This is a genomic window from Leptospira levettii (assembly GCF_002812085.1).
Classification (GTDB): domain Bacteria; phylum Spirochaetota; class Leptospiria; order Leptospirales; family Leptospiraceae; genus Leptospira_A; species Leptospira_A levettii.
On the sequence record NZ_NPDM01000001.1, the window covers coordinates 1,441,788 to 1,557,130 of the forward strand.

The following is a 115,343-nucleotide window of genomic DNA, read 5'->3' on the forward strand; positions in this document are numbered from 1 at the left end:
GCTGAGTATGATGATTTACGAAAAACAGGAAACTTGGAAATTGTTCGTCTTGCTTACGACGGAGTGGCACTTGTTGTGAATCTAAACAATCCTGTTTCCAAACTCCATTTGGTCCAAACATCTGATATTTTTTCAGGAAAAATCAAAAACTGGAAAGAAGTGGGAGGCCAAGATGCACCTATTTCCATCGTAATTCGAAATGACAAATCTGGTACACAAGACTACTTTCAAAATCATATTTTAAAAAGAAGGGATTTGGGTGATAAAGAATTTAATACCTATAAATCCAATGTGTTTTCACCCAATGCCAAAATTGTGAAGGACAATGCTGAAATGGCAAAGTACATCCAAGAAAATCCAAATAGCATTGGTTATATGGGAATGGGTTCTGCTCTAGTGGATCATAAAGATAAGTTAAAAGCACTTGAGTATGCAAAAACCTCTTCAAAGGATGAACCATTTGTGACTCCATCCATTCGTAATGTTTATGATCGTAAATACAAACTAGCACGTGAATTATTTATTATCTATAAAACTGACCAAGGAGATAAAATTGATGCCTTTGTAACATATCTCACAAGCGAACAAGGGCAGGTGGCTGTGTTACAATCCGGGTATCTCAGGTCTTCTTTGCCTGAAGTGGAAGTATCAGCAGAGCCAGTGAAGTAAGGGAATTATAAGTTGAGAGACTAAAAATTTCTCAACTTGAATTCCATTTGAAAATTAGAATATGGGTGAATGAATCAGTTCACCCCTCCCACCTTCTTTGAAAGAAGACGTTTTTTCTTTTAGATTCCGAAACTATTTTCTGCCAACTCTATCTTTGTCCTTCAGATGTAAAAGTCCAGCAAACACTTGCTAATGATTATTTCCCATTGCAAATTGAGTCCATAAAAAAGTCTAAACCGTTAAAAACGGTGCAAAGTCGTTTTGAGAACGTTTTTAGCGGTATTTTTGAAAAATTTTGATACGGTCACTGAATTATGCTGTAAGCATATATCTGTGATAGAAGATCTGAAAATCTGAATCACTCTTTAATTTAGGCTAAAAAAAATGCAAATCTACCGTCATTTCCTTTCTCTTATATTCTTACTTCTATTTACCAGTAACTGTTTTTTGTTTTTGCCTAATGGTGGAAAACAAACAGATTTTAGTGTCTTTGGATTTCTACTTGGACTTCTCGGAGGATCCACATCATCCTCTTCTCAAGATTTAAGCCCCGGAACACAAATTGATCTTTCTGGAGAAGGAAAGATCGATGGAACCTTGGTGGATTCAGATGGAGATGGAATCTCTGATGGAATCAATCTCACGGGAGGAAATACTCCAAATTTAATTTTGATCGATACAAATGGAGATAATTTGCCAGATGCTGTGGATTCCAATGGGGACGGAATTCCTGACTATTACATCAGTCCAAATCCTCCTGGATTTCTCACAACAGCTCCTGGTGGATCAGGAAATCCAGTTGTTCTTATTGTGGATGCCAATGGAAATCCTTTGGGATTTGATACGGATGGTGATGGAGCAGCTAACGATACAACAATTGTAACCATCTTAAGCGATACCACACCTCCAACTATCACCAGTTCGTTGTTAACGGGAACATTTTCATCTACACAAACGACGACACTTTCCTGTACAGACAATCGAGCTCCAGGTGCGATTGTGTATACTTTGGATGTTTCCAATCCGAGTTTTATACCAAAAAATGGAACCATCATTACAAAATCTTCAAAGGACATATCCTTGTCCACAGAAGGAACGCATACGTTACAAGCAATTTGTCGTGACTTAGCGGGAAATATTTCTGCTCCAATTACTTTAAATTATACGATTGATATAAAAGTCCCCGCTCTTTCGATTGTAAGTCAAACATCAGATTCCGTAAGTGCAAATGTGGGAGCCATCAATTCTTCTACGATCACTTGGATATCTGACCGTTCAGGATCTTTCACAATTCGTGAAGGCAGTTCTTGTGAATCTGGTGTGATCATCTCCAATGGCAATGTTACTGCAAACCTAGGCCAATCATTAGCACTGAGTCATACTCACTTTACGGGTGAAGGATATAAATCTTTTCGCATTTGTGTGACTGGTACGAATGGACTCACTGGATTTGTTTCCTTGGCACTTCGCCGAGATGATACGGCACCGGTTGTTTCTGCAAGTCCCGGAAGTGGAAGTTATTCAACATCGACCTCTGTTTCTTTATCCTGTACTGACACAGGTGGCTCCGGTTGTGAACAAATCGCCTATGCAGTGCAAGTTGGTTCTGCCCCTTCCAATCCTTCCTTGCAAGGAACAACGGGAGCGGTGATAAGTGGTGTTTTATATACATCCGCAATTTTGATGTCAGATGCATCTGTCACCTATACAAAGTTTGTGGCTCGTGATAAAGCGGGCAATGTTTCTGCCGTGAGTTCTCAAAATTATACAGTCGATACACAAGTAGCTACTATCACAGTAAATTCTAATACAGTTGCCATCAATGGAACATCGAATGTATCCATTAATTGGCAAAGTAATCAATCTGGTACTTACCAAATTCGTGTGGGAGGTTCCAATTGTTCTAATGGTACGGCATTAACCCAAACAGGTAATAATGCCAATGTCGTAGGCAATGTGACAGCATCTTCCGCGAAAACATCTACGATTTCAAACTCTCATTTCTCTGAAGGGAATAATACAATTCGAATTTGTGTTGCAAACCTTGTTGGTAATTTTGGGTCTACTTCCATTACCATTAGTAAAGACACAACGGCTCCTTTGGTAACGATGACGTCGCCCGCAGGTGCGGGGCCATTTGTTTCTGGAGTCCAACTGGTGCTTAGTTGTTCTGACACGAGTGGAAGTGGATGTGACAAAATCATTTATACAACAAACGGATCGGAACCAAGTTTTGATTCCAATGGAGCCGTAACGAATGGAATTGTGTATTCCTCGCCAGTGGCCCTTGCCAATGGAAGTAACCAAATCAAATACTTAGCTCGAGACTTGGCAGGAAACTTAAGTACAACAGGAAGTCAAATTTTCCAAGTAGGTCCACCGAATCCGCCAGCTTTCGTAGAAGCACAAGCAAGCGGAACCAGTGCTTTAGTGCAGTGGTGGCCTGTAACTGGTGCTGAAACTTACACTGTGTACTATAGCACAAGTCCTGGTGTGACAAGCGCTTCGACAAGTTTTGGTCCAGTCTCAGATCCTAACGCATCAATTACGGGTCTTTCTGGTGGAACTTTGTATTACTTTCGAGTGGCTGTAAACAATCAATTAGGAACAAGTGCTCTTTCTTTGTTGGAAGCAAGTGCATTAACAACTGCTACACCTCCCGGTACAAGTGATACTGGAATCCACGTGGATATCTCAGCAGGACAAAGTGGTAATTCTGCAGGAAGTGGATCGATTTCTGGTGCAATTCCATCTGCCAACTTGGATATCATTAACAATAAGCTTTTAGTTGTCACGGTAAATGATGCGAATAACGGAAAACCAAGTTTATTTCGATGTGAGTTAGACGGTACGAACTGCACACATTCTGATTTGTCTGCTGGAGAAGGAACCAATTCGGGTCGCAATCCGAATGCTAAAATCGATTTCAAAAATCAAAAATTACTAGTGGTCGCAAGGAATGGTGCAAACGAAAACAAACCAAGTTTATACCGATGTGATTTAAATGGTAGCAATTGTACTCATACCGATATTTCAGCGGGGCAAGGTGCAAATTCCGCTGGTGATTCTGCTTCCCACAAATATGGTCCGAAACTGATCATCGACGATTTAAATCAGAAGATATTGGTTGTCACGATCAATGATGCAAATAATGGAAAACTCAGTTTATTTCGATGTGATTTAGATGGTAACAATTGTAATCATACCGATATTTCAGCAGGACAAGGAGCGAATTCCGCATTTTATCCAAGTTTCAAAGTGGATACAAAGAATCAGAAAATGTTAGTTGTTACTTATAACAATACGAAATTAAGTTTATTTCGATGTAATTTAGATGGAACAAATTGTACACATACCGACATCTCAGTTGGACAATCTTCTCTGATTTTTCCAAGTCTCAACATTGATTTGAATCGTCAAAAAATGATGGTAGCAGTCCATAAAGGCAATATTGGAGTAGGAACCTCTGATGGTGGGAAACCTGGCATCGTGCAATGCGATTTAAATGGTGCAAATTGTAGTTATGTTGATGTTTCTTATAATTCATCTATCTTAACAAGTCACAGATATATGAGTTCATCTCTTGATTTGATTAATCAGAAAATATTGATTGTTTACCAAGATCAAAATATTCAACACAAACCAAGATTAACTAGATGTGATTTTGATGGATCAAATTGTAATCATAAAGATATATCTGTAGGACAAGGTAGTTATTCTGGTACGTTTCCAGAAACTTTAATCAATTCTGCAAATGGTAAATTGTTTGTTGTGACTCAAAATGGTGCGAATGGTCGGAGACCTTCTCTCTTTATCTGGTAATCCTTGAATGAAGGATCCTAATGACCTGTGTCTCACCTCACAAAGGTGAGACACAGGCATCAGAGTAACCGTATTGTGGTCCAGCGAATGAAGAAAGTATTTTAATTCGCATAACTTACACAATTTGTTTAGGATAGGAATACTCCATTCCTGTTTCATAAGGACCGGAATTCCAATTGGTGATTATCGAATTTACTATAAGTATTGGTTCCTTATCTTTTGTTAAAAAGTTGTTTCCATTTGGAATTTGCTTTTAATTGACTTCGACTTAATTGGAAAACAGGAACAGGTGTGCCTACACCCTTTAATGTTGCTTTTTGTTTGCGATAGTTATAACCATGTTGTTTGACTAACTCTTCTGGTCCTGTAGCATTCCAAACCGATTCGCTTAACCAGACTTCTCCTGATTTCGCAAGTCCTTGGACACGTGCTGCTATATTGACGGATTGTCCAAAATAATCGAGACGTTCATCATTGACAACTGCTAATGCAGATCCCTCGTTCAGTCCTACTTTTAACCCAATTTCGTAACCTTCTTTTTTCCACTCTAGGTTCATGGTATCGATCCGTTCCATCATTTCCAGTGCAGCGAGGAGTCCTTCTGTAGGAGTCGAGAATGTTGCCATAATGGCATCCCCCATGGTTTTGACAATGGCTCCTTTGAACTTTCGCACAATCTCTGTTAGGATCCGAAAATGTTCTTGGACAAGTTTATAAGCAAAGATGTCACCGGCTGTGTCATACATTTCGGTAGAACCTTTTAAGTCGGTGAACATGATGGTGAGTGATTTTACATTTAGGTTTAAGTCAGGGGAAAGTTTTTGGATCCGGAACAAATCGCGAAACGATTGGTTATTGAGTAACATTTTGGCTGTGAGAAAGGAATGGCGAATAGTTGGATATTCCTTCGCAATTCGGTCAATTTCTTTGGGATTGGGTATGAGGACATTCAGACCAATTTGGAATCGGGTACGGTTGTTGATTGTAAATTGGTGTTTGCCTCTAGGAATGGAGATCGAATTTGGTTTCATTCCACTTTCCATCAGATCTACTAAATACGATTGGTTCGCAGGTGGAAGGTTTGGATCCACTGCAAACAGACACATCGCATTTCGATCTATGCTTACAAATTGGATGAGATGGCCTTGTAGTCCTCCGTAACTTGCTTCAAAGGAAAAGGTGTAAGAATCGTCAGGTTTCAGTTTCGCATAATCTTTGATAGTTGATTGGATCCAGTTTCTTAGCTCTGCAGACTTATCAAAGTTTTCAGAAAAAAAATAACGAAAGTAGTTCTCTAAATCTACAAAAGGATCAATTTCATTTTTTTGGAGAGATGGATGGATTTGGAAAGCAACTTCGACTTGGTCGTCGAGGAGGGTAGGAACTACAATATTACAAGAAACACAATGGAATTCCTTTCCTTCGATTTCATCCAATTTGTGATGGCTGTGAACGATTCCTCCGCACATCGGGCAAATCAGATTGTAAGCAAAGTCAAAAAGCCCAACTTTGGCTGCGTGCACAAAAAAATCGACCGAATCATTTTCGCTTAATTTGTGTTCGTTTGCAAATTTTAGCGGGTTTACTCGAAGTAATTTCCAATCATCCGCATGTTGAACATAATCTTCTGCGAGCTTTAAAATTTCTGGTTTTAGTACTGGGAATGATTTGAGAGTGTCAAATTTTTGTTTGATGATAGAATTTTTCAATCCGTGCCCTCTAACTTAGCAACATACGGTAAATTGCGAAACTTACCTTTGTAATCGAGTCCATATCCAACAAGAAAATCATCTTCGATGATAAATCCGGGATAATCAACAATGATGTGTGGGTTTGCCTTTTGCTTTTTCCAAAAAAGAGCCGCAACCTTTAGTTCCTTAGGATTTTGTTTTTGGACTTCAGTCACTAGATATTCCAAAGTTTTTCCCGTATCCACTATGTCTTCGACAAGCAAAACCGATTTGTTATGCACAGATTTTTTTAATTCTTTTGTGATTTTGAAGTCACCAGAAGTTATCCCATCTCCATAAGAGGATGCTGCCATAAAGTCCACTTCGTGTGGGATAGCGATACTCCGGCAAAGATCAGCGGTAAAGATAAAGCCACCATTGAGAATCCCAATGACTACAAGTTCCTTACTTAAAAAATCTCGAGAGATTTCCCGCGCTAATTCTTCTACACGGTGATGGATTCGTTCTTCTGAATAGAGTGGTTTCATTCTTTTCCTATTTGCCCAGGAATCCAGAATACTACTAATTGGCAACTTCCCCAACTAAGATTTTTCCAAGAATCGTCAGAAAAACTCAGTCCGAGAAAGGATGCCGTTGGGAATTTTTGGAAAAGGGATTTGTCAATGTCACCCAATACGAGAGCAGATCCAAAAGCTTCCAAACCTGGATTGTGACCTACGAGACAAACGGAACGAGTGCTAGTTGAAAGACCATGCAAAACAAATAATAAATCTTCTTTGTCCGCATCGTAAATGGATTCTCGAATCTCGGGTTTCGGAAATCGTAAAATTTCCTTCCGAAGGGAGGAATAGGTTTTGAGAGTTCGTTCGGCAGGTGAGACCAAACATTGGTCAAATTCAAAGCGACTTTCTTTTAAATATTCACGTAACGCTTTGGACTGTTCTTTTCCTCTTCGAGAGAGGGACCTGTCCAAATCGGTTTCATACGGCAAATCCCATTCGGACTTCGCATGCCGTAAAAGATAGATATGTTTCATAGGTATACTTTAGTCGAAACATATGAATGGAAAATCACGAAATCGCTATTTTTGTATTTCTTTTTCGTATTTCGAAATGAGTTCGTTATTATTTTTACAAGAAAACTTTGTCCTCATCTGATTCAAATGATACTCTACAGTCTTACGAGACTTTTGGATGCGGTCAGCCACTTCATTTTGGGAAAGACCTTGGACAAGTAAGTTCAAAATTTCCATTTGGAATGCAGAAAACGGAAGTTGCACTTTACTCACACCATCCGACACAAACGACCCACCCTTCATCACAAGTTGGATGACTTCTGGAAGTTTGGAAATGGGGTCTGATTTGAGCATGTAACCATCGGCTTTCGACTTAAGTGCGTCTTCGACATACACTCGGCTACCATGAAGGGAAAAAATAATGACCTTTGTGGGTTGGTGTTTTTCTTTGATCTCTCTTAACACATCGATTCCATTTCGATCTGGTAAATCGATGTCGAGAACCAAAACATCGATTGGATTTGTTTCTAGAAATTGAAACAAATCGGCGGCAGTTCGAAATTCTCCGGCAAGAGAAAAGAAAGGATTGGATTTCAGAATAGATATGATTCCTTCAGTGACAACGGAATGGTCTTCTAAGATGGCGATTTTAACGGATTCCACAACCTTATGATTTTCAGAGTCTCCTTCTCATCTATCCAAAAATCTTTTTCTGCCTCAGTAAAATTTTGTCGTTATCCCTTAATTTTTGGATTGGTTCTCCTCTTCACCTCTTCCTGCCACTTAGAACTCTCCCCAACCTTACTCGCAAAAGATGGTGTTTTGGATGGCCGAAATCTTAAGTTTACAGAGGACACAGTGAACCTCATTGGGAAGTGGGAATTTTACTGGAATGAATTTTTAGATCCAAACGCTCCTTCACCCAACAATCGATCTTATATGCAAGTAGGTGTACCCTGGTTTTCCCAACAGAATGAAGATGGGGAAGAGTATCCAAGTTTTGGTTATGCAACCTATCGATTGACCATTCTTTTGCCAGAAGGTGAATCCACCCAAGAGCCTTATGCTCTCCTCGTACCCGTACTACATAGTGCTTACAAAATATATGCAAACGGGACATTGGTCGCTGAAAATGGAACCATTGGTAAAAACAGTGAAACCCATGTACCATCCTTTCATACCAAAATAGTACCAATCTTAAATGGTAAAGAAAAAGTAGATTTGGTGATCCATATATCCAACTACTCGCATAAATTCGCAGGGATTCATGGGATCATTCGATTTGGAAAATTACATAATATAATTCAGGTTTGGAACAATTACCATTCTGCGTCTTGTATCATTTTGATTTTTATGGGAATCCTTTCCATTTATCATGCGTTAGTTTATTTGATCAATCGATCAGAAAAAAATGCATTACGAATGTCCTTTGTGTATTTGGGAATTTTGATTCTAAGTGCTACACTAACAGAAACAAGAATTCTCTTTAACTTTTTTTCGGATGATTACTGTATCCCGTTGTTTCGATTTTCAAGAATTGGTTTTGTGATCGTTTTGTTTTATGGTGGGAGTGTATTATTAAATTTAGCGCAAATGCGTATCTTTAAAAAAATGTTAGTATTGCTAAAAGTATACTCACTTACATTTCTATTGGTATCAATTTTAACACCTGTAAAACATTTAGCTTTAATCAGTTATTATTTTGAATATCTTTCTGCGATTTTTGTTCTGATTGGTTTGTTTTCGGTTTCTCTCGCATTGTATTTCCAGAGAAAAGAAAGCAAATTGTATTTTTTTAGTTTGTTTCTTGCAGTACTCGGTGGTGTCATTGATATCATTTTAATCTCCCATCCAAATTTTGGGTTTAGGCCCATGGGATTATTTTCTTTGTATTTTTTTATCATTCCTCAAACACTGGGTGTGACATTTGGATTGGTTCGAGTTTATAAACGATCTGAGTCTATCTCGAAAGAACTTTATAAAAGAAAAGAAGCACTTGAGAAAAAAGTAAAAGCTCGTACTGCTGAATTGGAAAAGGCAAACCGATGGAAAGCTAATTTTGTTTCTTTAATTTCGCATGACTTACGTTCGCCGCTCAATAGTGTGAACCAAATTTTGGATGTAATTGATTTTAGTTTTAGTGAAACATCAGAAGAAGAGAAGAAGAAATTTTTAGAGATTTGTAAAACAGGTGTGACCCAATCTTTGAAAATGTTAGAACAACTTTTGGATGTAAGTCGTTTTGATGCATTTGGGACCAAACTCATGCAAACTCGATTTTCAGTGAATGAATTGTTAAACGAAATCATTGAATCAGTGGAACCGTTGGCAACATTGAAAGGAATTCGAATCCAAAAAGACACACCAATCCAAGCAGAAATCATCGCCGATCGAACTTTGATTGGAGAAGTGTTTAAAAATATCCTAACAAATTCCATCAAATATTCATACCTCAATTCTGAAGTTTGGTTGGGTGTTTCTTTCAAAGGGAAATGGCTTTCTGTTGAAATTCGTGATCGTGGTCTTGGTATGAGTGAGGAACAGATCCATAAATTAACTGGGGAAGAAAATATCAAAAGTACCCCAGGAACTGCTGGCGAACGTGGAACTGGGCTCGGTTTACGATTATGTATGAACATCTTAGAAGCACATTTTGGAAAACTGAGGATTAAATCAGTTCTTGGCGTTGGTTCCTCATTTGAGATTTCCTTATCCAAAAGCACCAAATCTGTACTACTTGTTGATGATTCTGGTAATTTTAGATCCGATTTAGCAGAAGTAATGCGAAGGAACCAGTGGATTGTAATCGAAGCGGGAAATGGGGAAGAAGCTCTTTCTCATTTGGCAAGGATCACACCATCACTTATCATAACCGACTTACACATGCCAGGAATGAATGGTATTTCTTTGATTCATGAATGGGAAGGAAAACGAAATCAAAACCAAAAAATTCCCATCATCCTGATTAGTTCTGATGCACCTCTTTCTGGCGGAAATTCCTTTCTTGAAGAAGAGGGCTTAGAAACAATCGTATCTGCTTATTTATCTAAAATGTACAAAGCAGATGATTTGTGCCAACAGATCGAAATGATTTTAGTTTAACAAACGTTCCATGTGATTTTTGATATGTAGAGTATGAGCCACGTCATATTCTTCCTTCGTAAGATCTCCATATGCAAAATGAGGTCGTAAAGAAGACTCTGGTGTTTTGGTAAAAAGGTCAATCGCTTGTAACAATCTTTTGGCGCCCACTTTGATTTCTGTTAAATTGTCAATGTCTTCAGCACCTGGAATTGGTTCTTCCAATCCATGGTTCATTTTGTTTTTGAAAGCAAAAACGGAAAATGCAATTTTTCCAACTGACCCTCGGAAGAGAGATGATTTCATTTCAGGGTATCCCTTCATTGAAAATTCAATACTTTGTGCGCAGTGGGCAAACATCTTACCAACTGACCAATTCCCTTGTAATTTTAGTTCGGTGGGTTTTGAAAGATACGCAGAAACCAATGTTTTGTAATCTTCCAAATCTTCTGCTTCTAACCAAGGAGATGTGATTTCATTTGTTATATTTTCTTTCTCTTTTCCATCGTTTGATTCTCCGAATAATGGAAGTTGTGCGATGCTCATTGTAAGTGCAGTTCGTCTGATAAATTCTTTCCGTTTCATATTCATTTTCCCCTTAATGTGATTGGTTTTTCCGACTTGGAACGTAATTTCATATTTAAAAATTCTACGATCACAGAAAAACTCATCGCAAAATAGATATATCCTTTCGGTATATGGAATCTTAGCCCCTCACCTAACAATGCTACACCAATTAAAATCAAAAAACTAAGGGCAAGTATTTTGATGGTGGGGTGTCTATCTACAAAGTCAGAGATACTCCCACTTGATAATAACATAAATCCAACTGATAATACCACAGCTGCAATCATTATCGTTAGTTGGTCTGTCATTCCAACAGCGGTGATCACTGAATCCAATGAAAAGACAACATCCAAAATCAAAATCTGAAGGATCACTTGAGTGAAAGAAATTTGTTTTTTGGAATCATCACCAATATTTGAGTCACCTTCTAATTTGTGATGGATTTCTGTTGTGGATTTTGCAATGAGAAACAGTCCACCTAAGATGAGTATGATGTCTCTTCCACTGATTGTTTGTTCAATGATCGTAAATAGTGGAGTGGTGAGTTTCATGATAAATGATAGGGAAAATAAAAGTAAAATCCGTGTTCCCATCGCAAGTATCAATCCAATTTGCCTTGCTTTTTTTTGTTTGGATTTGGGTAACCTGGAGGAAAGGATCGAAATAAAAATGATGTTATCAATACCCAATACGATTTCCAAGGAAGTTAAGGTGAGTAGGGCAAGCCAAAGGGATGGATCAGAAAGATAAACTATCATAACACGACCCAAACTGATCTAAGGAAAACTAGAATCAATCGAATTCTTGGGTTGAGAATTTGCTTAGAGTTCATTTCTTCGAAAAAAATACCAACCTTCACATTCTTTTGTGATGGTCACATCCTTCCAGTCTTTCAAATTTTCTTTGTTTTCCGTCACACCCCATGGAAATGAATCAAAGGATTGGTTTTTGAAATCTCCATCCCAAGAGGTATTGGCAATCCAAGGGTAGTAGACACCGTCTTTTGTGAAAGGAACGAGAGTCCACCGTTTGTTCGAAAACACATAACTGTATTTGATGGGCCAGTAGGTGGCGGCACCTGGAATTTTTGGATCAAACTCTGACAAACACTCCATTCGGTTTTTTCGTTTTTCCTCACCTTCTCTCACTTTGGCGACGAGTTCTGAATGTTTGCTTATGTAAAATAGAAAACAACCAATCACCAAAACGATCGGAATTCCAAAACGAAAAAGAGGGATCCGTTCCAAAATCCGAGAGCTAAAAAATATAATCCCAAATGGTAAAAAATACAGATAACGTATGTTAAGTTCTGTTTCGATGAGGAACAAAAAAATTACAGTGATGAAAGGGGATAAAAACAAAATCAATGTAAGAAAAAAATCCTTCTTATGATCCTTTACCAATGCAATGAAGAGGTAAATTATTCCGATGAGTAAATACCATTGGAACCATTCCGATAGAAGGGGATGTTTTGTAATGGAATGTACGAGACCTTGCCAAACATCACTTGGATTTAAGACAAAGGTATGGAAGGTGGAATTGAGTTTGGAGAGTAATTGTAAATTATCTGTTCCGATCATACCAATTCCGAAAAAACGAAGTCCCTTTCCTATCGATTTTGCAAGTAACATTCCCAAGAGACCAATGCTGATTGGACCAAGGCTTTTCCATCGTAAATGAACGACAGCATAACAAATCAAAAAGGGAGCGATATTGACAAAAAACCAATACTCGGATACCCAAACCATGGTCATGAGGAATAAAAATGGAAACCAAACCTTACCATTTGTTTGTTTCCATTGTTCTAATAAAACCAAAGTCCAGGTTGCAAAGAAAAAGATCATGGCATGGAAACCCGGCAAATAAAATTGCCCGAGTAAATTGGGATCAAAACCTGCCAAAACCAAAAACCCAAGTGCCACTAAATAGGAGTATCGTTTTGGCATTCCCAATTGTTTGGCAAAAGTAAAGGGCAAAACAAAGGAAATAAATCCAAAAACCAAATGGAACCCATACACAGAGGGAACCACGGGATATAACAAAATTGCGATGAGAATCTCTGGAAAAAGATAGGTACAAGGAGGAAGGTTCCAACCACGAATGCCCGTTAACCCCCCAGTCCAAACATCCCGTGCAAACAAATAAGGATAGAATACATCACTATCTGTTCCTTCTCCCAAATGGTTTTCATACACAACATCATAGAACAGATGAAAGCTGGTAAAGAGGATCAAAAGGAAAAGGAATTGTTTTAACAATCGGAATCGAATCACAATTTCAAACAATTTTGCACTCACCGATACCCTAGTAACTAGGGCATTTTCGTTCAAAGATCTTAAATCGTTCGGGAAACTCAAGCTCCACAACAATACGTTTGTCTGGTACAAAGGGATGAGGGAAATCTAATTTTTTGGCAAACAGAAGGAGTCCGTACTGTGTGTAATCTTTTGCTGACCTAGAGTACAAACTGTCCCCAACCACAGGGCATCCTATTTTTGCCATATGAACACGGATTTGGTGGGTTCGCCCCGTCTCAAGACCGAGTTTCATCAAACTAAACTTTCTACCTGTTTGGGTTTGGACAATTTTTTCTGTTCTGTAATGGGTGATGGCCATACGTCCATCTTCCCTGACACACATCTTCACACGTTCTACGGGGTGACGACCAATCGGCAGACTGATGGTGCCTTCGGCTTCCACTGGTGCTTGTAACACCCAAGCATAGTACGTTTTATCCACAAGTCGATCTTGGAAGAGTTTGGACAAAGCCGCATGGGCTCTGTCTGTTTTGGCAATGATGAGAACCCCTTCTGTTGGTTTGTCCAAACGATGGACAATCCCTGGACGGCGTTCACCACCAGTGCCAGATAAGTTCTTAAATTGGTGGAGGAGTCCATTCACAAGAGAAGGGGAATCATCCCCAGGTCCACTGTGGCAAGCGATCCCCGCTTTTTTATGGATCACCATAAACTCTTCTTCGTCGTACAAAACAGGAATGTCCATCGGGATGGGTTCCAATCGAGAAGGTGGCCTTGCGATGACATCCACCACATACTCTTCTCCTAAAGTCACCTTATAGCCGTTTTTATGGACAACTTGGTCCTTTGTTTTGTTGGTTACAAAGCCAGAATCGATCCATTTTTGAACGGTAGAACGGCTAAGATCGTCTCCTGCGTTGTCTTTTAGGAAAACGTCTAAGCGACTTTGGTCATAATCTTCGGAAACAGTTACAAATATTTGCATTTTCGGTTGTTATCTAATGAAAAGAACTAAACTATGGAAACATTAAGGTAGGTCAACTGATGAAAAAAGGATTTTTTTTAAGCCTCATCCTCCTCGTAGGTCTTTCTATTTCATTCACGAACTGTTCGTCTTCTGAAGAAAAAGAAACTCCAAAAGAAACGTCCACAACTACGGACAACACAACTGCAGTTTCTTCCAGAGATCTCAATGGAGCTCTTTTGGACGAAATCAACGTAGCACTCAAAGACTACCGTTACCCAGATGGCGTTCGTCGCAGAGGATTTAGCTACAAACAAGCAGACATCCAAGCAGAAGATTTCAAAACTTGGGCAAAAGACAATGTTGCTTACATCAAAGACGCTCTTGCAAAACTCCCTGACAGTTACGCAATCGAAATCACTGGTCACGCAGATGCATCTGGACCAGAAGAAGCAGAAGGTGCTAAAAAAGGAAACGGATATTACTCACAAATTCGTTCTGATGCTGTAAAAGATGCTCTTGTGAAACAAGGGATCCCTGCAGAAAGAATTGTCACGAAAGCCGCTGGTTCTTCTAAACCAATTTCTGGTTTTGATGAAAAAGACGCGATCAACCGTCGTGTGACTTTCCAAGTTGTTTCTAAATAAGAAATTCGATTTTCTTACCTAGAGACCTTTCTCTAATAAAAGCCCACCATTTGGTGGGTTTTTTTATGTCCGGAAAATGGGTTTGGATCAATTGAATGGGTTGTTAAAAATTTCGGGCGCCTCGCAATGGTTATGCGAATCAAAATTTTACGATCACCGACCGCGCTATCCGCTCCAATCTTTCCCTCAAGGGAAAGGATTTCCGCTTCTATCGCTGGCGCGTGGGGAAAATTGAAAAAATGTCAGACACAAGATTACATTGGATCAAAAAGGGCTATGAATTCGTTTCTATTCATGGATTTGAAAAATTAAAAATCGAGAAACTAGCAAGAATCGTAGAAAAACCTAAGTCATCATTTTATTATTTGTTTGTCGATTTGGAAAACTATACAAAACAATTATTAGACTTCCATTTTCAGCAATGTTGTATTGTCTCTCAAAAAGAATCGTTTTGTGAATCAATAGATCCTGGTTTAGTTGAAATTTTAACAGAACATAAAATAGATCTTTTGTTTAATAAACAATTAAGAATCAATCGTCACAATTCTAGATTTAATGAAATTATAAACAAGACAGATGAAGTTGTAATAATACCTTTTTTAAGTATTTGGAAAAAAGACTTAGGATTAGTAATGTCTGAGTCTCAATGGAATGGATTATTCTCGTTAGCCTTGGAAAATTTTTATCTTCAAATTCATGTTGAGATTTTAACAGAGATTTGGCTTAGAGAATATTTTTCTAATTTAAAATCTGTAATATTGAATATCGCTGGAAAATAATCACTGTACGAGACCGTACAGTGATTATCTCAATTATCATAAATATTCGATTGAGATTTTTCTAAAATTTTTCCTATTTAATTTATAAATTTAAATTGAAAGGATTTTTATGACTCTTGAATTTCAAAAATTTTATCTTAAGGTAACAGCTGTCGTCATCGCCTTGTTTGCTCCTGTATTCTTTTTGGGGACTATGCCGGAAACCTCTGAGCTTGCTAGACTAACATTGGATTTGTTGAGTTGGCCAATTGATGGAAAGACAACTTATTCATCGCCCGATACAAGGTTTTTATCTGCCTTAACCGGTGGATTTTTATTAGGCTGGGGAGTGAATGTATGGATGTTGACTCATTTCGTTTTTGATAAAGCTCCGAATGAAGTGAGAATTTCTGTTCTAATTGGTTTGATGTCATGGTTTTTTTTAGACAGTGCAGGATCAATTGCATCAGGTAATATCTCGAATGCAATATTCAATGTTTTAGTACTGTTAGTTGCAGTCGGCCCTTTATGGGTATCTGCTAAAAAGTAATTCGATTTGTCTTCTTTTCGAATATTAGCGAAGAGAAGGCTTAATCTCCGAATGTATTTTGGAAATTAAATAAACCAAATTTTCAAAAAATAATTTCATGATTTTCATTCTTAATCCATAGTTTCAATATGTTTCAGTCAATCGAAGAATACATTGAGTCTTTACCGGAAGGCAAAAAAGAATCCTTTCTCAAATTGCGAAGTGTCGTGAAAAAAAATCTACCAAAAGGATTTGAAGAGACCTTCCAATACAAGATGATTGGTTATGTAGTACCTAAAAAACTCTATCCTGCTGGTTACCATGTAAACCCAGAACTTGCCCTACCGTTTCTCCACATCGCTGTGCAGAAAAGTGGACTTGCTTTGTACCATATGGGAATCTATGCCGATCCAACTCTATTAAAATGGTTCCAAGCGGAATACCCGAAACATTGTAAAACCAAATTGGATATGGGGAAAAGTTGCATTCGGTTCAAAAAATCGGAAGACATCCCTTGGAAACTCATAGGTGAACTTGTTTCCAAAATGACTCCTAATGACTGGATAAGAGTTTACGAAAAAAATACTTTTTCAAGTTGATTTCAATTCTCAAAGCCCTAGTTTGAAACAAGTGATGTTTTATGACTAAATCTTTTTTTCTCTTTTTGACGGTTGTTTGTTTTGTATCTTGCAATCAAAAATCAGAAGAGAATCGTCCACGGATAGCAACCTTCCATACTTTAGAAGATGGAATGATCATTAAAAAATCAGAAGGTGAACTTCCCTCTACAATCTCCATTGCAAACGTTGTTTATCGAAATTTAGGATCAGGACTTTCGATCCCTGTTCGAGTAGCAGTGGTCTGTGTTTCCTCTAAAGAAACAAATTATTCCTATCATTTTGAGACCGAAGAACAGTCGTTAATCTATTCTGAATATTTAAAAAGTAAAGCAGCACTGTTTGGGGCAAAAAAGTCTTATTCACGATTGAAATACTTGGTGGAAAACCAAGCTGCTGCGGGCAAAGAATTGAATGATGCAAATGTTCAATTGCAACAAATGGTCGCATCCATGGATGAAAATTTAAACCGATTACGAATGCAAGGCATTCCAATCGAAAAGTTAAATCAATTAAAACCTGGCAATATTCTGATTGTTGGCGATATCCCCGAAACAAAATTAAATCGAGTCAAATTACAAACACGTGTATTCATAAAGTTTTCTGCATTTCCAGGAGATCGTTATGAAACAAAAATTGATTCCATATCTGATGTCATTGATCCAGTCAGTCGTACTGTTAAAGTTTTAATCATAACAAAAAATCCAGGAAATCAATTTAAACCTGGTATGTTTGGAAATGGACATATCGAATTGGACAATCTGGAAGCTTTGTCTGTTCCAAATGAATCGATCATTCTAATTGGTGATACAAGTTATTTATTCAAACAAATCGATGTGAATACATTCCAAAGAGTTCAAGTAGAAACAGGAATTGAAACAGATGAATACACACAAATTTTGTCTGGTTTGCAAACAAATGATCGTGTGGTTTCTCATGGTTCTACATTACTAAAAGGACTAAGTTTCGGTTACTGATGGGTTTCATTCCTTTTTCACTGAAAAACTCTCCGATTGTATTATTTTGCTTTTTAATGATTTCAGTTTTTGGAATCTATTCAGTCACACATCTCAAAATTGATGCCTATCCTGATGTCTCCGATACAGAAGTGATTGTGATCACAAAATTTGATGGTAGAGCCTCTTCTGAAGTGGAAAAACTCGTAACGATTCCCTTGGAACGCGCGTTAACTGGAATACCAGGTCTTACCACAACACGTTCGCAAAGTATTTTTGGATTGTCGGTCATTCGGTTAACTTTTAAAGATCATACTGATGAATATTTTGCGAGAAACCAAGTAAATGAAAGGCTAAAATCAATTCAATTGCCAGAAGGAACAGAAGTTCCTGAACTAGGTCCATTAACTTCTCCTGTGGGAGAGATCTTACGTTATGCAGTTGAAGGTGACGGCTTGCCTACGATGGAACTTAGGAGCATCCAAGATTGGGAATTGGCTCCACGTATCCAACAAATCCAAGGTGTTGCAGATGTGATAACATTTGGTGGTGATATCAAAGAATACCAAATTGAAATCAATCCCATCAACCAAGACAAATACAATGTTTTTTTACGAGACCTTGTTTTGGCAATTGAAGAAAACAATGCAAATACTGGTGGTAATATATTTAAACATGGTAACCAAGCAATACCAGTACGCGCATTAGGCGCAATTGAAAACGAAAAAGATATAGAAAACATTATCGTCACTGAAAAAAAAGATGTTCCCATTTACGTAAAAGACATTGGAAAAGTGAGAGTGATCCCTCATCCTCCAAAAGGGATTTTAGGTTATCGATTACAATCAGGAACTGAGACTAATTCCGGAGTCCAAGGCATCATCATGATGCGAAAAGGAGAAAACCCATCTGAAGTATTAAGATTGGTAAAAGAAAAACTCTCTAGTTTGGATGGCTTCTTAAAAAACAAAGGTGTCCGCATTCGTATTTTATATGATAGAGCAGAGTTAGTATCCAATACTTTAAAAACTGTTGTTCGTACGATGATGGAAGGGATTACAATCGTTATGATTGTATTGATCTTTTTACTTGGAAATTATCGAGTTGCACTAGCAGTTGCTGTTACCATTCCTTTTTCTCTATTATTTTCATTTTGTTTGATGAATTTAATTGAAATACCTGCAAACTTACTTTCGTTAGGTGCAATTGACTTCGGGATTATTGTTGATAGTTCGATTGTCATTATAGAAGGAATTATAACGACGATCGCAATTACATCTGTATCGAAAAAAAAATTACCATTGGATGAAATCATCCTTCGTTCTTCTGACCACACCGAAAAAGAAGTATTTTTTTCCATTGTGGTTATCCTTTGTGCCTACCTACCAATTTTTCTTTTTGAAAGGGTGGAAGGAAAATTATTCAAACCAATGGCCTTTGGATTGGCATTTACATTGATTGGAGCTTTGTTATTTTCACTCACAGTCCTACCTGTAATTTTTTCAAAGTTTTTCCAAGATGAGAATCGTCGCCAAACAAAAGAATTTTTTCTATTATCCCAAGCAAGATTTTACTTTGTTCAATTACTTCATTTTCTACTCGACCATTCCAAAAAATTGGTAATCCGCACTTATGTGGTTGTGATCGTACTTGTATTTTTAGTTTTTATGGGATTAGGTACGGAATTTTTACCCGAATTGGATGAAGGTGCCATCAATTTTAGATGTAAATTACCAACGGGAATCCATTTAGACAAAACTGCAAACGTTGCAAATTTATTACGAGATGCGGTGAGTGAATTTCCTGAAGTTAAAGTTGTGATCACTCAATCAGGAAGAAATGATGATGGAACAGATCCTTTTGGTCCAAATCGCATTGAAGGCCTCATTACATTGGAAGATTATTCCAAATGGAAAACAGTTCATTCAAAAGCAGAAATGTTAGAAGTTTTAAAGGAACGATTTGAAAAATTAGTTCCTGGTGCAAAATTCAGTTTTTCTCAACCAATTTTGGATAATGTTGCAGAAGCGGTAACAGGATCAGCTGCTGATTTGTCTGTTCAAATCTCAGGAAGGGATGTTGCCGTATTATGGCAAAAAGCAAATGAAATTGAATCCGCCTTAGAAAAGTTAGAAGGTGTTTCAGCCATAGGAATTGAACAAGAAGGTCCCAATACAGAACTAAGTATCGCCATTGATAGAGAAGCAGCGGCAAGAGCAGGAATTAATTTTTCAGACATCCAAGATATCACCGAAATGGCAATTGGAGGAAAAGAAATCAGCAAATTGTATTTGGATAATCATATTTATAACATAACAGTTCGGTATCCTGAAGAATATAGAACATCTGTTAACTCAATCGGAAATATCAATATCAAAAGTAAATACGAAAGTAAATATCCACTCTCTTCTGTTGCAAGATTGGAATTGAAGGAAATGCCAGCTAAAATTGCCAGAAAAAATGGAAATCGAATGGTTTCTGTTTGGATTAACATCGAAGGCAGGGACCAAGGTGGATTTGTAAATGAAGCAAAAAAGATTGTGACAAAACAAATCAAATTGCCAGCGGATGTCGAAATTGATTGGGGAGGACAATTTGAAAACCTAACTAGGGCAAGTAAGCGACTTATGGTTGCCGTTCCTCTAACATTTGTTATTATACTTTTTATCTTATATTTAATGTTTCATAATATCTCTGATAGTTTACTTGTAATGTCTAGTATCCCGGTTGCAGCACTCGGAGGGCTCTTTTTTCTTTTTTTAAGAGGGATGCACTTTAATGTTTCGTCTGGAGTTGGACTCATTTCGTTATTTGGTATTTCCATTATGGGTGGGGTATTATTTGTCTCAAATTTTAATCATGCTAAAGAAAATAGAGAGATTAAAAATGAATCTGATTTAAAGGAATTAATATCGCACGTTTCTGAAATTCAGTTTCGGCCCAGATTTTTAACATTAACAACAGCAATCATAGGTTTATTACCAGCTATGCTTACTAATGAAATTGGGTCTGATATCCAACGACCTATGGCAACAGTGATTGTGGGTGGATTATTGTTCACTTTGATCATTGGAAACTTCACAATCCCTCTACTTTGTTATTTAAGTGAACAGAGAAAATTACTTCATGCGAAAAATTAATTTTTATCAGATTAAAAGGCGATTATTACAATTGTTGATTGTATCTGTTATTTGTTATCCTCTTTATGCGAATGATAAATTAAAAAAAGAATTCAGTTTTGACCAAGCAATTCAATATGCGCTTGCAAATAACAAACAAGTTACCATTGCAAAGTTTGAAATTGAGTTTACAAAAGCAGATCGGATCACTGCTGGTTTACGGCCAAATCCTTTTTTGAATATTGTTGCCGATGTTTTACCATTTAATCCAACTTCAAAACAATTTGATCCAAATCGAAATCAATATGGTGTTAGTTTAGGTTTTGTGATTGAGACTGCTAACAAACGGGAAGAAAGGATCAACGTTGCCAACAAAAGATTAAAAATGGACGAGTTGGTATTTTTGGAAACTTTGCGAAAAATATCAATTGCCACTGGCAATTTATTTATAGCAACACTTGCAGCAAGGGAACGTTATCTCTTAGCGGAAGAAAATTATAAAAATTTAGTGAATATCGTTGAAATTAACAGAATCAGATTTAAAAAAGAAGACATTTCTAAATTAGAATTATTGAGATCTGAAGTTGCACAAGATCAATATGCAGTTGCTAGAGTATCTGCACAGGTTGAATATATTAAATTAAAAAACGAACTGATTGTATTTCTTGGTTTAAATCCAAGCGAAATTGATATTGTGTTATCTGGAAATTTGGATTCGTTAAAACTTTTACCACAAATTGATGCTAACCAATTATTAAAATTAGCAACTGAAGGAAGGCCTGATTATCTTGCATTAGTAAATGCGGAAGACATTGCATTGGCAAATATGAAACTGCAAAGAGCAAATGCAGTACCAAACTTTAGCATTCTATTTGATTCACTCGTGCAACAAAACCAATATATGTATGGAATGTCTGCTAATTTGGAATTACCTGTATTCTCCAGAAACCAAGGAGAAATTGCAAAAAGTGAATCAGCCAGAAAACAAGCTGCCATATTTCGAGAAGAGTTATATTTAAACTTAGCAAAAGAAATGGCCATTACAGAAGAAGAAATCAAGGTAAGATTTGAAGCACTCGAACAAATGAGACAAATTTCATTATTAAAATCTCAACAAGCAGTCAAAATTGTAGAGTTAGCATATAAAGGTGGAGGCTCCACCTTACTAGAGTTTTTGGATACTACTCGATCCTATAATGAAACAAAATTAAAATACATTGATGCCTTAGTGGAATATGAAAAAGCTCTGTTAAATCTAAAATATATTACTGGATTTGATTATGAACCAAATTGATTCTTTGGAAAAAATCCATCAATGATTGATGATGGATTTTTTTGTAATCATAATTCGGGCATTTATTGGATAAGATGGATTCATTTAGGATCTTTTTGATTTCATTTTGTTTGTTAAAAGGAAGAGAAAGGGTTTTACCTTTTGAATCGTGGTGGATGAATGAGTCTAAAGATTATGAAAATTGAATATTTTACTAAATGGGAAAAAGACTCCCATTTAATCATCACTCGATTGACTGGTTTTGTAACAGAGCTAGATGTAAAAGAATGGGAAATTGGATTAAAACAAGTGTTTCAAGATTTACCGAAGGGAACCAAGTTTAAAATGTTTGTCAATTTTCATGGTTTAAGCCCTAGTTCGGTAACAGCTCATAAATCGTATCGAGATGTAATTCCACTTCTACTCAGTCAGTATGGATGGAGGATTGGGTATTTGGATTTGTTTGAAGAGGCCAATGATTTGACCATTTCCAAAACCAATGAAAGTGAATGTTATTTAGCCGTACATTGCCACCAAGATGGATATAAAATCCAAGAGTATGAAAGAAGATTCGGAAAGGAAAATGAACATTTTTACGAAGATCCCATTTTCTCTGAAGCTTGGATTCGAAGTTATGAATACCCAACACTAGTCTCTTCTTAAAGGAACTAAAAATGAAACTGAATGTAAGAATGCCAAACAATTTTAAAATTGCCTATCAAAAAGAAATCCAAAACTATAAGGATAGTTTGTCACAAAACAATGATTTGGCTGCATGGAGATTTTTGGAAAGGGCACATATCATTGGACAATATTTTCCAGTTCCTCATACTGGAAGCCATTTCCGAATGTTTCTTTTTGGAATTCGGAAAGGAGATCTAAAAGAAGTTTATGGTCAATTCATACGTATGGTCTTTGGTTGGATTGGGAGTTTGTTCAACCGAATTCCTGTCGGAAATACAGGCAGTGCATCAGTTCCTATATTTGCCCCCATGCCAATCCCTGATGATTTACGTTCCCTTCTTCAGAATGCAGATACCGAAGCTAAAGGTCTCTCTGGATTCAAAGAATAATTAATTTCATTCACAAGTTTTTACTTTTCTGCGATTAGTAAAAATAAGGAAGCATCTTCGTTCATAAACACTTTTTTTTCTTCTAAGATGACTTTTGAGTTCACAGTTTGATATCCAATAGTTTTTAAGATGGATTCCAATTCTCCTAGTAGGAATCCACTATGAATTTTTGGATGTGATACCTTTTCATTTTTACAAAAATCAACAATGAATAATTTTCCATTCGGATTTAAATGGTCATATAAAATTTTTAATATCGATTGAGTATCTGGTATGTGTAGAAGTACCAAAGACATAAGGATGTTGTCCACAAAAAGAGTTTTGTCCAGAACCAAATCGGAAGGGAACATTGTATGTGCATTTTTGATACCTTGTGATTTGATTTTGAAATTTGACACTTCCAACATAGAAGGGGAGTCGTCACATAAAATGACTTGTTTGTAATGGGAACAAAGTGGGATTCCCAAAAGTCCAGTCCCACATCCAAAATCTAACAATGAACTTTCAATTGTATTGTGAAGGAAAGGTTCTAATTTACCTAAAATTTGTTTTGCCAATTGGATACGATCATTGGTATCGTATTGTTTGGCCATATGTTCAAAAACACTTTGTTCCATAATGATTCTGTTTAGACCGACATTTGTTTCTTGTTGAATTCTTGGAATACAACATTTCTCTAAAAATTCACCATCATTCCCAAATACATTCCACGCAGACGATCAAAGTTTTCTGATTTTTTTGGTACATTCATTTCCCAATCGCCAATGACGGAAGGGTTTTGTGAACCGATGTTCGCTGTGGTCCGGCTGAATTGAACTTCGTTGTAATCTAGATAAGAGAACTTCGACACGATCATATTATAACCCACAAAAAATTTCATATTAGAATGGAAGGAATAAGAGAGAGATCCATCCCATTCATAACCTCTAAAGATTCCTTCTGTGCCAGCTGTGGACAAGGAATATTGGAAACGGTCTTCCATCAAGTTTGGTTGTTTGAAAAATCGAGTACCTTGTGTGTAAAATACATCCATTGTTAGGTGGAGTGCCAAATCTTGGCTGAGTTGGTAGACTGATTGGACAGAGGCTTGCGGACCATACGTAAAAAAATATTCTTTAAAAGTACCTTGTCCAAGGTAGTTTCCATAGAGGTAGCGGTTGATATTCCGAACCCCACCTCCCAGATACAATTTCCAATCTTTTGCGGGTAAAAATGTTTGGTAAAGGTTCAGTTCAAATTCAGACCTTGCCATGGGTGATAGATAAAATCGTGATAAGTTTCCTCCTTGTGCGGACTGTTGGAAGAGTAGGGTGTTTGCGTTTACAATTTCTATTTCAAAATAAGAAAGATCCACTTTGAATCTTTTCTCAACGTTTTCATAACTGAATACAAAAGGAATGAGAACCTTCCCATTTTCTTTGAGTGTAGTACTCGAACGAGTGGGAACTATGGATTCATTTTTATCCGTGAGAGAGGTGTATTCGTAAGGAAGGTATTGGTAGGTCTGTCGTTTTAAAAGCAAACTCCATTCTGATTTTTTGTTTTTTCCTTCTTGTAAGGAAGGTTCCATTTCTCTTCCTTCTGCAAAAACCATTGAAGAGACAGAAACAAGGAATAGATAAATTAGGTTCTGTTTCATTTTCCATTGTTATAGACTGATTTTGGAAATTGGAAACGATTTTTTCCCTTCGGATTTTCCACTTTCGCCTTGATGTTTCTAACAGTGGTGGCAAAAATTCATTTACGAAACGAGGAATCCCGCGAAATTAGAAGTTATAAATAGAGGTTTCCATGCCAGATTTTTTTTACGCCGATCCTTTCCCTTTAAAAGAAGACACCACTGAATACAAATTATTAACAAAAGATTTTGTAAGCACTGTCCCCTTTGGTGATAAAGAAATTCTAAAAGTGGAACCAGAAGGCCTTACCTTCCTTGCGGAAAAAGCAATGGAAGATGTTTCTTTTTATCTAAGAACAGCCCACCTTGAAAAAGTTCGCAAAATTTTAGACGACCCAGAAGCAACACCAAATGATCGTTTTGTGGCAATGGCACTACTTAAAAATGCAGTGATTGCGGCAGACAAACAACTTCCCTCCTGCCAAGATACAGGAACAGGCATTGTCATGGCAAAAAAAGGGGAATATGTCATCACAGGTGGGGATGATGCAGAGGCACTTTCTCGTGGGATTTATAATACCTATGTAAACCGCAACCTTCGTTATTCGCAAGTTGTCCCGCTTACCATGTATGAAGAAGTGAATTCTGGTTCCAATTTACCAGCTCAAATTGATATTTACTCAACTCCGGGTGATAAGTATAGTTTTCTCTTTTTGGCAAAAGGCGGTGGTTCCGCTAACAAAACTTATCTTTTCCAAGAAACAAAAGCATTACTCAATCCAACATCCCTCGAAAAATTTATAGCTGATAAAGTATCAAACCTTGGTACAGCAGCTTGTCCTCCATATCATATAGCAGTCGTCATTGGCGGAACTTCTGCTGAAGCAAATTTAAAGACCGTAAAACTTGCATCAGCTGGATATTTGGATCATTTGCCGACAAAGGGAGACAAATTTGGATCTGCATTTCGAGACATTGAATTAGAAGAAAAAATGCTGGCTGCTGCTCAGAAATCTGGAATTGGAGCTCAGTTTGGTGGAAAGTATTTGGCTCATGATTTTAAAGTCATTCGTTTGCCACGACATGGTGCTTCTTGCCCAGTTGGACTCGGTGTGAGTTGTAGTGCAGATCGTAACATCAAAGCTAAAATTACAAAGGATGGAATCTATTTAGAAAAACTAGAATACGACCCAGCAAAATTTTTACCTACCATTGACGAGGTCGATTCTAGTACCGAATCAGTTCATATTGATTTAAACCAACCGATGCCTGAAATTTTGAAGGTTCTTTCAAAATATCCAGTTAAAACGCGTGTTATGTTGTCAGGTCGACTAGTTGTGGCACGTGATATTGCTCATGCGAAACTAAAGGAAAAGTTGGATAAGGGTGAACCTCTCCCTGAGTATTTTAAAAACCATCCGGTGTACTATGCAGGTCCTGCAAAAACTCCAGAGGGGATGCCATCAGGTTCCTTTGGTCCAACCACAGCAGGTCGTATGGATAGTTATGTTCCCGTGTTCCAAGAAAAAGGTTTTTCGATGATCACTCTTGCGAAAGGGAATCGTTCTAAAGTGGTGACCGATAGTTGCAAAAAAAATGGTGGGTTTTATCTCGGATCCATCGGTGGACCTGCGGCATTACTTGCAAAAGAAAACATCAAAAAAGTAGAAGTATTGGATTTTCCTGAACTGGGAATGGAAGCGGTTTGGTCCATTGACGTGGAAAATTTTCCTGCTTTCATCGTTGTTGATGATAAGGGAAATGATTTTTTCCAAATGTTAAATTAATTGTGAACGAATTCAATTGATACACTGGTCGGATTCAAACAAAATGAAAGTGGTTCAAACATTCAATTGGTTTCAATATGTTTTGATCTTACTTTTTTCCCTATCTCTTTTGTATGGATCCGATCTTTCATCAAAAATCGAATCAACCGAGTGTCCCAAAAATTATACATGTCTTACGACATTTATTTCACCTGGTTCTATTTTATATGCACGTGAATTAGATTTATCAGTGATTTGGAATGATCGTCCATCTGCTTTTGACCAAGTGACTGTTCTTGCTGATGGAAGTGGTAAAATATTTGAAGTAGAAGTGGCAGAAAAAGTTTTTTATTATCGTGTCCTTTGGAAAGGGAAAGAAATTTTGGTCAGTCGTTTTGATTTAGATTTGAGTAAAAGCCTTCGGACATTGGACATTCAAAAAATATCACTTTTAAAAGAACCCACACCGAATGGAAAGATCCTAGCCAACCTACCAAAAAATCTTGTTTTCGATGTGATCGAAAATACACATCCATTACCGAAAAAACTAGGGTATGTAAAAGTAAAATATGAGGATCAAGTTGGTTGGGTGAAACGAAGTTCACTCAGTGATGACGAGTTTGATATTCGTTTTTACCAAGTCAGTTTAGAAACTCTTGTAAAACCATATACATTTTTAGCAAGAGAAGACAATTTCAAAACAGAGTTAACGATTGTAGGTAAGGACTTTATTGTCACCTCTTGTAAGATAGGTGAGCTTGCATGTAATGTTACTTCCCGAATGGGAGAATCTAGTTTTGGAATGCCAGAAGAAGCTGTTTATTTTGATCTCAATCTGAGTGATGGAAAACAATATGTTTGTGAGATGCGAAGGGTCGACTTTGTGAGCGAATTACAAAGAGTCATCCTGGAGGAAATCACAGAAGAAGAATTGGATCCTTTTATCAATTGTGGTCCTAAGGAAGAAGAAACTGAACCAACAGAACCTGAAGAGTCAAACGAAACAGATTAATGTATTCACAACTTTTCCATCATACGAATATTATCCAACACTCTGAATTCTTAAATCTGTGATCGATTCTCAATGATCAGAATTCTAAGCATGATCATTTGGAATCAAATCAAAGAAAAACGATACAGATTTTACTCATCATTTTCTCCGGAATTTGGTATTTCCTCTTAAAAATAATTTGTATTTCGAATGTTTTATGATGATATTAATTGAAAGTTAATAAATTATTTCACGTATTACAGATGGAATACAGAATAAATGAGAAATCTAATCATCATTGTATTTTTACTTTCGAATTTAAATTTCTGTATGGTTCATCCACTTTGGAAGCCATATTTTTTCCCAGAACAAGATGAAAATTCTAAACTACTTAAGATTTTAACAGCAGCGTATCTTTTCAATTTACCTAAAATTTATACAATTTCAAAACTGAATGGAGTAGAAGGTGAAGTGTTAACTCTCCTCGGCTCTAATTTTTCAGAATATTCCACCGAAAATATGATCTATTTTTCAGGGAATGTACAAGCTGAGATTTTATCATCAACACAAAACACAATGGTGATAAAAGTACCATTTGGTGCGAAATCAGGACGGATACGAATTGCAAATGCGAATGGTATTAGCGATAGTTTTGATGAATTTATTGTATTTCGGTATTTTTTAACTTTTTCAGCAGGTTCGAACACAGAGACTTATGGTTTAAATTTGTTAACTGGAAACATTAGTGCCGTATCGGGATCTCCTTATGCATTGAATATTCCACTTGGAGCAAAATTTTCTATCGATGGAAAATTTGCTTTCTCTGGTGGATTTGGACAAACAACAATTCAAAGTTATTCTGTAAACCAACAAACAGGCGTTTTGTCCATGTTAAATTCATCTGCTGGAACGACAACAGTGGATCCAGTATTCTTTGTTTTTCATCCAAATGGGAGATTTCTTTATGTTTCGAGTTTCTCTGGAGCTAGTATAGCAGCATTTGAATTAAATACATTTACAGGAAATTTAAGTAAGATCGGAGATTTTAGCCAATCTTGTACTTGTTCACTTAATCACTTAGACATTACGCCAGATGGAAAATTTTTATATGTGAATGGAAATGGAGGATCAGAACCCATCATGGGATATTCAGTGAACCAAATCAATGGATCACTGGCAAATATTGCGGGTTCTCCTTTTAATACAGGGGTTCCAAATATGGAGGCACTTTTAATTGATTCAACTTCTACATACTTATATTCTGTTGTTCAGTCTTCTGTGATCATTGCTCGAAGGATAAATACTTTAGATGGTAGTTTAACATCTCTTTCAGGAAGTCCATTCACAGGAACAACAAATAACTTTCGAGCTGTTATGCATCCTTCTGGAAAGTTTTTGTATACTGTTAATATTTTAGGTGCGACATTAGGAAAACATAATATCAATACATCAGATGGAAGTTTAAGTTTACCATCAAATTTAGTATTTGGAGAAAATCTTCAGTTTGTTACCTTAGATCCCACTGGAAAATTTGGTTTTGTTAGCAATACTTCAAGTACAAATTTTTATATGTTTCAAGTAGACGAAACTACAGGTACGCCAACATTGCTGAATGGGGGAGTTGGGTATGCAACATCTGGTGCAAACAATACAGTTCCAGTTGCCTATAGAATTGAACAACGATAAACTTGTTTCTGATACTATTATTCTGTCTATAAAATCTTAATCATATGTGTAAAACAATCAAACATAAAGTAAAATTCAAAGCTTCTCCCGAAATTATCTACGAATACATTGCTGATTCAAAAAAGATGACTTCTCTAACAGGGGAAAAGGCAGTCATTGGCCAAAAAGTTGGTAGCCCTTTTTCAATTTTGAAAGGGAAGGTCAATGGGGTCATAGTGGATATATTACCATCCAGACGAATTGTGCAGGCGTGGCGTAGGTTAGATTTTCCCGAAGGAATTTTTTCTATGGCTTCTTTTACTCTTAGAGAAACTGCAGATGGAGGTACTGAACTCATTTTAACCCACCGAGGTGTTCCCAAGGAGCTAATTCCTGAAGTTGAACATGATTGGAAACGTAATTTTTGGGACAAAATTCACAAAGAGATTCAATCTAAAAAATCAATTCATAGATCCTAAAGAATGATTATTAGTTTAGGATAGATTCGTTACAATCAATTGATGTATCATTAGATTCATACCATCTCATCCGGTTTTACCCAAGTATCAAACTGTTCTGAAGTTAAAAATCCTAATCGAATCCCAGCTTCTTTTAAGGATCGGTTTTCGCGATATGCAAGTTTTGCAATTTTTGCTGCTTTGTCATAACCAAGGTATGGATTCAAAGCGGTGACTAACATCAGTGAGTTTTCTAAATTGGATTGTATTTTGGATTCATTTGCTTCAATTCCATCAACACAATGTTTGGCGAAAGATAGGCTTGCATCAGATAGAAGGCGAATCGAATTGAGGACATTGAAGATAATCAGTGGTTTGAATACATTGAGTTCAAAATTTCCAGAAGCACCTCCTATGTTAACAGCGACATCATTTCCAATGACTTGAGCACAAACCATTGTGAGCGCCTCTGACTGTGTAGGATTCACCTTCCCTGGCATGATGGAAGATCCTGGTTCATTTTCGGGAATTTTAATTTCACCAATCCCTGACCTTGGTCCTGAAGACAACCAACGTATGTCGTTTGCAATTTTCATTAGAGATGTTGCGATGGTTTTTAGAATTCCGCTCAATTCCACTAACGAGTCGTTGGCGGCAAGTGCTTCAAATTTATTAGGAGCTGATGCAAAAGGAATTCCTGTTTCTTTAGCCAAGGCATTTGCCATTTTGGAAGGGAAGTTTGGATGAGTATTCAGGCCGGTTCCCACAGCAGTCCCACCGAGAGCAATTCTATAAAGAGAAGGTAATACACGGTGGATACGTTCTAAACTATAAGTCAATTGTTGTGTATACCCAGAAAATTCCTGCCCTAACGTGAGTGGGGTTGCATCTTGTAAATGAGTCCTTCCTATTTTAATGATGTGTTGGAATTTTTCAGATTTTTCTTTGAGTTTCGATTCTAAGAATTTTAGATTTGGTACAAGGTGATGGATCATCATTTCTGCAGAAGCAATGTGCATGGCAGTTGGAAAAACATCATTGGAACTTTGCCCTTTGTTCACATCATCATTGGGATGGATGGGTGATTTGGAGCCAAGTGGACTTCCAAACATTTCATTCGCACGATTCGCAATCACTTCATTGGCATTCATATTGGTTTGTGTCCCAGAGCCAGTTTGCCACACAGAAAGGGGAAAATGATCATCTAACAATCCTTCAATGACTTCGGATGCAGCTTTTACAATTAAATTTGATTTTGATTCCTCCAAAAGTCCAAGTTCAGAATTAATGATCGCAGCGTGTTTTTTAACAAGTCCCAAAGCACGGATCATCTCTCTCGGAAATTTGTCTTGTCCAATTGGAAAGTATTGAAGGGAACGTTCTGTTTGGGCTCCCCAATACCGAGAATTCGTGACTGCGATTTCTCCCATAGAGTCGGTTTCCATACGAGTATTTGTTGGTTCCATACAGAGATTCCTTGATTCGAGTTTTTACAATTAGACATAGAGAAGATATTGATGAGATGAGGATGAAAAGTTTAAATCAAAAAGGAGAACCTTTCTCAGCAGAACTTCCACTGAGAAAAGTATGTTTGTTACTTAGCTCGGTTGGTAAAAAGCTAAATAAGCAGCAAAAAGTCCCATAATTGGGAATACAAACCAAAGGATTTTTGCATATTTCGCATTTTTATAGGCTAGGGTAAGTAGACCACCAAACGCAAGCCAGATGACTATCTTTAAGATGATCCAAACTGGGAGAGCTGAGTGAGAAATATCCCGAAATTTCATAAGTCCAAAACCTGCAACTAGTAATAAAAGTAAACCAACTCCGTGAGAGATAGCAACAATGGCTTTGAATTTGTTATCTGATTTTTTTCCACCATTGATGGAATAAAGGGTTACTCCACCTAATGACAAAAATAAAAGAAACATTCCGAAAATATGAATAAGTTTGTACGCCTCGTATGACACAAATGACTCCTTGTAACTCTCACAATTCTTTCATACTCTAGTTTTCCTTGCGAGATTTTTCTAAGTTCTCGTGAAAGAAAAAGAACTAGGAATTCCTAGTGGCAAACAGATAAATTGGAAGTTATGGAGCCAGATCCAAACTCTCATCCACAGATACCACCCACAGGAAAAACATTACTACTTTTACGTGGCATTCCTGGTTCTGGGAAAACCACTCTCGCTAAACAAATTGCTGAATCAAGTGGGGCACCGATCTTTTCTATTGATTCCTACTTTGAGAATGAAAAGGGCGAATACCATTTTGATTATACCAAAAACCATTTGGCTTACAAAGAATGTGAATCCAAAACAAAAGATGCTTTGGAAGAAGGAAATCCCTTTGTCATAGTCGATCACACATTCACGTTAGAGTGGGAAATGAAACCTTACGAAGATTTGGCGAAACGATATGGGTATAGATTGTCTGTTGTTACAGTCGAAAATCGGCATGGCGGAAAGAACAACCATCAAATTCCTGAGGAACAAATCGAGAAGATGAAAGCTAAGTATAAGGTAGTTTTATAGTATGATTTATTTTTTGAAAAACTTCACACCTGATAATCCTTGTGAAAACTTCTACTAATTCAGATGAAAAGAGGAATTCGATTCAGTGGTAAAAAAATGGTTAGGTTGGTATTGAATATTTGGTCACAAAAACCAAAAGGATAAAAAAACCGCCGTCCAACCTAAGTTAAACGACGGTTATTCACAAACTTGGATTATCTCCAGTTGTTAGTTTTAGGTTTTGCGATGTTTACTTTCATCTCACGGTTAAGGATGTTTTTTCCGTTAAGATCTTTGATCGCGTTATCAGCTTCTTTTCCATCTTTCATTTCGATGAATCCGAAACCTTTAGAACGACCAGAATACTGATCAGTGATGATTTTTGCAGAAGTTACTGCACCGTGTGCTGAAAAAAGCTCATTGAGTTTTCCTTCAGTCATATCGTAAGAAAGGTTGCCAACATAAATGTTTACTGACATAGTTTTTGTCCTGTTTGTTAAAGTTGACTCGGGAATTCTAGATTTACAATCGTCGGGACCCTATTCGGGATTTTTGGTAAGAACTCCAGAAAAATGCAGGGAAAAACTTGGGAAAGCTATCAGCGTGCAAGCTTGAAAGGACTACTTCGGCGGTGAAAATCAACAATACTCTGAATCTTCTGTCAGTGTAATTACCCTTTCTAAAAAAAGCAATCTGAAAGAAGACCCAGAGGGAAAATAACGAAGGATTTCGTTTTTAGTGGTGGTGGTGTCCACCTGGGCCATGTACGTGTCCGTGTTGTTTTTCTTCGTCAGTTGCTTCGCGAATGGATTTGATGGTGACATCAAAATGAAGAGTCTCTCCAGCTAACGGGTGATTGCCGTTTAGAATCACATCAGCATCTCTTACTTCTTGGAGATATAGAATCATTCTACCTTCTGGTGTGTCTGTTTGGAATTCCATTCCTACTTCTAACTCCGCTTCTGGTGGAAGTTCTGTTTTGGGAACTTGGAAAATGAGTGCTTCGTTATATGTCCCATAACCTTCTTCAGGTGGTACAGTGACATTTTTTGAATCACCATTCACAAGACCTTCTAGTTCTTTTTCCAGTCCAGGGATGATATTTTGCCAGCCGTGGAGGTATAATAGCGGTTCGTCTGATTGGTCCAGAGTTTCTCCCTGGGCGTTCTTTAGGTGATAGGAAAATCCTACAACCATTCCTTTGCTGATCGTTTTTGACATATTGATTACAATCTATATACGGAAAAAAATACTGCAACCGAATAAAAGGTTGGTACCAAATTGTAATCAAAGAAATTGAACCCTGGAAATATCAATATCTATGAATTGGCCATTACTCATTCAAGTTTTAGGCGGACTCGGGGTTTTCATCTATGGGATGAAATTACTCAGTGAGTCCTTACAACGTGTGGCAGGAGATCGGCTTCGTTCCTTTCTCTCTTCCATGACAAGAAATCGTGTGTCTGCTGTTTTCAGTGGATTATTCATTACCTCAACCATTCAATCTAGTTCAGCGACCACTGTGCTTGTTGTTGGTTTTGTCAATGCCGGTTTGATTTCTCTGGCACAAGCCATCGGTGTCATCATGGGAGCCAATATTGGTACTACGATCACAGCATGGATTGTTTCCTTTTTGGGATTCAAATTTAACATTGCTTCCTTCGCTTTACCAGCGATTGCCGCAGGGGTTGTCCTCAATTTCTCAAGAAAAGAAAGTAGATCAGGTTGGGGAAGTTTCCTCATCGGATTTGGATTTTTGTTTTTGGGATTGGACTACCTAAAGTCTTCTGTACCTGATAGTGCAAAAGACCCAGAGAGTTTTGCCTTCTTACAACAATACACAAACATGGGTTTTAATTCGATCTTGTTGTTTGTTTTGATTGGAGCCTTGTTAACCATTGTGATCCAATCTTCTTCTGCTTCCACTACGATCACCATTACTCTCGCATTCGCTGGTTATATTCCAATTGATGCAGCCTATGGTATGATCCTTGGTGAAAACATTGGAACAACCATCACTGCCAATTTAGCGGCCATTCCGGGGAATCGAAATGCCAAAAAAGCAGCTTTAGCGCATACATTATTCAATGTCTTTGGTGTGGTATGGGCTCTGCTTTTCTTTAAAATGTTCACAGGGATTGTTGATGATCTAATTCCTGGTGATCCACTTACGGATAAAGAATCTACAAGATTTCACATTTCTTTATTCCATACAATGTTTAACATCACTAACACTCTCATTCTCATTTGGTTTGTGAATACCATTTCCAAAGTGGTGAGTGCAATTGTAGATGGTCTTGCTTCCAAAACTGGAAAAGAAAAAGATTCCATTCGACTGTTGCAAGCAGGGACTGTAAAAACCACAGAACTTGCGATGGTGGAACTCGTAGAATTCACGAAAAAAATCATTCGTGATACATATGACTTCCTTCGATTGACCGAACAAATTTTACTCCAACCATATGATGCTGCCAGAATCGGACAAGTTCTGAAAAAAGAAGAAGAACTCGATCAAGTAAGAACGGAAGTTTTAACTTACTTAAACCAAGTCCAAGAATCAGGGATCACTGGTAACTATGCAAAAGATGTATTGGGGATTATGGAAAGAGTGAAAGCTGTGGAAGAGATGGGAGATAATTTTGCATCGATCGCAAGAAAAATCCGTAAATCACACAGACAAAAGGTTTCTTTCGATAAAAACTTTGCAAACTCTGTAAAAGACCAAATGGACTTACTCAAACACCATTACGACATCTTACTTGTGAACTTGGAACAAAGTGAAACATTTGATATCCTTGGGAATCCACAAGTGCGTAACCAAAGCCGTGAGTATCGTTTCCAAATGATTCGATCCATCAAAAAGAATGAATCCAAAGTGAAGAAGAAAAAGTATCAGAAAAAAGACAATCTGTTGCCTGCGCTTCTTTACCGTGATATTTCCAGAAACTTAGATAATATTTCAAGGTTACTCAATGCAGCCATTTATGCGGACGTTTAGTCCGTATATTTGTTTGGATGATTTAAGTAATTTCGAATAGAAGAAACGTAATATCGTCGTCTGCGGGACCTTCTTTGTTTCGCAGGCGGATGTGTTCATCAATCCCACCATACAAAGACTCAACAGATTCTGATTTCCTTTGTAGTAACCAATCCAGAAGAGCTTCTTCTCCTGAGTCACCATTTTCCCAAAGGTCCCAAATCCCATCCGTGAATAATAATAATTTATCTCCTTTTTGGATGGAATGAACTTCATCTGAATACAATCCTTCCTTTGAAAAACCAATTAGTTTTCCTTTTGGTCGAATTACATCAATAAACTTGGAGTTTTCATTAAACTTGTATAAGGCGGGGTGTCCTGCATTTGCAACTTTTAAAACTTTTTGTTCTAAATCAATAAAGATGGCACTTGCTGTTAAAAATTGGTTTTTGTAATTCCCTGCAAGAGCTTGGTTGATACTTTCTAACACTTTCCCTGGTTTGTTTGCAAATGCTAAGGTTTGCATATAGGCAATTTTTAACATGGCGGCTTCAATTGCTGCAGGAACTCCATGGCCAGTGACATCAGCAATGAGACCACAGATTTGTTGTTTTCCATACACGGTTAGGTCATAAAAATCCCCTCCCACAAGGGAAGCTGGAAAATAACCTGTTTTGATCGAAAGCCCTGGAAATTTAGGCAAAACTTGAGGTAAGGTTGATTCTTGGAGTTTTTGAGCGAGTTTTAATTCTTTCCCATAAGCAATTAACTTTTGTTTGTTGATTTCGGCTTTTATTTGGATCCTTTCTTTTTCTTTTTGAACAACAGAAATCCGATCACCAAGACCAAATGCCATCAGTAAAACTTCAATCGCAGTCGCTGCTTGGAAGGCGTTTTCAGTAAAAACATTTACTGGAAAAAATCCCATGTACTTAAGTACAGTGGTCAATCCGCCAATGATCAACATAAAGTATCCGAAAAAATAAAAACGAGCTGGTGGAAATTTTTTTACAAACGAAACATAATAAGAAACAAATAGAGCATAAAAAGCTAAAAAGGAAGATAACGAATCACCAAATTGGTTTAGTTCACGGTAAGGTAAAAAAGGTAATAACAATAAACATACCATTGGAATCACCGAGAGTCCCATAAAACCTAGATACAAACGAGGAGCGTTCTCCTTTAGATTCATGAAGGTGATACTCATTGGGAAACATGATAAGAGGAATAAAAAATATAAAAAGTTATGTGCATTATAAACAAGTTCGGGTGAGTTCTGAAAAAATAAAACAGGCAATAAACCCTGAAGAGAAAGTTGGAATAAAATAGCAGCAAAGATCAAATAGTTTACGTAAAAAATATATGCTTTATCTCTGACCATAAAATAGACAAACAAGTTATATAAACTCATTACACAAACGATTCCAAAAAACATTCCCTGCAAAAGGATATCCAATGATTCGTAGGTATCGAAATGTTTTTCCTCTGCTACCATAAGTGGAACCGATACCGAACTATCTGTTTTAACTCCTACATAATAGGTGACAGTTTCACTCGGTAATAATTCTGTTTCAAAACTAAATCCTCGGTAATCTTTGTCCCGATTCTGAAATGGAAACTTACGACCTTGGATGTTTTGGTTTACTTCACCTGATTCACGTAAGGCGAAAAATTGAACTTGGTCAAGCAAGGGGTATTTGATAAATGTAATGGTTCGTTTGTTATGATTTAAGTCATTACGAAGTACAAAACAAAACCAATATTGTTTTGAAGTATTTCCGAAATTGGGAACTACACCATTGGCAGAGGTAACAAGATTCGATTTGAATAGTGATTGAACTTCTGTTAGGTTTGAAGTTTGGGATTCGGTGGAGGTGAAACTTACATGGTAGGAAAGGTCAGTTGGTTTTCCTTGGTTTGTCGAAATTGGAAACACATTGCTGTTGGGACAAGGACTATCGTCTGCCCAAAGTGCTGTATGAAAGAGACATAACAGAATGAGGGTGAGAGTCTGTTTCATACGGGAAGGTCACTAGTATAAGACGATGACCTTCCTTTGTAAATCTGTTTGTAGGGAAAAAATACGAATTATGCAGTCGCTACTGAGATTCCTGCTAAATTTCGCAGGGCATCGTATGCTTTTTCTTTTTGTTCTACTTTGGTTTTGTTCACCGCTTTTCGAATGATCACATCCCATTGTTTTTCTGGGTGTTCCATTTTCATGTTCTCTAGCAGTTCCAAAATGTTTTCATCATCGGATGCATTGAAAATCTCATCTGTATCGTATCGAAACATTCCAAAAAGGGAATCAATGTAATCACCCACACTCATGGATTCTTTCTCACCAGTTTGGATTTTTTTCTTTTCTGCCTTTCGCAGTTCTCGTTCCCTGCGTTCCAGTTCTGTACGTTTCATCTTTAGGGCCTCTAGCTTGGATGCATTTGGTTCCAAGACCATGTTTTCAAATGGCAGGTGGTCGAACACCAAATTTGTCCAAAAATTGTGTCGATTTTTAGTATAACTTCGAAAGATTGGGGTAGATGGTCTCCATACGATGGATTTCTGGGCTTTTAACCTTAGTACTAACTACCCAATTTTTCTTTTTGGGGAGTGGTTTACTCGGGTATTGTTTGGAATCGAACTCTAAAATTTGTAAATGTAACCACGGATCTAAAAAGGAAAAACATTCCAATTCCGAAGACCAATTGTTCCTCGACAAACAAAGTGTAAACCTCAGTGCCTCGTATGATCCCAATCATTCTCACACTAAGGAATTGGCATTAAAACCAAATTGCCATGATGCCAAAAATGGTGAGGCACACCTTTGTTCTTGTGAAAAAAAGAAAAAAGATGCGATGTCTCTTCGTATGCACCACCAAACAATGGACAGACCAAATTTTACATTTGGACTAATGGTTCCAATTCTGTTTTCTTATCTTGTTTTTGAGTCTCCTTCCACTCTAGAGGATGGAAAATTACCTACCTTACTTCGACCACCACGTAATACCTAGGGAAATCATTTCCACAATTTAATTCCTGTAGTCCAAATTTGGCTACACATGAAGTAAAATATAATATTAGAATATTAGGTATTTATGAAATTATTAAAAACAATTCTCGTTTCTCTCTTTCTTTTTGGTTTTGTATCTTGTAATATGGTCTCAGAACCAAACGATAACCAAACCCTGGCGTTACTCGCGTTATCATTGCCACAGCCTGTAAACTTAAATTTTGAAGCGCTGGCAAATGGACAAACTTTGGTGACAAACGCAGATGTAACTGCTGACAGTCGCGCTGTCCGATTTCGAGATTTTCGATTTTATGTATCGGAAGTAAAAATGGTTCGTGCTGATGGTTCCACGGCAGATGTGACACTTTTAGCGGACAATGTTTGGCAATCAAATGGAGTCACATTGGTTGATTTAGAAACAACGCAAACTACTGAGACCAATTCTAAGGTAACTGGCACTGTCGCAGCAGGAAGTTATACTGGAATAAAATTTACAGTGGGAGTACCTGAATCATTAAACCATTTAGACAGAACAACTCAAATCTCTCCTCTAAATAACGGTGCAATGTACTGGTCATGGACTGGCGGGTATAAACATGCAAAAATCGAGTTTAGTTTGAATACACAATCAAACTGGACAAGTTTACATCTTGGTTCAACAAGTTGCAGCGGAGCACCCAATTATGGGAATTGTGCAAATAAATATAGAGCAAATATTGCATTAAGTGGATTAACAAATCAAAATAACCAAACGGTTTCAATGAGTCTTGATCAATTAATCAAAGATCATGTTCCAGGTGCAACCAATGTCTCCTGTATGCCTGGAGGAGCAGACACTAATTGTCAACCATTGATTCGTTCATTTGGATTAAATGCTACAAGTGGTGCAATGGATAGTTCCATCTCGCAAAGAGTCTTTAGTTTAAAGTAAAAATGATAGAAAGAGTTGGTATGGAATGAATACCAACTCACAATGATTAGGTATCAAATAATGAAGTCTAAATTTTTAATTTTATGTTTTGCAATGAGTGTTTTCTCCCATTGTAATGTATTGCCTTTTCAGAAAAAAGAATCCAACGACAATATGCTTTTGGCGGCCATTGGAATTTTGGCAACTGCCTCGGATTGGGTTTGGGACTTACCACCTGGTTTTCCCGTACCTAATGTACCTTCAGACAACCCGATGTCTCGTGCAAAGGTCGAACTGGGAAGGCATTTGTTTAATGAAAAAATACTTTCAGGTGATGAGAGTATGTCTTGTGGGAGTTGCCATATCCAATCCCTAGCTTTCGCTGATGGAAAGGATTTTCCTACAGGGATTACCAACGTCGCTCATCCTAGAAATTCACAACATTTATCCAATGTTGCCTATATGCCTCGATTGACATGGAGTAACCCACGGATGACGAGTTTAGAAATCCAGGCACGTGCACCTATGTTTGGTGAGTCTCCAATTGAACTTGGACTTTCTTCGAATGTTTTTTTGGATAAACTGAGAGCCAAATCGATTTACCAAACTTTATTTCGGAATGCCTATGGAAATGCAGAGAGTGCTGTGAATGAACAGAACGTACGATTTGCCATCGCGAGTTTCCAAAGGTCATTGATTTCAGGGAATTCAAAGTATGATCAATATGCTTTTCGGAATAATAAATCTGCTTTAAATGCGTCTGAAATCCGAGGGATGAATCTTTTTAATGGAGAAGTGGCAGAGTGTTTCCATTGCCACGGAGGGTTTAACTTTACGGATACTTCCTTTCATGGTGGGGCAAAAGAGGAATTCTTTTACCATAGTAATGGAATCCATGATGATGCCTATTATGCTGGACAACCTAGCAATAAACGAGGGTTATTCGATCTGACGGGAATTGCCTCTGATACGGGAAAATTCCGTGCACCTTCACTTCGTAATATTGGTGTCACTTACCCATACATGCATGATGGAAGTTTTATGTGTGATAATGCAAATAATCCTAATATCACCAGTGGTAAAACCAAAACAGATTGTGCAAGGGATGCTTTGACCAAAGTAGTAGACCATTATCGCAGTGGCGGACAAAACCATACTGCCAAAGATTCCACATTGATTCGTGCTTTTACCATTACCAATTCCCAAAGAGACGATATGGTAAACTTCTTATTAGCACTGACTGATGAAGAGTTTTTGACAAACCCAAGATTTGCGAGTCCATTTTGAAATCACCTAACATGAAAAATCATATGGCCCTGATCTTGTGTTTGGGTCTAGTCTCTCAATGTACATTTGGTTCTGTTGGTGATCGGGAAGAAGAAAAATTAGTCATCCTCCAAAACCTAATTTTTTTCAATAACAACCAAACGATTCCTATTGGAACCAATTTGCGAAGTTATGATGACCAAGCTGACGATAACATCAACCAGTTTAGCTTGACAAGCCCTTCGCCAACATCTTTCAATATTTCAATTCAAAGTAGCACTTACATCAATTGGGAAACGGGTAGCTACCGGATCAACCCACCAAGCCAGATACTAGGGGTTTCAACCACAAGTTCTGAAAGGAGTAACGCTGTTGCCAAAACGCATACACCGTATACGGTTCCCTTGGATTTGCCAGCAGACGATTTGTATGGAAAAACCTATCCATTTCTAAATGCAGGTACCATTTCCAATATCACCCAGTTTAATAGCACAATGGAAACAGGGGCAAGTTTTTTGTTTTCGAATACAAAGGTAACCAATATGCCTCTTGGAGTCGTTGCCCTTGCCAATGTTAGTTGGGAAGAGATTTATATAAGAATGGATATAACTGGGGGGACTACTAAATCAGTTACCATTCTTTTACCCCAAGGCTCTAAAACTATCACACCGAAATGCAAAATCCCCATCAAGAATGGCAGGAGTGGGAATATTGAAATTCTATTTTCCTTGTCATCATTATTTCAAGATAGAACGGTTTCAGGTACTCCTATTCGATTTTTAGAGACACTAAGTGGTAAGGCAGAGAATCCAGTTGTTATTTCTAAGGTTTCCAATGTGGATCTTTACAATATCCTCCAACAGAACCTACAAGCAGAAGACATTGTATTTAGTTTTCCTGGTTGTTTCCCAGGAGTCGAAAGATGAAACAGATTGTCATTGGATTCCTTTTGATTTTTGTAACAGTTGGAAATTTGTTTCCACATCACACGGGTTCGTCGGATAGTCCGAATGCAACTGCAAGGTTTGTCGATCCATTTACTGGGAAACGAGAAAAACCAACCAACTATTTGGTGATGACCCAAGATTATTACCAATCTACACGTGAGAATAGTCACCTGTTCACAACCACTGCGTTTGCGGAGTTGAATTTTTTTGATGGTCGGTTTGCCTTGAATGCATCCGTTCCTTGGAATTATTACCAACAAAGAGGAAGAGAAGATGCAGCAAGGATTGGAAAAACCTATTTAGGTTTTAAATACCAGCCGTTTTTTGATTTGGACAAACCGTACTTTTTTGTGATCGAAGGATCTGTTGGATTTCCAAGTGGTCCTGATACGGATCGGTTCACGGGAGGAAATTATTACACTGGAACTGGATTTATCAAACTAGGATACCTGTATGAAAAATGGTCGTTTGTGACTAAGATTGGTGGAATCAATCCACTTTCGAGACCCCAACCGAGTAATTTACAAGACAACGATGGGATACCGTTTTATTTGCGTAAACCCTCCGCCACTCCACCGGAACCGGAGTATGAATTTAAAAAAACGACGCTTATCTCCGCGTATGTGACGTATTATTTGATGCCTGAGATTTCTCTTTTTTCAGGGATATTGTATCGGAATCCATACAATGGAGTGGATTATTCCAAAGAAAAAGACAAAAACAATCCTTCCTATTTTACAGAAGCAAGTGGTGGGTTTTCTTGGAATTTTTCAGAAAAATACAATATGAGTTTGGCATACCGTTATCCATTACAACGTGATCGAGAGTATAGACTGTACCAGTCTGCATGGACCTTTGCCTTCTCAATGGAGTGGGGAAGCGATTGACATTTCATGCCTTTTTTAAAACGTTCTAAGAAACTGTATAAATCTTAATCGTAAAAGGTAATCTATGAGCAACGTAGAAATCGTACCAGTAGGGGAACTACCTCCTATTGGAGTCGTGCCAAAAAAAATGCACGCGCAGGTCATTCGCCCGGAACGTTACGGCGAACCGAAAACTTCTTTCCAATCAGAAGTCATTGATGTTCCGGAGATCGGTCCGAACGAAGTTCTCGTAGCCACTATGGCTGCTGGGGTAAACTATAACAACGTTTGGGCGGCCTTAGGTTACCCAGTTGATGTCATAGCTGCACGGAATAAAAAAGGGGAACCTGAAAAATTCCACATCGGTGGATCTGATGCGTCTGGTATCGTATACAAAGTTGGTTCTGAAGTTAAAAATGTAAAAGTGGGTGATGAAGTAGTTGTCCATTGTGCGATGTGGGATCCAAAAGATCCATGGGTTCTTTCTGGGAAAGATCCAATGTATGCACCATCACAAATCATTTGGGGATACGAATCAAACTGGGGATCCTTTGCACAATTTTGTAAAGTACAAGACCACCAATGCCTTCCTCGTCCTCAGCACCTAACATGGGAAGCATCCGCTGCATATATGTTAGTTGCCGCAACTGCATACAGAATGTTACACCACTGGAAACCAAATGATGTCAAACCAGGTGATGTAGTACTAATTTGGGGTGGAGCTGGTGGACTTGGTGCCATGGCAATCCAAATTGTAAAAGCAGCTGGTGGAATTCCAATCGCTGTGGTATCCTCAGATGATAAAATTGAGTTCTGTAAAAACTTAGGTGCAACTGGTGTGATCAACCGTAACAAGTTCAAACACTGGGGCGGGCTCACTTCTGATATCAATAAACCAGAAGCATTTGTTGAATGGACCAAACAAGCACGTGAGTTTGGTAAAGCAATTTGGGACATTGCTGGAAAAGGCAAAAACCCTCAAATCGTTTTTGAACACCCAGGTGAAACCACACTTCCCACTTCCGTATTTGTCTGTGAAACAGGTGGTATGGTTGTGATTTGTGCGGGAACTACGGGTTTTAATGCGACAGCTGACCTTCGTTATCTTTGGATGAGACAAAAACGTCTGCAAGGTTCACACTTCGCAAACGACGACAACTGTCGTGACCTCAACCAATTGGTGATTGATAAAAAAGTGGATCCAGTTCTTGCTCAAACGTTTACATTTGATCAAACTGGTGAGTGCCACCAATTGATGCGTGAAAACAAACACCCAGCAGGAAACATGTCGATCCTCGTTGGTGCAAAAACGACAGGTTTGGGAAAGAAGTAATTCTGATCCGAGCTTGTAATTAGAGTAGATGTCCCCGCCCGTATCGAACTGGGTGGGGTTATCCACCCGCCACCCAATGGCTCCTTCTACCACACAACCCCCGTTTTGTGAATCCTAATTCTGAAATTCAAAATTTTCCTTTCAAAAAGTTCATATTTGAACAAAGCAGGTATCTATGTTCCCAAGAATCAATCTCATCACCCTTGGAGTTTCTGACTTAAACAGAGCAGTTCATTTTTATGAAATGGGTCTGGGTTGGAAAAAATCGAAAGAGAGTAACGAAAACGTAGCATTTTTTCAAATTGGCGCTTTGGTTCTTGGTTTGTTTGGGGAAAAGGATTTGGCAAAAGACATTGGAATCCCTTTTCAAAATAGACAAGAGTATTCTGGTTTGACTTTAGCTCAAAATGTAGAAACTGAAGCCGAAGTAGATCGAATCATAAACGAAGTGCGTAAGTTAGGTGCTGCGATTTTGAAAGAACCTCAAAAAGTGTTTTGGGGAGGGTATAGTGCTTATTTCAAAGATTTAGATGGTCACATATTTGAAGTTGCTTACAATCCATTTTTTCCTCTCAATGAAAAGGGAGAAATTGAATTAAGGCAATAACGTCAGTTAGATATTAGTATATTGAAATCAATCAATTCAATCAATTTCGAACCATGATTGAGTGAAAGAAACTACGGAAAGGATAATACATTTTATGAAACAAGCTGAGATCAAAGAATTTGGCCTCGAAAATTTAAAAATAATTGATGCCCCTGATCCTAAAATTGTTGGTCCAACAGATGTTTTAGTACGATTGTATGCAGCTTCCTTAAATTTCAGAGACTCACTTGTAGTCGAAGGAAAGTACAATCCTAAATTTCCGTTGCCTCTTGTTCCATGTAGTGATGGTGCAGGAGAAGTATTACAAATTGGTTCACAAGTCACCGAATGGAATGTTGGTGACAAAGTGCTTCTTACATTTGCTCCGAAGTGGATCTCTAAAGAAGCAACTCATGCAGAAATTCGCCATACGATTGGTGGACCATTACCAGGTACATTACGTGAAATGGCAGTCGTACCGGAAACAGGTCTTGTTCGAATGCCGAATCATCTCAGTTATGAAGAAGCTGCCACCTTACCTTGTGCTGCTCTCACTGCATGGTCAGGACTTTTCCAATATAGCCAACTCAAACCAGGTGAATTTGTCCTTGTACAAGGAACAGGTGGTGTTTCCATCTTTGCTTTACAGTTTGCTAAATTGGTGGGTGCCAAAGTCATCCTCACTTCCTCAAGTTCAGAAAAGTTGGAACGAGGGAAGGAATTAGGTGCTGATTTTTGTATCAATTACAAAGAAACAAAGGATTGGGGAAAAGAAGTCCGTCGGATCACAGAGAAAGTCGGAGCGGATCATATCATTGAAGTGGGAGGAGCTGGAACTTTGGAACAATCAATCGCAGCCTGTCGTCCGTTTGGTGTGATCCACTTGATTGGGATCCTCGCCGGTAAATCAGGAGAATTGAATTTACTCCCTGCTGTTATGAACAATCTAAAAATCCAAGGTCTCGTTGTCGGGGGAAGAAAAGCCTTCATCGAAATGAACCAAGCTATCGAACAATCTGGACTAAAACCAGTTGTAGACAAAGTGTTTCCACTAGAACAGTCTGTAGAAGCGATTCAGTATTTACGATCAGGATCTCATTTTGGGAAAATTGTGATTCGAATTTAACTAAAATTCCTTTGTAGAGTTAGCAATCGTTTTCGTTTTAAGATATGGAATTATTTTTCGCTAAAGTGATTCAATCAGCTAAGACTGATTAAGCGATTCTCTCGTTTCGAGAGACCAATATATTCTAGCAATCAAATTTTCAACTAGGGATTTCCCTTTCAATCTAACTTTATGAACGCTTTGACTGATGTAAGCAAGAATATCCTGAATTTCGAAATTCTAATTGAGAGTTTAACAGAAAGTAGTTGACGATTTAGAATCTTTTGCCAAACTGGTGCGTTACAAATCATCATGAAAAAATATACTCTGTTCGCAATTCTTTTTGTTTTTGTTCTAAATTGTTCCTCCCCAAAGCCTGAATCCTCCTCAGAAGAGACCTTATTATTGTTGTTACTTGCCACTCCTAGAAGCGGTTCTGGCACGGGTACTGATGGCGCTGCCTGCACTTCGGATGCTAATTGTGCATCTGGTTTTTTGTGTGTAAGTGCCTTTAATTTAAATCAAACTACGATTACTAACAGATGTAAAGCAATTCCTACTACTAGTGGAAGTATTACCATTAATGGAAATTCATCGAATGGAACTATATTATCAAATAGTCCCTTGGTTGACTTTGGTCTAAATATTACATCCGCTGGGAATCATATTGTCACTGCCTTTACATCTACAAGTACACTCGATTTGGTATTGGAAATAACAAATGCTGCAGGTACAGTCGTTACACATTCCTCAGATACAAATGGATCTGGTGCAAGTAGGGAACGGATAAAAGATAATTTGGCTATTGGCTCATATCGTGTTAGAGTGAAAAGCTATTATGTATCGGGAACATTTGGCGGAACCATAAGAGTACAAGTCGCCAATAATCCAACTTTAGTAAGTAGTGGAGGTAGTTGTAATTTTCTAACAAATGCTGGAGGAAGTTCCTGTTATGATTTCTCATTGGGTAGCACACATACTACTGCACTTTGTGGGTCCGGTGGCACTTACAGTGCTACAAATAGTTGTGCCACTGTTAATGCTGGTGCAGCTCCAACGATTAGTGGCAGATGTTTGTTCTCGATCAATGCAACTGCTACCAATGGGCAAGGTTTAGTTACAAGATCGTATTACAGTGCTGGAACAGGAGTTGTCACACCTGTTAATAATACAGTTGGTGCTGCTGATTGTAATACTTTAGATAATCTAGAGAGGGTAATCTTTCAATAACACCTAGTGATCGGAATCATATGAGTGAATGGAAAAATTTCCATTCACTTTTCTCCATTCTCTAAATGCAAAGAATTCAAAATCGAATTCCTTTCAATATCCAAGGCAATCACTGATAAATGAATCTCAATGAGTGCCAGAATTAAAGAAATCACCATAAACAAAAGTGATGAGGCAAATAGAATCCAAGCCATGATATTATAAAAGGGAATCATACCCATAGAACATGTGCATAGAATCAAACTAAAGATTCCAGCGCTTTGAGCGTATAGGATCAGTGAAATGCGAAAACGTAGATTATGAATTTGTTTTTCTAAAATTTCCGATTTGGATGTTTCATATTCACTGAGTAGTTGTCTGGAAAGTTTTGCCAGGCCAAAAAAACGATTGGTATAAGCGAGCATTAGTAAGGAAATTGCTGGGAATAGAAGACCCGGTATATTGTACGTTAGGTTGTCCAATGAAGTTATCCCTGTTTGATCTGAAGGATTTGTTCCCCTAAATCCATTTTTCCATCTCTTGTGCGAATGGTTGCTCTGATTACATCGCCTGGTTGTAAGTATTCGATTCTTTTCTGTTGACCTTTAATAAAGAGTTCCCACTTTTTATGTTCAGGTAAAAAACTGGCAAAGATTTGTTTGAGTTTCCCAGGTGCTTTTATGGCACATCCTGCTGGTGTCCCTGTTAACAGAATATCGCCTACTCGAATTTGAGTAAATGAAGACAACTCTGCAATGGATTCCTTCGGTGGAAAAACCATTTGGTTTGCCTTTGCTGATTGTCTTAATTGTCCGTTAACTGTTAGATTCAACTCTAAAGAATGAATGAGTTCATAATCCCCAGGCTCCAAAACAAGTAGTATGGGTCCTGCGGGAAAAAATGTTCGATAGGACTTTCCTTTATACCATTGTAATTGTGGGAGTTGGACATCTCTTGCTGATATATCATTAGCGATGAAGAGGGCAGCAATGTATTCGCTCGGATTGTAAGAATGAATATCTAAGGGAAGATCGATATCCTTACCAAATACAATTCCCAATTCAATTTCATAATCTAAAAGTTTTACATGATTTGGTCGAATTACATTTCCGATGGCTGTTGTGAGGGAAACATCCGACTTGGTAAAAAACAAATTGTATGTTTTGGATTTGGGATCAAGCCCCGATTCCAATGAATGTTTTTTATAATTGGCACCTTGGCAAATAACTTGGCAGGGTGCTGTAATAGGAGATAGGATGGTGACATCCTTTTTCTGGATTGGTTTTTCTGATTTAGAATTGAGTTTGATTCTTTTTTTTTGGAGACCAACTAATAAATCTTTGGTGGAAATGTCGCCAATGTTTAATGGAAGAATATTTTCCTGACTGACAAGTCCCCAATCGATTTTTTTCTTAATTTGGAAACGAACAAACTGTTTTGCCATCGTAAACCTATGGATTCTATTCTTTCAGGAAGGAAAAACACGGGGGCCTAAAGCAGGCCCAGTGGGAGTAAAGAGGTAAGTTTATTCTTCAGAGAAAAGGTTGTTTAATGAGTCGATAAGAGTGTCTACTTCCACTCCATATCCCATACAAACTTGTTCAATGGTTTCGACTTCATTGATGGAGCAGTGGGAACATCCACCTAAGTGGTAACTTGAGAAAACAAGCCCCGCTTCAGGGTGGATGGCAATTGCTTCGCCTACAGTCATTTCTTTAAAAAAGCGTGGTTTTGTTGATTCAGTCATCTTCTAGAGCCCTCGAGAGGAAATTACTATACAAATATTGGACTATGCTCTATTCGTCAATGGAATGTTTACCCAGGAAAACGGGAAATTTTATGTCCGCATCGAAGGTCGGTTTGAGTCCGCTCATTTCCTTTACCAGTACTTTGCCGATGGATCGGATGAGCCAATCCACGGCCATTCCTGGAAAGTAGAAGTGTTTTTAGAAGGAAAAACGAACATCCGACTAGATGGAATTTCTTACGATTTTTTAACGGCACGAAACAAACTTATGGAACTGGTTCATTCCATCGACCATCTCCTGATCAACGACCACCCAGACTTCAAAGGGATCAATCCCACTTCGGAAAATGTAGCACGTTGGTTTTATTCAGGATTGAAGAACGAAGTAAAGGAATCAGAGGGCAAAATTCGTAGGATTGTCATCCATGAAGGTCCAGAAAATTTAGCTTTTTTTGAACCTGAGACATAGTTCTCACATTTCATTCAGTTAGGTGAATCCATTTTCACCAAATCAACTTGGCTTTTTCGCCAAAATTCGTTTCGAATTACGATGGGACTATCTTGTACCAAATGTTTTAAACTCAATCTGAATCTAAGATTTACCATAAGAGACTTAAAAAGTTCTTTTCCTAGCCATCAGTCTTAATACTAAAATTTTCTCCCTCATAAAAATCAGATTCGTTGCCAACTAACATCATTTTTTAATTAAAGAATCAAAATTCTTTTGAATCTAATCAAAATTTTTCAATAGTGAACACTTTCAATCATTGGATTCTATAGATTTTATTCCTAAACATTCTGCTAAAATATTTCATTTCCGATTGATTCCGTTCCACCTAACAAATTTTATCATGCTGATTTTGGTGTTATGATCTTTTGGACTGATTTCCATTTATTGCATATCGTACGTTTTTTTTTGATTTTTTTTTTATTCTATATTAGATTGCAATTCCCAGGGCTAATTTTAAGCTTCGGTAGAAACCGTACCACCAATGCCAACCACCGAGATCAAACATAGTTTAGGTCACATTCTCCTTGTTGAGGATGAGGCGATTTTGGCAGTCTCTCAGGCAGAATTTCTTAAAATCAAAGGTTATTCAGTGCAACACGTATCCAATTCTTTGGATGCAATTGATTGTATTTCATCAGAGGAAAAAGTTGATCTGATACTTATGGATATTAATTTATCCGATGAGTTAGATGGAATCCAATTAGCCAAAAAAATATTAGAAATCAGAGAAGTTCCGATTCTATTTGTAAGTGGATACTCTGACCAAAAGATTTTGAATCGAGTAGCTGACTTAAAACATTATGGATTTATTCCAAAAATTACGAGTCCAGACATTGTAGAATGTATGATTAAATCTGCCTTAAAACTCCATGCGGCAGAACAAAGTTTGGCATTCCGTGAAAAAGAACTTAGGATTACATTTGAAGCAATGGGTGATGGACTCATTGTTTTAACTCCAGAGGGACAGATCAGGGAGATTAACCAAAAAGCCTTAGATATGTTAGGTTATCATAAAAATGAAGTAGTGAACAAAGATTTGTCTTCGTTTTTGTTTTTGGTACAAGCAGAATCTCGTATGCGAGTTTCTTATGCATTTGATACTGGAAATGATCAATTTTTAGAATCCAAAAGAAGAAATAATTTAATCATCATCTCAAGTAAAGGTCGAGAAACAAACGTTACAGAGACTATTTCTCCCATTTTAGGTTCAAACAAAAATTTAAATGGAATTGTCATCGTTTTTAGAGAAAATCCAGAATCTCCTGTACTTGTTCCACCCAAAGATAGTGAAAGTCTTTATGCAAAAGTGTTTCAACTCAGTCCGATTGCAATGGCTATCTCTACGATTAAAGATGGAACTTACCTCGATATCAACCCAGCTATGGAATCCATTTTTCGATTTGAAAAATCGCAGGTGATTGGTCGTAAAACAGATGATTTTAAAGCTTGGAGTATCCCTGCTCAAATTGAAAAATTAAATGAAATTTATAGAGAAAATGGTCGTTTGTCAGGGGAAAGAATGTCGGTCCATCACTCTGATGGAGTCCATCATGAAGTTCTTGTTTTTAGCCAAGCAATTGAAATTGCAGGGGAACGATTTGTCCTTTGGTTTAATCTAGATGTCTCAAAGATATTAGATATCGAAGGTAAATTAGCAAAATCACTCGAAGAAAAAGATGTTCTATTAAAAGAATTACAACACCGAGTCAAAAATACTTTGGCGATCATTTCTGGATTACTCAATCTAGAATCGTTTAAAGTTGAAAATGAACTCGCAAAACAATCATTTTTAAATGCACAGTCACGAATCATGTCGATGTCAAAGGTATATGAAAATTTATACCAATCGGAAGACTTGGAATCTGTTGATCTTCGTAAATACATTGAAGATTTAGTGTACAGTTTGCATGATATTTTTGTTCTGAATCCTAGTAAAATTCGTTTTGATGTGAAACTGGAAGACATTCGGTTAGATCTAAAACGTACTCTTCCATTAGGTTTGATTTTAAATGAACTTTTGACCAATGCCTTAAAGTATGCATATCCAAATGAGAAAGGTGGAGATATCAGAATCCATTTGTCCATTTCTAACCAAAACGTCATGTTAACAGTAGGAGATGATGGAGTTGGATTGCCAGATTCGGTAAATATTGAAAAAGGAAACCATTTTGGTTACGAACTCATTCGTAGTTTGACCTCTCAACTCAAAGGTGTTTTTTCCTCTGTTTCCAAAAAGGGAGAGGGCTTGAACATCATCATTTCTTTTCCATTACATAACAAAGATTAGTTAATTTCTTTTTGTGTAAGTTTGAATTGAATCCTTCGTTGTTATAGAAACTTATTTGTGTCTTTGTTTTCTACCGCGGATTGTACCAATGAAAACGAGACGAACTTGTTTGATCGTTTGTAATTTTAACTTTCGCATCTCAGAGTGTGCATCATCCGCTAAATCCAAATAATCAGATGCCATTTGGAAACAGATGCTCACAATGAGCTCCGAAGCAAATAATGTATCTTCGATCGAAATCAATTTGGGCATTCGCATGTCTTTGGCCAATTCACGGGCAATCCTCCGCATGGCTTCCCGAATGTTCTCGCGAATTTTACGATTCCCACCTGTCCTTTCCCTAGCAATGAATCGAAACAAGGATCGGTTATGGGTGACGTAGTCAAAAAAATACCCAATGGTGAGTTGTAGCGCCGATCGGTAGGCACCTTTGTTTCTGGCATCACCGACAATGAGTTGGATCCTTTCCCCACATTCTTCTACTAAATGCAGCCCTAACTCTTCCATGGACTTAAAATGGCGGTAGAAAGCTGCAGGAACGATTCCAGCATGCGCTGTGACCTCTCGAAGGCTAAGATCCCCCAATCCTTTCTCTTCTCCCATCAACTGTAGGGCACTTTCCAGGAGTTGGGAGTGTGTTTTTTGCTTCTGAGTGTCGCGTTTGTTCATACTTGGGTGGTAAACTGAGTAAACGATTGTTCACTTTTTTTTGAAAAGCAAGGAAAAATTGCCTCTTTTGGGTTGACATATCGAACGTCGTAAGTTAACACTATTAGATAACTCCGTGAACACGTGTTCACTTAAAAGCGAAAAAGAGGCGAAAATGAAAACATTTCCTTTTATCTACAACCAACCGAAGGAATTTCTAAACTTCCTCCAACCGAAAGAATGGGCAGATTTTTTCCTGGGTGAATTGAATCCTAGGTTTTCTGTCACAACTACAAAAGCAAAAGTAATCGACATCAGAGAAGAAACAGCTGATGCAAAAACCTTTGTTTTAAAACCAAACTGGTTATGGAAAGGTTTTTTATCAGGCCAACACGTTCCGGTGACAGTTGAAATCGCTGGAAGAAGAGTCACTCGGTTTTACTCTTTGTCTTCTCATCCAAATGACAAGTATTTACAAATCACTGTTAAACGCCAAAAGGGTGGTTTGGTATCAAACTTTTTGAATCAAAATACCAAAAAGGGAGATATTTTAGAAATAGGGGAGGCGTCAGGTGAATTTGTTCTCTCCAAAGAACTCCCAAAAGAATTACTTTTCTTAGCAGGTGGAAGTGGAATCACTCCCATCCATTCAATATTAAGAGACTTACAGGCATTAAACTATAGTGGCAAGGCGACATTATTGTATTTTGTTCGTTCCGTAGATGATATCATTCTAAAATCTTCAATTGATTTGATAGAAAAAAACAATCAATGGTTAACCGTACATTACATACTTTCTGATGTTCCTAAAGAAGGGTATACATCAGGTTTTTTAACAAAAGAAATTTTGGACCAATATGTTCCAAACCTAAAATCGACATCAGTATATGTTTGTGGTCCATCACCAATGCAAACAAAGGCTCTTTCCCTTCTAGAAGGTTTACCAGTTAAATCAGAACTATTCCTCTTACCTGGTCAAAACCTTACGAATGTGAAAAAAGAGGGGACAGTCGATGTATATTTGTCTCTTAGTCACAAAACAATCCAAGTGAAAGGTGAACGTTCTATCCTAGATGAACTCGAAGAACAAGGAATTTACCCTCAAAGCGGATGTCGTATGGGTATTTGCCATACATGTGTTTGTAAAAAACAGGCTGGTGCCGTCACTGATTTATCAAATGGTGAGAAGTCACAGTTAGGTGAAGAAAATATTCAAATCTGTGTGTCACGTGCTGAATCCAATTTGGAACTCGAACTTTAAATTAAGATTATTAGGAAAAGAATTTATCATAGGATAATAAAATGAGAACGATTAGCAAAAAATTAAACAAAGAAGAAATAGAAGCATTTGGAAAAGAAGTAGATTCACTTCGAGAAGAAGTGATGTCAAAAGTTGGAAAAGAAGATGCAGATCACATCCGATTTATCTATAAGACTTACAGATACACTGAAGTTTTAGGAAGAGGATTGATTCACTTTAGTTTTGAACCAATTTCCTTTGTGGCTGGAACATTGTTGTTATCAATTTCCAAGATCATCAATAATATGGAGTTAGGTCATAACGTGTTACACGGACAATATGATTGGATGAATGATCCAAAGTTTAATTCCAGAACCTTTGAGTGGGATATCGTTTGTAATGCACACCAATGGAAGTTTTACCATAATTATATGCATCATACGTATACCAACGTTTTGAACAAAGATCATGACTATGGATACAATTTTACAAGATTAACAGAAGCACAAAAGTGGAAACCAGTTCACTTAACGCAACCGTTTACGAATATGTTCCTTGCTATGAATTTTCAGTGGGGAATTGGTGCTCATGGTTACCGAGTTGAATACTTAGAAACACCTAAAAAGTTAAGAAAGAAAAAAACTTTGAAAGATTACAAAGCAGTTTTCTTTAAAAAAATTGAAGTTCAAATGTTGAAAGATTACATTTTGTTTCCTGCGCTTGCTGGTTTAAATTTTCCAAAAGTTATCTTAGGAAATTTATTAGCTAACTTAATCAGAAACCTTTGGACTTACGCTGTGATTTTCTGCGGACATTTTACTGAAAACGCAGAATCCTTTACCACTGAAGAAATAGCAGGTGAAACGAAAGCACAATGGTATTTAAGACAATTGAAAGGTTCCTCTAATCTTGATGGAAGTAATTTGTTTTATACGATGACAGGTCATTTGAGCCATCAAATCGAGCACCATATGTTTCCTGATATGCCAGCAAAACGTTATCGTGAAGTTGCACCAAGACTAAAAGAGATTTGTGCAAAGTATGGACAACACTATAACACTGGAAGTTTTGTGAAACAATTTGGATCTGTATGGAAACGAATCATCGCTTATTCATTTCCTGATCACATTGCAAATAAAGTTATGGGAAAACGTAAGAAGTATTTAGAACCTTCTATCGTTTTAAGCCAACCAAGTTTCCAAGTTTCTCTTCCAACTGAAGAGAAATCAGTATCACTCACTTAATCTGAACAATCTTTTGGTCTTCCTCCCCGTCGCAATGGAGGAAGACCTTCCCTTTCCTTTCTCGTGGGTCCTCTATCATGGGGGGCCCTTTTTTTTATACTGAATTTAATTTGATATGGTTGGATGTAAGAATCGCATAACTGTCTTTATGAAATTCTTGGCACCATTTTGCCCGAAGTTCTTGTCTAGATTTGGATTTGTTTTTGCTTCGTTCCATAAGGTATCCAATAACCACTCGAGCAGCTGATTCCACTACTTCAAAACTATATGCTTCTTTTGTTCCTTGGTCTTGGATCAATTTGAAAGTATCAACAATTGATTCAAAAAGATTCCGTATCTCAGCGAGTGTTTTGTTTCCTTCTGATCCTTTTGCTAAGTGGTCTAAATACGCCCGAAACGTACCTGTTCCAGTCATCCCAGAAGTAATTCCGCCTATTGCAGCATTGACTTGGATTTGAGTAGTTCCATCATAAATATTTGTAATCCTTGCATCGCGATACAATCGAGAAAGATCATAATCTTCTGTATATCCAGCACCACCTAATACTTGCAATCCGTCGTAGACTAAATCATTACACATTTCTGAGTTATAATACTTTGAAATTGGAGTGAGTGTATTGGCAACTTTCTCCCAAAACTTTGCAGTTTTACTTTCTTCTGGAGAAACTTCTCGGCCATCTTCATACCAATAATATTTATCAACAGAATAGGCAGCTTCCACCATGAGACAACGCATACCAGCAAGTTCTCTCTCCATACGATCTAACATTCTTTTTACGGCTGGGATTTCATAAATTGCCTTACCAAATTGAATTCGTTCGTTAGCATATTTGAATGCTTCTTCATATGCTGCCGTAACAATTCCTGTTCCTTGGGAAGAAACACTGAGCCGAGCTCCGTTTAACATTCCCATAACGTATTTCACAAGACCAAAACCTTCTTTTCCAACTAAATGGCCTTTGCTATTTTCAAAAACAGTTTCACAAGTTGCGGATGCTTTGATCCCTAATTTTTTTTCGATCCCTTGGATTTGGTAATTTTTGTTTTCAACAATAAAGAAAGACAATCCTCTCGCTCCACTTTCTTGGGTACCGGTTCTTGCTAAGGTAAGTGTAATTCCTGGGTTTCCATTGATACCGCAGGCTACCGTTTGGAAACGTTTGGTTCCATTGAGTAACCAATCTTCTCCATTTTTTATTGCTTTCGTTGTGATATTCGGTAAGTCGGAACCAAAGTCAGGTTCAGACAATCCCATTGTGACAGTATAATTACCTGAAATGAGTTTTGGAATCCATTCCTGTTTCATCTCTTCCGAGGCGCATACTTCTAATATTGCCGCAAGTCCCATACTACCAACTGCAATGGTGATAGAACTATCAGATCGGTACATGATCTCAGCGATCATCGCTTTGATGATACTAGGTACTCCGAGTCCGCCATATTTACGTTTAAAGGCTGCAGGTCCAAGTCCAGCATCATGATACATTTGGATGACATCAACCATCTCCTTTGGATGGATGACTTCTCCATTTTCAAATTTTAATCCTTTTGCATCAACTGTCGAGGCAACTTGTGAAACATACATTCCGCTAATTTCACCACAAGACTTGAGTATCTCTTCATAATAAGCGACTGCTTCTTCTACAGAAGATGGAGCCATTTCTAATCTGGCATTTTTTGTAGATTCATAAAGTTTTGCATCGGAGAACTGATTTTCATAAATCGGTACAATCTCATTCCAATCAATTAAATCATAGAAATGTTCTTTTAAGTCTTCGTTGCTTTGGAAGTAATTATTTTGGATCATTTTTGTCCTCAGGTCAAAGAGATAAAACGAAGCAAGGTCTTGCGATAAAAAAAATCCAACTAACAAAAAAATATCATTTTTGTATAAATTGTGAACCGATCGGTTCTCTGCGAAAATAGAAAAAGTGAACCAATTGGTCTCCTTTGTCTTGGTTTGATTGTCGGAAAATAATAAGTCGAAATTAAAAAATATGCCTAAATGGAAAAGAAACCAATCTGTTTCATTGGAGAATCTTGTATGGGGGTAATTTTTTTTATAAATTTATACTCAGAACAAGGTAAAATTTCTACTTTCATCACTTCAGTTTATATCTAAGAATGGAAAAGTTGATCTTTGGATTCTAAACCATTTCAAGGATCAAAAGGAGATTTATGAAACTGTTCCTTTCCCTATTAGCAATGATGTTTGCATTCCAGTGTAGTTCACTACCGACTTCTGAACTGCCAGTCAAATCAACTGTCACTTTGAGTCCGTTAGAATATAAATTGGATGGCAAAACATACGAAGGGTTTATGGCTGTTGATTCAAGTATCACTGGCAAACGACCTGGAATTCTCGTGATTCACGAATGGTGGGGTGTGAATGAATATCCAAAACAAAGAGCAAAACAACTAGCAGATTTGGGTTATGTTGCTTTTGTTATGGATGTATATGGAAAAGGGATTGTCGCGAAAGACCATGTGGAAGCTGGAAAACTTTCAAGTGCAAATGGTGATCCTAAAATTCTCCTAAAAAAAATCTACAAAGCGATTGAAATTTTAAAATCAAATCCAAATGTTGATCCTACAAAAATTGGTGCGATTGGGTATTGTTTTGGTGGAGGCGGTGTCATTGAACTCGCATTAGATGGTGCTGATCTCAAAGGTGGAGTTGTCTCTTTTCATGGGATGTTAGGAAGCAAAAATCTAGTAACAGGTGTAAAAAAAATTAAAACAAAAGTATTAGTTCACCACGGAGCAGATGATCCTTTTATACCAAAAAATGTTGTAGAAACGTTTGTAAAAACAATTACCGAAGCAAAAGCTCCAGTAACGTTTGTTTCACATCCAGGTGCGGTTCATGGATTTACTCGACCAGGTGCTGAAAAACATGGATTACCTGGCCTAGCTTACAACGAAAAAGCAGATTATGCTTCTTTCGAAAGTATGAAAGACTTTTTCGCAAAAAACTTTAAATAAACTATCGGTAATACAAAGAGGGTTAATGCACTAGCTGTGATTAGCCCTCCTATCACTACTGTTGCTAATGGTCGTTGTACTTCTGCACCTGGTGATGTACTAATTGCCATTGGAATAAATCCAATGGAAGCAAGAAGTGCTGTTGTTAAAACAGGTCGAAGTCTTGAGATCGCTGCTTCTTTAATTGCATCTTCTAGTTTTTTTCCATGATGTTCAAGTGATTTGATAAAACTAATTAACACCAAACCGTTTAAGACTGCGATCCCAAACAGAGCAATGAAACCAACTCCAGCAGAAATGCTGAATGGTAAATTCCTTAAATACAATGCCAAAATTCCACCAGTGATGGCGAATGGAACATTGAGAAAAATGATAAAAGCAGACAAAACTTCATTAAATGCAAAGTATAAAATCAAAAATATGATCAATAGTGTGATTGGTACTACGACTAACAAAGTATTGGTTGCCGATTCAAATTTTTCAAATTCTCCACCTAAAGTAAAATGATAACCTGCAGGAAATTTTATTTTATCTGCTAATACAGTTTTTACTTTTCCGACCGTTGAAACCATATCACTCCCTCTGATATTAAATTGCACTAAAGCATAACGGTTTTGGTTTTGATGGTAAATTTGAACTGGACCATCCTCAATTTTAATTTCTGCAAGTTCATGAAATGGTGCAAATTGATTCTGTCCGACATTTACGGGAGTGTTCTTGATTTGTTCAGGATCAGATTTGATGTCTGTTTTCACTACTATTTCAAATCGTTTCATACCTTCATATACGATTCCAGAAGGAACACCCGATGAAAATGATTCAGTGATGCGATTGATATCTGTTATATTTAAATTATATCGTGCTAATTTTTCTCGGTTTGGTTTTATCCTGAGATACTCCAAACCATATAATTGTTCAATTCTTAAATCAGCCACACCTTCGATGTTTTTGATATTGGATGAGATATCTTCTGCAATCGATTTTAGTTTTACCAAATCTTCACCAAAAACTTTAATTCCAACATCGGCTCGAATGCCTGCCATGATTTCATTATTTCTCATTTCTATTGGTTGGGATAAACCATAAGCAACTTGTGGTGAAACTCGTTGTATGATCTCTTCTAACTTGTTTTCAATATCTGCCTTTGATTGTTTCCATTCGGATCTTGGTTTCATGTCCAAATACATATCCGTTTTTTCGACGCCCATTGGTTCAATCGCAAGTTCGGGAGAACCTGTCCTTGATACAATTTCTGTAATTTCAGGAATCTCTTTTAGGATAGCAGATTCAATTTTTGTAGAAGAAGTTAATGATTCGGTTAATGTAGTGGATGGGTATCGACTAATCTCGATGAGTAAGTTTCCTTCATCAAGTTTTGGTAAAAATTCTCCACCTAATCGAAAGAAGAGGAAAATTGAGATAATAAAAATACTGATTGTAGAAACCATAATTTTATTAGTATCTTTGAAACAATATTCAAGTTTTGGAATGTACCAATTTTGAATTTTTTGGAAAAAAGCAGTTTTTGAGTCTTCTTTTATGTCTGAATGTAAAAAGAAAGATGCTAAAACTGGTATAATTGTGAGTGTAAGGATAAAGGAACCAATCAATGCAAACAATACTGTCGTTGCCATTGGAATAAACATTTTACCTTCTGTACCACTGAGTGTAAGAATTGGTATATAAACGATTCCAATGATAATTTCACCATAAATTGTTGCTTTCCTGACTTCAATGGTGGCTTCAAGAATTGTATCCTTTTTTTCGATTGGTGTTAATGATCTTTTTAGTTCCTTTACTTTTAAACCCAATCTTCTATGAGAGTTCTCAATTAAAATGACTGCACCATCCACAATTAATCCAAAATCAATTGCACCCATTGACATTAAGTTTGCTGGTAAATCCCTTACGAACATCAAAGAAATTGCAATGAGCATTGCCAGTGGAATGACGGAGGCGATAACAAGACCAGATCGAAAGTCACCAATCATTAAAAACAAAATAATGATGACAAGGAGTGCTCCTTCCGAAAGATTCCAAACAATTGTTTTTAATGTGTTAGATACCATGATGGAACGATCATAATACGGTTTTATTTTCATTCCTGTTGGTAATGTTTTTTCAATTTGTGTTATTTTTTCTTTAACCGATTTTGTTACTTCTAATGAATTTTCTCCGAGTAACATCAAAGTAACGGCACCCACAACCTCTGATTTTCCAGAGGAAGTAGCAGCACCTTTTCGTAAACGTGGGCCTTCGACAATTTTTGCAACGGTATTCAAATAGATGGGAAAACCATCCTTCATTTTACCGATTTGTATTTTTTCAAAATCTGATATTGTTTTTAATAGACCATCACTACCGATGATAAGTTGTTCATTTGATCTTTCAATATATCCGCTACCGGTTGATAGGTTATTTGATTGGATTGCATTGATAATTTGGTTGAAAGAAATTCCTAAAGAAGCTGCTTTTAATGAATCAACTATGACTTGGTATTGTTTTGTTTTTCCTCCAAAACTATTCACTTCAACGATACCGGGAACAGTTTTTAAAGCGGGATTGATATACCAATTTAGATAGGTTGTTAACTCCATTTGACTATGAAATTGACTTTCGATTGTAAATTGAAATACTTCTCCTAATCCTGTTGTGATGGGTCCTATGACTGGTTTACCATAAATAGCTGGTATGTTTTCAGAAGCTTCTGTTAGTTTTTCGCTCACCAATTGTCTACTTTTCCATAAGTCGGTTCCATCAGAAAAAACAGCAGTTACCAAAGAAAAGCCATATCTAGAAACAGATCGGACTTCTGTTAAGTTAGGAATTCCAGTTATTGCACGTTCAACAGGTAAGGTAATGTATTGTTCTATTTCTAAAGTAGATAATGAAGGAGAAGTAGTTATGATTTGAACTTGAACATTCGTTATATCAGGAACAGCATCTACTTTTAGATGTTTTAGTGAGAAAAAACCACCAAATACAAGTAAGATGGTGGATAGAATGATTAAAAGACGATTTTGAAGTGAAAAAGATACAATTTTGGTTAAAAATTCCATTTCATTCACCTCCTCCAAATGTATCTTTGAACAAAATTGCTTTTAATTCAAAGGCACCTTTTGTGACAACCTTGTCTCCCTCTTTGAGTCCAGAGATTACCTCTACCATTTTGTCATTTGTACTACCAGTTGAAACTTCTAACCATTGGTATGTTTCTGGTTTGGATTCTATAAATACATATTTAGAATCTTGGTACGATTGAATTGCAATTTCGGGAATTTGAATTCCTGTGCTTTCATTCACATTAAGGATTGCCCTGCCAAATAATCCAATTTTTGCTTTTTTATTTTGGTTTTTAAAAACAACACGTGCATGAACTGTTCGAGATTCGGGATCAACTTTTTCACCAATGTGTTCTAATTTTCCATAAAAGTTTAAGTCAGGATATGCATTCAATATGACATCTGCCGCTATCCCTTCTGATAAATATTTTAAATCATTTTCATAAATCTTTGCTTGGAACCAAAGATTAGAAAGATTGGCAATGGTAGTGAGTATTTGATTCCCTGCTACAATCGATCCTGGAATTGCATTTCTCGATAAAGCTAGTCCAGACCTTGGTGAATATACAATGTATTGTCCAGTGGAACTGTTATCGATGTTGATTCCATTTGCACGTAAATTTTCTTCTGCAGAATTTTTCTCAGATTCAATCACTCGTAAATTTGCTTCAGCATCAATTTGTTCTTGTTTAGCAGCCAAATTCATTTTCACAAGTGAGCTAATTCTAGTTAAATTTTGTTCTGCTGCATTGTATTTCGATTTTGCAACAAGATAAGAAGATCTAAGTTTTGCAAGTTCTGGAGAATCGATGATTGCTAGTTTTTGTCCTTTTTGTATGGTATCACCTTCAACAAAATACACACTTGTGACTCGACCAGAAATTCTGGCAGGAACGTCCATAATGTCATCTGGCACTGCTTCTGTTTCACCTATCAGTTCAATATTTGTGTGAATTATTTTTAGAGAAACTAATTCGATTTCAATCGAAATTGCTTCCCGTTGTTCTTTTGTTAAATGAAGAGTGTTTTTGTTAGTAGAAACTTCTTGGGTGATTGGTTTGTTTCGGCTAGTTTGCCAAAAATAGATAATACCAGTTAAAAAAAGAAAAGAAAAAAGGATGATTTTAAAATTAATTTTCATGGTCGAACTTCCATTGTATTAGTTGGCAATCCAAGCACTCGTATCAATTCAATTTGAGATACTTCATATTCAGATTTGGTGCTTAAATAATTTAGTTTTGTTTGTAATAAGATTCGTTGTTGGTTGATTGCATCGATGATTTTTATTTTACCGAATCTGATTGCCTCTTGTAAATTGTTTAGATCAGATTCTGCTCTTTCTAATTTGTTTTCATCATAAAGTTTTACTTCTTCGGCGAGTGTGATAAAATTTGTTAGAGCAAACAATACTTCTTGTTTGATATTTCTAGAGACAGATTCTTTCAATTCTTTTGAGCTATCAATTTTGGAAGAGGATATAATTGATTCGCCCTCATAATCGCGCCAGACGATTAGAGGTATCGTTAACATCCCTCCTACAACTCGCTCATTAAATCCATCGTTTTGTGCAAAAGCACCCAAACTAACATTTGGAATTTTTTGTTTTCTAACTTCGTTATGTCTGAGTAAAGCTAGTTCAATTTCTTTTTCAGTTAGAAAAATTTCTGGCCTATATTGGTATGCAATTTTCACCAACTCTGATTTGTCTTTAGGTAAATCGTTAGGTAGTTTCCATTGGAAAACATTTAATTGTGTTAACTCAAATGGAAAACCTAACAAAACTTCCAATTCAGATTTTGCATTTTCATATTGCCTCTGTGATAAATTCCAAATTTTAAAAATGCGTATTTCTTCAGCTTCTGACAAGGATTCATCAATTCCAGGTGAAAGCCCTTCGTTGATTCTAGCTTTTGAAACTTTTTTAAGTTCCTTCACTAAATTTAAGCTAGATAAACTGTTTTCCTTTTCCAAAAAAAGGTATCGAAATCGTGTTAGTTTTTTTAGAGCTTCGAATTCTAAGGAACGTTTAACGGACTCTAAACGATATACTTGTGCTCTAAATTCTTCATCGGCGATTTTAATAGCGAGTTCTCTTTTTCCATTGGTGTAAATTTCCTGATTCACCATAACTTGAAAGTTATTGGCTGTAGTAAGTGTGGATCCTATGATTGCTCCCGCAGTGTCTCCTTTTCGATTTGCCACATAACCAGAAAAAGTTGGATTTGATGGGAAATAATAAGAAGCGATTTTTTTCCTTCCAGAAATTTCCTTTAGTTTAATTTCCTCGATTCGAAAATCAGGATGGCGATTGACGATACAAATACTCAATTCTAACATTGAGTTTTGATTTTGACATGAATTTCCAAGACTTTCCTCGGATTGAATATTTGAATTAAAAAATGTTGGCATCAATAGTAATACTAAGTACCATTTCAATTTAAAATTCCTTGAATTTGAAAAACAAAACATGGAACCTCCCACGTAGATAACGCAAGTAAACGGATATGCGAAAGAACTAGGTTATCTGTTGTCTCGGAGGTCTGAAAAGATAAGATAGAGTAGAAAATTTTGGTATAGGAAATTCATTCCATTCAAAATAAACTTTATGAAGATTGATTAAAATATGCGAAAGATATAAATTCCATGTGATAGAAACTATAGAATTACATGGGCAAGAAAAACAAACATGTTCGGAATGTTCTGCATCATCGCCAAGATCATGGCCCGGATCGATACCAAGTGTATGGTCTAAAAAAGCATAAGGACATCCACTTTCAGGAGTGCCCAAAGATCCACAATTCACCTCATTGTCGACAATCCTTTGGTACATAAAATTGGCAGAAAACATCAATACAAAACAAAGTAACAAACTTTGTTTGAACGCATTTTTTTGCCAACCGAAGAGTTTCATACAATTATTGAAAGTTTGGAATTTCCTTTGCAGTTTGCAATAACTTATCTACGATTTCAGGGACACAGAGCGGAGAGACATGACTCGAATCTGTAAAATATCTACACTCGGAATTTTCGAGATTTAAGCTAATATGACGAATATTTTTAGAATTTGGATTTATAAAATTTCTAGTATATCGATTAAATATGCTCTCTTTAGTAATTTGAAAACGAATCTTCTGGTAATAAGGATGGACTTGAGGTTCCCAAATGACTGTTGCAATATTATTTTTTTCGATGAGATCTATAATTTTTCTAAATAAATTCGTCTCAGTTTCTGAGATTTGATATGGTTGAAAAAAATGTTCTTTCATAACCTCTGAATATTCAACGATTCTTTTTTGGAACTCATTTGGAGGAAATTTATCGTATTTATATCCAATATTATCTGAGCTGTAGGGACGTTTTGCGTTTAAATAGGAAGATAAACCAATGAAATAATGATCATTAGTAACACGATTGCCAGTGATTAAATTTTTTACAGCTTGAATGGGTTTAAAATGATAATTGTAACCTAAAAAAAGTAGCCGGCTAATTATATCTCTTTTAATTTCTGGATTCATAGCATCAAAAATATCCATTAATTCGTTTTCGTGTAACATCAATTCTGACCATTTCGATTTATAACTATGGACACTATATTCACTGAATACATCATCTGAAAATTCTAAGAATAAGACATCAGGTTTGAAGCCTGAATCTATCATTGATTTCAAAATTAAATAAAAGAGTAAAAATTCAGAGGCTTTGATCGTTGTACGAGTTTCAAAAGAAATTGGTTTATCATAAGTGGATTTTTTAACTGGAATATCCAACCATTCATGAAGAATTTCGGATCTCGAAGTGCCAATTGCAACTGCAATAGTTTTTCCATTCTGTTTAGCTAAAATATTTTCTTTCCAGATGTTTGGCATTCCCAATAAAATATTTTGTCCTGCTTTGTAATTTCTCCTACCGCTTTCCCTTACATCTGGAATACAAATTAATTTATCTGTTAGAATGATAATGCACAATATAAGAAAAGGATATAAATAAATATATTTTGATTTCATAAGTTTCCTTAAAATTGAAAGTAAATGAAAGTTTCAACAGTTGATTCAAGTCTGATGAGTGCAAAATAAACTAAAAAACATAATGTAATTAAAATTGAATTAATATAAGGTTGAAGTTTTTCCTTAAAGTAATCTTTGTATTCGATAAATTGAATTATATAACATCCAATCATTAAATACCAAAAGTCAGGTTTGTAGATTATTTTTCCTTTCAAGTTGGTCGAAGCTTCCCAAAAAGTAAAAATTTCTTTTAAGGTGTCAATACGGAAGAATGTCATTACAAACGAGAACATAGTTGTCACCCAAATTATAGACAAAACGATTTTTGTTTTGGACATCAAATTTCGATCAGGTTTTCCAATGAAATATTTTTCAACTGTTAAGAGAATACCATGAAGAAATCCCCATAAAAAGAATGTATACGTATTGCCATGCCACAATCCTGATAATGACATCACAGTGATTGTGTTGAATATGTATCGCTTTTCCGAGACTCGATTTCCTCCTAAAGGAATGTAAAGGTAATCTCTGATCCAAGTAGAGAGAGATTTATGCCATCGGTTCCATATTTCAGAAAAACTAACAGATAAAAATGGGGATCGAAAATTTTCGGGAATTTCATATCCTAACAAAAACGCAGATCCTCTTGCTAGGTCTGTGTAACCTGAAAAATCTCCGTATACTTGAAAGGAAAAAGCAAACGTTGTTAATAAAATTGAGATTCCATCATATTCTCCTGGATTGGCATAAACAGGATTGATTAATTTTGCAATTTGATCAGCGATTAGTACCTTTTTGATAAGACCAGATAGTATATGTAAAATCCCACGTTGCACAAAATCTAAAGTTAGTTTGGCGTGATCAATTTGGTCATAAAAATCGTCATGACGCATGATTGGCCCAGCAATTAGCTGTGGGAAAAATAAAATGAATAATAAAAAATTCACGAAAGGTGATTCTGTGAATTTCCCTCTCCAAGCATCAACGAGGTACGCAATCATCTGAAACGTATAGAAACTAATTGCTAAAGGTAAAACAAATTCAGATAAGGATTGGAAAAAGGGAATTGTTAATTCTCCTTCCAACATTAGAAATTTAAGATATGTTAATACATACTTAAAAAAACATAAGTTAATTACGTTTATCGAAATTCCTAAATAAAGGAATCCTTTTTTACGGGTTTTTAAAATTCCAATCACACAAAGGTGAGTGATGATGATAAAAAGTACAAAATGTATTAAAAACGAACCACTCCAATATCCATAAAAAATAAGGGAAAAAATGATTAGAATGTACTTACGAAACCTTGCAGGTGAAATCCAATAAACGATATAACAGACAATAAAGAAATAAAAATAGTCTATTGTATTGAATAACATTTTTACATCTAAAAAACTAGTATTTTTTTCAACTACTCATTTCTGGAACAGACTTGCTTAATTATGGAAACCGCACAAGATCAGTTCTCAAGATGTCGCAAAAACCTCTCTGGACTCCAATTGATCATTCTAACAATCTCATCAAATTCCAACATCGGCTCGAAACAAAATTAGGGAAATCCTTCTCTGATTATGTTTCCTTCCATCAATTTTCTACCAATGAATCTCAAATTTTTTGGAAAGAGTGGTTACAAGAATCAGGGTTGATTCTAAAAACCCCGACAAACCAAACGTTTGTGATGGGGAAACAGTTTTCTGAAACACAATGGTTCCCTGGTGCTACTTTCAATTTTGCTGAAAATTTATTGGAGAGGGGGAATCCAAAACAAGAAGCGATCGTTTTTTACGGGGAAGATGGAGGAGTACAAAGGTTAACGTATCATGAACTAAAATTAGAGGTCATTAAATTACGAAAACATTTACTTTCGTTAGGAATTCAAAAAGGAGACCGGGTTGTAGGAATTGTTCCTAATGCTCCCATTTCTACCATTGGCATGTTGGCAACAACTTCGTTAGGTGCTATTTGGTCTAGTGCTTCACCTGATTTTGGAGTCAAAGGGATATTGGATCGATTTGAACAAATTTTCCCAAAAGTAGTGATTTCTGTGGAATCCTATTCGTTCAAAGGAAAAGAAATTTCGATCATTGAAAAATTGGAAGAAATCACCCAAACATTATCCTCCGCAAAAAATTCCGAATTTAAACAAACAATTTTATATGAGTTTATGAATCCTATCAAAGAGTTTGGAAAGATTCATAATCCAATTCGTTACCAAGATTTATCACAAACATTGGATGAATCTATCGAATACGTTCCTATCAGTTTTTCTGATCCAGTTTACATCATGTTTTCTTCTGGGACAACTGGTCTTCCTAAATGTATTGTCCAAGGTGGGGGTGTATTACTCAATCATACCAAAGAACTGGCGTTACATTGTAATGTGTCCCAAGGGGATCGTTTTTTTTATTATACAACTTGTGGATGGATGATGTGGAATTGGTCACAATCCGTCTTGGCGTTGGGTGCCACTTTGTACCAGTTTGATGGAAATCCGTTTTATCCCAATTGGGAGACCCTTTGGAGTATGGCGGAAAAAGAATCCATTCAAATTTTTGGAACCAGTGCCAAATACTTATCTGTACTAGAAGAAGAAGGAATTTCAGTAAAATCGAAATACTCGTTACCAGATTTAAAAGTGATTCTTTCAACAGGTTCTCCTTTGCCAGTTTCTGGATTTCACTATGTATATGAAAAAATCAAAACAGATGTACAGTTATCTTCCATCTCAGGTGGTACTGACTTAAATGGTTGTTTTGCATTGGGAAATCCCGACTTACCTGTGTATGCTGGTCAAATTCAATGTAAGGGACTGGGAATGGATGTTCAAGTTTTTGATAGTATGGGAAGATCTGTGATTGGTGAAAAGGGAGAATTAGTTTGTCCCACTCCATTCCCTTCCATGCCATTATTCTTTTGGAATGATGAATCTGGTGCAAAATACAAAGCGGCTTATTTTGAAACATATGATAATATCTGGTGTCATGGTGATTTTGCTTCTATTACTCCCGAGAATGGTGTCATCATCTATGGAAGATCTGATGCAACACTGAATCCAGGAGGAGTTCGTATCGGAACTGCTGATATTTATTCCGTTGTTTCTAAAATGGTAGAAATTAAGGATTCGGTAATCATTGGGCAAGACTACAAAGATGATGTAAGGGTTGTATTATTTGTTGTACTCGCAGATGGAGTTCAACTGGATGATGGTCTTGTAAAAAAAATAAAAGAACAAATCAAAAATGAAACTTCACCTCGTCACGTCCCCTCAATCATTTTAACAGTTCCAGAAATTCCTTATACCATCAATGGGAAGAAGGTAGAAATTGCTGTGAAACAAACTGTTGCTGGCCTTGAAGTCAAAAATAAAAATGCATTGGCAAATCCAAATGCTCTCGAATTTTTCAAAAATAGAAGTGAGTTAATGGAATGAATCGATTTAAAATCCTTTTTGTATTTTTGTTTGCATTTGTCCTTTTCACATTCCCAATCAGTTCTGAATCTGAAAAATGGAAAACCTGCCTACGGACACATTGTATCTCCTTCCAATTACCATCAAATTGGTATTTGACGAACAGAAAGTCAAATGGGAGTTCAACCAAGTTTGATCATTTTCGAACAAGTCCTTTAAAGGAGGTGTCAGGTAGAGAAATCATTCCAGCGATTGTCGTTCTTTTTAAAGAATCAGAAAAACAACAATACCTCGATCCAATCCTTTTTCATTTAGAATCCAAACGATATATTCTTGTTTCAAATGTGAAAGAATATTATAATTTACAAAAATTAACGGAAATAAAAGACAAAGAAGTTTATCAGTTTCTTGGGATGTTTGGAAGTTTTAAAGACAAAGAAGATACAATTGTCCAACATTATATTACCTCCACTTCAGAAGAATTTGGATTTGTAATCATAGTAACATGTTTTGAATCGGTTTATCCTCAGATTGAGAAAGATATCAAAATATTCTTAAATTCATTAGTCTACGGAAAAAGAGTTTCACCGTGGAACTTTGTTACCGTAAGTGAACAATTGCAGAAAGCAAAACAATTGGAGTCAAATGCAGATACTCGACTTAAGACTAAAAAAATTGAAGAAATATCAATTGCACTAGGAGAGTTGGATGATGCATGTGAGTTGGGATCGATTACTGCTTGTGAATTATTCTCAAATTTAATGAACGTGGGACGATGAAGATTCGTTTCAATTGAAACGTTACTGATTGTTTTTTTGCATTTTTAAAATATATTCTGCTAATGCATCGATTTCATTTTTACGCATATGAGAATATGCTTTCATGTATGTTCCAGGTATTCCATTTTTGATACTGTTTGCAATGGATTCTTTGGAGGAACCATTCGTATACGTTGTACGATCTTGGAAATTAGGAATCCGACTTTCTTTTAGCAAATGAGTTCTTGTTCCTCTTCCATTTCCTTCTGGACCATGGCAAGAAATACATCCATTTTGTACGTACATTGCCTCAGGTAAAGGGACTGTGGTTGCTTTTGGTGGAGCAGGTTCTTTGATGGTTGGATCATTCTCTGAATTACAACCAATAGAAGCATACATAAAATGAGTCCGTACCCAAGATTCCGGTATTGATATCGGTACATCTTCAATCGCAATACACCGAGGCAGCTGACAAATCAATATTATATTTTTGAGATAAGTAACAGAAAACTATGGTACGACCTGGATTGGATAAACTCACATTGTAATAAAGAACTTCGCTGATATTACCAGAGAAAAAATTACCAGGACTAGAGTTAGAACCTAAGTAAAGATTATTTTGTGAATATGTTTTACTTGGATCTGTTGGGATACCGATCGCATAACCACTTGAAAACATACCGAAGGAAACTCCATTCAATTGTTCTGCTGCTATCAAATAGGGAATGTTTGTATATGGAAATTGGATGTTACTAGAGCCAACAATTCCATCCGATGGTTTTGCCATTCGAATATTGTCTCCATCAAAATAATAAGATACACCAGGTGTTGCTGATTCAAAAAATGTATCATTGGAATTGGATGTTCTTGAAAAGGCGATGAAAAAAGTAGAACTATTGGAAGGAATGTTAGCTGCACTACCACGGAACAAATACTCAGAATTGCCTGCGTTAAAATTCACTGTAGGTTTATTATTAAAACCAGTGTTATTATAGGTCGGTGGTGAACCTCCAGCGAAAAAAGAAGCTGCATTGCCACTTCTGTCATGCCAAGTGTTAACAGGTGAAAAATTGGATTGATTCGAAAAACTATCGGCACTTAGGTGAAGTTTTAAACTGCTTGTTGTCGGATTTGCATTCCAAGTAATCACTTGTTTTGGATCATAACCTGATAAAGCTTGGATTTCCAACATCGATAAAGCTCGGTTATAAACGAGAACCTCATCCATTTGACCATTAAATCCATTGAGTAAATCAGATCGAATTCCAATCGTAAAAACATTTGGATTTGTATCCCAAGTATTTTTGTTTTGGCTGATGAGTTTGGCTCCATTATGGTAGATAGTAGCAGCATAACTTCCTGCAGGACCTTCAAACACACCACAAAGGTGATGCCATACATTTTCATGGTTATAATAAAATTCTTCTACATCATTTAGGTAACCTGAAAAAAAGTATTTAGAACTTGTATTACCAGCGCCTAACGCAATCATGCGATCGGTTGCATTGGGTCCAATACTTATCATTGTCCCTGAGTTGAGTGCAGCTGATTTGTATTGCACACAAATCGTTCGTGGTTGGGAATTTTTTGGTAAGGATGAGGTTGTTGTGTTTACGTTTAAGTAAGTAATTCCGTTGGTATTCAATGCGGAAATTCCATTGCCATACTTGTCAGAGACAAGAGTTGCTCCCACACTTGTGGTTGGATTTCCGAAACCACTTACATCATCAAAATTTTTGTTAAAGTCGTAACGTGCAACTAAACCATTGGGGATTTGTGCTGAGAGGGTTCGTACTTCCTTTTGAGTGAGAGCTTTTGCATAAATTTTAAGCTCATCCACTTTGCCACCAAACATATGGCCTGGAAACGAAGCCATTCGACCAACATACAATCCTGTTCCTGTTGTTGTATTGATAGACGAACCAATGTTCACTGGTCCACTAATTTCCACTCCATCAACATATAACCAACCATTGTTACCGTCAAATGTACCACAAATATGAGTCCAACGATTTAATGGCAGTGTATAGGATGGATACAATTCTCCACCGCCGAGACCACCAAACCGAAGTTTTAAGTCACCAGTAGGGGATGCTCTGTATACATTTAGAATGAATTCAGTGGAGGGACCTGCACCTCCATATGTGATGAGAGGAGCATTGTCTCCCATATTTGGATAAGTTTCTAAGTTTACCCAAACACAGATACTCCTTGGTTGTGTTCCATGTGGTAAACCCTGTTCCGAGCCGAGTAAGTAACCACCAGAAGAAGCAGAAATTCTGACTGCGGTATTATTTGTTTTGTTGATACCAGTCGAATAGTTTGTCAATGGACCATAAAAAGACAAACTTCCACCAAGAGGTCCTTTTGAAGTGGAGTCTCCTGTAAATTGGTATTGAACTGCCAATTGGATTGGTCGTGAAGCATAGGAATTTCCAACCAAAGTACTTTCTGCATTTTTAGCTAAGTCATTTACTTCTGCTTCATTGAGTTCTCTGTTATAGAATCGTAAATCAGCAAGTCTCCCTGGAAAGAAAAAGGAACCAGCAGAGGATACACCAATCGTGAAATTTCCTGAAACTGGATTTGTACTTAAGGTTTTTTCAAACACTAAGTTCCCGTTTAAATATACTTTGTATAAATCGTTACTATCAACGGTTAATGCAACATGGGTCCATAGGTTTGGTATGACAGTCACATTTGTAGAATCAGGAAGCATACCTCCGCGATAGATCGCCAATTGGTCTTTTGCATCAATAAACAATCCATGGCCATTGCTGGTAAAATCACCATTATAAAAGATTACTTTTCCAATTCCAGAATTGGTTCCATCCCATAAAATCCATCCAGCCATTGTGACTTTATTCACCGACAAACTGGGAGTAGGTGCTATTCCTGCATTCCCTACGGAAGTACTTGCTGCACCATTTAGTTCATTAAATCGACCATTTCCGAATGTTGGACTTCCAATCGAAGTAATCGTTTGGTTATTTACAAAATTGGAAATGGAACCATTCAATGGAAAATAAGATTGTAAACTTTCTGACTTTATGGTTCGAAGGGCATTGACAGTTCCGAAAACGATTACATCACCTAAGTTGGAAATGTATTTTGGTGATTGTATGGATGCAGATACACCAACTCCATTGATGAGTCCAGTGTTTCCAGAACCAGCAATGGTGATCACTTCGCCTGTGCCACTATGAACTCTTCGGATCAAATGATTTCCATAATCGGCAACATACAAAAAGATTCCATCGGAAGTGATCCCGTGTGGTAAATTGAAAGAAGCATCAGTTCCAACGGCATCAATGTATCCACTCATTGAATTCCCACATAAAATGGTTGTAACGCCCGTTACTTTGTGGGTCTTTGTGATGTTGTATGTTCCTAAATTGGTAGCATATAGGTAATCGCCGATGATGGTAAGTCCTTCTGGAAAACTGATATCTCCTCCGGTAACAAGAGTCGTGACCTCACGGGTACTTAACTTGATGACACGGATTGCTGAATTGTTACGATCGGCGATGTAAAGTTTATTATCATCAATCACAATGCCAGCAGGTGATGCAAATCTGGCGGCAAGTGGATCTGTTGCATCAAGATTTGCATTCGCTGGAGAAACCACAGTATCATCACCTGCAAACGTTTCCGCATAACCAGAGCTAATTAAAATTCGTTTGATACGATTCCCTAAAGTTTCGGTGACATACAAATATGTACCGTCTGTTGTGATTCCTTTGGGAAGATTGAATGTCCCACTCAAACCTGATCCAGGAGTATTTCCCGCGGCTCCACTTCCCACTAAAGAGGATACGGTATTGGTCATTGGGTTGAAGACACGAATTTTATGATTTCCAGAATCTACGATAAAACCCTTTGTTCCATCATAAGTAATGCCACTGATGTCATTAAAACTGGATGCAGGGGCTGGGCCATCACTTGATCCACTCCCGGCTACACCTGCTGCGGTTGTGACGTCGCCTTTATAATAATGGATTTGGACAGGTGCTTGTTTTTTTAAACCGATTGCATTTCCATAACGATAACCTGCTACACAATTCACAGTAACATTGGTGATATTTGCACCTAACATAGTGCCTTGGATGTTTGATTGAACGGCACAAACAAATCCTGGTGGTTCTTGGGTGATTTGGATTTCATATCCAGTTCCACTGCTGATCGGAGTCGCAAAGGCAATAGGAGTGGAAGTTGCACCAGCAGGAACATTGATACTATCAACACCGTTGGTAACAGTTAGTCCTGTGGGTAAAATCACAGAACTAGTAACGTTCCCGCTCATATTGTATTGATTTACCGAACATGAGATCGCGATATTGGTGATCGCAGTATTGGAAACTGTACCATTTGCATTTGTGATATTACAAGTTTGCCAAGGATTTTGAGGACCTGATAATACAGAAACCGAAAAATTTGTACCGGTAGGTAAAGCTGTATTGAATGTAAACGTTCCATTACTAGCAATGATTAAATCATCACCACCATTATTCTGTAAAATAAAAGTATTGGTTCCAAAGGGTGTTGTGAGAGAACTAATTGTTCCTCCAACTGTATATACATTTGGTTGGTAATTGATACTCAAAACATCACTCTGTGCATAATTTACTTTGCACATTCTGGCTTTTACATTTTGAGAAACACCCGGTGTTGGAAAAATATAATTCCCAAGGACACCAGTATTACATGTGTTTAGTGAAGAACCACAATCTGGATCAGTAGGGACTGCCGCTGCCGCAGTGTGACAAACCCATGTGGAACCAGTTGTTGTGCTTGAGAAACTAATATTTTGGCCTGAGTCCAGAAAGGATCCAGTCGCCAAACTAGGAGTTGGTGTTGCTACTTTGAGTGTATAAGAAGCAGTGACAACTTGTGATTCTACCCAACCCACCTTACAATGAATTACTTTGATCACTGCTTGGTTGTTATCGGTTAAATTGACTGTGGAAGTTGTCATTGTTCCTGTAGCACAGGTTGGATCCGCTTGTGCTCCATTTCCAATTGTGTATCGATACTCGGATCCTGGGATCAAACTGGAAATGGTAACCGTACCATCATCGTTAAAAAGAGAGCCACTAACAGGAGAAAAACTAGGAAGAGTTAAACTACAATTGAGTACAACATTGGACATATTGGACACAATCCCTGAATGAGTGGCACCAGCGGTAATCGTACAAGTTTGGTTAGGTGGATTTGCAAAAACGACAATCTGGTAATCCACACCACCTGGTATGGTACTTGGGAACGTAAAATTTGTGACACCTGGGTTAATTGTGATTGATTGTGTAGGAAAAGCAGGTGACCCACCCGTTTGTACCAAGTCTAACGTCACGGATCCACCTAACACACTTGTTGTTGTACCTCCAGGGCTTGATACGGTGCCACTGACTAAGAATGCATTGCTACAATTGACAGCAAAGTTTGTTGCCCCGTTTCCTACGGTTACAGTACCTGATGATAGTGTACATACCCCAGAAGTGATCACTCCACCTGGGTTATCAACAGTGACTGTAAAATTTCCACCACTTAAATAGGTGCCTGGGAAGGCATAAGTTCCGTCTGCAGTGACATTAATTGTATTGGAACCATCTAATGTGAGTTTTAATTCATTTCCTGCTGTGAGTGTACCTAAAATTCCAATGACTTGGGCACTGACAACATAGGAATTGGTTGTACAATTGATGCTTGCAGATATGGGTGAGGCAACCATCGTACCATTTGTCACCGCTGGTGTTGTAATGGAACAAGTTTGGCTTGGGTTTGTTGGTTGGCTTATGATACTAAAATTATAAGTCTCACCCACAGGAAGAGGTGGAAAAGAAAAATTGGCACTATTGACATTGATGACATCGGTTCCGGCACCTGTGACATTTTGTAATTGTAAACCATTCCCAGAAAGTCCGGTTGCCGTTCCACTGATGAGATACAATGCACTCCCGCAAACTACTTGGATCCCTTCAATGTTTCCATTGAGTACTGTTCCTTGGCCTGAAGAAACAATACAATTTTGAATGGGGGAACTTGGAGGTGTTTTGACTGTCACATGATAAGTGGCACCAGAATTTATTTTTTTAGTAAAGGTATAAGTTCCATTTGAACTGATATCCATCACCTCACCGTTGTTTTCGATTTGTAATCCAGTTCCGAGTAAACCTGAGACTTGAAAACGAATGGAATAAGATAGGGTATTTGCTTGGAGAAACCGAAAGGTTGTAAACGTTTCGAGTAAGGAACGATTGATTGTCGGAAACGAACATCCAAAGACAGGAATGAAATATAAGGATATGATGATTTTCTGAAGGAATCTTTTTCCCATGATCCAATCATTCCGATCTAATAATTTCATTTCTAAAGAAGAGTAACAACTGAGAGGTGATTTCGTCTAGAGAAAATCTAAATTTTTAGAAAATCGACTCTGTTTCCAACAATGAGAAACGGATTTGGATGTTCGACCTTTTGCCTTCATATTAAGATTCATTCTCAATCGTATGAGAACCAAGTTCAAAGTGAGAATGAAAAGTTTGGAAATTTATTTTTAGGGAATGTTCTTAGGTTTCCTTCGCAATCTACTTGATTTTGTCCCATCAATGTTTCAATCGAGACCTTTCGATTTTAAAAACTCTGGATTGTATATTTTGGACTGGTATTTGGTTCCTGTGTCACATAACACGGTCACGATGGTGTGACCTGGTCCCAATTGTTTCGCAATTTGGTAAGCAGCTGCTAAATTAATCCCCACACTCCCTCCCATAAACAATCCATCCTCTCGGAGTACTTTTTGTAAGATACTGAGTGCTTCCTTGTCATGGATACGGACAGCATCATCGGCAGGCATCCCTTCCATATTTTTTGTGATCCTTCCTTGCCCAATTCCTTCCGTGATGGAGGAACCTTCAATGGTGATGGTCCCTGTTTTGACATATGAATAGACACCAGATCCATGTGGGTCACAAACGATACATTTAACATTTGGATTTTTGGACTTGAGATACATAGCAGTACCAGCGTAAGTACCACCAGTTCCTATGGATGTAGTCCACACATCAATTTTCCCTTGGGTTTGTTCCCAAATTTCAGGTCCCGTGGTTTCAAAATGTGCGTTTCGATTCGCAAGGTTATCAAATTGGTTCGCCCAAAGTGAATTGGGTGTTTCCTTTGCAATTTGTTCTGAGACTCGAACATAATTTCCCGGATTGGTATAAGGTACTGCTGGAACTAAAATCACCTCAGCACCTAATGTTCGTAACATTTCTATTTTTTCTTTGGATTGTGTTTCTGGAATGACAATGATTTTTTTGTATCCTTTTGCATTACAAATATGTGTAAGCCCAATGCCTGTATTCCCAGCTGTACCTTCGACAACTGTTCCTCCTTTTTTGAGAAGGCCTTTTTTTTCTGCATCTTGGATGATGTATAAAGCTGCTCGGTCTTTGACGGAACCACCTGGGTTTAGAAATTCTGCTTTGCCGAGAATTTCACAACCAGTTTCGTCACTCAATGAATTGATACGAATGAGGGGTGTATTTCCGATTGTGCCAATAAATCCATTTCTAATATCTGTTTTCATGAGAATACACTTGACTCCTTATTATTAGACATCAATTTCCAAGTTTATGTACAAGTCCCTTCGTCAGTGGTTTGCTCCAGCACCCGCGATCCCCCAAAAATCGAAAGAAGAAATTTCAACTCTTTATCCAAAACTAAGGTTCCAAGTATTAGAGTCGACTTTCATTGGTTATACGGTATACTATTTAACACGTAATAATTTTTCTCCCGTTTCAAAAGAAATTGGGGAAGCATTGTCTTATTCCAAATCAGATTTGGGTGACATCTTAGCTGTCACTGCCATCACTTATGGAATTGGAAAATTTTTTATGGGTGCATTATCAGATCGTTCCAATCCTAAAAAATTTATGGCAGTAGGGTTATTACTCACCGCCATTTTAAATTTTTCATTTGGATTTGCGAATCATTATTGGATCCACTTATTTTTATGGGGAGCCAACGGGCTTGTTCAAGGTATGGGTTGGCCTCCTTGTGGACGTTCCTTGGGGCATTGGTATTCCGTGAGGGAAAGGGGTACTACATTTGCATTTTGGAATATTGCACATAATATCGGAGGAGGGATTGTCGGAGTTGTTGCTTCACATTCAGCTGCAAAATTTGGTTGGCAATATGCTTTTTTTGTTCCAGGTCTGATTGCCTTACTCGGGAGTGTTTATTTGTACATTCGACTTGTGGACACACCTCAGTCTGAAGGACTCCCACCCATAGAAGAGTATCGAAATGATTATCCACCTGAAGAAAAAGAAAATCATGAAGAAGAATTGACCACCAAACAATTGATTGTTGAACAAGTATTGTTAAATAAATACATTTGGTTATTTGCCATCATCAATTTTTTTGTTTATATCATCCGATATAGTTTAATTGATTGGGGTCCAACGTATTTAAAAGAAACAAAAGGCGCGGATTTACTCGGTGGAGGTTATTCCACTTTGATTTTAGAATTTGGTGGAATTGGATCTACCATACTTATGGGCTGGGTTTCTGACAAGTTTGATGGAAGAAGGGGAATGGTCAGTTTACTTTGTATCATTCCAATCTTTTTTGCATTTTTAGGAATTTTATTCAATCCTCCAGGGAATATCTGGATCGACTATGTTCTGTTTGGTTTGATTGGACTATTCATTTACCCTCCAGTCATGTTGTTAGGTGTAGCAGGAATGGATTTTACATCCAAAAAAGCGGTTGGTACTGCCGCTGGTTTTATTGGGTTATTTGGGTCACTAGGACGCACCGCACAAGGGAAAGGAATCGCGGTTTTATCAACAAATTATTCCTGGGATGTTGCCCTTGGAGCAATTCTTGTTTCCACTCTCATTGCAATTTTCCTATTGATTTTTAGTTGGAATCTGCGTCCTCGAGGTTAAATCAATTGACGAACGAATTGTTTGGAATTCAATTTACGTGTTATGAATCTAGGCAAAAAAATCTCAATCGGAATCATTGGAATCATCGCTGTCCCACTTGTATTGGCAATATTTTTACCATCAAGTTACCAAGTGGAAAGGACAATTGACATTACAAAACCAGCAAGCGAAGTGTTTGCATTCATTCGATTGTTAAAGAACCAAGACCAATACAGTGTATGGGCAAAACGTGATCCTGATATGAAAAAGATTTTTAAAGGGGAAGACGGCACTGTTGGTTTTGTATCTCGATGGGAAAGCCAAGTGAAAGATGTTGGTGTAGGTGAACAAGAGATCAAAATGATCAATGCCGAGACTTTAGAGATGCAAACCGAATTACGATTTTTTGAACCATTTGAAGGAACAGAAAGAAGTTATATGAAAGTTTCTTCTTTAGATCCAAAAAAATCAAAAGTAATTTGGGGGTTTGATGGATCTATGCCTTATCCATTTAATTTGATGTTACTTTTTATGAATTTTGAAGAAATGATTGGGAATGATTTTGAAGAAGGACTTTCCAATTTAAAACATGTATTAGAAAAATAAGGTTTTATTTACCCTTTGAACAAACAAAATATCTATTGGCAACTCTACCAAGAGGATCCTATCATCAAACCAGGATTTCCATCTCCAATCCTGGCAGATCCTAGTTTTTTATTTCCTGAATCTTGCCCAGATGGTCTGTGGCATCTGTTTGCACATAACATCTTCGGTGTGTTAGAGTATGTTTCCGAAGATGGTATCCATTGGAAAAAAAAGAAATCCATTGTTCGTAATGCAATGCGACCTTTTATCTATTTCGAAGATGGAACTTATTATTTGTATTATGAAAAATACAAATTTTTACATGTCCTCATGTCTTGGTTTCCATACCGTAAATGGAAATCAAAAATTGAAGTGAAGACGAGCAAAGATTTAGTCCATTGGTCAACTGCTAAAACTGTTATCGTACCAAAATTTCCATTTCATAAAGATGCAAACTTCGGTGATTCCGTAAGTAACCCGTGTCTTGTGAAGTTTGGAAATAAGTACAGAATGTACTTTTCATCATCTCTTGTAATGATTCCGGATTGTGGTTTTTGTGAACCAAAGTACATTACGGTTGCTGAAGCCAGTTCCCCACTTGGCCCATTTTCGTATTTTTCAGATCCTATTTTAGCACCTAACGATATGGATCCATTTTGTAATTTGGGCGCAGGTTCCATTAAAGTGATCCCTTGGAAAGGTAGATACTTAGGGTTTCAGAATGGAATTTTTTGGAATCCTGTGAGGAAGGAATCTTGTTCGGCAATTCTGTTTTTACAAAGTGAGGATGGAATCAATTTTGAAAGGATCAACCACACTCCAATCCTTGGCCCCACAGGGCGTGGTTGGAAGGCAAGCCATGTGTATGCCTGTGATGTGAAGTATTCGGAAGCTGAAAATATTTTTATTCTCTACTTTAATGCAAGAGACAAAGCACATTGGACAAAGGGAAAAGAAGCCATTGGACTTTTTGTTGGGAAGGTAGAAGAATCAAAAGAGAATCTCAAATCTAAGTCCACTTCCAAATCAAAAAAACAAGAAAGTCGTTCCCTTAAAAACAAACCGAAAGGGAAAACAAAAGTGACCACGAAAAAGATTCCTTCAAAACCCAAAACAAAGAAGTCTAAATTCAAATGACAAAATCACTGATCGGACATTCAAAAGACTTAGGAGATAATTTTATCATTCGTCGTGTTCTTCCTGCCTTAGAAAAAAGGTCAGTGGGTCCCTTTGTTTTTTTTGACCACTTTGGACCTGTGCCTGTTGTCACGGGTGAAGAACTTGTAGTCCGAGCCCATCCTCACATTGGACTTGCTACCATTACATTTTTGTATGATGGAGTGATCACACACCGAGATAGTTTAGAAGTAGAGATGGACATTCGGCCCAATGAAACCAATTGGATGATTGCCGGGTCTGGTATTGTTCATAGTGAACGATCTAAGTTTGATCCAAAATATGAAGTATTAGAAGGAATACAAACTTGGATTGCACTCCCTAAAGAGAAAGAACAAATATCCCCAAGTTTCCAACACCTTTCCGAAACAGAAATTCCTGTGATGAAACAAAAAGGACTCATATTTCGTTTGTTAGGTGGAAAGTTTTTGGATTTAGAATCATCTGCCGTTGTACATTCACCACTTTTTTATGCAGACATCGATGTAAAAATGGATGCTGACCAAATAGAATGGCAACTTTCTCCTGAAGAAGAAGCTGGGTTGTACATTGCGCGAGGTGCCATCGAATCAGAAGGTGAATCTTATGCGGTTGGAAGTATGGTTTTATTTGAAAAAGGTACAAAAGTTTCTTTCAAAGCAAAACAAAACAGTCGTTTGATGTTACTTGGAGGGGAACCTCTGAAAGAAAAACGGCATTTGTATTGGAACTTTGTCGCTACAAGCCAGGAATTGATTGATTCTGCTAAGGAAAGATGGGCAAAGGATGAATTTCCAAAAGTTCCAAACGAAACAGATCGGATTCCTTTACCCAACTAAATTTTATTTTTTATTTTAAAGCATCTGCTGCTTTTTTGTATTCTTCAGCTTCAGCACGGAACTCTTTTGCAAGATTCAAACAATGTTCTTTGAATTTTGCTTCGGAAACTGCTTTCCCGCCTTTATTGCCTGCCATCTTTTCGTGGCGTTTTGCATTTTCTTCTTTTTCTTTTGCCATTGCATTTAAGTAAGAACGTGCAGCTTGTTTACTTTCTGGGGAATTTGCCTCTTTTATCATCAAATTCTCTAATTCAGATAACGCAAATAGCGAAGTGGAAGCTAACACGAGTAAAATGGAAATAAGTTTTTTCATAGAACCTCTCTACACTCCATTATACCAAATGAATCAAAAAGTCAATAGGTCTTGTTATTGATATTTTACAGTATCGGTGCCACTGGACATAAAAGCAAGTTTTGTCCCAGGGGTTACAGTTGCATGAATCGTCTCAGAAAAACCGGAAGCAGTCACAAAAAACGTTTCTCCAGTTCCAACTGAACGATTTAGTTCTGGAAAATAAATGGATCCAGAAACAGTGAAAAAAATGCCAAAACATACTGGATCAGATAACGGAGTAAAGGTGAAGTTTTGCGCTTGGTTAAACTCCCAAGATTCAAGTCTGAATTTGTCATTTGAAGTGAATAGATATCTAGGAAAAGGATGATAAGTAATTAGTTCTTTTTTAAGTTTTTCATCTCCAATTGATTTTGCAAAATTCAATACGGAGAAGGCCTTTTCTAAATGTAATTCTCTGGGTTTGCCATCGTCACCAATTCTTCCGTAATCATAAACTCGGTAAGTTGAGTCAGAAGATTGTTGCACTTCTAAAAGTAAAACACCACCGCCTATCGCGTGTATGGTCCCTGGATTTAGAAGGAATACATCACCAGGTTTTACTTTCCATTTTTTAAGAACAGATTCTCCTAAGTTTTCTTTTACAAGTGCTTCATATTCATTTCGGTTTGTGTGAATGTCAAATCCTACAACGAGTTCGGCCCCAGGATCTGCTGATAAAACATACCAACATTCTTTTTTACCATTGGACTGCGGATCATATTTGAGCGCATAATCATCGTTTGGGTGAACCTGGACAGACAGTTTTTCTTTTGCATCAATGACTTTTACGAGTAGGGGTAAACCTGAATTGGAAAATGGTTTTCCTAATACTTCGTTTGGTGCTTTTTTGATGAGTTCGGTGAGTGGAAGATTTGAAAATTCTGGATTTTGGATTTTGGAAACATCAGAACCATAAACGGAAACTTCCCATGATTCTCCAATCAATCCTTCCGGGATACTTCGTCCCATTTTTGATTCCAATTTCCGACCACCCCAAATTTTTTCTTTATAAATTGGGGATAGAAATACGATTTTTGGAATCCTCTCCATTGGTTTCCTTTTTAGACAGCGGTCTTTGTCCGTAAAGGGATATTTTTATGGATGAGAAGTTTCACCCTTAGGATTTTTTTCTTAAAATGTGTGAAAGAATCAGGACGAAATTTGGAAAGATCAAATTCAAAGATTTTGGATGGGATGAGAGTCGAAACTGGAAATTCTACATTTAGTTTTCGATACCCTTTATAACTCCCTCGGCCATTACACGCAGGACAATGTGGGTCACTTCCCATACAATCTCGGCATACAATCCGAACGGTAAGTGGGATCACGGCAATTACAGGTCGTACCGTTTCCGATTCTTTTAGATCGATCACGAGATCATAATCAATGCCCGTGACTTTTCTACGATCTTTATTGCGAAAACCCTTTCTCATAAGGCCACGTTTGGCAAGGTCAATGATCCCAGTTGTAAATCTTACACGTGAGACTGGTAACACAATGGGATGTTCTTCCAGTTTGCGTTTTAAAAAAGCTTTTGCGTAATTTTTTTTGAACTCATCATCATAGTGTTTTCGTGAATCACCAGTAAGAGTTTGGTATGCAAAATGAATGGATTGGAACTTGGCATAGGAGCCAGTGATCGGATTGTCGGGGTGGTATAGTTTGGCGAGACGACGGAAAGAAGATTTAATTTCTTCCGTCGTAGCTCCAAAAGGGATTTCTAATACTTCGTATAAATTATTGTTTTGCGGTGGCATTAATTAACAAATCCCACCTAAATTCAACTACGGCTCTTCGAAATCTCCACTCACAGAGATTTCCATTACGGATTCAGAAACCATTCTAGTTTCGAGATTTCCTTTTGCTTGGATGTAACGATCAATATTTCTTGCCACTTCACGGAGCCTGTCACGGTAAGCAGTCGCTAATCGAATTCTTTCCCAAGGGCTTTGGATTTTTTCCAATTCATAATTGAGAGTGTTGTCGTCAGCATTTGTGACAGTGCGTACGGAAAGAATGAGTCCCTTAACACCACCAGCTGTATTGTTTTTGAGTTCGCGGTAGGTTGTGACTGGGTCTTTTCCTTTATCTGTTAATGACTTACGTGACCAAAAGGATAGTTCATCAAGGGAAAAACCACCACCTTCAGCACCACCGCCACCTTTTAGTTTCATTACAAAACGGCTGTGCATCACATAACGTGGCTCATAAGGTAAGTGGATTTCACGTGCGCTCGAAACTTGACCATACCGACTGTCTTTGATTTTTTTCTCAAAACTAAGGAACTTGATCTTCTCATTGATCATGGCGTGGTAATCATCCACTTCCTTACCAATACGATCGATTTTTTGTTGCTGTTTAGCATTATACGGGATGAGAGCGATGCTTCCATCTGGATTCAATTTGTGGGAATCTGCTTGGCTCACAGGTTCATTTTTTTCATCCGCGGCAAAAAGACCAACGGTGAAGAGGAAGGTAAAAATTAAGACAAACGAGGTACGCATACGAACTCCCAGATAGTAAACTCTATATCTATTTTCGACTTTTGAAATGAAATTATTAATTTGTTAAAAATAAGGTTGAACAAAAAACGTAAAAACAGGACGCTAGCGGTAGGTCTCCCATGGAAATAAATCTGAAAAAGAATGCAGACGCTTTTGTGATCAGCATTTCCGGAAGTTTGGACATTTACACTTCCTTGGATTTTAAAAACTTCCTAGAAACCAATATCCCAAACCAACCAACTTCTAACCTCCACGTCATCATCAATTTAGAGAAATTGAACTACATTGACTCGTCTGGGATTGGAATGCTCATCAAACAGCTGAATTATGTCCAAGAATTGCAAGGGAAGTTCTCCATTGCCAATATGAAACCAGCAATTGAGAAGGTGTTTAAGGTAGCAGGTCTTACCAGTTACTTCCAAACCATTGGGGAAGACGAATACCGCGAAAAATACGCGGTATAATCAATCTTTCTCGTCCAAACGGTTTTCCACAACAAACGCATCCCAAATCCCCCAAAAACGGCCTACTGAGTTTTGGCTCGGCACTAAATCGACGTAAATTTTGCCATCTGGGTATTCAGAAGGTTCGAGTGGGATTTCCACAGGATTCTGGAAACCTTTGGTACGTTCTGTCAGGATGGCACGTTTGGGTTTTCCATTCACAAAAATTTGTAATTTTCTAGGTTTGAACTTCGAACCTTTCAGTGGTTTGTACATCGTTAAGTCCAAATACAGATACACTGTGGATTTTGTATCACTTGGTTTTTCTAAAAGAAAACGAAGTCCCGACTCGGGCACCATCCGGCAAATGGAATCTTGTAATCCCAGGTAGGGACCATCTGGTTCTAATTCATAGGACTGGTAAATGGCCCAGGTTTTCAACTCGGGAAAGGTAGAAATGTCTTCCGGTAATAATCCTTCCTCCAATCCAAATTCTTGTTTGGGAATTTTCGAATCGTCTGCAGGGAGTGCACCACTCGTTGATAAAAAGATTGCCGTAAAGAGAAGGATTCGTAGTTTCAATGGTAGCACCTATTCCAAGTATCGGATTACGAGACAAGTCCCCCTTTGAAAATTATTCGCTCTTTAGAATCGATCCAAAATGAATTCCAACAAGGCTCTTCTTTGACACTTGGAAATTTCGACGGAATCCATGTGGGCCACCAAACACTTTTGTTACGGACTGTGGAAAAAGCCAAGGAACTTGGGATTCCTTCGGTTGTGGTTACCTATTATCCAAACCCAGCAGTTGTGCTTGGGAAAAAACCAAATTTTAAATACCTTTCCTCTGAAAAAGAAAAAGAGGAACTCATCCGTGGGTTTGGGATTGATTACCTCATCGTTTTAGATTTTACCATCTCACTTTCGAAAATGTCTGCAGAAGACTTTTTAGAAAAAATCATGATCCAAACTTTACATGCCAAACACATTGTGATTGGTTATAACCATTTTTTTGGAGCTGAAAGAAGGGGAGATTTTACACTTCTTGATTTTCACAAAGCTAATTATGGTTATGCGGTTGAGTTAAGAGAAGCAGTTTTAAAAAAAGACAGTAAAATTTCATCCTCTTTGATTCGAGGTTTTCTCGACAAAGGAGAAATGGAAGAAGCAAAGATTTTACTCGGACGAAATTATCATATCTCTGGCACAGTGGTGGAAGGTGCCAAACGGGGACGTACAATTGGATTTCCAACGGCAAACCTCCAAGTTCCAAGTGATAAACTTTTACCTTCGGTAGGTGTGTATGCTTGTTTTGTTAAGTTTGATGGAAAAGATCACAAAGGAATGGTAAACATTGGTTTCAATCCCACCTTTGATGGGTTAGGTTTGCATGTAGAAGTAAACATCTTTGATTTTGATGGAAATTTATACGGCAAAGAAATTGAATTGGAAATGGTAAAAAAAATCCGAGAAGAACAAAAGTTTGATGGGATTGATGCTCTAAAGAACCAACTCAATAAAGACAAAGAAACTAGTTTATTGGTTTTGCAGTTATAAATTGAAATCGTCGCTTCGATATACTTAAGTGCGGCGCAGATTGATGAAGGTTATAGATTGATGACGTGGAAACGTTTGCCTTTGCGTTTGATTGTACCGACAATTGATTTGTAATTGGATTCTTTTTCTAAAATAGAATCCAAAGAAGTTTTGGAGATGGCCCAATCTTCTTTTAATGCATCAAAATAAAAACCACATTCCTGTTTGTCAGAATTTTTCATTAGGATGACATGTTTCTCTTTTGATTCTCCTTCTTCCATAAGGATAAATCCAGGGCCTGGGAACATAGGAATCAATTTATCTTTGATTTTGATTTGTTTTTTGAAAGCAGGGATATTGCGTATAACTCGGTAAGGTTTTTTAGGCAAAAGGAAATGTACCCCTTCTAACACATAACAAATGAAGGCCAGTTTTCCACTGTTTTGGTTTTTAAGATTCCCTTTTAATGAAATCTGACTATTTTCTTTTGGGATTTCTTTTTTTTCCACCATGTGGTGGGCAATTTTTGAAATTCGGTTTTTTAATGCAGAATCTAAGAATTCGATTTTGTCTCCGGATTTGATTTTATCTAAGATATGGTAAAGGGAATCAAATTCTTTTTGTTTGTATTCATTTTTGATTTTGAATTTGAGGATTTCAGCACTGAGGCGTTTGCTTCGTTGTAAAAAATAAGGAGATTCATTTGATTCAGAACATTCGATGAGTTTTTCGGATAAACCCACTAACTTGGAAATTTGATCGTTCACTTCTCGTTCCAGACCTTCCAAATGGATGAGTTCCTCTTCCAACTTTACTTTGGTTTGGAAGAACTCATCTGCATCCAGAATTTTTTTGGTAGGTTTCATTCGAATACTTAGTTCGCAAACTTACGTTTTTTAATCGATAATATGATTCCAACGGCAGTCATTGCCATCACTAAATGGGATCCACCATAACTCATAAAAGTCAGTGGAACACCTGTTACAGGAAGGAGACCGATTACAATTCCAACATTGATGGCGATATGGAAAAAAATCATCGCTACAATCCCAGCTGCGAGGAGAGATCCAAACCTGTCCTTACTTTCAAAACTGATTTGTAACCCACGTAAGGGAATGGACATCAAAAAGAATAATAACAAGACACTTCCAAAAAAACCAGTTTGTTCTGCCCAAGAAGCAAAGATAAAGTCTGTACCTGATTCGGGAACATGTGGGATCCTTCCTTCCGTCATCTCACCATGGAAAAGTCCTTTTCCAAAAACCTTCCCTGATCCTACAGCCGGTTTGGAGGCACGGAGTTGGTAGCCTGCTCCTTGTTTGAATTGGTCTGGATTTAAAAATGCAGTGAGTCGGATCACCTGATTTTCTCGGAAAGGAATCGATTTGTGAACCGCAATCGCAGAAAGAACAGAAAGCCCAAGGATACCAATGGTGATATAATAATTTCTAAGATGACGCGAACCACGTGCAATCCGTATAAAAATCATCACTAAACTAATGAGTGTTAATGTACCGCCGAGACCAAACATAAATGCTTCATTGGATAAAATTTTATATCCAATACTTGCGTATTCATCTTTTACAATTTCTGCTGCTTCACGTATCATTTGTAAGTTTTTTGGATTCTCTATTCCTGGAAGAGTGAGACCCGATACTTTTTTTCCATCTAAAATCAGCCAAATTTTTCCTTGGAGTTGGTTCACAAGTGATACAAGTTCTGTTTTGTTGTCTTTACGCAATAAGTCAATGAGTGGTTGAACAAGTGTCAGTTGTGAGTATGCTAAGTACATGGGAACCATAAGGGAAATTCCACCGAAAGTGAGTAGTGATCCAACATGTAGGATATCGGCCCCACCTAAGTACAACATAGTAAATAACATTGGTAAAAAGGAAACTGCAGTTCCAAAGTCTGGCTGTAAAATGATGAATAACATCGGAACCAAACAAATGATAAACGGAATGATCAATACTGTAATTTTGTGCATTTCCTTTTCTTTCATCACTAAGTACTGGCCGAGTAAAATCACAGTTGCCAATTTTGAAAATTCAGATGCTTGGAGAGTGATGGGACCCAGTTTTAACCAAGATCTGGCACCACGTCCAGATGGTAGGTAACCAATCCCAGGGATGAGTGTAATGATGAGAAGGAAAATGGAAAATAGGTAAATGAAAAGAGCATAGGAACCAATCAATTGGTAATTGATCCTCGACATAAACCACATTGCAATGAGTCCCACAAACACAAAGGAAAATTGTTTGTACCAACGACCAAGTCCATCTGCTGTATTAGCTTCTTGCGTGTAAAGAGTGAGAACTCCCGCCATCGCAACTAACACAACGGAGAAGATTAAAAAATAATCGAGTTTTTCTGTATTACGATCAGCCATTAAAATGCCTCTTGTTCGACTGGTGCTTCTTCTTCCATAGTTTTGGCACGGGATCTATCGGTTCGTGGGAAAGATCCAGGTGGGAAAGCTGCTTTAAAAACTTCCCTTGCTGCAGGCGCAGCAGATGCTGCACCACCAACTCCATATTCAACGAACGCTGCAACTAAGATCTGTTTTTCGACAGGTGCATTCACAGGTGCATACCCAATGAACCAAGCATGGTTTGAGGATGATGCTCCTCTGCGTCTTGTTTGTGCCGTTCCCGTTTTACCTGCAATTTCTGGTAACGTTGGTGAATTGAGAACACCAGATGCAGTTCCAGAATACCCAACCAAATACAATCCTTCTTTTAATGCTTCCACAGTGGATTTTTTGAGTGGAATATCACGCAAGATAGTTGGTTCTGTTTTTTGGATGAGAGAGTTGTCAAGTGGGCTTCTAATTTCGGACACAACGTACGGTTTGTATATTTTCCCATTATTCACCACTGCCATATAAAACAAAGCCATCTCAATGGGTGTGACTGATATAAAACCTTGTCCGATCGATAAGTTGACAGTATCCCCATCAAACCATTTGTTACCGTAAGTTCTTTTTTTCCAATCGGAACTTGGGATAAAACCTGTAGCCTCTCCAGGTAAATCAATTCCTGTTTTTTTATCCAAACCAAATAACCGAGAGTAGGCGAGAATTGGCTCAGCACCTAATTTATAACCAAGTTGGTAAAAATACACTGAATTTGATTTTTCAAGTGCTTGTGCTAAATTGAGTTCCCCATGGTTTTTTTTGTCCCAGTTATAAAACACTTGGTCTGGAACCCCTTTAAAGGTTGACTTTAAGGTAAAACTTGCTGGGCAAGAAAAGGTTTGTTTGGGATCAAAATTGATTTTATGTTCACTTTCCATGGCAGCAAGTCCCACCAAGGTTTTGAATGTGGAAGCTGGTGGGAACCTGGACTGGATGGCTAAATTTAGAAACCCACCATTGTTTGTAACACGAGTGAAGTGATTGGAACGTTCGAGTTTATTTTTACCAGACAAAATATTGGGATCATAGGAAGGATTGGAAGCCATAGCCAAAACTTCGCCAGTAGTCGCTTTGATTGCTAGGACTGTTCCCCTAACACCCTTTAGTGCTTTGTAAGCAGCAATTTGCATATCCCTATCAATTGTGAGGATTAAATTATTACCTGGAACTGAATGTTCGATGACACGTTCTTCTTCGATATTTCCTTCTGTGTTTCGTTTTTGGATGCGAAATCCGTCTTGGCCACGAAGTGTTGTGTCGTAAAGGGATTCGATCCCACCTTTTCCAATCAATTGGTAAGTTTTGATTTCTTTTTCTTGTAAGTCACTTGTGGTTGGTTTTCCCACATAACCTGTCACATGCGAAAGGGCAGGTCCCATGTGGTAAACACGTGCAGGCGAAGAAACAAGATACACATACCGATTGATATTGTCTAAAACTAAAATTCTTTCTTGTTGTTCCCTGGAGATTCCTTCGAGTAAAACAAATGGTTCTCTGGATCGGATTTTTTTAATCAAACGTGATTCTTGTAATTCTTTTTCGTAATAAACGATCGGAATCGAAAGAGCCTCACAAAATTTGTAAATGAACTCTTTAACTTTTTTGGCATCGTTTTTGAGTAAACTAGTATTCAAAATCACATCAAGAGATGCGGAATTAGATACAAGAGGTTGGCTTGTTTCTGGTGTTAAAAAGTTTCGATCAAAAATATTTCCACGATCTGCAGGAATCGATTCACTTCGACGGACAAACCGTTCGGCTTTGAGAGAGTTTTCACTCCCTTGTACAATCTGTAAGTTAAATAATTGTAAAATATACGCAGTTAACGTAAATACAATCATCCCTGTAAAAAAGTACAATCGTTTACGAAAACTTGCTTCTAAACGAAACTCAGATGCCGACTGGCTCATTGCCGCACCTCATCTCCATCCAATCGATATGCCCATGAGAATAAAAAGAATAATGCAGGCCCTAAAAACGCATTATAAAGTGAAACATATAAAAAGGAATAACTATGGTTTGAGTGAAAGAACATTAAGAAAAGTAAGTAAGTGATCAGTCTTGATACAAAGGTAAGTCCCAAAACATAAATTGTGATGGAGATATAATTTTCTGTATAAGAACTTCTAAGACCTTTTCCCACGATGTAACCAATGATTGCATAGGAAAAAGAATGAAGGCCAATTTTGTAATACACAATATTGTCACCGCCAATCTCACCACCAAGTGCAGTATCGGTGAGAAGGCCTCCAAAAAATCCTAACCAAAGTCCATACATAGGTCCTTTTCTAAGTGCAAAGAACACTACAAAAATGACCATAAAATCAGGACGGATTGCATTACCTAATTCGAATACATTGGAGCCATTTAGAAAATGAGCGAGTAACATTCCTATGATGATAAATAATTTATCTAAAATCATGGATTCACCTCCTTAGGTCCCTCAGTGTTTTGGGGAGAAGGAGAAGGTTCTGAAGGCGCCGTAGGATTTGAGCTTTGATTCGTACGACCTGTGTTTGGTGTACCAAATGTACTTGGGTTTCCAAAACCTTGTGTTCCTTGTTTTTTCTCTTTTTTATTATAATCTTTTTCTTTAGGGAAATCAATTTCACCAAAGTATGGCCCTTCAATTTGAATAGTTTTTTCAGCAGGCCACTCTTCTCGCCATTTTTCAGGCAATTTTTTTAAGACAATCACGTGTAATAATTTGTCGAATTCAACAAACGGACGTAAGATGGCAGTTTTAAAGGAACCATTCCTTGGTCCTTCTTCGATGATGGTTCCCACTGGAATGCCTGGAGGGAAAACTCCCGATCCACCGGAACTAAATACGGCTTTTCCAATTTTACTAAACCCTTCTGTAAACATAGTGTTTGTCGAAGTTGGTGGAGGGTTTGGTCCCATGGGAAAATTGCCAATGGCTTTCGGATCAATCACAATCCCTGAGTCAATATAATCCAACAAAACATCTGTTCCGCGACCACTGTTTCCATTGAGTGAAGCCCATAAATTGGTTCCAGGGATTGAGACTCCCATCGAAAAATTGGAATTGATGATGGGTTGAATTACCGCAGATCCTTTTGAAACTGCAATGATTTTTCCAACAAGGGCTTCGGTGAATTTACCTTTTTCGTCTAACGCACGTGCTACGACTGGCATATAAGGTTTGATCCCAGATTCTGACCCTTTGTTGATGATGATGGTACGATAAATGGCATTCAAACGAACGCTGAGAACTTCTGCACGAACCGACGGATATTCGGACCTGAGGGGAAAGTTTAACTCTTGTCTGAGGATCGCATTTTCAGCTTTGAGGCGTTCTACGTCTTTGGAGAGTTGGCGGTATTCTTCCATTACGTTCAAACAAGAATCACGCTCTTCTCTTACCCGTTCGAAGGACTCGAGTTTATTATAACTACTTTTGATGAGGGATCCGAAGGAATCAAAGGACCCAGAAAAAAAGTCGCCTACACCCTGAAAGCTGGCAATCCCTCTTACCATGAAGTTGCCGTTCCAAATTAGGGAAGTAAAGGAAAACAGGAATACGAAAAGTAGGGAGAACAATTCGTCATTTTGATTGATGCGATTCCACTTCATGGACTTATGTCACATTAATTTTCGTGGAAAGAATATTTCAAGCGAGAATCGGAATTGGTCCGTTTTTCATTCAAGAAGTTTTTCACCTTTGGTTTGGGCGGAAAAAGAAGGTGGAACCTGTCTCCATTTCCACACTGCCGTGGATGGATTGGAAACCTTTGGGTTCTCTGAACACCGTGATCTTGGTTTGGATTGGTGTGCCCGTGTTTCGTTTGGTTGGACTGAACCTAATTCTGACCTCGCTTAGGCCTGGATCGACTACTTGTGCTAAGTAGGAATCCTTTCCCCAATGGACGAGAACAAACTCTCGCACCCCAAAGACTGGTGATGTTTCACGGGCCGTTCCCAAAAATTTAGCCACGAGGGATAAAAAGGTCAGTTCTTCCTCCCTGCCAAGTTGTGACACAAATTGTAAGAGGTGGGCACGTAAGTATTCTTTCGCATGGTTGTGAGCGAGGAGGACTCGGTGGTGACGGTCCAATTGGTTGTAAAATGTTTGCAGGAGGGAACGTTCCATTTGGTTACACCCCGCTCGGAATGCTAGGCGATCGAGGCGTTTACGATGCATTTGGACGAGTTCATACCTGTGGGTGAAGTAAGCACTGATCCGAAAGGCAAAGTAAAAAAATAAGAGAAGGCCTACCAGTTGTAAGAGAACTAATTCAGGATTTCCCTTCCAGATCCAAACTGGTTTTTCCGAAAACATTGTTTGTTAGACGAAAGGGAATCGAATTAACACCAAGGAGACTTTATTCTTGGATTGGATGTTCAATGTTTGATGGAAGAATACTTGTAAACGGAAATACTAGCATTTTCAATTTTTGATTTTAGGCTATACGCTTTTGCAATTTGACCCAGTTGAATTGGTGCACCGGAATACCGACTTTGGATGATGCTGATTTCGGTATCTGGGTTGAGTTTCTCAATTTCTTGGCTCATTTCGATCCACGATTTTTCTTCAAAGGTTAGAATATTTTTACCTGATAGATACAAATCAGAAAGACTCATGAGAGCCCCCATATCACGTACAAGAACAACTTCAGTTTTATTTTGTTTTAATAATGTGTAGTTTAAATCATAACCCTTATAGATTAAAAAGGAAAAATTGAAACTCAGGATGAGGGTGAAAATACTCCAACCATAAAGAAGTCCGAATCCGATTTTTTTGTTTAACGTATCCAGATGAACCGTATGGAAAGTCAGAATCACTAAAATTGGATATAAAAAATAGGCAAATCGTAATCCTAAATAATAGGTTGCCGATGTTGGTGAAACAAGTATTAAGATGGGAAGAGCCCAAAGGAATGTATATAGAAATTTAATTTCAGAACTTTCTTTTTGATACTGATGGAATCGGAACTGAAACAAAGCAAATACCAAAATTGGCATCTGAAACAACAGAGGGTTAAAATAAAATGGAGAATAATAAAATAAATTTCGAATGAGACCAACAATTCTTTCTCCAAACGAAACATAGTGAATTGGATCAAATGCTTTAATCCCAAGTGGATGGTGTACCAATACTTGATTGAGTAACAAAATAGGAAGAATACTCGAAACAATACCAAAGATTGCAATTTTCACTTGGCTCATTGGATTTTTGAAACGATCCACTGAAAGATTGTAAATAGCCAATGGATATACCAATACATTCACACATGTTTCTGGTCTGAATAAAAACAGAATTCCAATACAAAAACCACTCATCCAAATTTGAAGTTTGTTAGGTTTTAATAATAACCTATAAATAGCAAATAGGAATAAAAATCCTGTCAGTATATGCTCTTCTAAATCAAAAACAGAGGTTCCATACGAAGTTCCAAATCGAATCAGGAAAAGCGAAAGTATAATTTTCCAAAAATCCAACTTGAGAATTTTTCCAATTTGAAACATCCAATAGAGTATAAATCCAACAAGTATATGTTGGAAAACCATGATCCCAATTTGCCCCCCAAAAATGGTTGGGAAATACATAATATAAGAAAGTGCGTATGGAAATAGATAATAACAGGATCCGTTTTGTATTGTGATCACACCTGTTTTTTTTGTTTGAACAAAATTAGGATCAAATTCTTTCCCTGGATAGGAGCAGGTAATATCTTTAAAATTTTTAGATTTTAAATCTTGGATTTGGATCCATTTGAATCCGGCATCACCGTAAAAATGGAAATCAAATCCGTAAAATGTTTTTGGATCAACTTCGCTATTTAATTCGATCAGATTTTTTTTATGAATTTTATGGATTTGGAAGATTCCAATTAAAAATGAAAAAAAAGTGGAAAAAACAATCAGTAAAAGAACAATTTTTTTTTCATTCAGGGATTGGAAATTTATCATTGTATTGCAATCATCTTGGTTCTGAGTTTCATTTTGATGATCTGTTGGAACTTAAATTTAGTTTCCTTGGATCTGCAAATCATTTTATTCCATTGGTGAGAATCCGAACCAACGATCATTCCTAATTTTCGAATTCGAGATGATTGAATTTCTGGAAATCCAGTAAGAATCAGTAACTAATTCCAAAGAATTCCGTAGGGATGACAATTGGAAAGTTCGGTGGTATCAAAAATCAAATGCGAATGCAATTCAAATTCATTCATGACTAAAAACTCATGTGAATCGCTACAAAATTATCACTCCATAAGAATTCTTTACCACCTATCACCTACTTCCACCCCCTAACAACTACCCACCAACTGTTAATCACTTGTTCTGGGCTCGTCGAACCATATGTAACAGTCTCTTCCTTGGTGACAATTTTATTTGTTTGTCAGAATTGAACTGATCATTAACACTAGTTCTATGAAAATTAAATTGAATATTCTTCTTTCTATATTTTGTTTGTTTTGCATGCTTTTGACTGGAAATTGTGCAACTTACATGAAGTATGCTATGCAAGGAAACCAAGATTTGAATGTGATTGGACCAGAAGACAGTCATATTTTTCTTGATGATGAAAAAATTGGTGAATCCTTTATCATTAAAGATGTTGGTTTTCCCAAAAAAGATGTTGTAGAAAAAAAGACAGTACGGATCGAAAAAACTGGATATGCTCCGCAAGTTATCGAATTAAAAAAGGGAACAAATAAATGGATCTGGGGAAACTTTTTGTTTTTACTTGGAGCACCCATCGGATTTGGAATTGATTATCTATCAGGTGTTTTTGAAAGTTTTACTCCACTCAATATTAAAGCAGATTTAATCCGTGATGAAAAACACAAAGTTGATTTAAATTCACCAACTCAAAAAAAATACAAAGCGGTTCTAGATGAGTCATCAAAAATTCCGGTAGTGATTACATACTCGAATCTTAGTGCAGTTAATATTGAGAAATTGGATGAGAAAGGAAATGTAATTCCCAATGCTAACGATGAATACACAAGTATTTTTCAAAACCAATCCAATGTAAAAACATTAAGTCCTGGTACCTACCGAATCAAGGGTATCTACCAAACTTCTAGAAGAAGTGGAAATACGATTACAACCTATACGGCAAAAAAAGCTGGAGAAATGATTCTTACAATCCCTGGCGGAGGAGCTGGCGCATTTTGCGGTCTCATCGATAAAGAGAAAAAGGCGACATCCTTTCGTTTCATCCATATCAATGAACCTAGTGCGAAATCTTTAGAAGGATTTTTGCCAAGGGCTCAGCTTTCCAATCGCATCGCTGGTAGTTGTGATGGAATCTTTGGACTCCAAGACCTACTCACTCAGTAATACAAAGATAGGATGGCATACATTCTCGCACCTAGCAGGATGTATGTCTTAGTTGGTGCACTGATTCGATTTTACAAAATCGCAAATTTGATCCAAAATCTTTTTCAAACTCGCCTATGATTGGATTCGTAAGGAGATGAGTATGAATCCAATCATAAAATCAGAAGGGATCATTCAGATCGGTATCATTACCGAAAAACTGATAGAATCGAAGGAGTTCTTCCAAAAATGGCTTGGGTGGCGAGTTAAGTTTGAATCTGAATGGTTCCTTCTTTTGTCACATCCCGAAAAAGAAGACAGAGAGATTGCATTTATGTTGCCTAACCAAACAGCCGTAAGGAAATCTTATTTTCAAAAAGCTTATACAGGTCAAGGAGTTTGGCTCATCATAGAATCAGAAGAGATTAAGACATTGTATGAACAAATGGTGAATGTTGGAGCGCCAATCGATCTTCCGCTGACAAAAGAAGAATGGGGTGATTTACATTTTACAATGATTGATCCAAATGGAATCGGTCTTGACTTCGTACAAATGAGAAGCTAAACTTTTGTGGATTGTATTCCAAGAAAGAATCATTCTTATATCCGATCTGGGAAAAATTAGAATCTAATCTTTCCAAAGAATTTGCACTAAATGAATTAGCATTTTTTTCTACCTATTCTCCTTGGCATTTTCATCGATTGTTTTCTCAATTTCAGTCGGAAAATGTTAAGGACTATGTTAGGCGATTACGTTTAGAAAAAGCTGCCTTTGAAATCAAAACTACCTCGTATCCGATTTTAGAGATCGCTCTAGAAACGGGTTATACCAGTCAAGAAGCATTTACAAAAGCATTCCGAAAGACCTTGGGCATTACTCCAGCTGCCTATAGAAAGAAATTCCAAACAAAACAAAGGAACTTTGGTGGTTTAGAGTCATTAAAAATTTTTGGGATTGGAAGAGAAGATATCAGTATAAAAAAGATTTCGTCATTCCATCTGCTTTACAAACGACATATCGGACCATACGAAGAGATGCCTGGATTTCCAAAGGATTTAACTTTTTTAAAACCTTTTGAACAATGGTTCACCCAACAAAAACAATTTTCCAAAGATCAAAAATGGATTGGAATTTCTCAAGACGATCCAGACATCACAGATCCAGATAAAATCAGATTCGATATCGGTATCCCTGTTTTTTCTCGAACACAATGTCCTAGTGGGTTAGGGATACAAATTGTACATGGTGGCGAGAGGCTTCAAATTCGGGTTCGACTGCCTTATGAAAAACTGCCAGAAGTTTATAAGTCAGTGATCAACGAATTCTTTCCAAAATTTCACAGACGTTTGGCAAATCATGCTCCCTTCGAAGTTTATTTGAAACGGGAACCAAAAGAAACTCCGATCACGGACCTTTACTTTGCTTTAAGAGATTGATTCAAACCATTCTGAACGAATCAATTTTTCTAAAACGAAGAGGGAATGAACTTGGTTCAAAAATTCTCACTGGTTCGGAAATAAATTATTTGACACTGGTTCAAAAAAGACACCAAAATGTCCCAATTGTTCAGATTATGTGAAAAATGTTCCGATTCGGAGGAAATATGAACACAAAAAAAACATTCGGTTTGGTGCTCGCTTTGGTATTTGCAGGATCTTTGTCTGCACAAACACAAAGCCAGATGTTCCAAAAGGTTGGTGTGATTGGAGATTCCTTGAGCCAAGGATTCTTCGGTGTGACCGTTGAGAAAAAAACACAAGATTGGGCTTACCCAGTACTCGTATCAAAACAAGCAGGTTCCTCAGTGTCTTACAATGTTCTGAAAGGACCATTTGTAAACTTAGAAGATGTCCTTAAATGGGACTGCGGTGTTTTTTGTATCGCTGAAAGTATCATTGGGGGAAATCAGTCTACCGTATCATTGCCAACTCATGCTGGTATCACTGGTGCGGAATACACAACGGTACTCAGAACTTCTGGTCAATGTGAAGACATCACTGCCACCAAACAAGAGAAAGAATGGTACTGGAAAGAATGGTATTGGTACACATATCGTTGGGTGACAGTTGCTGATTGCCAAGAACCAGATAAGTTCCACCGATTCGGATTACGCGATGCAGGAACACAAGCGCAAGTAATGGAAAAAGTAAAACCAACCTTTCTTTTTGGTTCTGCTGGTGCTAACCATGTTCTTTGTACGGCACTTCATACTTCTACCGATTGTTTGGACGAAACACGATTCAAAAGAGATATTCGTGAATTTTTCCGAAGAATGGCTGCGATGGGAAGTTTACAAGGTGGAATACTCTTTACAGTTCCAAACGTAACTGCAATTGCTTTTCTTGAAAGTTACAAAGATCCAAATGGTAGAGCAAATTATTCAGGACTCAAAGCATTTTTTAGAAATTCAGTTTCTGATCCGAACCAAGTATTGGATGCAAATGAGATAACAACCATTTCTAACTTTTTGACCATGTTGAACAATGAAATCAAAGCTCAAGGAGCGACAATGCGTTTTGCAGTTGCTGACTTACGTGTGGTCTTTGATGACATCAAAGAAAATGGAAGACCCATTCAAAGTGCTTCAGGATGGTCTCCAGGTAGTGCACGTGCCAACTGGCCAATTCCAAACCAACCAGGTGTGTTTGGTCTTGACGGAGTTCACCCGAACATGTATGGTCACTCACTATTTGCAAATGAGTTGATTAAAGCGATTAACTCTCGTTACGGATTTACAATCCCGCAAGTGAGTGAATACACTGCTTGGTATTACGATACACTCAACAGAAATCCAATTGATTTGAAAAAATTCTTAACGGAAAACATTTTCGGTCAGGCAATTTCTTGGGTAGTGTCTATCTTTACATAAGAGTTTAGAAAGATGGGTAAACGGTCAGTTGGAATTGTCGAAAGCGATCAGTCCTTCGGCCGTTTGCTTATAAATGAATGTATTTATCAAAATAGACTTTTTTTCCTTCCTTTCAAAATAACCTTTTAACCAGAGATCAATGATCATGATCTAGCAGAGGTTTGAAACTGAATCAAATCAAAACCAAATTTGAAATTGAAATATCCAAAAACGGGAAGCACCTCCTCTGATATTCCCTTCAATGGAAGAAAAAATATAAGTAATAATCGTTAGATCTGAATTTGGAATCAACAAGCATTTTCACCACCTAGAAATGCACTTTGCCTTTTGATCCGATCCATTCACAGAATGCGGCTACATTTACTTAGGATTCGAAATAAAGATAGGAATGAGGCAAAAATAGTTGATTCTTTTCTGAAGAATGTATATTTTAGACATATACATGAAACTTCTCGACTTCTCGTTTATAGAAGGTTTTGATTGGGATCAGGGAAATATTCATAAAAATTGGTTTAAGCATAAAGTAAAGGTCGGGGAGATTGAGGAAATTTTCTTTAATGAGCCGATCCTGATTGCTTACGATGAAAATCATTCAGAAAAAGAAACGAGATTTGCAGCCCTAGGAATTTCAAATGATTCAAGGAGACTGTTCGCTGTATTCACCATTCGAAATAATAAAATTAGAATTATTTCTACTAGAGATATGAGTAAAAAGGAAAAAAAATTTATGAAATCTATCAAAAAGAAAATTCCTAAATTTAAATCCATTGATGAAGAAATTGAGTTTTGGGATAAAAATGAAGCTACTGATTATTTTAATTTTGAAAATTCAGGAAAAGTAAAATTTCCAAATCTTAAACCTTCTACTAAAATGATTTCTCTGCGATTACCTGAGTCACTACTTGAAAGACTTAAAACACTAGCCAATAAAAATGACGTACCCTATCAGTCTCTAATCAAGATATTACTTTCAGAAAAAGTGAGTGAAGAATTCAAGAAAGTCAGCTAAGTGCCTTACCACAGATTGGATTTTAAAAAAATATTTCTGGAAAAAGGTATGATTTAAGTAGAGGCTTACGAAAATACCAAGTTTGGACTGGGAAGAGTTGTTAGAACCGAACAGATTTGGTCAGGTGAAACTAATTCCTATGTTTAAAGCCTATAGAGATACAACTCTACCATTTTGTAATGCCTGAGTTAGACAAACGAGAGTTAATTTATAGAAAAGAAAATAGAATCAAATTTATTATCGGAGTTGGGACATGAGATTTTTTCAAAGTATTTTGATTGCAATTTATTCAATTCTTTTAATCACGAATTGTGACAAAAATCGTAATTGTATCATTAATGAGAATGATGCAAATTTCTACATCAGAAAATTTAATAACAGTCTTCAATTAGAAGGAGTAATAATTAAAGGTACTACCTTGAATGTTACACAGACAATCAATGAGAGCGGAATGAATTTTTTGAGAATCAATCAAAATCTAAAAAATGAAAGTAAGTATTTTGATATCGAGGACAATGTCTCTTTTTGGATTAAAGAAAACCAATGCCAGTATGTTGATTTGAACAAAAATGCAAAGCAGTATGATGTATTGTATTTTTATGATATATTTGATGAATATAACGGAATCGAGCTGGATAGAAAAGTTAGTTTTAAAATTTATTTACTGGAGGATAGTCACGTTTTGTTTTTACATTCGTTGAAAGGTGCTCCATTATGGATCGACGAATTCAATACTTCGGGAATTACTTATTTTGCATATGGTAGAATCATTCAAAAGGATGGGTCAAAATACTCTTACTTATTTGAAAGCGCGTATACATATCCTGAGCAAAATATATTCGAAGACACATTTTTGTTACCAGTGATGAAAGATAAAAATAAAATAAAAGTAAACTTAGAAATACAGTGCGAATTGTTGGACAAGGATACGGTATGTCATTTTGCCAATAAAAACACCAAATTTCGAAGTAGATTGCTAAAGGAAAAATATATATCCTTTGATAAAATACAATAATTTAGTGCATGAAGACACTTAATATTTGTTAAACATTTTTGACTTTCACTAGTCTTATGGTAGATTCGATTCGCCAGACCCCAAAGGTAGCTCAGGCTCTGTTGGCACAAAACTCACGATAGGAAATTGGTAAATCGTGTCAGGCATTTAAAAATGATTCGTCATATATATACCGGAGTCATCATATGAAGAAGTTTTTTCTGGTATTCGCTTTACTGTTTACTGGTTGTCTGACTGTCCCTGAAGGTGTTGATACCGTAAAGGGCTTTGAGCTTGAGAGGTATCTTGGCAAGTGGTACGAGGTTGCAAGGTTTGACCACTCTTTCGAAAGGGGGCTTGTGGATGTCACCGCTGCATATACAAAACGCGACGATGGTGGATTAAAAGTCATTAACCGTGGGTATGACAAGCTAAAACAGGAATGGAAAGAGATTGAGGGAAAAGCTTTCTTTCAGGATACACCTGATAGGGGATTACTAAAAGTTTCCTTCTTTGGGCCGTTTTACGGGACCTACAATATTGTTGAACTTGATAAAATCAATTACAGTTATGCCCTTGTCTGTGGTCCTGACAGGTCTTATCTCTGGATCATGGCAAGGACTCCAAAGGTTTCGAAAAAAATCACCAACGACCTTTTGGCTAAGGCATCCTCTCTTGGTTTTGATACTTCCAAACTGATTTTTGTAGAGCATTCGAGAGAGTAAGAATATCATCAAGGTATGATTCCTCAATACGCGGATTGAAACGTGCAAGTTTCCTTCTATACTTTCAAACAAAAAAAAATCTTTTGTCTTTCAGTTTACACTCCGTAACAAATTTTCCCTGCGCCAGCGATTGCAGCGGAAATCCTTTCCTTATGCAATGCATCTTCGCATTCATTCTGATTGGAAAGATTGGAGCGAAAAGCGCGGTCACCTACACAATCAAATCTAAATTAGCTAACGAATGTGAGGCGCCCAATGGAATCAAAATCGTTAGCTAAACAAAGTCCATTGTAATGTAGACAAAATTGTATCTCTGCAAAGCACCCCTTTTCCCTAAATTGTTTAAAAATGTACGATGGGAAGTTTGATAATCCATTCACATCCCTTTCCTATTTCCGATATGACGGAAAAAGATCCCTTTAATTCATCAACAAGTAATTTCACAAAATGGATTCCAAATCCATTACCTACTTCACCCGATGTGCCCAAGGTAGAATTTATTTTGTCTGAAAATACTTCGTTAATTTGTTCTGTTGTCATTCCGATTCCAGAATCTTTAATTCGTATCATGATTGTTTGGTTTTCTATGTTTCCGATTTCAAAATCAATCTGGATTTCACTATGTTTCGGTGAAAACTTAATTGAATTCGAAACTAAGTTTCCAATCATTTGAAGGTATTTATTTTTTGGAATTTTCCTTGTACATATATTGGGATTTATGTTTACTTTGATGGTTACTTGTTTCGTTTGCGCCTGTGCATGAAATAAACTAAACAATTGTTCGGCAAATTCTTTTATCGTGATATCATTGTTAAGCTTACCTTCATCCGTAAATTCACTTATAAGATCATTTACCAAATTCAATACGGAATCACTACTTTCCTTCATCAATTTCATGTTAGAAAAATATTCTGTCATGTCTAAATTCTCTTCTTCTTGAAGGATGATATCAGCTAATCCCGAAATACCTCCGATGGGGCCTCGAACATCATGTGCTAATATTTTAAAATTTTTAGATAATTTGAAATTTTTTTCAGTTAGTTGATAAATGGTGTTTTTGAGTTTGATACGCTCCGTCACCTCTTTAGCAATGATTTCTAAAAGTTTGATTTTGTCTGAGGAAATTGAATTATTCTCTGTATCGATCACACAGATGGAACCTACATTTGATCCCTTTATCTGAATTGGTATTCCGTAATAGTATCTAAAATATGGACTTTGGGTGACAAAGCCTTTCTCTTTGAACCTTTGATCCGATTTTAAATCTTTCACTTCGAAATGTGCATTGTTTAAGATAGTAAATTGGCAAACTGTTTCTTCCCTTGGAGTCAGAGTCGAAGGAAAGCCAAAATCACCAATGGTCCACTGGTGAAATGCATCAATCAGATTGATATGTGATATGGGTGTTCCTGTGATCCTTGCTGCTAATTCCGCGAGTCCATTGAATTCCTCTTTTAATGAAACATAATCTAAATTTAATTCTGCTAATTGGAGTAAACGAGGGATTTCATTTTTGGGAATTGTTTGCATTGATTGATTCCTAATAAATTCACGATTCAAAATAGACTAAAGGAAACAGGAAATAAATTATTAAATTTCACATTTTAGTTTTCATTTGGATTTGACATTTCAATGTTTTTCATCGAATTTATTGAGTGAATCAAATAACCCAAGTATTTTTTTCTAAACAAAGACACGGATTTTCAAAGACCAAACATTGGCTGTCTTTTTAGTCGAATTGATATACTTTTTTAAGTGGCGATGTTCACAAAAGGACTTAGAGATGGATATAAAATCAATCATTGAAAAAGCTGTGGACGAATCGATCAGTGCCATTGCCATTTCAGAACCACTTGGTAAAATCATTTTTGTCAACAATGCGTTTCTAGATTTTTTAGGTTATACATCTAAAGATGAAGTCGTAGGAAGATTTGCAAATGAGTTTTGGATACCTTCTGATCATGAAAACAATGTGACTGTTTCCCTTACTAAAACTGGTTCTTATTTTGGAGAACTGGAAGCAGTAAAAAAAAACAAATCAATTTTGAATGTTGTGGCCCAATTCAGTATTTCGAGATCGTTATCGAATGAGATTGAATACATTATTTTTAGCTTTTTAGAAAGTGCAAATCGCAAAAGTATAACCGATTCGATCCGTGAAACTGAAAATTATTATTCGCAGATCCTTGATTCCATCTCGGATTTAATCTTCTGTAAAGATTCTAAGTTCAAAATGACCTATGTGAACAAGGCCTGTGCAGATTACCTTGGACTCAAAAAATCAGATCTCATCGGTACGTATGATATTCCAGAAAACAAACAAGAGTTTATTGAAGAGTATCACAAAATCGATTCTTTTGTTTTCCAAGAAGGCAAACAAGTTAAAATAGAAAAGGAACCTCATTTAGCTAAAGATGGTTTAGTCCGTTATTTTAATACCGTCAAAACTCCTATCCGTGATCAATATGGAAATATAAATGAACTTGTTGCAGTAGCAAGAGATATCAGCGATTCAGAAGACATCTTAGGAAAATTAAAATTAATCACGGAGATTACATCTGATTATATCTATACTGCAAAAATCATTAATGGTGAAATTATTGCTGATTGGAGTTCAGGGAATCTTTCAAAAATCGTAGGATATACAGTTGAGGATATTGGAAATATCGGAGGTTGGATCAATATCATACATCCAGATGACATTGGTAAGATTGAAAATCGTGTAGCTGAAATTCTTCAAGGTCATGTAGGTGTTTCGGAATACCGTGTTTTGGCAAAATCTGGTGAAGTTGTTTGGATTCGAGATTATAGCAAACCATTATATGACGAGTTTGGCAAATTATCCAAATTGATTGGAGCATCAAAAAATATTACGATTGAAAAGGAAGTGGAAACGAAGCTCAAAGAAAGTAACGAACGATTCAAAGCATCACTAGAAGCTTCTCTCGAATCAATTTATTTTTTATCAATAGTGAAAGACAATCATGGAACAATCATCGATTTCACTTTTAATGAAATGAATGAAAAAGGATCCATAAATTTGGGAGTCCCAAAAGAAGAACTGATTGGAAAAAGAATTTGTGAATTATATCCTATCAATTTAGAAAATGGATTTTTTGAGCAGTATAAAGAAGTTTTTCTGACAAAAAAACCACTAGAACAAGAGTATACTATTCCAGACGGATATTACACACCCGGTTATTTCCATCACATCGTTTTGCCAACTACCGATGGGGTTGTCATTTACAATCGTAACATATCTGATCGTGTCGCAAAAAATAAAGAACTGGAAACACTGGTTCAAGTCACAAATAGGCAGAATGAAAGGTTAAGAGAGTATACCTATATCACTTCTCATAACCTTCGAGCACCAATTGCAAATATATTAAGTTTATGTAATTTACTGAAAGATGATCCAGGTGATCAAGTTTTAGTCCAAATGATCGAATCTTCTGCGCAACAATTGGATCACATGATGAATAACTTAAATGAATTGTTAACAATTGAGAAAGATTCCCATTCATTCGTAAAAAAAGAGATACATCTAAAAAAAGAAATTCAAAATCAACTTTTGTTATATGTTTCTGATAAATCGAATCAAACAAAAGTAGACGTAATCATTCCAAACGACTTAGTCCTATATACGATACCAGTTTATTTCGAAAGTATCGTTAATAATGTTTTATCTAATGCATTCAAATATATCTCTCAGAAAAGTATTGGTTATATCCGAATCGAAACGAAAGAATCCGAAGATTTTATCATTCTCTCGATCACTGATAATGGAATTGGAATCGATTTGGAAAAATATAGGAGTAAAATGTTTAAAATGAATTCAAGGTTTCATCCTAATATTGAAGGAAAGGGTATGGGTCTTTTTCTAACAAAATACCAAATCGAATCTTTAGGTGGGAAAATTGAAGTAGAAAGCCAAGTAGGAAAAGAAACAAGTTTTCATCTCTACTTTCCAAAAATGCAAAGAACAAATGTTTAAAATGAATAAACTATTTTATTCACTAACAAAACGTTAATTCATATTTTCCCTAAATTTTGAAGTTCAATATGGATCTGATTCAATTGGGTATGAAAATTTCCTAACTATAAACCAGTTACAATTATATTAATTTTTTATTTCCAACTTATCCTCAGGTCCGAAATTGAGGGCATGGAATCTAGTAGAGTTCTTTTATTTGAAATCTTAAAATCAGAACGCAAACGTGCCAAAGCGCTATTTTGGCTTTTCCTCTCAGGAGCCGTAGCCTTACTTTTCCAAGTGCTCTTTATCCGAAACGATTTATTGAGTAAGAATGTACAGCCATTTCCAATATGGGTTCCTCCAGTTTATTTTCTTTTTAATACCTTGTATGCATATATACTCTTAAGAATTTTGGACTCCAACATACGTGATGGTAGAATTCCGCCTATATCGATTCGTTATGTAGGTGCCCTAGTAGAGAGTAGTATTCCCTCTGGACTTTTGTTATATCTGGGAACCAATTTAGAAATACCAATCTTAGCACTCAACTCTCCACCAGAGCTTGCATATTTTTTCTTCATCATTTTAGCTACGTTACGTTTGGATATAGGCTTGGCTATTTTTATAGGATTTGTTTCTTGGGCAGAATATTTAGGAATTGTTTATTATTTTCTGCAAAATACAAATCCAGGAGCAGTGGATCCATTATTGTATTCATTCCCGATTTACTTTGGTAAGGCGAATATTTTTTTAGTCGGTGGATTTTTATCGGCTTTTGTTTCGAGACAAATTCGAAATAGTTTTATCAATAGTTTGGCGGCAGAATCAGAAAAAAATCAAATCCGGGTTTTGTTTGGGCAACATGTATCTCCAGAGGTAGTGAATACATTATTGCACCAAAGAGATGATTGGAATGGTGAAGAAAAACACGTATGTATTTTATTCTTTGATATACGTGATTTTACAAAATTTGCAGAGACTCAAAAACCAACAGACTTAATCCAATTTTTAAATCGACTTTTTCAAGATGTAATTATATGCATCAACAAAAATGGGGGAATTGTAAATAAATTTCTTGGAGATGGTTTTATGGCAGTATTTGGAGCTCCTATTTCCAATGGAACGGACATCCAATCTTGTGCGAATGCTGCAAAAGAAATTCGAAACTGTATTCAAGGTTTGGTGGATCAGAAAGAAATTCCTGCGATTAAAATTGGAATGGGAATCCATAGTGGGGAAGTTGTCACCGGAACTGTAGGATCTCGGGATCGGAAAGAATACACCGTAATTGGAGATGTTGTAAACTTGGCTAGTCGCTTAGAACAATTGACAAAAGAATACGGACGAGATGTAATTCTATCCGAATCGGTTGCCTCTGCTTTGGTGCCTTCCTCTGTGGAACTGCTAGGAGAAACTCATGTGAAAGGTAAAGAAAAACCAGTAAGAGTTTATGCTTTATTATAACAGGAATTAAAAGTATGATCGATGAATTTAGAATTCATTTTTTTTAGATTCGAATCCGAGTGTTATTGATGACTCAGAGTATGGACGATGCGAAGAGTAGTAAAAATGTAATTTTCCATCAATTTGATCGGTAGCTGGATGAATGATTTCCCCCAATTGAATTTGAATTGTATAAAAGTATTATTGAAAATTTAAGTTCAGGTGTTAGGACAACCTTTTGGTTCGTTAGTTTCGATCGGAAACACTCTATTTCAATGTCAGTCCGTTAAATCCACTTCTTCGAATGCCTCTGTTTGGTGGCGAAACATCCAAAGTTTATCACCTGAATAAAAATTGATAAACCCATCTCTCATTTCAAATTGTGAAATGCCTCGGAGTAATAAATTTTGTTCGAATTGCATCTCGGTTGGTAAATCCATCACGAGGATTCGGCGTGTGGTGATAATGGCCACTTTGTCATGGAGATTGGCAAAAGCACGAAGGCTTTCTTGTTCAAGGCTAATGGTATCCCAATGGTTCGTATAACTGTTGTATACGTAAAGTTTCCGTTCGCTGGCTACAAGGGCCGCTTTATGACCCATGGCTACTTGGTATCGTTCTTCGCCAAAGATATGGCCCTTTTCCCATTCCGTACTTGAATTACTCACACCTAACAAATTTTTTTGAGATACAATGATACAAAGGTCACCGTAACATTTGGAGTAACGGACATGTTCCCCTCTTGTCGAATATGAAACTTCTGTCCCATCAGATAAGAATGCTTTGAATGATAAATGGCCTTCCACAAAGTTTATGGTTGTTTGTATATAAGGATATGCTGTTTTATCGGTAGACCAATTGGTAAATGCGGTGACATCTTGTTTGACGGGAACCGAAGGAACATGTAGGTCTGGGTGTGGTCTTTGTTGTGGCCTTGGACGATTTTGGCCCACTGTGTCGATGTAGTATATGTCTCCGTCTGAAGGGTCGGGATTGGCAAAAAGGGAAGGGATGAGTCCGATCGTAACAGAAATCCCGATCAGGACAAAAAGCAATTTTCGAGTTTGTTTTGAATGCGACCAAAAGAACATAAACTAAGGTTTCCTTCCCGATGAATCTTCATTAAATGGTATCTTCCGACAACCATTTCTCTGTTTTAGACGGAGAATAGTTTTGTAATTGAGTGAGTAAGTCCTTGGTTTCCCTTAGGACAATCACGAGATCCATATTTTCCTTTTTTAAAAAGCCAGAGACAACCATCGTATGGAACATTTGGACGAGTGAGTCATAAAAACCATTCCAATTCAATAATACAATGGGTTTGTTGTGAAGTCCCAGTTGGGACCAAGTGACGACTTCAAAAAACTCTTCCATGGTTCCAAAACCACCGGGTAACACAAGAAAGGCATCCGAACGTTCAAACATGATTCGTTTCCTTTCGTGCATCGATTCCACTTGGATGAGTTCTGATAAACCCATATGTTCGATTTCCTTTTGTTTCAGAAACGTTGGGATCACACCAATGACTTTACCATGGTTCTCCAAACAACCGTTTGCCACAGCTCCCATAAGTCCCACACTCGCACCACCATACACAATTCCCATTTTATGTTGTGCAAGAATTTCACCTAAATGAAAAGCTTCCTTGTGATAGGAAGGGTCAAGTCCAGAAGAGGATCCACAGTAAATTGCGATGTTTTGTAAGAGAGCCATCTGAAAGACAATATGATAATTCCATAGGAATTGCAAAGTGAAAACTGAAATCTAAAACTGGAAATGGATTCAGATTATTTACGAAAACCGTAAAAAGCGTTCGTCATAAACTCCCATTCAGGTGTTGGAAAAAATTCTCCTTGTGGTAAGGTAAACCAAGGAGAGTAGGTTGTATCATTTTTCAAGATATGCATTTCTTGGGAAGGCATATAACTTTGTGCTAACAGAAATAAGGTGTTACCATCCTTTGATTGGGCTTTGTCTACAACCATCACAACATGCCCGGGGGAACCTGCTTGGATCCATACATCCCCTGGTTCCAAATCTTGTAGTTGTTTTTTCTTAAGTTCTGATTTGAGTGAGATGGTTCCCGCATAACTATAAATAAATTGTAAATAAGTTTCGAATACTTCGCGGTTTGTTCCTTTTTTTGCGATCCCTTCTTTCCAAGTTGTTTTATTTCCCTTCACAACCACTCTATCCCCTTTCGCAAATCGAGAAAAGGGAACTAACATTCCATTGCTGATGGAAAATGTGATTTTTCCCCATTCCTTTCGCGAATATAGATACTCTGCACGAAGTTTCATGACCGCATCTGCACATTGGATGAGGTCTGATTTCAGTAATGGAAAATCTAACACAGCTTCATGGACTTGGTTTTGTTTTTTACTTCCATTGTACAAAAGCACGGGGCTTCCTTTTGGTTTTAAAGGAAAGTTTTGTAAGTAAGTAGAAAAACTTTCTTTAGGGTAAGTAAGTCGACTGTATCCGTTAGGTGGTGTGAATCGTTCTTGTATGGATTCGGAAAAAATTGGTGAAACTAAAAGAAAAGGGATAAGGAAACAAATTCCGCATCGCAAATCTAAATTGAATTTTAGTCCAAATTCCAATTTCAACGAGTTACCACCAGCTTGATAGATTCTTCTAACCATGCTTCTTTCGCTTCTGCAAAGGAAACAGTTTTTGTGACAATTTTTTCAGGTGTAAACATTCCATTTTGGATTTCGGGGTAAAGTGCTTTCATGGAATCGAGTGATTCCACTCTTCCGATATGGATTTCCGCACCTTGGTTGTACATCTCCAAATAGGGAATTTCAAATCGATTGGTCCAAAAAATTGATGCCGAACTGAGGATGGCATTTTTTCCCATGGAACGAGTGGCAAATTCCCAACCTTCTTTTGTGGCAGAAGCATCACAAACCAAATCATACTTCTCACTTGGTTTTGGGAATGTTGTTACATGGGTCACTGGGATTCCAAGTGATGTAGCAAGTTCGATTCTACTGCGGTCAGTGTCCACATAGAGCACTTCCGCTTTTTTTGTTTGGTGGAGGTAAAGAGCTGTGTAAAGTCCAATACTACCTGCGTTTCCACCCACGACGAGTGTTTTAGGATCTTTTTTTCGTTCTAAAAATCGACCTGCCAACTTCCAAACTTCGGCAATATTATCACTGAGACTCGCAATGCCAACCGGATTAATTTTAGGATCCATAGGAAGTAACATTTGTTTTGCGTAAGGAACCTTGATGAGTTCTGATATTGCACCACCTACATTGTGAGCACCAGGTGGCATTCCATAAGCTGAAGTATAAGGCACTGATTCACAAGAATTCGTATGAATTGATAAACACGATGGACATGTCCCACAAGAGATTTGAAAAGGAATCGCAACCACTGATCCAATTTGGAACTGTCCATAAAGTTCGTCCGATAAAGATTTGATACGTCCAACAAACTCGTGTCCTACGGGGAATGGTGCGCGGAATAATGTTTCTCCTCGTACGATGGGTAAATCCAAATCACAACGAGCAATTGCGATGGGTTCCACAAGTGCTTGGTTTTCACCGTTAATGGTAGGAGTTTCTACTTCTTCCCATTCAAGGATCCCTTTTTTCCGAAAGACGAGTCGTAACATATGACACTCCGTATACCGAACGGTCTACCATTCCCCTTTGATCAAAATTTGGCAACTAAAATTGTTGGAACCAACTTGGCAATTTTGGCATCTCTGTTTCTTCCCAGGTCCAATCACCAAGGACGGTGACAATCGGTGATTTGGTTTCTAGTGCTTTTTTGAGACCACGTGTGAGGTCTTCTCTTACAGTTGGTCTGTAGGGTGTGCCAAATTGCTTTTGAAAAGATTCTTTTTCGTGTTCCCAAGCATACGATAGGAAAAAGTCCATAAACTTCTCGTTAGATGATTCAAATTTGTTTTTAAGTTGTAAAAGGTCAGGGTGGTTTGTTTTTTTCATCGTCCTTTGTAATACGATCGAAATTCCTCTTACACTTTTCGAAAAAAATGTCCCTGCTCGCACGATACGTCGTTTTGTTGGATTCTCAAATGCCCAAAGATCAGCCTTGTACTTTGCAATTCCCATGGATCCATAAAATGCCAACGTATGGCTTAGCCAATAAAACGCTGAATAGGCGACTGTTAGTTCCGGTTCAAACTCCTTTTCCAAACTCACCATTGGATCCAAACAAATTCCCAAGGTATTGTTGATTTGTTCGTTTGTACTTTCTTCAATGGGAAAACCAACCTCACCGAGTGCCGGCGTGTAAATGAGAGCCTTAATTTGTTTGGACCTACCATGTTTTTCGAAATCATCTAAGATGGAATTTGTAAGCCCAGGTTCTGCTCGTTTTCCAAATAAGGTCAGATTTGCATTCGACACAGGTTCATTTGTTGTTGTGGATGTAATGATAAAGGCATTCGGATCTGAGGAACGGATGGCTTGGATGGCACTTTGTCCAGCTTCCCCCGAACCACCTATGATTAAATATTGATTTTGTCCCATGAATCCCTACCTGAATGTTTTAAAGGTTCTAATTTTCGATTGATCATGGTAAAGTCTCTTAGATTCTTTATCGGAACAAGCGAAATATGAAAACGATTTTATCCTGCTCCAATTGTCTCAGTGGTCATTCCATTTCCTCATCCAAACTGGAAGGCAAAAAAGGAAAATACCGATGTAAAAAATGTTCCATTTGGAACCATTTTGATTTCCGAAAGAACCTCACGGGAGAAAGATCCGACTCACTCGTGTTATTTGATCTCAATTTTATAGGTCAAATTCCCAACCATACTCTTCAAGGACAAATTTTTGGAAGGTATACGACAAACTTTGTCTCGGAATGGTCAAATGAAGAATTAGTTTTTTTGAAAGACGAAGAGGGGAATGATGATGATGTTCGGATTTCTATTTCTGGACTTCCCGAAATTGTTCGATTAAAAAATTTTGATTATGACATCACAACAACAACTCCTTCCAAAACTCTCAGTATCATCATCAATCATAATGTAAACACTTCTCCCGTTAGACTTTCCTTAACTGTAGAAGATTATGATCATGCACTTGTGAATGGAAAATTGTATTTAGCAATTTCTGATGAGTGGAATACGTTTTTACACGGTAGTTTTACAGCTACCCATATTTATAAAATAGAGTTTGATGAATATGGTGTCGCAAATAAAGAACTTCCAGATTTTATCACAAGTTATTTATCATCAAAAATTTACGCATTGTCTGGTAATATTTTATTATTACAAAAACATTACCCATCATTAACAGAGAATGAAAAAAATGAATTATTTACACTTGTGATGTATCATTGGCCCGAAAACCAAACAACAGTTTCAGAAGTGCATTTCAAAGAAGCAAACATCCAAGCAAAATTCCAACTCACTCAGAGAAAACTGAATGAAACATTTATCTTTTTAATCTCCAATCAATTAAAACCAAATGCAAACCATTGGCACATCATTCATGATGTTGTTTGCCATTCAGAATCAGAACCAATCTTCATCCCGATTCTCAAATCAAAATTTCCCGAGGAATACCACCAAAACTTAGGAAATCAGTTAGAAACTAAAAATGAAGACAAAACCTTGGATTGGTTAGATGAAGATGATGTTTATTTATTAGATTCTTTTGTAAGAACTGTCGGATCCTTAGATTACATCATCAAAGATTCCATTCGTAATCCTCTCGGTTTTACTTTATTACAAGAAGCATTTGTACGCTCTAAATTCAAGTCTTGTATGCGTTTATTGGAAAGAGGTGCAAACCCCAATATTTTAGATGCTAACGGAGAATCTGCTATCTTCAAATTATGCCAAGACAACAAACTTCGTTTGCAAGAAAAAACTGCTTTAATGGATGAACTCATCAAACGTGGTGCGCAGGTAAACTTACAATCGGTAAATGGTATGTCACCTCTCCATTGGTGTTCTGTGTTTGGAGAACCTAGCTTGGCAAAACGACTCATCCAAGCAGGTGTTGACATTCATATTACAGATCAAATTGGAAGTACGGCACTACACGAAGCATGTAAATTTGGTAATTCTTCTGTCCTTGCTTTATTACTCGAATCGGGAGCGAAGGCAAACGGGAAAACCTTAGAGGAAAAAACGGGACGTGATTTAGCTTTTGAAAATTTAGAAATTGCAGAGTTGGAATCAGACGAAGAGAAAAAGAGCCGATACCAAAGGGTTCTTTCTCTCCTTGATGTGTATGGTGGTTAAAAACTAAGACGTTTTGTTTTAATCACCTTTACTAGTAAATACAATACAAACCCCACTGGACCAAAATAGAATGTAAGGAAATGGATGGGAACTAGGTACAATCGATGGATACCAATGGATTTTCCATCTTCTGCTTCCCAGGTTCCCATAAATAAATCAAACGACAAATAATGCACCCATCCAGCTAACAGAAATTCATCGTTTGCAAATAAAGAACGCACTGATTCCAAACTTGAAAAATTCCCTTCTGTTTTTCCAAAACCAAATGACAGGGCAAAAATGTAAAGCCCTCCCAGAAATAACCCAGAAATCAGAAAACGCAGAGAGGGGATCACCTTACTTTGATTTGGAGTTAGTATTAACACAATCCACGATAGAAGTGCAATGGAATTGGCAATCGTAAAGATTAGAGATGGGTTCATGTGGTTACCTTTGTGATAGAAAATTTTGGAGAGGAAAATAGTCGGATGAAGAGTGTAGTCAAAACCAAAACAATCAGTCCATAACTACCTGTAAAAAAACGATGGAAACTAAAAATTGAATATCCCATGAGAGTTTGTACAACCATAAGTCCATTCATCAAAAGTAAAAATACTCCAATCAAGCGAATGATCATCCCATGTTCTTTTTTTTCTGCAAGTGGCAAAAGATAGGCGGCCAATACAAAGAATACCTGCATCACATGCATTCCAAAAAAATGAGGTACTCGCATGTCACCAATTACCGTACTCCATCCAAAAAAATAGAGGCCTTGTCCTACTTCCCCCTTCCCAAAGTTATGTGATCCACTGGTTTGGAAAATACCCTGTTTCATCAGTTCCAATTGTTCGGGGCGTGGAGTTGTCATAAAAAATCCAATGATCATTCCAAAACCAGCAATGAAAAGCCCCCAAAGTAGACTTTCTTTCACAGCTTTTGGAATCTGTTTTTGTTTGAAGATGGGTAGGATCATTCCTAAGTGGAATAGCCAAAATATGGAAATACTGGTTCCCATAACAGAAAACACAATTTGGTTCCAAGGATTGGAAACATTAAAATGACTACTTTCTCCTCTGGCTGCTTGGGCTGTGATAAGGATAATTTCAATGGCAGAGGTGATGGTGAGTGCGATTTGAGTGATTCGATTGTACTTCCAGTCTGCCAAAAATCGTTCCAAAATCCAAAGGGTTGAAAACGAATAAATCCCAAGGGATAATGTGAACTTGATTGGTTTGATCCAAAGATTCACCCCCAAAAGGGTTCTTGTATCTAATAAAAGCAGGGGAATCATGGTTATCGTGAGCACTACCATTGAGATTCCATTCCAAAAAAGTGGTTGTCTTTTGATGTTGGTGTATTCCATAATGTAGACAGTGTAAACCAAGATGTAGGCTCTGTCAACATAAAAAGTATACATTGTAAACATTTTATGAAACCATTGAAAAAACAAACAACACCCAAAAAAACGAAAACTACCACACCAAAACCATCTGGTAATCAATCAGCAGGGTACCACCACGGGAATTTACGAGAAGAAGTATTGGAACACTCACGTAAGGTATTGGAAAAAACAGGTGTTTCGTCCCTGAGTCTTCGGGACATCGCTTCCGACTTAGGCGTGAGTCATACGGCCCCCTACAGGCATTTTCCCAAAAAAATGGACCTACTCCAAGCATTAGTTGCTGAAGGATTTCGGGAACTGGCAGATGCGATGAAACGCGCTTGGGACAGTTCGGAAGATCCATTAATGAAAGTCCGTAAAGCCGGAGAAGAATACATTTACTTATTACTCAATAATCCACGTAGAACAGAACTTATGTTTGGTGGTGAAATTTATGTTTCTGGTGATCCATTGTCCAATGATTTAAGAGAATGTGGAGATGAAGCATACATGGGTATGTTTCGGATTGTTGAATATGGACAAAACCAATTGGTCTTAAAAAAATCAGTACCAACTGCAACACTCATGATGAGTTTTTGGAGTGGTGTCCATGGATTTGCCGTACTCAATGAACGAAAATGGAAATCGATCCAATCTTCTCTGGAAGAAAAAAAATCCTTTCAAAAGGAAGTTTTACAGATTTTGGAAATTATGATTGAAGGGACACGTCTGTAAAGTAAACAATTCTGCTTGTGATGATAGTGAAATTACCTTCTGTTTCCAAAGTCACTTCCATTTCCACTGGATAATCTTTTAATACCATAATGAGACCAATTCCCGAACGACTGGAATCAGGGTCATTGGATTCTATCTTTTGGAAGTACAATTTTTCTAAGTCTTTTGCAGAGAAAATTTCTTTTAAACTTGATTCATATGCAGACACATTTGATTCATTTGTTTTGTTTCGGACTAACATCTCAAAAGATTTTCCCCGATGGATTAGAGAAATTTCAATATCTGCTTTTTTATCATACGAATACTTAGCTGCGTTTTCCAAAAGTTCGTTAAACACAGTGGAGATCGAATTGACAATCTCCGAATTTTTCATGTCCATCGAATCAGTTGGTACATTGGGTAAAAACGAAAACCCATAGAAATAACCGATAAAATCGGAGAGAATTCCAATACGTCGCCAGTAACGCATCAAATCCAAAGGTTTTAAATGGATTTCAATGATGGACTCTGGTTCTTTTTCCGAAAAAGCAGTGTGAGTTAGATTGCCATATTTTCGCATATTCGTAGTTCAACTAAGGAATGTAGCGGAATTACTTTAATGCCGCAAGCGCTTTTTCTAATGCATTTTGCATTAATCGGCGTTCTTCGGGGTTTGTGCTGAGTTTGTCAAAGTGTAAAGGTTTGAGAAGAAAACCTTTCCCATCAAATTTTAAGAATGGATTGTCTTTTTTATCTTTTTCATCTTTGAGTCCAATCACCTGAAACGTTTCAATGGGAGTGTGTACACCCTTTACAACAATTTCTCCCTTGGGAATGGTATCAATGTATTCGTCTATCAAGGATTTGGTTGCATTTGAAATCAAAATTTCTCCTGCATCGGAAGCATGTTCCAAACGAGAGGCAACATTCACTGGACCACCAATGATGGTGTAATCCATTCGTTCGTTGGTTCCAAAATTACCAACCGTCACATAACCTGTATTGATTCCGATTCTACAAGTTAGGTTGTGGTTGATACCTGATTTTCTCCAATACTCGTCTAACGCAGGCAAACTATCACGCATTTCAATTGCCATTTTGACACAGTTTAATGCATGTGCTTTGTCGTTTTCGAATGTTGGCGCCCCGAAAAAAATCATAATGGCATCACCAATGAATTTGTCGATGGTCCCACCATATTTAATGGCGATGCTTGACATTACATCTAAGTATTGGTTGAGGCAATCGGATAGGATTTCTGGTTCAATTGAATCTGTGATCGTAGTAAAACCAACAATGTCAGAGAAGAAGATGGTGAGTTTTCGCCTTTGGTGGGAAATCGATGTTTCCACTTCTGCCCCTGTGATCATCTCATACAATTGAGGGGAGAGGTAACGTCGCATACGATCCAAATACATTTGGATCTTTTTGTTATTTTCTAAGAGTTCGTTTTCGATTTCTGTAGAATGATCAATGATGTTTTGGTAGAGAACTTCCAACTCTGCATATTTGGCTCGTTCCTCTTCCAAAACTTTTTCATTGTCCATAATGTCCTAGCCTCGTTTCCTCATGATCATGATAGTGATGTCATCGTACACATCCATTCCATCAATGAATACATAGATGTCTTGGAAGATCGCTGCTAAAATTTCATCAGTTGATGGAAGGTCCGCATGTTTTTCCAAGGATTCAATCAATCGATGGGATCCGAACTGCTCCCGTTTTGGATTTTCTGCCTCTGTTGCTCCATCTGTGTAAAGTAAGATGATATCCTTTGGTTGTAAAGGAATGGGCTTTTCATGAATGAATTCATCAATGGATTCTG

At 37.2% G+C, this 115,343-nt stretch carries 104 protein-coding genes and 1 pseudogene (2 of these 105 cut by a window edge); 52 read left to right on the forward strand and 53 right to left on the reverse strand.

Going from position 1 to position 115,343, the window contains the following annotated elements; translation table 11 throughout:
- Positions 1 to 669, forward strand: the 3' portion of a protein-coding gene (locus CH354_RS06835; protein WP_100725830.1) for a phosphate ABC transporter substrate-binding protein. It extends 249 nt beyond the left edge of the window; 669 of the gene's 918 nt are visible here — the last part of the coding sequence; the start codon falls outside the window, past its left edge; the stop codon is at positions 667 to 669.
- 384 nt (positions 670 to 1,053) lie between these two features.
- A complete protein-coding gene (locus CH354_RS06840) occupies positions 1,054 to 4,491 on the forward strand; it encodes a chitobiase/beta-hexosaminidase C-terminal domain-containing protein (RefSeq protein ID WP_100725831.1) in 3,438 nt (1,145 codons plus the stop codon).
- Positions 4,492 to 4,703: 212 nt separating this feature from the next.
- Here the strand turns inward: CH354_RS06840 and CH354_RS06845 are convergent, their stop codons facing one another.
- The 4 genes from CH354_RS06845 to CH354_RS06860 are packed head-to-tail and all read right to left on the reverse strand — an operon-like array spanning position 4,704 to position 7,860.
- Complete coding sequence (locus CH354_RS06845) at positions 4,704 to 6,200, reverse strand: adenylate/guanylate cyclase domain-containing protein (protein ID WP_100725832.1); 1,497 nt, start codon at positions 6,198 to 6,200, stop codon at positions 4,704 to 4,706.
- Complete coding sequence (gene hpt, locus CH354_RS06850; RefSeq protein ID WP_100725833.1) at positions 6,197 to 6,709, reverse strand: hypoxanthine phosphoribosyltransferase; 513 nt, start codon at positions 6,707 to 6,709, stop codon at positions 6,197 to 6,199. The genes CH354_RS06845 and hpt overlap by 4 nt, the downstream gene beginning before the upstream one ends.
- Complete coding sequence (locus CH354_RS06855) at positions 6,706 to 7,218, reverse strand: SixA phosphatase family protein (RefSeq protein WP_100725834.1); 513 nt, start codon at positions 7,216 to 7,218, stop codon at positions 6,706 to 6,708. The genes hpt and CH354_RS06855 overlap by 4 nt, the downstream gene beginning before the upstream one ends.
- 45 nt (positions 7,219 to 7,263) lie before the next feature.
- Positions 7,264 to 7,860 carry a response regulator transcription factor gene (locus CH354_RS06860; protein ID WP_100725835.1) on the reverse strand — a complete coding sequence of 199 codons (597 nt, stop codon included), beginning with the start codon at positions 7,858 to 7,860 and terminating at the stop codon, positions 7,264 to 7,266.
- A gap of 6 nt (positions 7,861 to 7,866) precedes the next feature.
- On the opposite strand from CH354_RS06860, the gene CH354_RS06865 reads away from it, so the two are divergent.
- Positions 7,867 to 10,299 carry an ATP-binding response regulator gene (locus tag CH354_RS06865; protein WP_100725836.1) on the forward strand — a complete coding sequence of 811 codons (2,433 nt, stop codon included), beginning with the start codon at positions 7,867 to 7,869 and terminating at the stop codon, positions 10,297 to 10,299.
- Here the strand turns inward: CH354_RS06865 and CH354_RS06870 are convergent.
- From CH354_RS06870 to CH354_RS06885, 4 genes are all read right to left on the reverse strand, one after another.
- Complete coding sequence (locus tag CH354_RS06870; protein ID WP_100725837.1) at positions 10,291 to 10,863, reverse strand: DUF1569 domain-containing protein; 573 nt, start codon at positions 10,861 to 10,863, stop codon at positions 10,291 to 10,293. The genes CH354_RS06865 and CH354_RS06870 overlap by 9 nt on opposite strands.
- A gap of 2 nt (positions 10,864 to 10,865) precedes the next feature.
- Entirely contained in the window at positions 10,866 to 11,603 is a 738-nt protein-coding gene (locus CH354_RS06875; RefSeq protein ID WP_100725983.1) for a TerC family protein, read from the reverse strand.
- 63 nt (positions 11,604 to 11,666) lie between these two features.
- Positions 11,667 to 13,142 carry a hypothetical protein gene (locus tag CH354_RS06880; RefSeq protein ID WP_243395987.1) on the reverse strand — a complete coding sequence of 492 codons (1,476 nt, stop codon included), beginning with the start codon at positions 13,140 to 13,142 and terminating at the stop codon, positions 11,667 to 11,669.
- Positions 13,143 to 13,149: 7 nt separating this feature from the next.
- Positions 13,150 to 14,088: an RluA family pseudouridine synthase gene (locus tag CH354_RS06885; protein ID WP_100729009.1), complete on the reverse strand. Its 939-nt coding sequence runs from the start codon at positions 14,086 to 14,088 to the stop codon at positions 13,150 to 13,152.
- A gap of 56 nt (positions 14,089 to 14,144) precedes the next feature.
- Between CH354_RS06885 and loa22 the strand changes: the two genes are divergently transcribed.
- From loa22 to CH354_RS06930, 9 genes are all read left to right on the forward strand, one after another.
- Complete coding sequence (gene loa22, locus CH354_RS06890; protein WP_207764236.1) at positions 14,145 to 14,714, forward strand: OmpA family outer membrane lipoprotein Loa22; 570 nt, start codon at positions 14,145 to 14,147, stop codon at positions 14,712 to 14,714.
- A gap of 239 nt (positions 14,715 to 14,953) precedes the next feature.
- Positions 14,954 to 15,493, forward strand: a complete 540-nt coding sequence (locus tag CH354_RS06895; RefSeq protein ID WP_125172509.1) for a TetR/AcrR family transcriptional regulator — start codon at positions 14,954 to 14,956, stop codon at positions 15,491 to 15,493.
- Positions 15,494 to 15,602: 109 nt separating this feature from the next.
- Positions 15,603 to 16,022 carry a hypothetical protein gene (locus CH354_RS06900; protein WP_100729006.1) on the forward strand — a complete coding sequence of 140 codons (420 nt, stop codon included), beginning with the start codon at positions 15,603 to 15,605 and terminating at the stop codon, positions 16,020 to 16,022.
- A gap of 128 nt (positions 16,023 to 16,150) precedes the next feature.
- Positions 16,151 to 16,600 (forward strand): DUF1801 domain-containing protein, encoded by a 450-nt coding sequence (locus CH354_RS06905; protein ID WP_100729005.1) that lies wholly within the window; start codon positions 16,151 to 16,153, stop codon positions 16,598 to 16,600.
- Positions 16,601 to 16,641: 41 nt separating this feature from the next.
- Positions 16,642 to 17,595 (forward strand): efflux RND transporter periplasmic adaptor subunit, encoded by a 954-nt coding sequence (locus tag CH354_RS06910; protein WP_100766343.1) that lies wholly within the window; start codon positions 16,642 to 16,644, stop codon positions 17,593 to 17,595.
- A complete protein-coding gene (locus CH354_RS06915; RefSeq protein WP_100728723.1) occupies positions 17,595 to 20,714 on the forward strand; it encodes an efflux RND transporter permease subunit in 3,120 nt (1,039 codons plus the stop codon). The genes CH354_RS06910 and CH354_RS06915 overlap by 1 nt, the downstream gene beginning before the upstream one ends.
- A complete protein-coding gene (locus tag CH354_RS06920; protein WP_100728724.1) occupies positions 20,701 to 21,987 on the forward strand; it encodes a TolC family protein in 1,287 nt (428 codons plus the stop codon). The genes CH354_RS06915 and CH354_RS06920 overlap by 14 nt, the downstream gene beginning before the upstream one ends.
- A gap of 159 nt (positions 21,988 to 22,146) precedes the next feature.
- The gene (locus tag CH354_RS06925) at positions 22,147 to 22,629 is read left to right on the forward strand and encodes a hypothetical protein (protein ID WP_243395989.1); all 483 of its coding nucleotides are present in this window, start codon (positions 22,147 to 22,149) and stop codon (positions 22,627 to 22,629) included.
- Positions 22,630 to 22,640: 11 nt separating this feature from the next.
- Positions 22,641 to 23,039, forward strand: coding sequence for a DUF3703 domain-containing protein (locus CH354_RS06930; RefSeq protein WP_100728726.1), 399 nt, complete (start codon positions 22,641 to 22,643; stop codon positions 23,037 to 23,039).
- A 20-nt stretch (positions 23,040 to 23,059) separates the two neighbouring features.
- On the opposite strand, the gene CH354_RS06935 is transcribed toward CH354_RS06930, so the two are convergent.
- Both CH354_RS06935 and CH354_RS06940 read right to left on the reverse strand, forming a co-directional pair.
- Positions 23,060 to 23,656 carry a class I SAM-dependent methyltransferase gene (locus tag CH354_RS06935; RefSeq protein WP_100728727.1) on the reverse strand — a complete coding sequence of 199 codons (597 nt, stop codon included), beginning with the start codon at positions 23,654 to 23,656 and terminating at the stop codon, positions 23,060 to 23,062.
- A 59-nt stretch (positions 23,657 to 23,715) separates the two neighbouring features.
- On the reverse strand, positions 23,716 to 24,678 hold the full coding sequence (locus tag CH354_RS06940) for an LA_2444/LA_4059 family outer membrane protein (protein ID WP_100766344.1): 963 nt from the start codon (positions 24,676 to 24,678) through the stop codon (positions 23,716 to 23,718).
- Positions 24,679 to 24,830: 152 nt separating this feature from the next.
- Between CH354_RS06940 and CH354_RS06945 the strand changes: the two genes are divergently transcribed.
- The 4 genes from CH354_RS06945 (at position 24,831) to CH354_RS06960 (ending at position 29,558) form a co-directional block, all read left to right on the forward strand.
- Positions 24,831 to 26,444 carry a fumarate hydratase gene (locus tag CH354_RS06945; protein ID WP_100716822.1) on the forward strand — a complete coding sequence of 538 codons (1,614 nt, stop codon included), beginning with the start codon at positions 24,831 to 24,833 and terminating at the stop codon, positions 26,442 to 26,444.
- 43 nt (positions 26,445 to 26,487) lie between these two features.
- Complete coding sequence (locus CH354_RS06950; protein WP_100728729.1) at positions 26,488 to 27,435, forward strand: hypothetical protein; 948 nt, start codon at positions 26,488 to 26,490, stop codon at positions 27,433 to 27,435.
- Positions 27,436 to 27,693: 258 nt separating this feature from the next.
- Positions 27,694 to 29,100, forward strand: a complete 1,407-nt coding sequence (locus tag CH354_RS06955) for a lactonase family protein (protein ID WP_100725844.1) — start codon at positions 27,694 to 27,696, stop codon at positions 29,098 to 29,100.
- Positions 29,101 to 29,144: 44 nt separating this feature from the next.
- Entirely contained in the window at positions 29,145 to 29,558 is a 414-nt protein-coding gene (locus CH354_RS06960) for an SRPBCC domain-containing protein (protein ID WP_100716819.1), read from the forward strand.
- Between the two features lie 56 nt (positions 29,559 to 29,614).
- Here CH354_RS06960 and fumC read toward each other — a convergent pair whose 3' ends face one another.
- Together fumC and CH354_RS06970 are read right to left on the reverse strand one after the other, a co-directional pair.
- Complete coding sequence (fumC, locus tag CH354_RS06965; RefSeq protein WP_100725845.1) at positions 29,615 to 31,003, reverse strand: class II fumarate hydratase; 1,389 nt, start codon at positions 31,001 to 31,003, stop codon at positions 29,615 to 29,617.
- Positions 31,004 to 31,135: 132 nt separating this feature from the next.
- Positions 31,136 to 31,468, reverse strand: a complete 333-nt coding sequence (locus CH354_RS06970) for a DUF2878 family protein (RefSeq protein ID WP_207762645.1) — start codon at positions 31,466 to 31,468, stop codon at positions 31,136 to 31,138.
- 162 nt (positions 31,469 to 31,630) lie between these two features.
- Between CH354_RS06970 and CH354_RS06975 the strand changes: the two genes are divergently transcribed.
- A complete protein-coding gene (locus CH354_RS06975; RefSeq protein ID WP_100716816.1) occupies positions 31,631 to 32,071 on the forward strand; it encodes an ATP-binding protein in 441 nt (146 codons plus the stop codon).
- Between the two features lie 194 nt (positions 32,072 to 32,265).
- Here the strand turns inward: CH354_RS06975 and CH354_RS06980 are convergent, their stop codons facing one another.
- Together CH354_RS06980 and CH354_RS06985 are read right to left on the reverse strand one after the other, a co-directional pair.
- Positions 32,266 to 32,529 (reverse strand): RNA recognition motif domain-containing protein, encoded by a 264-nt coding sequence (locus CH354_RS06980; protein ID WP_100716815.1) that lies wholly within the window; start codon positions 32,527 to 32,529, stop codon positions 32,266 to 32,268.
- A 256-nt stretch (positions 32,530 to 32,785) separates the two neighbouring features.
- Positions 32,786 to 33,277, reverse strand: coding sequence for an FKBP-type peptidyl-prolyl cis-trans isomerase (locus CH354_RS06985; RefSeq protein WP_100716814.1), 492 nt, complete (start codon positions 33,275 to 33,277; stop codon positions 32,786 to 32,788).
- 94 nt (positions 33,278 to 33,371) lie between these two features.
- Between CH354_RS06985 and CH354_RS06990 the strand changes: the two genes are divergently transcribed.
- Positions 33,372 to 35,048 carry a Na/Pi cotransporter family protein gene (locus tag CH354_RS06990; RefSeq protein WP_100716813.1) on the forward strand — a complete coding sequence of 559 codons (1,677 nt, stop codon included), beginning with the start codon at positions 33,372 to 33,374 and terminating at the stop codon, positions 35,046 to 35,048.
- Positions 35,049 to 35,070: 22 nt separating this feature from the next.
- On the opposite strand, the gene CH354_RS06995 is transcribed toward CH354_RS06990, so the two are convergent.
- Complete coding sequence (locus tag CH354_RS06995) at positions 35,071 to 37,047, reverse strand: 7TM diverse intracellular signaling domain-containing protein (RefSeq protein ID WP_100766345.1); 1,977 nt, start codon at positions 37,045 to 37,047, stop codon at positions 35,071 to 35,073.
- Positions 37,048 to 37,115: 68 nt separating this feature from the next.
- Complete coding sequence (locus tag CH354_RS07000; protein WP_100716903.1) at positions 37,116 to 37,442, reverse strand: LB_289 family protein; 327 nt, start codon at positions 37,440 to 37,442, stop codon at positions 37,116 to 37,118.
- 125 nt (positions 37,443 to 37,567) lie between these two features.
- Between CH354_RS07000 and CH354_RS07005 the strand changes: the two genes are divergently transcribed.
- The 9 genes from CH354_RS07005 to CH354_RS07045 all read left to right on the forward strand — a co-directional run bounded on the left by CH354_RS07005 (position 37,568) and on the right by CH354_RS07045 (position 46,280).
- Positions 37,568 to 38,038, forward strand: a complete 471-nt coding sequence (locus CH354_RS07005) for an LIC_11090 family protein (protein ID WP_100725847.1) — start codon at positions 37,568 to 37,570, stop codon at positions 38,036 to 38,038.
- An 84-nt stretch (positions 38,039 to 38,122) separates the two neighbouring features.
- Positions 38,123 to 38,968, forward strand: coding sequence for an MbnP family copper-binding protein (locus tag CH354_RS07010; protein WP_100725848.1), 846 nt, complete (start codon positions 38,123 to 38,125; stop codon positions 38,966 to 38,968).
- Between the two features lie 60 nt (positions 38,969 to 39,028).
- Positions 39,029 to 40,234: an MbnH family di-heme enzyme gene (locus CH354_RS07015; RefSeq protein ID WP_100725849.1), complete on the forward strand. Its 1,206-nt coding sequence runs from the start codon at positions 39,029 to 39,031 to the stop codon at positions 40,232 to 40,234.
- 23 nt (positions 40,235 to 40,257) lie between these two features.
- Positions 40,258 to 41,139: a hypothetical protein gene (locus CH354_RS07020; protein ID WP_243395990.1), complete on the forward strand. Its 882-nt coding sequence runs from the start codon at positions 40,258 to 40,260 to the stop codon at positions 41,137 to 41,139.
- Positions 41,136 to 42,047 carry an LIC11086 family outer membrane transporter gene (locus CH354_RS07025; protein WP_100725851.1) on the forward strand — a complete coding sequence of 304 codons (912 nt, stop codon included), beginning with the start codon at positions 41,136 to 41,138 and terminating at the stop codon, positions 42,045 to 42,047. Before CH354_RS07020 ends, CH354_RS07025 begins: the two co-directional genes overlap by 4 nt.
- Before the next feature lie 64 nt (positions 42,048 to 42,111).
- Entirely contained in the window at positions 42,112 to 43,359 is a 1,248-nt protein-coding gene (gene ccrA, locus CH354_RS07030; protein ID WP_100716806.1) for a crotonyl-CoA carboxylase/reductase, read from the forward strand.
- Positions 43,360 to 43,534: 175 nt separating this feature from the next.
- Positions 43,535 to 43,966, forward strand: a complete 432-nt coding sequence (locus tag CH354_RS07035) for a VOC family protein (protein ID WP_100725852.1) — start codon at positions 43,535 to 43,537, stop codon at positions 43,964 to 43,966.
- A gap of 94 nt (positions 43,967 to 44,060) precedes the next feature.
- Positions 44,061 to 45,071: a zinc-dependent alcohol dehydrogenase family protein gene (locus CH354_RS07040; protein WP_100766346.1), complete on the forward strand. Its 1,011-nt coding sequence runs from the start codon at positions 44,061 to 44,063 to the stop codon at positions 45,069 to 45,071.
- 387 nt (positions 45,072 to 45,458) lie between these two features.
- Entirely contained in the window at positions 45,459 to 46,280 is an 822-nt protein-coding gene (locus CH354_RS07045; RefSeq protein WP_165780935.1) for a hypothetical protein, read from the forward strand.
- A 44-nt stretch (positions 46,281 to 46,324) separates the two neighbouring features.
- Here the strand turns inward: CH354_RS07045 and CH354_RS07050 are convergent, their stop codons facing one another.
- The 3 genes from CH354_RS07050 to CH354_RS07060 form a co-directional block, all read right to left on the reverse strand.
- Positions 46,325 to 46,741 (reverse strand): DUF2721 domain-containing protein, encoded by a 417-nt coding sequence (locus CH354_RS07050; protein ID WP_100716803.1) that lies wholly within the window; start codon positions 46,739 to 46,741, stop codon positions 46,325 to 46,327.
- A gap of 5 nt (positions 46,742 to 46,746) precedes the next feature.
- The gene (locus CH354_RS07055; RefSeq protein ID WP_100766347.1) at positions 46,747 to 47,703 is read right to left on the reverse strand and encodes a fumarylacetoacetate hydrolase family protein; all 957 of its coding nucleotides are present in this window, start codon (positions 47,701 to 47,703) and stop codon (positions 46,747 to 46,749) included.
- An 81-nt stretch (positions 47,704 to 47,784) separates the two neighbouring features.
- Entirely contained in the window at positions 47,785 to 48,006 is a 222-nt protein-coding gene (locus tag CH354_RS07060) for a DUF1858 domain-containing protein (protein ID WP_100716801.1), read from the reverse strand.
- 64 nt (positions 48,007 to 48,070) lie between these two features.
- On the opposite strand from CH354_RS07060, the gene CH354_RS07065 reads away from it, so the two are divergent.
- Together CH354_RS07065 and CH354_RS07070 are read left to right on the forward strand one after the other, a co-directional pair.
- Positions 48,071 to 48,475, forward strand: a complete 405-nt coding sequence (locus CH354_RS07065) for a 6-carboxytetrahydropterin synthase (protein WP_100766367.1) — start codon at positions 48,071 to 48,073, stop codon at positions 48,473 to 48,475.
- Between the two features lie 523 nt (positions 48,476 to 48,998).
- The gene (locus tag CH354_RS07070; protein WP_100766348.1) at positions 48,999 to 50,804 is read left to right on the forward strand and encodes a PAS domain S-box protein; all 1,806 of its coding nucleotides are present in this window, start codon (positions 48,999 to 49,001) and stop codon (positions 50,802 to 50,804) included.
- 51 nt (positions 50,805 to 50,855) lie between these two features.
- Here CH354_RS07070 and CH354_RS07075 read toward each other — a convergent pair whose 3' ends face one another.
- Positions 50,856 to 51,473, reverse strand: a complete 618-nt coding sequence (locus CH354_RS07075; RefSeq protein ID WP_100725857.1) for a TetR family transcriptional regulator — start codon at positions 51,471 to 51,473, stop codon at positions 50,856 to 50,858.
- Positions 51,474 to 51,627: 154 nt separating this feature from the next.
- Here CH354_RS07075 and CH354_RS07080 point away from each other — a divergent pair, with 154 nt between their 5' ends.
- Entirely contained in the window at positions 51,628 to 52,713 is a 1,086-nt protein-coding gene (locus tag CH354_RS07080) for a flavin reductase family protein (protein WP_100766349.1), read from the forward strand.
- 41 nt (positions 52,714 to 52,754) lie between these two features.
- Entirely contained in the window at positions 52,755 to 53,936 is a 1,182-nt protein-coding gene (locus tag CH354_RS07085) for a fatty acid desaturase family protein (protein ID WP_100725859.1), read from the forward strand.
- A 94-nt stretch (positions 53,937 to 54,030) separates the two neighbouring features.
- Here the strand turns inward: CH354_RS07085 and CH354_RS07090 are convergent, their stop codons facing one another.
- The gene (locus CH354_RS07090; protein WP_100766368.1) at positions 54,031 to 55,743 is read right to left on the reverse strand and encodes an acyl-CoA dehydrogenase family protein; all 1,713 of its coding nucleotides are present in this window, start codon (positions 55,741 to 55,743) and stop codon (positions 54,031 to 54,033) included.
- A 371-nt stretch (positions 55,744 to 56,114) separates the two neighbouring features.
- Between CH354_RS07090 and CH354_RS07095 the strand changes: the two genes are divergently transcribed.
- The gene (locus CH354_RS07095; protein WP_100766350.1) at positions 56,115 to 56,921 is read left to right on the forward strand and encodes a dienelactone hydrolase family protein; all 807 of its coding nucleotides are present in this window, start codon (positions 56,115 to 56,117) and stop codon (positions 56,919 to 56,921) included.
- Here the strand turns inward: CH354_RS07095 and CH354_RS07100 are convergent.
- The 6 genes from CH354_RS07100 to CH354_RS07125 all read right to left on the reverse strand — a co-directional run bounded on the left by CH354_RS07100 (position 56,870) and on the right by CH354_RS07125 (position 65,366).
- Positions 56,870 to 59,980 carry an efflux RND transporter permease subunit gene (locus tag CH354_RS07100; protein WP_100766351.1) on the reverse strand — a complete coding sequence of 1,037 codons (3,111 nt, stop codon included), beginning with the start codon at positions 59,978 to 59,980 and terminating at the stop codon, positions 56,870 to 56,872. The two genes, CH354_RS07095 and CH354_RS07100, sit on opposite strands and share 52 nt — an antisense overlap.
- A gap of 1 nt (position 59,981) precedes the next feature.
- Positions 59,982 to 61,124 carry an efflux RND transporter periplasmic adaptor subunit gene (locus CH354_RS07105; protein WP_100766352.1) on the reverse strand — a complete coding sequence of 381 codons (1,143 nt, stop codon included), beginning with the start codon at positions 61,122 to 61,124 and terminating at the stop codon, positions 59,982 to 59,984.
- Positions 61,121 to 62,419, reverse strand: a complete 1,299-nt coding sequence (locus CH354_RS07110; protein ID WP_243395991.1) for a TolC family protein — start codon at positions 62,417 to 62,419, stop codon at positions 61,121 to 61,123. Before CH354_RS07110 ends, CH354_RS07105 begins: the two co-directional genes overlap by 4 nt.
- A 79-nt stretch (positions 62,420 to 62,498) precedes the next feature.
- A complete protein-coding gene (locus CH354_RS07115; RefSeq protein ID WP_100725864.1) occupies positions 62,499 to 62,894 on the reverse strand; it encodes a hypothetical protein in 396 nt (131 codons plus the stop codon).
- Positions 62,895 to 62,898: 4 nt separating this feature from the next.
- Positions 62,899 to 63,987, reverse strand: coding sequence for a DUF1574 family protein (locus CH354_RS07120; RefSeq protein ID WP_100766354.1), 1,089 nt, complete (start codon positions 63,985 to 63,987; stop codon positions 62,899 to 62,901).
- An 8-nt stretch (positions 63,988 to 63,995) separates the two neighbouring features.
- Positions 63,996 to 65,366 (reverse strand): MBOAT family O-acyltransferase, encoded by a 1,371-nt coding sequence (locus tag CH354_RS07125; RefSeq protein ID WP_100766355.1) that lies wholly within the window; start codon positions 65,364 to 65,366, stop codon positions 63,996 to 63,998.
- 92 nt (positions 65,367 to 65,458) lie between these two features.
- On the opposite strand from CH354_RS07125, the gene CH354_RS07130 reads away from it, so the two are divergent.
- Positions 65,459 to 67,417 (forward strand): acetoacetate--CoA ligase, encoded by a 1,959-nt coding sequence (locus CH354_RS07130; RefSeq protein WP_100725867.1) that lies wholly within the window; start codon positions 65,459 to 65,461, stop codon positions 67,415 to 67,417.
- Positions 67,414 to 68,175 carry a hypothetical protein gene (locus CH354_RS07135; protein WP_100725868.1) on the forward strand — a complete coding sequence of 254 codons (762 nt, stop codon included), beginning with the start codon at positions 67,414 to 67,416 and terminating at the stop codon, positions 68,173 to 68,175. Before CH354_RS07130 ends, CH354_RS07135 begins: the two co-directional genes overlap by 4 nt.
- Positions 68,176 to 68,196: 21 nt before the next feature.
- Here the strand turns inward: CH354_RS07135 and CH354_RS07140 are convergent, their stop codons facing one another.
- From CH354_RS07140 to CH354_RS07150, 3 genes are all read right to left on the reverse strand, one after another.
- Positions 68,197 to 68,553 carry a c-type cytochrome gene (locus CH354_RS07140; protein WP_100725869.1) on the reverse strand — a complete coding sequence of 119 codons (357 nt, stop codon included), beginning with the start codon at positions 68,551 to 68,553 and terminating at the stop codon, positions 68,197 to 68,199.
- Positions 68,554 to 68,599: 46 nt separating this feature from the next.
- Positions 68,600 to 74,488 (reverse strand): LamG-like jellyroll fold domain-containing protein, encoded by a 5,889-nt coding sequence (locus tag CH354_RS07145; RefSeq protein WP_207762632.1) that lies wholly within the window; start codon positions 74,486 to 74,488, stop codon positions 68,600 to 68,602.
- 276 nt (positions 74,489 to 74,764) lie between these two features.
- Complete coding sequence (locus tag CH354_RS07150; protein WP_100725871.1) at positions 74,765 to 75,739, reverse strand: cysteine synthase A; 975 nt, start codon at positions 75,737 to 75,739, stop codon at positions 74,765 to 74,767.
- 46 nt (positions 75,740 to 75,785) lie between these two features.
- Here CH354_RS07150 and CH354_RS07155 point away from each other — a divergent pair, with 46 nt between their 5' ends.
- From CH354_RS07155 to CH354_RS07170, 4 genes are read left to right on the forward strand one after another with little or no spacing between them, the layout of a single operon-like run.
- Positions 75,786 to 77,105 carry an MFS transporter gene (locus CH354_RS07155; RefSeq protein ID WP_100725872.1) on the forward strand — a complete coding sequence of 440 codons (1,320 nt, stop codon included), beginning with the start codon at positions 75,786 to 75,788 and terminating at the stop codon, positions 77,103 to 77,105.
- Positions 77,106 to 77,147: 42 nt separating this feature from the next.
- Complete coding sequence (locus CH354_RS07160; RefSeq protein WP_100725873.1) at positions 77,148 to 77,690, forward strand: SRPBCC family protein; 543 nt, start codon at positions 77,148 to 77,150, stop codon at positions 77,688 to 77,690.
- A gap of 15 nt (positions 77,691 to 77,705) precedes the next feature.
- Entirely contained in the window at positions 77,706 to 78,806 is a 1,101-nt protein-coding gene (locus CH354_RS07165; RefSeq protein ID WP_100725874.1) for a family 43 glycosylhydrolase, read from the forward strand.
- On the forward strand, positions 78,803 to 79,663 hold the full coding sequence (locus tag CH354_RS07170; protein WP_100725875.1) for a pirin family protein: 861 nt from the start codon (positions 78,803 to 78,805) through the stop codon (positions 79,661 to 79,663). Before CH354_RS07165 ends, CH354_RS07170 begins: the two co-directional genes overlap by 4 nt.
- 10 nt (positions 79,664 to 79,673) lie before the next feature.
- Here CH354_RS07170 and CH354_RS07175 read toward each other — a convergent pair whose 3' ends face one another.
- From CH354_RS07175 to CH354_RS07190, 4 genes are read right to left on the reverse strand one after another with little or no spacing between them, the layout of a single operon-like run.
- Complete coding sequence (locus tag CH354_RS07175) at positions 79,674 to 79,976, reverse strand: LIC_10421 family protein (RefSeq protein WP_243395992.1); 303 nt, start codon at positions 79,974 to 79,976, stop codon at positions 79,674 to 79,676.
- A gap of 54 nt (positions 79,977 to 80,030) precedes the next feature.
- On the reverse strand, positions 80,031 to 81,047 hold the full coding sequence (locus tag CH354_RS07180) for a type I phosphomannose isomerase catalytic subunit (RefSeq protein ID WP_100725876.1): 1,017 nt from the start codon (positions 81,045 to 81,047) through the stop codon (positions 80,031 to 80,033).
- An 11-nt stretch (positions 81,048 to 81,058) separates the two neighbouring features.
- Positions 81,059 to 81,754 carry a DnaJ domain-containing protein gene (locus CH354_RS07185; protein ID WP_100725877.1) on the reverse strand — a complete coding sequence of 232 codons (696 nt, stop codon included), beginning with the start codon at positions 81,752 to 81,754 and terminating at the stop codon, positions 81,059 to 81,061.
- Between the two features lie 27 nt (positions 81,755 to 81,781).
- Positions 81,782 to 82,501, reverse strand: coding sequence for an LIC_12936 family protein (locus CH354_RS07190; RefSeq protein ID WP_100725878.1), 720 nt, complete (start codon positions 82,499 to 82,501; stop codon positions 81,782 to 81,784).
- Between the two features lie 119 nt (positions 82,502 to 82,620).
- On the opposite strand from CH354_RS07190, the gene CH354_RS07195 reads away from it, so the two are divergent.
- Positions 82,621 to 82,965: an STAS domain-containing protein gene (locus CH354_RS07195; RefSeq protein WP_100725879.1), complete on the forward strand. Its 345-nt coding sequence runs from the start codon at positions 82,621 to 82,623 to the stop codon at positions 82,963 to 82,965.
- Here the strand turns inward: CH354_RS07195 and CH354_RS07200 are convergent, their stop codons facing one another.
- A complete protein-coding gene (locus tag CH354_RS07200) occupies positions 82,966 to 83,535 on the reverse strand; it encodes an LIC10729 family protein (RefSeq protein WP_238760042.1) in 570 nt (189 codons plus the stop codon).
- A gap of 36 nt (positions 83,536 to 83,571) precedes the next feature.
- Here CH354_RS07200 and CH354_RS07205 point away from each other — a divergent pair, with 36 nt between their 5' ends.
- Complete coding sequence (locus tag CH354_RS07205) at positions 83,572 to 84,501, forward strand: bifunctional riboflavin kinase/FAD synthetase (protein WP_100728262.1); 930 nt, start codon at positions 83,572 to 83,574, stop codon at positions 84,499 to 84,501.
- Between the two features lie 50 nt (positions 84,502 to 84,551).
- On the opposite strand, the gene CH354_RS07210 is transcribed toward CH354_RS07205, so the two are convergent.
- The 7 genes from CH354_RS07210 to CH354_RS07240 all read right to left on the reverse strand — a co-directional run bounded on the left by CH354_RS07210 (position 84,552) and on the right by CH354_RS07240 (position 92,830).
- Positions 84,552 to 85,346: a hypothetical protein gene (locus CH354_RS07210; RefSeq protein ID WP_100725882.1), complete on the reverse strand. Its 795-nt coding sequence runs from the start codon at positions 85,344 to 85,346 to the stop codon at positions 84,552 to 84,554.
- A gap of 8 nt (positions 85,347 to 85,354) precedes the next feature.
- Positions 85,355 to 86,869 carry a rod shape-determining protein RodA gene (rodA, locus tag CH354_RS07215; protein WP_100725883.1) on the reverse strand — a complete coding sequence of 505 codons (1,515 nt, stop codon included), beginning with the start codon at positions 86,867 to 86,869 and terminating at the stop codon, positions 85,355 to 85,357.
- The gene (mrdA, locus tag CH354_RS07220) at positions 86,869 to 88,806 is read right to left on the reverse strand and encodes a penicillin-binding protein 2 (protein WP_100725884.1); all 1,938 of its coding nucleotides are present in this window, start codon (positions 88,804 to 88,806) and stop codon (positions 86,869 to 86,871) included. The genes rodA and mrdA overlap by 1 nt, the downstream gene beginning before the upstream one ends.
- Entirely contained in the window at positions 88,803 to 89,318 is a 516-nt protein-coding gene (gene mreD / locus CH354_RS07225) for a rod shape-determining protein MreD (protein ID WP_100725885.1), read from the reverse strand. The genes mrdA and mreD overlap by 4 nt, the downstream gene beginning before the upstream one ends.
- The gene (gene mreC, locus CH354_RS07230; protein ID WP_100725886.1) at positions 89,315 to 90,493 is read right to left on the reverse strand and encodes a rod shape-determining protein MreC; all 1,179 of its coding nucleotides are present in this window, start codon (positions 90,491 to 90,493) and stop codon (positions 89,315 to 89,317) included. Before mreC ends, mreD begins: the two co-directional genes overlap by 4 nt.
- 82 nt (positions 90,494 to 90,575) lie before the next feature.
- Positions 90,576 to 91,199 (reverse strand): hypothetical protein, encoded by a 624-nt coding sequence (locus CH354_RS07235; RefSeq protein ID WP_100766356.1) that lies wholly within the window; start codon positions 91,197 to 91,199, stop codon positions 90,576 to 90,578.
- Positions 91,200 to 91,261: 62 nt separating this feature from the next.
- Positions 91,262 to 92,830 carry a hypothetical protein gene (locus CH354_RS07240; RefSeq protein ID WP_100766357.1) on the reverse strand — a complete coding sequence of 523 codons (1,569 nt, stop codon included), beginning with the start codon at positions 92,828 to 92,830 and terminating at the stop codon, positions 91,262 to 91,264.
- Positions 92,831 to 93,373: 543 nt separating this feature from the next.
- On the opposite strand from CH354_RS07240, the gene CH354_RS07245 reads away from it, so the two are divergent.
- The 8 genes and pseudogenes from CH354_RS07245 to CH354_RS07275 all read left to right on the forward strand — a co-directional run bounded on the left by CH354_RS07245 (position 93,374) and on the right by CH354_RS07275 (position 99,787).
- Entirely contained in the window at positions 93,374 to 94,210 is an 837-nt protein-coding gene (locus CH354_RS07245) for an LEPBI_I2678 family protein (protein ID WP_125226276.1), read from the forward strand.
- A gap of 142 nt (positions 94,211 to 94,352) precedes the next feature.
- Positions 94,353 to 94,754 carry a VOC family protein gene (locus CH354_RS07250; RefSeq protein ID WP_100725890.1) on the forward strand — a complete coding sequence of 134 codons (402 nt, stop codon included), beginning with the start codon at positions 94,353 to 94,355 and terminating at the stop codon, positions 94,752 to 94,754.
- An 11-nt stretch (positions 94,755 to 94,765) separates the two neighbouring features.
- Positions 94,766 to 95,626 carry an AraC family transcriptional regulator gene (locus CH354_RS07255; protein ID WP_100766359.1) on the forward strand — a complete coding sequence of 287 codons (861 nt, stop codon included), beginning with the start codon at positions 94,766 to 94,768 and terminating at the stop codon, positions 95,624 to 95,626.
- 167 nt (positions 95,627 to 95,793) lie between these two features.
- Positions 95,794 to 97,059, forward strand: a complete 1,266-nt coding sequence (locus CH354_RS07260) for a hypothetical protein (RefSeq protein ID WP_100766360.1) — start codon at positions 95,794 to 95,796, stop codon at positions 97,057 to 97,059.
- Between the two features lie 442 nt (positions 97,060 to 97,501).
- A pseudogene (locus CH354_RS18385) lies at positions 97,502 to 97,717 on the forward strand (BrnT family toxin); the annotation flags it as partial.
- A gap of 69 nt (positions 97,718 to 97,786) precedes the next feature.
- Positions 97,787 to 98,068: a BrnA antitoxin family protein gene (locus CH354_RS18390; RefSeq protein WP_135672942.1), complete on the forward strand. Its 282-nt coding sequence runs from the start codon at positions 97,787 to 97,789 to the stop codon at positions 98,066 to 98,068.
- 253 nt (positions 98,069 to 98,321) lie between these two features.
- Positions 98,322 to 99,083 (forward strand): hypothetical protein, encoded by a 762-nt coding sequence (locus CH354_RS07270; protein WP_100725894.1) that lies wholly within the window; start codon positions 98,322 to 98,324, stop codon positions 99,081 to 99,083.
- Between the two features lie 185 nt (positions 99,084 to 99,268).
- Positions 99,269 to 99,787 carry a lipocalin family protein gene (locus CH354_RS07275; RefSeq protein ID WP_100725895.1) on the forward strand — a complete coding sequence of 173 codons (519 nt, stop codon included), beginning with the start codon at positions 99,269 to 99,271 and terminating at the stop codon, positions 99,785 to 99,787.
- A gap of 342 nt (positions 99,788 to 100,129) precedes the next feature.
- Here the strand turns inward: CH354_RS07275 and CH354_RS07280 are convergent, their stop codons facing one another.
- A complete protein-coding gene (locus tag CH354_RS07280) occupies positions 100,130 to 101,317 on the reverse strand; it encodes a GAF domain-containing sensor histidine kinase (RefSeq protein ID WP_100725896.1) in 1,188 nt (395 codons plus the stop codon).
- Between the two features lie 253 nt (positions 101,318 to 101,570).
- On the opposite strand from CH354_RS07280, the gene CH354_RS07285 reads away from it, so the two are divergent.
- Together CH354_RS07285 and CH354_RS07290 are read left to right on the forward strand one after the other, a co-directional pair.
- A complete protein-coding gene (locus CH354_RS07285; protein ID WP_100725897.1) occupies positions 101,571 to 103,781 on the forward strand; it encodes a PAS domain S-box protein in 2,211 nt (736 codons plus the stop codon).
- Positions 103,782 to 103,952: 171 nt separating this feature from the next.
- Positions 103,953 to 105,227, forward strand: a complete 1,275-nt coding sequence (locus CH354_RS07290) for an adenylate/guanylate cyclase domain-containing protein (protein ID WP_100725898.1) — start codon at positions 103,953 to 103,955, stop codon at positions 105,225 to 105,227.
- Positions 105,228 to 105,484: 257 nt separating this feature from the next.
- Here the strand turns inward: CH354_RS07290 and CH354_RS07295 are convergent, their stop codons facing one another.
- From CH354_RS07295 to CH354_RS07315, 5 genes are all read right to left on the reverse strand, one after another.
- Positions 105,485 to 106,297: a hypothetical protein gene (locus tag CH354_RS07295; RefSeq protein ID WP_100725899.1), complete on the reverse strand. Its 813-nt coding sequence runs from the start codon at positions 106,295 to 106,297 to the stop codon at positions 105,485 to 105,487.
- Between the two features lie 31 nt (positions 106,298 to 106,328).
- Positions 106,329 to 106,919: an LOG family protein gene (locus CH354_RS07300; RefSeq protein ID WP_100728263.1), complete on the reverse strand. Its 591-nt coding sequence runs from the start codon at positions 106,917 to 106,919 to the stop codon at positions 106,329 to 106,331.
- 74 nt (positions 106,920 to 106,993) lie between these two features.
- Positions 106,994 to 107,815, reverse strand: a complete 822-nt coding sequence (locus tag CH354_RS07305) for a DUF4846 domain-containing protein (protein WP_265396980.1) — start codon at positions 107,813 to 107,815, stop codon at positions 106,994 to 106,996.
- Entirely contained in the window at positions 107,812 to 108,834 is a 1,023-nt protein-coding gene (locus CH354_RS07310) for a zinc-dependent alcohol dehydrogenase (RefSeq protein ID WP_100728265.1), read from the reverse strand. Before CH354_RS07310 ends, CH354_RS07305 begins: the two co-directional genes overlap by 4 nt.
- Before the next feature lie 55 nt (positions 108,835 to 108,889).
- Positions 108,890 to 109,717, reverse strand: a complete 828-nt coding sequence (locus tag CH354_RS07315) for a hypothetical protein (protein WP_100728266.1) — start codon at positions 109,715 to 109,717, stop codon at positions 108,890 to 108,892.
- 86 nt (positions 109,718 to 109,803) lie between these two features.
- Here CH354_RS07315 and CH354_RS07320 point away from each other — a divergent pair, with 86 nt between their 5' ends.
- Positions 109,804 to 111,444, forward strand: a complete 1,641-nt coding sequence (locus CH354_RS07320; RefSeq protein WP_100728267.1) for an ankyrin repeat domain-containing protein — start codon at positions 109,804 to 109,806, stop codon at positions 111,442 to 111,444.
- Here CH354_RS07320 and CH354_RS07325 read toward each other — a convergent pair.
- Both CH354_RS07325 and CH354_RS07330 read right to left on the reverse strand, forming a co-directional pair.
- Complete coding sequence (locus tag CH354_RS07325) at positions 111,441 to 111,866, reverse strand: ABA4-like family protein (RefSeq protein WP_100728268.1); 426 nt, start codon at positions 111,864 to 111,866, stop codon at positions 111,441 to 111,443. The genes CH354_RS07320 and CH354_RS07325 overlap by 4 nt on opposite strands.
- Positions 111,863 to 112,849 (reverse strand): hypothetical protein, encoded by a 987-nt coding sequence (locus CH354_RS07330; protein ID WP_338092377.1) that lies wholly within the window; start codon positions 112,847 to 112,849, stop codon positions 111,863 to 111,865. The genes CH354_RS07325 and CH354_RS07330 overlap by 4 nt, the downstream gene beginning before the upstream one ends.
- A 3-nt stretch (positions 112,850 to 112,852) precedes the next feature.
- Between CH354_RS07330 and CH354_RS07335 the strand changes: the two genes are divergently transcribed.
- Positions 112,853 to 113,539, forward strand: coding sequence for a TetR/AcrR family transcriptional regulator (locus CH354_RS07335; protein WP_100728269.1), 687 nt, complete (start codon positions 112,853 to 112,855; stop codon positions 113,537 to 113,539).
- On the opposite strand, the gene CH354_RS07340 is transcribed toward CH354_RS07335, so the two are convergent.
- The 3 genes in view from CH354_RS07340 to CH354_RS07350 are tightly spaced (at most 31 nt apart) and all read right to left on the reverse strand, a layout consistent with a single transcriptional unit that may run on beyond the window.
- Positions 113,514 to 114,098 carry a DUF6272 family protein gene (locus CH354_RS07340; protein WP_100728270.1) on the reverse strand — a complete coding sequence of 195 codons (585 nt, stop codon included), beginning with the start codon at positions 114,096 to 114,098 and terminating at the stop codon, positions 113,514 to 113,516. The two genes, CH354_RS07335 and CH354_RS07340, sit on opposite strands and share 26 nt — an antisense overlap.
- Before the next feature lie 31 nt (positions 114,099 to 114,129).
- Positions 114,130 to 115,065 carry an adenylate/guanylate cyclase domain-containing protein gene (locus CH354_RS07345; protein WP_100725909.1) on the reverse strand — a complete coding sequence of 312 codons (936 nt, stop codon included), beginning with the start codon at positions 115,063 to 115,065 and terminating at the stop codon, positions 114,130 to 114,132.
- 6 nt (positions 115,066 to 115,071) lie between these two features.
- Positions 115,072 to 115,343 carry the 3' portion of a PP2C family protein-serine/threonine phosphatase gene (locus tag CH354_RS07350; RefSeq protein ID WP_238760028.1) on the reverse strand. It continues 1,102 nt past the right edge of the window, so the window shows 272 of its 1,374 coding nt (coding positions 1,103-1,374); its start codon lies beyond the right edge, outside the window; it ends in the stop codon at positions 115,072 to 115,074.

Coding starts and splice junctions, on each gene's coding strand:
- CH354_RS06840 (WP_100725831.1), top strand. CDS start 1,054: ATGCAAATCTACCGTCATTTCCTTTCTCTTATATTCTTACTTCTATTT.
- hpt (WP_100725833.1), bottom strand. CDS start 6,709: ATGAAACCACTCTATTCAGAAGAACGAATCCATCACCGTGTAGAAGAA.
- CH354_RS06855 (WP_100725834.1), bottom strand. CDS start 7,218: ATGAAACATATCTATCTTTTACGGCATGCGAAGTCCGAATGGGATTTG.
- CH354_RS06865 (WP_100725836.1), top strand. CDS start 7,867: ATGATTTTCAGAGTCTCCTTCTCATCTATCCAAAAATCTTTTTCTGCC.
- CH354_RS06870 (WP_100725837.1), bottom strand. CDS start 10,863: ATGAAACGGAAAGAATTTATCAGACGAACTGCACTTACAATGAGCATC.
- CH354_RS06875 (WP_100725983.1), bottom strand. CDS start 11,603: ATGATAGTTTATCTTTCTGATCCATCCCTTTGGCTTGCCCTACTCACC.
- CH354_RS06885 (WP_100729009.1), bottom strand. CDS start 14,088: ATGCAAATATTTGTAACTGTTTCCGAAGATTATGACCAAAGTCGCTTA.
- CH354_RS06895 (WP_125172509.1), top strand. CDS start 14,954: ATGTCAGACACAAGATTACATTGGATCAAAAAGGGCTATGAATTCGTT.
- CH354_RS06900 (WP_100729006.1), top strand. CDS start 15,603: ATGACTCTTGAATTTCAAAAATTTTATCTTAAGGTAACAGCTGTCGTC.
- CH354_RS06905 (WP_100729005.1), top strand. CDS start 16,151: ATGTTTCAGTCAATCGAAGAATACATTGAGTCTTTACCGGAAGGCAAA.
- CH354_RS06910 (WP_100766343.1), top strand. CDS start 16,642: ATGACTAAATCTTTTTTTCTCTTTTTGACGGTTGTTTGTTTTGTATCT.
- CH354_RS06915 (WP_100728723.1), top strand. CDS start 17,595: ATGGGTTTCATTCCTTTTTCACTGAAAAACTCTCCGATTGTATTATTT.
- CH354_RS06920 (WP_100728724.1), top strand. CDS start 20,701: ATGCGAAAAATTAATTTTTATCAGATTAAAAGGCGATTATTACAATTG.
- CH354_RS06925 (WP_243395989.1), top strand. CDS start 22,147: ATGAGTCTAAAGATTATGAAAATTGAATATTTTACTAAATGGGAAAAA.
- CH354_RS06930 (WP_100728726.1), top strand. CDS start 22,641: ATGAAACTGAATGTAAGAATGCCAAACAATTTTAAAATTGCCTATCAA.
- CH354_RS06935 (WP_100728727.1), bottom strand. CDS start 23,656: ATGGAACAAAGTGTTTTTGAACATATGGCCAAACAATACGATACCAAT.
- CH354_RS06940 (WP_100766344.1), bottom strand. CDS start 24,678: ATGAAACAGAACCTAATTTATCTATTCCTTGTTTCTGTCTCTTCAATG.
- CH354_RS06945 (WP_100716822.1), top strand. CDS start 24,831: ATGCCAGATTTTTTTTACGCCGATCCTTTCCCTTTAAAAGAAGACACC.
- CH354_RS06950 (WP_100728729.1), top strand. CDS start 26,488: ATGAAAGTGGTTCAAACATTCAATTGGTTTCAATATGTTTTGATCTTA.
- CH354_RS06955 (WP_100725844.1), top strand. CDS start 27,694: ATGAGAAATCTAATCATCATTGTATTTTTACTTTCGAATTTAAATTTC.
- CH354_RS06960 (WP_100716819.1), top strand. CDS start 29,145: ATGTGTAAAACAATCAAACATAAAGTAAAATTCAAAGCTTCTCCCGAA.
- fumC (WP_100725845.1), bottom strand. CDS start 31,003: ATGGAACCAACAAATACTCGTATGGAAACCGACTCTATGGGAGAAATC.
- CH354_RS06970 (WP_207762645.1), bottom strand. CDS start 31,468: ATGTTTCTTTTATTTTTGTCATTAGGTGGAGTAACCCTTTATTCCATC.
- CH354_RS06975 (WP_100716816.1), top strand. CDS start 31,631: ATGGAGCCAGATCCAAACTCTCATCCACAGATACCACCCACAGGAAAA.
- CH354_RS06980 (WP_100716815.1), bottom strand. CDS start 32,529: ATGTCAGTAAACATTTATGTTGGCAACCTTTCTTACGATATGACTGAA.
- CH354_RS06990 (WP_100716813.1), top strand. CDS start 33,372: ATGAATTGGCCATTACTCATTCAAGTTTTAGGCGGACTCGGGGTTTTC.
- CH354_RS06995 (WP_100766345.1), bottom strand. CDS start 37,047: ATGAAACAGACTCTCACCCTCATTCTGTTATGTCTCTTTCATACAGCA.
- CH354_RS07000 (WP_100716903.1), bottom strand. CDS start 37,442: ATGAAACGTACAGAACTGGAACGCAGGGAACGAGAACTGCGAAAGGCA.
- CH354_RS07005 (WP_100725847.1), top strand. CDS start 37,568: ATGGTCTCCATACGATGGATTTCTGGGCTTTTAACCTTAGTACTAACT.
- CH354_RS07010 (WP_100725848.1), top strand. CDS start 38,123: ATGAAATTATTAAAAACAATTCTCGTTTCTCTCTTTCTTTTTGGTTTT.
- CH354_RS07015 (WP_100725849.1), top strand. CDS start 39,029: ATGAAGTCTAAATTTTTAATTTTATGTTTTGCAATGAGTGTTTTCTCC.
- CH354_RS07020 (WP_243395990.1), top strand. CDS start 40,258: ATGGCCCTGATCTTGTGTTTGGGTCTAGTCTCTCAATGTACATTTGGT.
- CH354_RS07025 (WP_100725851.1), top strand. CDS start 41,136: ATGAAACAGATTGTCATTGGATTCCTTTTGATTTTTGTAACAGTTGGA.
- ccrA (WP_100716806.1), top strand. CDS start 42,112: ATGAGCAACGTAGAAATCGTACCAGTAGGGGAACTACCTCCTATTGGA.
- CH354_RS07035 (WP_100725852.1), top strand. CDS start 43,535: ATGTTCCCAAGAATCAATCTCATCACCCTTGGAGTTTCTGACTTAAAC.
- CH354_RS07040 (WP_100766346.1), top strand. CDS start 44,061: ATGAAACAAGCTGAGATCAAAGAATTTGGCCTCGAAAATTTAAAAATA.
- CH354_RS07055 (WP_100766347.1), bottom strand. CDS start 47,703: ATGGCAAAACAGTTTGTTCGTTTCCAAATTAAGAAAAAAATCGATTGG.
- CH354_RS07060 (WP_100716801.1), bottom strand. CDS start 48,006: ATGACTGAATCAACAAAACCACGCTTTTTTAAAGAAATGACTGTAGGC.
- CH354_RS07065 (WP_100766367.1), top strand. CDS start 48,071: ATGTTTACCCAGGAAAACGGGAAATTTTATGTCCGCATCGAAGGTCGG.
- CH354_RS07070 (WP_100766348.1), top strand. CDS start 48,999: ATGCCAACCACCGAGATCAAACATAGTTTAGGTCACATTCTCCTTGTT.
- CH354_RS07075 (WP_100725857.1), bottom strand. CDS start 51,473: ATGAACAAACGCGACACTCAGAAGCAAAAAACACACTCCCAACTCCTG.
- CH354_RS07080 (WP_100766349.1), top strand. CDS start 51,628: ATGAAAACATTTCCTTTTATCTACAACCAACCGAAGGAATTTCTAAAC.
- CH354_RS07085 (WP_100725859.1), top strand. CDS start 52,755: ATGAGAACGATTAGCAAAAAATTAAACAAAGAAGAAATAGAAGCATTT.
- CH354_RS07090 (WP_100766368.1), bottom strand. CDS start 55,743: ATGATCCAAAATAATTACTTCCAAAGCAACGAAGACTTAAAAGAACAT.
- CH354_RS07095 (WP_100766350.1), top strand. CDS start 56,115: ATGAAACTGTTCCTTTCCCTATTAGCAATGATGTTTGCATTCCAGTGT.
- CH354_RS07100 (WP_100766351.1), bottom strand. CDS start 59,980: ATGGAATTTTTAACCAAAATTGTATCTTTTTCACTTCAAAATCGTCTT.
- CH354_RS07105 (WP_100766352.1), bottom strand. CDS start 61,124: ATGAAAATTAATTTTAAAATCATCCTTTTTTCTTTTCTTTTTTTAACT.
- CH354_RS07115 (WP_100725864.1), bottom strand. CDS start 62,894: ATGAAACTCTTCGGTTGGCAAAAAAATGCGTTCAAACAAAGTTTGTTA.
- CH354_RS07120 (WP_100766354.1), bottom strand. CDS start 63,987: ATGAAATCAAAATATATTTATTTATATCCTTTTCTTATATTGTGCATT.
- CH354_RS07125 (WP_100766355.1), bottom strand. CDS start 65,366: ATGTTATTCAATACAATAGACTATTTTTATTTCTTTATTGTCTGTTAT.
- CH354_RS07130 (WP_100725867.1), top strand. CDS start 65,459: ATGTCGCAAAAACCTCTCTGGACTCCAATTGATCATTCTAACAATCTC.
- CH354_RS07135 (WP_100725868.1), top strand. CDS start 67,414: ATGAATCGATTTAAAATCCTTTTTGTATTTTTGTTTGCATTTGTCCTT.
- CH354_RS07140 (WP_100725869.1), bottom strand. CDS start 68,553: ATGTATGCTTCTATTGGTTGTAATTCAGAGAATGATCCAACCATCAAA.
- CH354_RS07145 (WP_207762632.1), bottom strand. CDS start 74,488: ATGGGAAAAAGATTCCTTCAGAAAATCATCATATCCTTATATTTCATT.
- CH354_RS07150 (WP_100725871.1), bottom strand. CDS start 75,739: ATGAAAACAGATATTAGAAATGGATTTATTGGCACAATCGGAAATACA.
- CH354_RS07155 (WP_100725872.1), top strand. CDS start 75,786: ATGTACAAGTCCCTTCGTCAGTGGTTTGCTCCAGCACCCGCGATCCCC.
- CH354_RS07160 (WP_100725873.1), top strand. CDS start 77,148: ATGAATCTAGGCAAAAAAATCTCAATCGGAATCATTGGAATCATCGCT.
- CH354_RS07170 (WP_100725875.1), top strand. CDS start 78,803: ATGACAAAATCACTGATCGGACATTCAAAAGACTTAGGAGATAATTTT.
- CH354_RS07175 (WP_243395992.1), bottom strand. CDS start 79,976: ATGAAAAAACTTATTTCCATTTTACTCGTGTTAGCTTCCACTTCGCTA.
- CH354_RS07180 (WP_100725876.1), bottom strand. CDS start 81,047: ATGGAGAGGATTCCAAAAATCGTATTTCTATCCCCAATTTATAAAGAA.
- CH354_RS07185 (WP_100725877.1), bottom strand. CDS start 81,754: ATGCCACCGCAAAACAATAATTTATACGAAGTATTAGAAATCCCTTTT.
- CH354_RS07190 (WP_100725878.1), bottom strand. CDS start 82,501: ATGCGTACCTCGTTTGTCTTAATTTTTACCTTCCTCTTCACCGTTGGT.
- CH354_RS07195 (WP_100725879.1), top strand. CDS start 82,621: ATGGAAATAAATCTGAAAAAGAATGCAGACGCTTTTGTGATCAGCATT.
- CH354_RS07210 (WP_100725882.1), bottom strand. CDS start 85,346: ATGAAACCTACCAAAAAAATTCTGGATGCAGATGAGTTCTTCCAAACC.
- rodA (WP_100725883.1), bottom strand. CDS start 86,869: ATGGCTGATCGTAATACAGAAAAACTCGATTATTTTTTAATCTTCTCC.
- mrdA (WP_100725884.1), bottom strand. CDS start 88,806: ATGAGCCAGTCGGCATCTGAGTTTCGTTTAGAAGCAAGTTTTCGTAAA.
- mreD (WP_100725885.1), bottom strand. CDS start 89,318: ATGATTTTAGATAAATTATTTATCATCATAGGAATGTTACTCGCTCAT.
- mreC (WP_100725886.1), bottom strand. CDS start 90,493: ATGAAGTGGAATCGCATCAATCAAAATGACGAATTGTTCTCCCTACTT.
- CH354_RS07235 (WP_100766356.1), bottom strand. CDS start 91,199: ATGTTTTCGGAAAAACCAGTTTGGATCTGGAAGGGAAATCCTGAATTA.
- CH354_RS07240 (WP_100766357.1), bottom strand. CDS start 92,830: ATGATAAATTTCCAATCCCTGAATGAAAAAAAAATTGTTCTTTTACTG.
- CH354_RS07245 (WP_125226276.1), top strand. CDS start 93,374: ATGAAGTATGCTATGCAAGGAAACCAAGATTTGAATGTGATTGGACCA.
- CH354_RS07250 (WP_100725890.1), top strand. CDS start 94,353: ATGAATCCAATCATAAAATCAGAAGGGATCATTCAGATCGGTATCATT.
- CH354_RS07260 (WP_100766360.1), top strand. CDS start 95,794: ATGAACACAAAAAAAACATTCGGTTTGGTGCTCGCTTTGGTATTTGCA.
- CH354_RS18390 (WP_135672942.1), top strand. CDS start 97,787: ATGAAATCTATCAAAAAGAAAATTCCTAAATTTAAATCCATTGATGAA.
- CH354_RS07270 (WP_100725894.1), top strand. CDS start 98,322: ATGAGATTTTTTCAAAGTATTTTGATTGCAATTTATTCAATTCTTTTA.
- CH354_RS07275 (WP_100725895.1), top strand. CDS start 99,269: ATGAAGAAGTTTTTTCTGGTATTCGCTTTACTGTTTACTGGTTGTCTG.
- CH354_RS07280 (WP_100725896.1), bottom strand. CDS start 101,317: ATGCAAACAATTCCCAAAAATGAAATCCCTCGTTTACTCCAATTAGCA.
- CH354_RS07285 (WP_100725897.1), top strand. CDS start 101,571: ATGGATATAAAATCAATCATTGAAAAAGCTGTGGACGAATCGATCAGT.
- CH354_RS07290 (WP_100725898.1), top strand. CDS start 103,953: ATGGAATCTAGTAGAGTTCTTTTATTTGAAATCTTAAAATCAGAACGC.
- CH354_RS07295 (WP_100725899.1), bottom strand. CDS start 106,297: ATGTTCTTTTGGTCGCATTCAAAACAAACTCGAAAATTGCTTTTTGTC.
- CH354_RS07300 (WP_100728263.1), bottom strand. CDS start 106,919: ATGGCTCTCTTACAAAACATCGCAATTTACTGTGGATCCTCTTCTGGA.
- CH354_RS07310 (WP_100728265.1), bottom strand. CDS start 108,834: ATGTTACGACTCGTCTTTCGGAAAAAAGGGATCCTTGAATGGGAAGAA.
- CH354_RS07315 (WP_100728266.1), bottom strand. CDS start 109,717: ATGGGACAAAATCAATATTTAATCATAGGTGGTTCGGGGGAAGCTGGA.
- CH354_RS07320 (WP_100728267.1), top strand. CDS start 109,804: ATGAAAACGATTTTATCCTGCTCCAATTGTCTCAGTGGTCATTCCATT.
- CH354_RS07325 (WP_100728268.1), bottom strand. CDS start 111,866: ATGAACCCATCTCTAATCTTTACGATTGCCAATTCCATTGCACTTCTA.
- CH354_RS07330 (WP_338092377.1), bottom strand. CDS start 112,849: ATGTTTACAATGTATACTTTTTATGTTGACAGAGCCTACATCTTGGTT.
- CH354_RS07335 (WP_100728269.1), top strand. CDS start 112,853: ATGAAACCATTGAAAAAACAAACAACACCCAAAAAAACGAAAACTACC.
- CH354_RS07340 (WP_100728270.1), bottom strand. CDS start 114,098: ATGCGAAAATATGGCAATCTAACTCACACTGCTTTTTCGGAAAAAGAA.
- CH354_RS07345 (WP_100725909.1), bottom strand. CDS start 115,065: ATGGACAATGAAAAAGTTTTGGAAGAGGAACGAGCCAAATATGCAGAG.